Source organism: Pseudomonas sp. TYF_14 (genome assembly GCF_043105275.1).
Taxonomy (GTDB): Bacteria; Pseudomonadota; Gammaproteobacteria; order Pseudomonadales; family Pseudomonadaceae; genus Aquipseudomonas; species Aquipseudomonas alloputida.
This window is the reverse complement of sequence record NZ_JBICLK010000087.1, coordinates 1-110779: the sequence shown is the minus strand read 5'-3', so window position 1 is coordinate 110779 and position 110779 is coordinate 1. Positions and strand designations below refer to the sequence as shown.

Annotated in this window: 111 protein-coding genes and 2 pseudogenes (1 of these 113 cut by a window edge); 67 read left to right on the top strand and 46 right to left on the bottom strand. The window is 62.0% G+C overall.

Translation table 11 applies throughout. The annotated features are described in order from the left end of the window. Positions 1-717, bottom strand: partial view of a PLP-dependent aminotransferase family protein gene (locus ACF8O8_RS25065; RefSeq protein WP_392510660.1) — the 5' portion only. 717 nt of this gene lie to the left of the window's left edge; 717 of the gene's 1434 nt are visible here — the first part of the coding sequence; it begins with the start codon at positions 715-717; its stop codon lies off the left edge, out of view. 91 nt (positions 718-808) lie between these two features. Between ACF8O8_RS25065 and ACF8O8_RS25060 the strand changes: the two genes are divergently transcribed. From ACF8O8_RS25060 to ACF8O8_RS25050, 3 genes are read left to right on the top strand one after another with little or no spacing between them, the layout of a single operon-like run. Next, positions 809-1291, top strand: a complete 483-nt coding sequence (locus tag ACF8O8_RS25060; RefSeq protein ID WP_392510659.1) for a GNAT family N-acetyltransferase — start codon at positions 809-811, stop codon at positions 1289-1291. A gap of 30 nt (positions 1292-1321) precedes the next feature. After that, positions 1322-1993: an FMN-dependent NADH-azoreductase gene (locus ACF8O8_RS25055; protein WP_392510658.1), complete on the top strand. Its 672-nt coding sequence runs from the start codon at positions 1322-1324 to the stop codon at positions 1991-1993. Further along, the gene (locus tag ACF8O8_RS25050; RefSeq protein ID WP_392510657.1) at positions 1990-2439 is read left to right on the top strand and encodes a carboxymuconolactone decarboxylase family protein; all 450 of its coding nucleotides are present in this window, start codon (positions 1990-1992) and stop codon (positions 2437-2439) included. The genes ACF8O8_RS25055 and ACF8O8_RS25050 overlap by 4 nt, the downstream gene beginning before the upstream one ends. Before the next feature lie 160 nt (positions 2440-2599). Here the strand turns inward: ACF8O8_RS25050 and ACF8O8_RS25045 are convergent. Then, positions 2600-3028 (bottom strand): annotated as a pseudogene (locus ACF8O8_RS25045) (diguanylate cyclase); the annotation flags it as partial. Here ACF8O8_RS25045 and ACF8O8_RS25040 point away from each other — a divergent pair. After that, a pseudogene (locus ACF8O8_RS25040) lies at positions 2986-3312 on the top strand (LysR substrate-binding domain-containing protein); the annotation flags it as partial. The pseudogenes ACF8O8_RS25045 and ACF8O8_RS25040 sit on opposite strands and share 43 nt — an antisense overlap. A gap of 62 nt (positions 3313-3374) precedes the next feature. On the opposite strand, the gene ACF8O8_RS25035 reads toward ACF8O8_RS25040, so the two are convergent. Then, entirely contained in the window at positions 3375-4196 is an 822-nt protein-coding gene (locus tag ACF8O8_RS25035) for an AraC family transcriptional regulator (protein ID WP_003248200.1), read from the bottom strand. 129 nt (positions 4197-4325) lie between these two features. On the opposite strand from ACF8O8_RS25035, the gene ACF8O8_RS25030 reads away from it, so the two are divergent. Together ACF8O8_RS25030 and grxC are read left to right on the top strand one after the other, a co-directional pair. Further along, positions 4326-4844 carry a carboxymuconolactone decarboxylase family protein gene (locus ACF8O8_RS25030; RefSeq protein WP_010953859.1) on the top strand — a complete coding sequence of 173 codons (519 nt, stop codon included), beginning with the start codon at positions 4326-4328 and terminating at the stop codon, positions 4842-4844. Positions 4845-4857: 13 nt separating this feature from the next. Then, positions 4858-5112 (top strand): glutaredoxin 3, encoded by a 255-nt coding sequence (gene grxC / locus ACF8O8_RS25025; protein WP_392510656.1) that lies wholly within the window; start codon positions 4858-4860, stop codon positions 5110-5112. Positions 5113-5157: 45 nt separating this feature from the next. Here the strand turns inward: grxC and ACF8O8_RS25020 are convergent, their stop codons facing one another. Together ACF8O8_RS25020 and ACF8O8_RS25015 are read right to left on the bottom strand one after the other, a co-directional pair. Next, complete coding sequence (locus tag ACF8O8_RS25020) at positions 5158-5484, bottom strand: putative quinol monooxygenase (protein ID WP_392510655.1); 327 nt, start codon at positions 5482-5484, stop codon at positions 5158-5160. Positions 5485-5539: 55 nt separating this feature from the next. Beyond that, positions 5540-6547: a zinc-binding alcohol dehydrogenase family protein gene (locus ACF8O8_RS25015; protein ID WP_392510654.1), complete on the bottom strand. Its 1008-nt coding sequence runs from the start codon at positions 6545-6547 to the stop codon at positions 5540-5542. A 105-nt stretch (positions 6548-6652) separates the two neighbouring features. On the opposite strand from ACF8O8_RS25015, the gene ACF8O8_RS25010 reads away from it, so the two are divergent. The 3 genes from ACF8O8_RS25010 to ACF8O8_RS25000 all read left to right on the top strand — a co-directional run bounded on the left by ACF8O8_RS25010 (position 6653) and on the right by ACF8O8_RS25000 (position 8765). Continuing rightward, positions 6653-7543, top strand: a complete 891-nt coding sequence (locus ACF8O8_RS25010; RefSeq protein WP_392510653.1) for a LysR family transcriptional regulator — start codon at positions 6653-6655, stop codon at positions 7541-7543. A 125-nt stretch (positions 7544-7668) separates the two neighbouring features. Beyond that, positions 7669-8235, top strand: a complete 567-nt coding sequence (locus ACF8O8_RS25005) for a TetR/AcrR family transcriptional regulator (RefSeq protein WP_010953851.1) — start codon at positions 7669-7671, stop codon at positions 8233-8235. A 53-nt stretch (positions 8236-8288) separates the two neighbouring features. After that, positions 8289-8765 carry a nuclear transport factor 2 family protein gene (locus tag ACF8O8_RS25000; RefSeq protein WP_010953850.1) on the top strand — a complete coding sequence of 159 codons (477 nt, stop codon included), beginning with the start codon at positions 8289-8291 and terminating at the stop codon, positions 8763-8765. A 112-nt stretch (positions 8766-8877) separates the two neighbouring features. On the opposite strand, the gene ACF8O8_RS24995 is transcribed toward ACF8O8_RS25000, so the two are convergent. After that, on the bottom strand, positions 8878-9744 hold the full coding sequence (locus tag ACF8O8_RS24995; RefSeq protein ID WP_010953849.1) for a DMT family transporter: 867 nt from the start codon (positions 9742-9744) through the stop codon (positions 8878-8880). 121 nt (positions 9745-9865) lie between these two features. On the opposite strand from ACF8O8_RS24995, the gene ACF8O8_RS24990 reads away from it, so the two are divergent. After that, positions 9866-11248 carry a PLP-dependent aminotransferase family protein gene (locus ACF8O8_RS24990; RefSeq protein ID WP_350297790.1) on the top strand — a complete coding sequence of 461 codons (1383 nt, stop codon included), beginning with the start codon at positions 9866-9868 and terminating at the stop codon, positions 11246-11248. Positions 11249-11389: 141 nt separating this feature from the next. Here ACF8O8_RS24990 and ACF8O8_RS24985 read toward each other — a convergent pair whose 3' ends face one another. The 5 genes from ACF8O8_RS24985 to ACF8O8_RS24965 form a co-directional block, all read right to left on the bottom strand. Continuing rightward, a complete protein-coding gene (locus tag ACF8O8_RS24985; protein WP_014591145.1) occupies positions 11390-11755 on the bottom strand; it encodes a histone-like nucleoid-structuring protein, MvaT/MvaU family in 366 nt (121 codons plus the stop codon). Positions 11756-12021: 266 nt separating this feature from the next. Further along, positions 12022-12435 carry an alternative ribosome rescue aminoacyl-tRNA hydrolase ArfB gene (arfB, locus tag ACF8O8_RS24980; protein ID WP_010953846.1) on the bottom strand — a complete coding sequence of 138 codons (414 nt, stop codon included), beginning with the start codon at positions 12433-12435 and terminating at the stop codon, positions 12022-12024. 157 nt (positions 12436-12592) lie between these two features. Further along, positions 12593-13996, bottom strand: coding sequence for an ATP-binding protein (locus tag ACF8O8_RS24975; RefSeq protein WP_049586148.1), 1404 nt, complete (start codon positions 13994-13996; stop codon positions 12593-12595). Beyond that, positions 13993-15807, bottom strand: coding sequence for a DAHL domain-containing protein (locus ACF8O8_RS24970; RefSeq protein WP_392510652.1), 1815 nt, complete (start codon positions 15805-15807; stop codon positions 13993-13995). Before ACF8O8_RS24970 ends, ACF8O8_RS24975 begins: the two co-directional genes overlap by 4 nt. Then, positions 15804-16802, bottom strand: a complete 999-nt coding sequence (locus tag ACF8O8_RS24965) for a cytochrome-c peroxidase (RefSeq protein WP_010953843.1) — start codon at positions 16800-16802, stop codon at positions 15804-15806. Before ACF8O8_RS24965 ends, ACF8O8_RS24970 begins: the two co-directional genes overlap by 4 nt. Before the next feature lie 198 nt (positions 16803-17000). On the opposite strand from ACF8O8_RS24965, the gene ACF8O8_RS24960 reads away from it, so the two are divergent. Then, positions 17001-18371: an HD domain-containing phosphohydrolase gene (locus tag ACF8O8_RS24960; protein ID WP_392510651.1), complete on the top strand. Its 1371-nt coding sequence runs from the start codon at positions 17001-17003 to the stop codon at positions 18369-18371. A gap of 120 nt (positions 18372-18491) precedes the next feature. Next, complete coding sequence (locus tag ACF8O8_RS24955) at positions 18492-19157, top strand: SOS response-associated peptidase (RefSeq protein ID WP_392510650.1); 666 nt, start codon at positions 18492-18494, stop codon at positions 19155-19157. Between the two features lie 71 nt (positions 19158-19228). On the opposite strand, the gene ACF8O8_RS24950 is transcribed toward ACF8O8_RS24955, so the two are convergent. Next, a complete protein-coding gene (locus ACF8O8_RS24950) occupies positions 19229-19486 on the bottom strand; it encodes a hypothetical protein (RefSeq protein ID WP_020189883.1) in 258 nt (85 codons plus the stop codon). A gap of 86 nt (positions 19487-19572) precedes the next feature. Then, positions 19573-19902 (bottom strand): hypothetical protein, encoded by a 330-nt coding sequence (locus ACF8O8_RS24945; protein ID WP_080634978.1) that lies wholly within the window; start codon positions 19900-19902, stop codon positions 19573-19575. A gap of 591 nt (positions 19903-20493) precedes the next feature. Between ACF8O8_RS24945 and ACF8O8_RS24940 the strand changes: the two genes are divergently transcribed. The 6 genes from ACF8O8_RS24940 to ACF8O8_RS24915 all read left to right on the top strand — a co-directional run bounded on the left by ACF8O8_RS24940 (position 20494) and on the right by ACF8O8_RS24915 (position 25511). After that, the gene (locus ACF8O8_RS24940) at positions 20494-20778 is read left to right on the top strand and encodes a type II toxin-antitoxin system Phd/YefM family antitoxin (protein WP_392510649.1); all 285 of its coding nucleotides are present in this window, start codon (positions 20494-20496) and stop codon (positions 20776-20778) included. Further along, on the top strand, positions 20744-21052 hold the full coding sequence (locus ACF8O8_RS24935) for a Txe/YoeB family addiction module toxin (protein ID WP_392510648.1): 309 nt from the start codon (positions 20744-20746) through the stop codon (positions 21050-21052). The genes ACF8O8_RS24940 and ACF8O8_RS24935 overlap by 35 nt, the downstream gene beginning before the upstream one ends. A 335-nt stretch (positions 21053-21387) precedes the next feature. Continuing rightward, positions 21388-21861 carry an OsmC family protein gene (locus ACF8O8_RS24930; RefSeq protein ID WP_049586314.1) on the top strand — a complete coding sequence of 158 codons (474 nt, stop codon included), beginning with the start codon at positions 21388-21390 and terminating at the stop codon, positions 21859-21861. A 175-nt stretch (positions 21862-22036) separates the two neighbouring features. Further along, a complete protein-coding gene (locus ACF8O8_RS24925) occupies positions 22037-22456 on the top strand; it encodes an integrase (RefSeq protein WP_392510647.1) in 420 nt (139 codons plus the stop codon). Positions 22457-22488: 32 nt separating this feature from the next. Further along, positions 22489-24075, top strand: coding sequence for an ABC-F family ATPase (locus ACF8O8_RS24920; RefSeq protein ID WP_010953836.1), 1587 nt, complete (start codon positions 22489-22491; stop codon positions 24073-24075). A 242-nt stretch (positions 24076-24317) separates the two neighbouring features. Next, the gene (locus ACF8O8_RS24915; protein WP_350297784.1) at positions 24318-25511 is read left to right on the top strand and encodes an MFS transporter; all 1194 of its coding nucleotides are present in this window, start codon (positions 24318-24320) and stop codon (positions 25509-25511) included. On the opposite strand, the gene ACF8O8_RS24910 is transcribed toward ACF8O8_RS24915, so the two are convergent. Then, positions 25473-26519 (bottom strand): alpha/beta hydrolase family protein, encoded by a 1047-nt coding sequence (locus ACF8O8_RS24910; RefSeq protein WP_392510646.1) that lies wholly within the window; start codon positions 26517-26519, stop codon positions 25473-25475. The genes ACF8O8_RS24915 and ACF8O8_RS24910 overlap by 39 nt on opposite strands. A gap of 201 nt (positions 26520-26720) precedes the next feature. Here ACF8O8_RS24910 and yghU point away from each other — a divergent pair, with 201 nt between their 5' ends. The 6 genes from yghU (at position 26721) to ACF8O8_RS24880 (ending at position 33688) form a co-directional block, all read left to right on the top strand. Continuing rightward, complete coding sequence (yghU, locus tag ACF8O8_RS24905; RefSeq protein WP_010953833.1) at positions 26721-27563, top strand: glutathione-dependent disulfide-bond oxidoreductase; 843 nt, start codon at positions 26721-26723, stop codon at positions 27561-27563. Between the two features lie 191 nt (positions 27564-27754). After that, positions 27755-29458: an amidase gene (locus tag ACF8O8_RS24900; protein ID WP_010953832.1), complete on the top strand. Its 1704-nt coding sequence runs from the start codon at positions 27755-27757 to the stop codon at positions 29456-29458. 82 nt (positions 29459-29540) lie between these two features. Further along, the gene (locus tag ACF8O8_RS24895; protein WP_049586315.1) at positions 29541-30215 is read left to right on the top strand and encodes a transcriptional regulator; all 675 of its coding nucleotides are present in this window, start codon (positions 29541-29543) and stop codon (positions 30213-30215) included. Further along, positions 30212-31129: a pyridoxal-phosphate dependent enzyme gene (locus ACF8O8_RS24890; RefSeq protein WP_350297782.1), complete on the top strand. Its 918-nt coding sequence runs from the start codon at positions 30212-30214 to the stop codon at positions 31127-31129. The genes ACF8O8_RS24895 and ACF8O8_RS24890 overlap by 4 nt, the downstream gene beginning before the upstream one ends. A 184-nt stretch (positions 31130-31313) precedes the next feature. After that, on the top strand, positions 31314-32411 hold the full coding sequence (nspC, locus tag ACF8O8_RS24885) for a carboxynorspermidine decarboxylase (RefSeq protein WP_003248125.1): 1098 nt from the start codon (positions 31314-31316) through the stop codon (positions 32409-32411). A gap of 32 nt (positions 32412-32443) precedes the next feature. Then, positions 32444-33688 (top strand): saccharopine dehydrogenase family protein, encoded by a 1245-nt coding sequence (locus ACF8O8_RS24880; RefSeq protein ID WP_003248123.1) that lies wholly within the window; start codon positions 32444-32446, stop codon positions 33686-33688. Between the two features lie 130 nt (positions 33689-33818). Here ACF8O8_RS24880 and ACF8O8_RS24875 read toward each other — a convergent pair whose 3' ends face one another. After that, positions 33819-34865 carry a class I SAM-dependent methyltransferase gene (locus ACF8O8_RS24875; RefSeq protein WP_010953829.1) on the bottom strand — a complete coding sequence of 349 codons (1047 nt, stop codon included), beginning with the start codon at positions 34863-34865 and terminating at the stop codon, positions 33819-33821. 244 nt (positions 34866-35109) lie between these two features. Here ACF8O8_RS24875 and ACF8O8_RS24870 point away from each other — a divergent pair, with 244 nt between their 5' ends. Next, a complete protein-coding gene (locus tag ACF8O8_RS24870; protein WP_010953828.1) occupies positions 35110-36438 on the top strand; it encodes a UDP-glucose/GDP-mannose dehydrogenase family protein in 1329 nt (442 codons plus the stop codon). A 9-nt stretch (positions 36439-36447) separates the two neighbouring features. Here ACF8O8_RS24870 and mqo read toward each other — a convergent pair whose 3' ends face one another. Further along, on the bottom strand, positions 36448-38067 hold the full coding sequence (gene mqo / locus ACF8O8_RS24865; RefSeq protein ID WP_010953827.1) for a malate dehydrogenase (quinone): 1620 nt from the start codon (positions 38065-38067) through the stop codon (positions 36448-36450). A gap of 144 nt (positions 38068-38211) precedes the next feature. Here mqo and ACF8O8_RS24860 point away from each other — a divergent pair, with 144 nt between their 5' ends. Both ACF8O8_RS24860 and ACF8O8_RS24855 read left to right on the top strand, forming a co-directional pair. Next, on the top strand, positions 38212-39432 hold the full coding sequence (locus ACF8O8_RS24860) for a putative DNA modification/repair radical SAM protein (RefSeq protein WP_104887527.1): 1221 nt from the start codon (positions 38212-38214) through the stop codon (positions 39430-39432). Continuing rightward, complete coding sequence (locus tag ACF8O8_RS24855) at positions 39423-40271, top strand: TIGR03915 family putative DNA repair protein (protein WP_392510645.1); 849 nt, start codon at positions 39423-39425, stop codon at positions 40269-40271. Before ACF8O8_RS24860 ends, ACF8O8_RS24855 begins: the two co-directional genes overlap by 10 nt. Positions 40272-40333: 62 nt before the next feature. On the opposite strand, the gene ACF8O8_RS24850 is transcribed toward ACF8O8_RS24855, so the two are convergent. The 3 genes from ACF8O8_RS24850 to ACF8O8_RS24840 form a co-directional block, all read right to left on the bottom strand. Further along, a complete protein-coding gene (locus ACF8O8_RS24850; RefSeq protein WP_014861077.1) occupies positions 40334-41305 on the bottom strand; it encodes a biotin-dependent carboxyltransferase family protein in 972 nt (323 codons plus the stop codon). Next, positions 41302-42189, bottom strand: a complete 888-nt coding sequence (locus tag ACF8O8_RS24845) for an allophanate hydrolase subunit 1 (protein WP_049586156.1) — start codon at positions 42187-42189, stop codon at positions 41302-41304. Before ACF8O8_RS24845 ends, ACF8O8_RS24850 begins: the two co-directional genes overlap by 4 nt. 92 nt (positions 42190-42281) lie before the next feature. After that, the gene (locus ACF8O8_RS24840; RefSeq protein ID WP_392510644.1) at positions 42282-43040 is read right to left on the bottom strand and encodes a 5-oxoprolinase subunit PxpA; all 759 of its coding nucleotides are present in this window, start codon (positions 43038-43040) and stop codon (positions 42282-42284) included. Positions 43041-43160: 120 nt separating this feature from the next. On the opposite strand from ACF8O8_RS24840, the gene ACF8O8_RS24835 reads away from it, so the two are divergent. From ACF8O8_RS24835 to ACF8O8_RS24820, 4 genes are all read left to right on the top strand, one after another. Further along, positions 43161-44078, top strand: a complete 918-nt coding sequence (locus ACF8O8_RS24835; RefSeq protein ID WP_010953821.1) for a LysR family transcriptional regulator — start codon at positions 43161-43163, stop codon at positions 44076-44078. A 192-nt stretch (positions 44079-44270) separates the two neighbouring features. Continuing rightward, positions 44271-46337, top strand: a complete 2067-nt coding sequence (gene treS, locus ACF8O8_RS24830) for a maltose alpha-D-glucosyltransferase (protein ID WP_392510643.1) — start codon at positions 44271-44273, stop codon at positions 46335-46337. 172 nt (positions 46338-46509) lie between these two features. After that, positions 46510-47139: a riboflavin synthase gene (locus ACF8O8_RS24825; RefSeq protein WP_010953818.1), complete on the top strand. Its 630-nt coding sequence runs from the start codon at positions 46510-46512 to the stop codon at positions 47137-47139. Between the two features lie 9 nt (positions 47140-47148). Further along, positions 47149-47850: a YoaK family protein gene (locus ACF8O8_RS24820; RefSeq protein ID WP_010953817.1), complete on the top strand. Its 702-nt coding sequence runs from the start codon at positions 47149-47151 to the stop codon at positions 47848-47850. Here the strand turns inward: ACF8O8_RS24820 and proP are convergent, their stop codons facing one another. The 6 genes from proP to glaH all read right to left on the bottom strand — a co-directional run bounded on the left by proP (position 47851) and on the right by glaH (position 55513). Further along, positions 47851-49353 carry a glycine betaine/L-proline transporter ProP gene (proP, locus tag ACF8O8_RS24815; RefSeq protein ID WP_392510642.1) on the bottom strand — a complete coding sequence of 501 codons (1503 nt, stop codon included), beginning with the start codon at positions 49351-49353 and terminating at the stop codon, positions 47851-47853. A 158-nt stretch (positions 49354-49511) separates the two neighbouring features. Then, positions 49512-50486 (bottom strand): porphobilinogen synthase, encoded by a 975-nt coding sequence (gene hemB / locus ACF8O8_RS24810; protein ID WP_010953815.1) that lies wholly within the window; start codon positions 50484-50486, stop codon positions 49512-49514. A gap of 161 nt (positions 50487-50647) precedes the next feature. Further along, positions 50648-51541: a PA4780 family RIO1-like protein kinase gene (locus ACF8O8_RS24805; protein ID WP_019437052.1), complete on the bottom strand. Its 894-nt coding sequence runs from the start codon at positions 51539-51541 to the stop codon at positions 50648-50650. An 87-nt stretch (positions 51542-51628) separates the two neighbouring features. After that, a complete protein-coding gene (gene gabP / locus ACF8O8_RS24800; RefSeq protein ID WP_135198952.1) occupies positions 51629-53020 on the bottom strand; it encodes a GABA permease in 1392 nt (463 codons plus the stop codon). Positions 53021-53170: 150 nt separating this feature from the next. Then, complete coding sequence (lhgO, locus tag ACF8O8_RS24795) at positions 53171-54421, bottom strand: L-2-hydroxyglutarate oxidase (RefSeq protein ID WP_392510641.1); 1251 nt, start codon at positions 54419-54421, stop codon at positions 53171-53173. 114 nt (positions 54422-54535) lie between these two features. Beyond that, on the bottom strand, positions 54536-55513 hold the full coding sequence (glaH, locus tag ACF8O8_RS24790; RefSeq protein WP_392510640.1) for a glutarate dioxygenase GlaH: 978 nt from the start codon (positions 55511-55513) through the stop codon (positions 54536-54538). 195 nt (positions 55514-55708) lie between these two features. Here glaH and csiR point away from each other — a divergent pair, with 195 nt between their 5' ends. The 3 genes from csiR (at position 55709) to ACF8O8_RS24775 (ending at position 58528) form a co-directional block, all read left to right on the top strand. Then, on the top strand, positions 55709-56404 hold the full coding sequence (gene csiR / locus ACF8O8_RS24785; RefSeq protein WP_010953810.1) for a DNA-binding transcriptional regulator CsiR: 696 nt from the start codon (positions 55709-55711) through the stop codon (positions 56402-56404). 74 nt (positions 56405-56478) lie between these two features. Further along, positions 56479-57159, top strand: a complete 681-nt coding sequence (locus ACF8O8_RS24780) for a response regulator transcription factor (RefSeq protein ID WP_010953809.1) — start codon at positions 56479-56481, stop codon at positions 57157-57159. Further along, positions 57137-58528: a HAMP domain-containing sensor histidine kinase gene (locus tag ACF8O8_RS24775; protein WP_010953808.1), complete on the top strand. Its 1392-nt coding sequence runs from the start codon at positions 57137-57139 to the stop codon at positions 58526-58528. Before ACF8O8_RS24780 ends, ACF8O8_RS24775 begins: the two co-directional genes overlap by 23 nt. A 31-nt stretch (positions 58529-58559) precedes the next feature. Here the strand turns inward: ACF8O8_RS24775 and cysS are convergent, their stop codons facing one another. Continuing rightward, a complete protein-coding gene (gene cysS / locus ACF8O8_RS24770; RefSeq protein WP_392510639.1) occupies positions 58560-59942 on the bottom strand; it encodes a cysteine--tRNA ligase in 1383 nt (460 codons plus the stop codon). A gap of 9 nt (positions 59943-59951) precedes the next feature. Then, positions 59952-61655 carry a glutamine--tRNA ligase/YqeY domain fusion protein gene (locus tag ACF8O8_RS24765; protein ID WP_010953806.1) on the bottom strand — a complete coding sequence of 568 codons (1704 nt, stop codon included), beginning with the start codon at positions 61653-61655 and terminating at the stop codon, positions 59952-59954. Between the two features lie 248 nt (positions 61656-61903). Between ACF8O8_RS24765 and ACF8O8_RS24760 the strand changes: the two genes are divergently transcribed. Together ACF8O8_RS24760 and ACF8O8_RS24755 are read left to right on the top strand one after the other, a co-directional pair. Continuing rightward, positions 61904-62404, top strand: a complete 501-nt coding sequence (locus tag ACF8O8_RS24760; protein WP_010953805.1) for a peptidylprolyl isomerase — start codon at positions 61904-61906, stop codon at positions 62402-62404. Continuing rightward, positions 62401-63123, top strand: coding sequence for a UDP-2,3-diacylglucosamine diphosphatase (locus ACF8O8_RS24755; RefSeq protein ID WP_392510638.1), 723 nt, complete (start codon positions 62401-62403; stop codon positions 63121-63123). Before ACF8O8_RS24760 ends, ACF8O8_RS24755 begins: the two co-directional genes overlap by 4 nt. 81 nt (positions 63124-63204) lie before the next feature. Here the strand turns inward: ACF8O8_RS24755 and ACF8O8_RS24750 are convergent, their stop codons facing one another. Then, positions 63205-65517, bottom strand: coding sequence for an acylase (locus ACF8O8_RS24750; protein ID WP_049586158.1), 2313 nt, complete (start codon positions 65515-65517; stop codon positions 63205-63207). 197 nt (positions 65518-65714) lie between these two features. Between ACF8O8_RS24750 and ACF8O8_RS24745 the strand changes: the two genes are divergently transcribed. After that, on the top strand, positions 65715-66089 hold the full coding sequence (locus tag ACF8O8_RS24745) for a hypothetical protein (RefSeq protein WP_010953802.1): 375 nt from the start codon (positions 65715-65717) through the stop codon (positions 66087-66089). A gap of 36 nt (positions 66090-66125) precedes the next feature. Here the strand turns inward: ACF8O8_RS24745 and ACF8O8_RS24740 are convergent, their stop codons facing one another. Then, a complete protein-coding gene (locus ACF8O8_RS24740; protein WP_003248064.1) occupies positions 66126-66314 on the bottom strand; it encodes a hypothetical protein in 189 nt (62 codons plus the stop codon). Positions 66315-66465: 151 nt separating this feature from the next. Here ACF8O8_RS24740 and ACF8O8_RS24735 point away from each other — a divergent pair, with 151 nt between their 5' ends. The 4 genes from ACF8O8_RS24735 (at position 66466) to ACF8O8_RS24720 (ending at position 68895) form a co-directional block, all read left to right on the top strand. Next, entirely contained in the window at positions 66466-66924 is a 459-nt protein-coding gene (locus ACF8O8_RS24735; protein ID WP_049586159.1) for a hypothetical protein, read from the top strand. A gap of 251 nt (positions 66925-67175) precedes the next feature. Next, entirely contained in the window at positions 67176-67556 is a 381-nt protein-coding gene (locus ACF8O8_RS24730) for a Mor transcription activator family protein (protein WP_010953799.1), read from the top strand. 65 nt (positions 67557-67621) lie between these two features. After that, positions 67622-68266: a DUF2589 domain-containing protein gene (locus ACF8O8_RS24725; RefSeq protein WP_392510637.1), complete on the top strand. Its 645-nt coding sequence runs from the start codon at positions 67622-67624 to the stop codon at positions 68264-68266. Positions 68267-68340: 74 nt separating this feature from the next. Beyond that, positions 68341-68895, top strand: a complete 555-nt coding sequence (locus tag ACF8O8_RS24720) for a DUF2589 domain-containing protein (RefSeq protein ID WP_010953797.1) — start codon at positions 68341-68343, stop codon at positions 68893-68895. Between the two features lie 19 nt (positions 68896-68914). Here the strand turns inward: ACF8O8_RS24720 and ACF8O8_RS24715 are convergent, their stop codons facing one another. Genes ACF8O8_RS24715 through ACF8O8_RS24705 form a run of 3 tightly spaced genes read right to left on the bottom strand, consistent with a single transcriptional unit; the run spans position 68915 to position 75031 of the window. Next, entirely contained in the window at positions 68915-72589 is a 3675-nt protein-coding gene (locus ACF8O8_RS24715; protein WP_392510636.1) for a translocation/assembly module TamB domain-containing protein, read from the bottom strand. Next, positions 72586-74328, bottom strand: coding sequence for an autotransporter assembly complex family protein (locus ACF8O8_RS24710; RefSeq protein WP_104887882.1), 1743 nt, complete (start codon positions 74326-74328; stop codon positions 72586-72588). Before ACF8O8_RS24710 ends, ACF8O8_RS24715 begins: the two co-directional genes overlap by 4 nt. Positions 74329-74380: 52 nt before the next feature. Beyond that, positions 74381-75031, bottom strand: coding sequence for an N-acetyltransferase (locus ACF8O8_RS24705; RefSeq protein WP_004576713.1), 651 nt, complete (start codon positions 75029-75031; stop codon positions 74381-74383). 162 nt (positions 75032-75193) lie between these two features. On the opposite strand from ACF8O8_RS24705, the gene xthA reads away from it, so the two are divergent. Further along, on the top strand, positions 75194-76006 hold the full coding sequence (xthA, locus tag ACF8O8_RS24700) for an exodeoxyribonuclease III (RefSeq protein WP_392510635.1): 813 nt from the start codon (positions 75194-75196) through the stop codon (positions 76004-76006). 40 nt (positions 76007-76046) lie between these two features. On the opposite strand, the gene ACF8O8_RS24695 is transcribed toward xthA, so the two are convergent. Beyond that, positions 76047-76799: an anti-sigma factor gene (locus tag ACF8O8_RS24695; RefSeq protein WP_010953792.1), complete on the bottom strand. Its 753-nt coding sequence runs from the start codon at positions 76797-76799 to the stop codon at positions 76047-76049. Further along, on the bottom strand, positions 76796-77317 hold the full coding sequence (locus ACF8O8_RS24690; RefSeq protein WP_004577197.1) for a sigma-70 family RNA polymerase sigma factor: 522 nt from the start codon (positions 77315-77317) through the stop codon (positions 76796-76798). Before ACF8O8_RS24690 ends, ACF8O8_RS24695 begins: the two co-directional genes overlap by 4 nt. 124 nt (positions 77318-77441) lie before the next feature. On the opposite strand from ACF8O8_RS24690, the gene ACF8O8_RS24685 reads away from it, so the two are divergent. From ACF8O8_RS24685 to ACF8O8_RS24665, 5 genes are all read left to right on the top strand, one after another. Continuing rightward, entirely contained in the window at positions 77442-78494 is a 1053-nt protein-coding gene (locus tag ACF8O8_RS24685) for a catalase family peroxidase (protein ID WP_010953791.1), read from the top strand. Beyond that, positions 78491-79024, top strand: a complete 534-nt coding sequence (locus ACF8O8_RS24680; protein ID WP_064491068.1) for a cytochrome b — start codon at positions 78491-78493, stop codon at positions 79022-79024. Before ACF8O8_RS24685 ends, ACF8O8_RS24680 begins: the two co-directional genes overlap by 4 nt. 81 nt (positions 79025-79105) lie before the next feature. Continuing rightward, positions 79106-80311 carry an MFS transporter gene (locus tag ACF8O8_RS24675; protein ID WP_003248036.1) on the top strand — a complete coding sequence of 402 codons (1206 nt, stop codon included), beginning with the start codon at positions 79106-79108 and terminating at the stop codon, positions 80309-80311. Positions 80312-80392: 81 nt separating this feature from the next. Further along, positions 80393-80938 carry a cupin domain-containing protein gene (locus tag ACF8O8_RS24670; protein WP_003248033.1) on the top strand — a complete coding sequence of 182 codons (546 nt, stop codon included), beginning with the start codon at positions 80393-80395 and terminating at the stop codon, positions 80936-80938. Positions 80939-80940: 2 nt separating this feature from the next. Beyond that, positions 80941-81240: a hypothetical protein gene (locus ACF8O8_RS24665; RefSeq protein WP_350297773.1), complete on the top strand. Its 300-nt coding sequence runs from the start codon at positions 80941-80943 to the stop codon at positions 81238-81240. Here the strand turns inward: ACF8O8_RS24665 and ACF8O8_RS24660 are convergent. Both ACF8O8_RS24660 and ACF8O8_RS24655 read right to left on the bottom strand, forming a co-directional pair. Then, entirely contained in the window at positions 81213-81827 is a 615-nt protein-coding gene (locus tag ACF8O8_RS24660; RefSeq protein ID WP_392510634.1) for a 2-hydroxychromene-2-carboxylate isomerase, read from the bottom strand. The two genes, ACF8O8_RS24665 and ACF8O8_RS24660, sit on opposite strands and share 28 nt — an antisense overlap. A gap of 28 nt (positions 81828-81855) precedes the next feature. After that, complete coding sequence (locus ACF8O8_RS24655; RefSeq protein WP_010953786.1) at positions 81856-82587, bottom strand: SDR family oxidoreductase; 732 nt, start codon at positions 82585-82587, stop codon at positions 81856-81858. An 89-nt stretch (positions 82588-82676) separates the two neighbouring features. Between ACF8O8_RS24655 and ACF8O8_RS24650 the strand changes: the two genes are divergently transcribed. Both ACF8O8_RS24650 and ACF8O8_RS24645 read left to right on the top strand, forming a co-directional pair. Next, entirely contained in the window at positions 82677-83240 is a 564-nt protein-coding gene (locus tag ACF8O8_RS24650) for a TetR/AcrR family transcriptional regulator (protein ID WP_010953785.1), read from the top strand. Beyond that, positions 83227-83820 carry a DUF4157 domain-containing protein gene (locus ACF8O8_RS24645; RefSeq protein WP_010953784.1) on the top strand — a complete coding sequence of 198 codons (594 nt, stop codon included), beginning with the start codon at positions 83227-83229 and terminating at the stop codon, positions 83818-83820. The genes ACF8O8_RS24650 and ACF8O8_RS24645 overlap by 14 nt, the downstream gene beginning before the upstream one ends. A 257-nt stretch (positions 83821-84077) precedes the next feature. Here the strand turns inward: ACF8O8_RS24645 and ACF8O8_RS24640 are convergent, their stop codons facing one another. Then, positions 84078-85079 (bottom strand): bile acid:sodium symporter family protein, encoded by a 1002-nt coding sequence (locus ACF8O8_RS24640; protein WP_392510633.1) that lies wholly within the window; start codon positions 85077-85079, stop codon positions 84078-84080. A gap of 106 nt (positions 85080-85185) precedes the next feature. On the opposite strand from ACF8O8_RS24640, the gene ampC reads away from it, so the two are divergent. Both ampC and ACF8O8_RS24630 read left to right on the top strand, forming a co-directional pair. Beyond that, a complete protein-coding gene (gene ampC, locus ACF8O8_RS24635) occupies positions 85186-86328 on the top strand; it encodes a class C beta-lactamase (RefSeq protein WP_014591258.1) in 1143 nt (380 codons plus the stop codon). A 300-nt stretch (positions 86329-86628) separates the two neighbouring features. Further along, positions 86629-86961, top strand: coding sequence for a hypothetical protein (locus tag ACF8O8_RS24630; protein WP_003253895.1), 333 nt, complete (start codon positions 86629-86631; stop codon positions 86959-86961). Positions 86962-87007: 46 nt separating this feature from the next. Here ACF8O8_RS24630 and ACF8O8_RS24625 read toward each other — a convergent pair whose 3' ends face one another. The 6 genes from ACF8O8_RS24625 to ACF8O8_RS24600 form a co-directional block, all read right to left on the bottom strand. Further along, positions 87008-87319, bottom strand: a complete 312-nt coding sequence (locus tag ACF8O8_RS24625; RefSeq protein ID WP_010953779.1) for a hypothetical protein — start codon at positions 87317-87319, stop codon at positions 87008-87010. Positions 87320-87460: 141 nt separating this feature from the next. Further along, positions 87461-87649: a hypothetical protein gene (locus ACF8O8_RS24620; protein ID WP_003253897.1), complete on the bottom strand. Its 189-nt coding sequence runs from the start codon at positions 87647-87649 to the stop codon at positions 87461-87463. A gap of 138 nt (positions 87650-87787) precedes the next feature. Then, positions 87788-88108: a YbjQ family protein gene (locus ACF8O8_RS24615; RefSeq protein WP_003258990.1), complete on the bottom strand. Its 321-nt coding sequence runs from the start codon at positions 88106-88108 to the stop codon at positions 87788-87790. 70 nt (positions 88109-88178) lie between these two features. Further along, a complete protein-coding gene (locus tag ACF8O8_RS24610; RefSeq protein WP_003253899.1) occupies positions 88179-89063 on the bottom strand; it encodes an EamA family transporter in 885 nt (294 codons plus the stop codon). Positions 89064-89225: 162 nt separating this feature from the next. Then, a complete protein-coding gene (locus ACF8O8_RS24605; protein ID WP_392510632.1) occupies positions 89226-89981 on the bottom strand; it encodes a class II aldolase/adducin family protein in 756 nt (251 codons plus the stop codon). A 22-nt stretch (positions 89982-90003) separates the two neighbouring features. Next, positions 90004-91047 (bottom strand): ABC transporter substrate-binding protein, encoded by a 1044-nt coding sequence (locus tag ACF8O8_RS24600; protein WP_017147666.1) that lies wholly within the window; start codon positions 91045-91047, stop codon positions 90004-90006. Between the two features lie 174 nt (positions 91048-91221). Between ACF8O8_RS24600 and ACF8O8_RS24595 the strand changes: the two genes are divergently transcribed. The 3 genes from ACF8O8_RS24595 (at position 91222) to ACF8O8_RS24585 (ending at position 95096) form a co-directional block, all read left to right on the top strand. Next, complete coding sequence (locus ACF8O8_RS24595) at positions 91222-93174, top strand: FAD-dependent oxidoreductase (RefSeq protein ID WP_392510631.1); 1953 nt, start codon at positions 91222-91224, stop codon at positions 93172-93174. 39 nt (positions 93175-93213) lie between these two features. Continuing rightward, positions 93214-93813: a helix-turn-helix domain-containing protein gene (locus ACF8O8_RS24590; RefSeq protein WP_014591264.1), complete on the top strand. Its 600-nt coding sequence runs from the start codon at positions 93214-93216 to the stop codon at positions 93811-93813. Positions 93814-93893: 80 nt separating this feature from the next. Further along, positions 93894-95096: an NAD(P)/FAD-dependent oxidoreductase gene (locus ACF8O8_RS24585; protein WP_010953772.1), complete on the top strand. Its 1203-nt coding sequence runs from the start codon at positions 93894-93896 to the stop codon at positions 95094-95096. A 68-nt stretch (positions 95097-95164) separates the two neighbouring features. Here ACF8O8_RS24585 and ACF8O8_RS24580 read toward each other — a convergent pair whose 3' ends face one another. Continuing rightward, positions 95165-95776, bottom strand: a complete 612-nt coding sequence (locus tag ACF8O8_RS24580) for an FMN-dependent NADH-azoreductase (RefSeq protein ID WP_392510630.1) — start codon at positions 95774-95776, stop codon at positions 95165-95167. A 133-nt stretch (positions 95777-95909) separates the two neighbouring features. Between ACF8O8_RS24580 and ACF8O8_RS24575 the strand changes: the two genes are divergently transcribed. Beyond that, the gene (locus tag ACF8O8_RS24575; protein WP_003253907.1) at positions 95910-96812 is read left to right on the top strand and encodes a LysR substrate-binding domain-containing protein; all 903 of its coding nucleotides are present in this window, start codon (positions 95910-95912) and stop codon (positions 96810-96812) included. Further along, positions 96805-97164: an MmcQ/YjbR family DNA-binding protein gene (locus ACF8O8_RS24570; protein ID WP_047605158.1), complete on the top strand. Its 360-nt coding sequence runs from the start codon at positions 96805-96807 to the stop codon at positions 97162-97164. Before ACF8O8_RS24575 ends, ACF8O8_RS24570 begins: the two co-directional genes overlap by 8 nt. A 58-nt stretch (positions 97165-97222) precedes the next feature. Here ACF8O8_RS24570 and ACF8O8_RS24565 read toward each other — a convergent pair whose 3' ends face one another. Then, a complete protein-coding gene (locus ACF8O8_RS24565; RefSeq protein WP_049586170.1) occupies positions 97223-97636 on the bottom strand; it encodes a DUF1294 domain-containing protein in 414 nt (137 codons plus the stop codon). Beyond that, positions 97629-98459 carry an undecaprenyl-diphosphate phosphatase gene (locus ACF8O8_RS24560; RefSeq protein WP_049586319.1) on the bottom strand — a complete coding sequence of 277 codons (831 nt, stop codon included), beginning with the start codon at positions 98457-98459 and terminating at the stop codon, positions 97629-97631. Before ACF8O8_RS24560 ends, ACF8O8_RS24565 begins: the two co-directional genes overlap by 8 nt. Positions 98460-98759: 300 nt before the next feature. Between ACF8O8_RS24560 and mcpP the strand changes: the two genes are divergently transcribed. The 11 genes from mcpP to ACF8O8_RS24505 all read left to right on the top strand — a co-directional run bounded on the left by mcpP (position 98760) and on the right by ACF8O8_RS24505 (position 110603). Then, positions 98760-100394, top strand: coding sequence for a methyl-accepting chemotaxis protein McpP (gene mcpP, locus ACF8O8_RS24555; RefSeq protein WP_064491056.1), 1635 nt, complete (start codon positions 98760-98762; stop codon positions 100392-100394). Positions 100395-100639: 245 nt separating this feature from the next. Beyond that, positions 100640-101206, top strand: a complete 567-nt coding sequence (gene pnuC, locus ACF8O8_RS24550) for a nicotinamide riboside transporter PnuC (protein ID WP_392510629.1) — start codon at positions 100640-100642, stop codon at positions 101204-101206. Then, positions 101203-101772 (top strand): AAA family ATPase, encoded by a 570-nt coding sequence (locus ACF8O8_RS24545; RefSeq protein WP_010953765.1) that lies wholly within the window; start codon positions 101203-101205, stop codon positions 101770-101772. Before pnuC ends, ACF8O8_RS24545 begins: the two co-directional genes overlap by 4 nt. Before the next feature lie 297 nt (positions 101773-102069). Continuing rightward, positions 102070-102507: a hypothetical protein gene (locus tag ACF8O8_RS24540; protein WP_014591274.1), complete on the top strand. Its 438-nt coding sequence runs from the start codon at positions 102070-102072 to the stop codon at positions 102505-102507. 1 nt (position 102508) lies between these two features. Further along, on the top strand, positions 102509-103087 hold the full coding sequence (locus tag ACF8O8_RS24535) for a hypothetical protein (RefSeq protein WP_010953763.1): 579 nt from the start codon (positions 102509-102511) through the stop codon (positions 103085-103087). 49 nt (positions 103088-103136) lie between these two features. Beyond that, a complete protein-coding gene (locus ACF8O8_RS24530) occupies positions 103137-104576 on the top strand; it encodes a heme utilization protein (protein WP_392510628.1) in 1440 nt (479 codons plus the stop codon). Positions 104577-104637: 61 nt separating this feature from the next. Continuing rightward, a complete protein-coding gene (locus tag ACF8O8_RS24525; RefSeq protein WP_010953761.1) occupies positions 104638-105318 on the top strand; it encodes a C39 family peptidase in 681 nt (226 codons plus the stop codon). Positions 105319-105363: 45 nt separating this feature from the next. Next, entirely contained in the window at positions 105364-106116 is a 753-nt protein-coding gene (locus tag ACF8O8_RS24520; protein ID WP_010953760.1) for a hypothetical protein, read from the top strand. 46 nt (positions 106117-106162) lie between these two features. Beyond that, complete coding sequence (locus tag ACF8O8_RS24515) at positions 106163-107443, top strand: hypothetical protein (protein ID WP_004577464.1); 1281 nt, start codon at positions 106163-106165, stop codon at positions 107441-107443. A gap of 135 nt (positions 107444-107578) precedes the next feature. After that, complete coding sequence (locus ACF8O8_RS24510) at positions 107579-109780, top strand: LTA synthase family protein (RefSeq protein ID WP_350297765.1); 2202 nt, start codon at positions 107579-107581, stop codon at positions 109778-109780. A gap of 94 nt (positions 109781-109874) precedes the next feature. Continuing rightward, complete coding sequence (locus tag ACF8O8_RS24505; protein WP_392510627.1) at positions 109875-110603, top strand: DUF899 domain-containing protein; 729 nt, start codon at positions 109875-109877, stop codon at positions 110601-110603. Positions 110604-110779 lie beyond the last annotated feature (176 nt).

Genomic DNA, 110779 nt, shown 5'->3' with positions numbered 1-110779 from the left:
CACATTCATCCCATCACCATCCACTGGGACTGCCTCCAAGCCCATCCCGAACTGGCGAAGTACCTGGCGTGTAGTGGGATAACCCGGGTCTTCCACCCAGGCGCACTCGCATGACTGCAACAACGTCTGGGCGACGAAGGACAGGCTGTGTCGCCAACCACTCGTGATAAAGACCTGATGGGCACCGCAATCGATACCTCGGGACATCTGCAAATACGAGGCGATGGCGCTGCGCAATGCCGGCAGGCCGTGGGGCGCCGGATAGTCCAGATCGCCCAGACGCATGCCGCGTAGATATCGAGCACCGAGACGTGCCCATATTTTTCGCGGAAATGCATCCAGTGCTGGCACACCCATCTGGAACGGCAAAAGCTGTAGCGGTCGACGTATGACGTCAGAATCCTCTATCACTTCCAGCATTGGGGTCACTGCGCTGACCGACCGTTCAGGCGTGCGCAACTCGGGATTGACCACCGTGCCTCTCTGTCCGAGCGCCAGGAGGTAGCCCTCACTGGCAAGTAAGGAATAGGCAAGCTCGACGGTGCCGCGCGCAACGCCTAATTCCTTTGACATGGCGCGCGCTGATGGCAAGCGATCACCAGGAGATAGCGTGCCGGCAGCGATGGCGGTCAGCACTCGGTGGTAGAGCTGACGATACAAAGGAGAGTTGGATCGCTCATCCAGAGGGGCAAAAGAAGGCGAAGATGAAGTCGTCATGGCCTAGTTTATATTCCATTTCTTGGCTCAATCAAGTGGGCTAATCCTAGTTCAAGATAGCGCCAACACCTACTCACGGAGGCTGGCGTTCATGACACTCACTCCTCACCCATTCATACCCAGCGTGCTAGATCTGGCTGACGCCAACCTGCGCCCTCTGGATACCTCTCACGACCTGCATGCCGCGTTCCCGGTGATGCAGCAATTGCGCCCCCACCTGGCTAGCGAAGCCGACTTCATCAGCCGTGTCGAGCGTATGCGCACCGAGGGATATCTTCTGGTTGGTGCCTTCGACGCAGGCAGCTTGGTGGCACTAGCCGGTTACCGCCTCCAGGAGAATCTGGTCTACGGCACATTCCTGTATGTCGACGACCTCATAACTGCTGAAACCCAGCGAGGTCATCAATGGGGAGCGCGGTTATTGCAGGCCTTGGAGCGGTTGGCGCGCGCCAGTGGCTGCGCCCGCCTTGTGCTTGATACCGGGTTGGCCAACGCCGGAGCCCAACGCTTCTACTCCCGTGAAGGCATGCACAACAGTGCACTGCGCTTTCAAAAACAGTTCGATGCGCCATGACGCTCGCCGTTATCAAATTGAGGCAATTACATGACTTTGCACAAGCAGCCCATTGTTCCGTTGAGCGTTCTTCGCCTTGCCGCCAGCCCCAATGGTGACCGTTCGGAAAGTTTCAAACTGTCCCAGCAAATTCTGTTTGCCTTGGCCCTCCATGCAGGCAGACGCGGTATCGAAGTGACGGATTTCGATCTTCACACGTTAGCTCCAGTCGATGCCTCATACGCGCAGACTCTGGCCAATCCAAGAGCGGTCTCAGCGGAAGAGCAAGAGGGGACGCTGAACCGTTCGAACACACTCATCGGCCAATTGCAGGCGTGCGACGTACTGCTGATTGCCACGCCAATGCACAACTACAGCGTGCCCGCCCCGCTCAAGGCCTGGATTGATCATGTAGTGCGCGTGGGCAAGACTTTCCTGAGCACCGATAAAGGGAAGGTCGGTACGTTGGTGGATCGACCGGTCTATGTCGCTATTGCTTGCGGGGGCTACATCAATGGCCCGAGTGCCCGACAGCCCGATTTTCTGCGCCCCTACCTGACTGCCGTCCTTGCGACCATCGGCCTCAACCAAGTGCATTACTTCAACGTTGAAGGTACTGCCAAGGGGAAAGCGTCCCTGGATGCTGCGAGAGAGCGTGGATACGGTGAGGTACAGGCCTTCTTCTCCAATGTCACTGACACTTTGCAAGGACAACACCTATGAGTCGCCTCAATTGGTTTGCAGCATCGTCCGGCGCCGCCAAGGCCCTCGGGGGACTGCATCATTTCGTAATCACTGGGACAGACCTGCCATCCTCACTGATCCATCTGGTTTTTCTCAGGGTTTCTCAACTCAACGGTTGCGCACACTGTATTGATCTGCATTCACGCGATCTGATCAAAGAAGGCATGTCGGTGGACAAATTGCTGCTGATACCGGTGTGGCATGAAGCACAGTATCTGTTCTCGGAGCAAGAGCGCTCGGCATTGGCCTGGGCCGAGGAAGTTACGCGGGTAAGTGAGACTCACGTCTCTGATGAAGCCTATGCAGCCGCATCGGCGGCATTTGCAGAAAAGGATCTGGTCGACCTGACAACGGCGATTGCCGCAATGAACGCTTTCAACCGTATGGGTGTCAGTTTCCGGGTACGGCCTGCCGCCAAGGCTTGATGGCTATGTTGGGGCCGCGCAGCGGCCTTGACTACAGATGTCCGGTCATCTACGACCGGCAGCTGTCGGCGCCATACCTGCACTTCGTCAAGGGCGGCCCCCCTGATACTGGACCTTGGGCAATTGGCTTTGCGGTTGACCGCTACACCTGTCATTGGCTTTACACATGCGCCCGGTCGACATGCAGGCGATTGCGGCCCGCTTGCTTGGCGATATAGAGCGCCCGGTCAGCGCGTCCAATTAGCGATAGCGGGCTGTCGAGGGTCGCTCCATCATAGCAGGCGATGCCGATACTGGCGGTCACATGCCCAAAAGGGCTGCCTTCATGAGGGACAGGTTGCAAGGCCAGGCGCTCAAGCATCAACCGGGCAACGACAGCTGCTCCGTCGATGTCGGTATCGGGCAGGATCACGGCTATTTCCTCCCCCCCGTAGCGCGCCAGCAGGTCGCGAGGGCGGCGGATGCAGGAACTGAGCAGGTAAGCCATCTGCTGCAGGCAGGCGTCGCCAGCCGGATGCCCATAGGTGTCGTTGTAGCGTTTGAAGTGGTCGATGTCGATCATCAGCAAAGCCAGCGGGGTCCCGTTGCGACCGCTGGCACTTCACCCATCGTGGCGAAGCACTTGAGGTTGCAATCAAAGGCAACGTCACCAGCAACAACAGCGAGGCCATTCGTGAAATGGTCCTCGGTGGCCTGGGCATCTCCCTGTCTGCGCAATGGCTGTTTGCTGCGGACTTCGAGCAGGGTGGCGTGTGTAGCCTGCTCGACGAATACCAGACGACCGCGCTGCCGGTCAGCGCCGTGTTCAGCCGTGAGCGGCGCCGCTCGGCAAGGACGATGGCGTTCATCGATTTTCTTCGGGAGAACGTGTAGGCCACCCCGATGAGGCGCAGGACCTTGCTCATTCCCTGGCGTGCAAGTCGGTCGACCAGGCGTCACACCGTTCCCTGCTGCAGCCATTGCTTCGGGCTCGCACCCACCTTGCGGCGAAAGGTTCGGGCTAGCGCAGAAGGACTTTCGTAGCCGACCTCATCGGCGATCAGGGCAATGGGGCGCCCTTCGCGAAGGCGTTTTTGCGTCAGACTGATGCGCCAGTTCGCCAGGTAGTCCGCAGGCGTAATACCCACGATCTCGCGAAAGTGCGAAGCGAAGCTTGCCCGCGACATGCCCGAAAGATTCGCCAGTTCCGCCACGGACCAATTGCGCTGCGGCTCATCGTGGATCCCCACAAGCGCGCGAGACAGCTGAGCGTTGGCCAGACCTGCCATCATTCCCGAGGCGATGCTGCGGCTGGCGATGAGGTGGCGAAGCAGCTGAATGATCATCAGCTCGAACAAGCGATTGAGAATGACATCACGACCACACTCATCTCCAAAGGCTTCTTCGAACAGCCAGTCAAGGGTGCCATCAAGGCCTTGCAATTCGCCGAGGGGCTTGATGATGAAGTCCGGCAAAGCCAGGGTCAGCGGATTGTTGGCGCCGCCATCGAATTGCAGGGTGGCGCAGACTAACTCCGCTTCATCGGCGTCGGTGGCCAGCAAGTGATGCTCCTGCGGGCGCACCGCCAGAATCAGGGTGGGTTCGGTCAACTCGATACGCTGCCCACGCTTGTCCTTGAAGGCCAGACGCCCCGAGCGCAACAGATGGGCGTGCCCGACACTGTGTTGCCCAAGGTGGGTCGTTCCACAGAACCCACCCTGGTGAAACGCACTAGCGTGCAGGTTGAAGTGCTTAAGTAGTGTCGACAGTCGGTCCATAGCGCACTCAGGTTTAGACGATCTGTTGCATAACTTCGACGATCTGAAGCCGAAAGAAAAGTCTGCCTCTCTAGTATGGACCCCAAGCTTGATAGACAAGCCGGTTACTCAACCTATTGGAGAACGACCATGACTCGTATTACCGCTCTCTCGCTGGACCAGGCGCCTACTGGCTCGCGCGCAGCTCTCGAAGGCATTCAAAAAGGTCTCGGCTTCATTCCCAACGCATTCAGGACCCTGGCGCACGCTCCGGTCGCGCTCAATGGTTACCTGGGCCTCGCCCAAGCGTTGGGTAAAAGCTCACTGAGCGCCGCCGAGCGTGAAGTCGTTGCCCTCGCCACCTCGGAAATCAACGGGTGCGACTACTGTCTGGCCGCACACACCTTCTTCGGCGGCAAGGCGGGTTTGAGCGATGAGGCCGTAAGCCAAGCCCGAGCCGGCACACTCAGCGCGGTTGCCGCACTGGCGCAGCAGATCACGGCAAGGCGCGGCCAGTTGAGTGACGAGCAGATCGCTGCCGCGCGTGAGGCAGGGCTTACTGATAGCAAGATCGTGGAGGTGGTGGCACAGGTCACGCTGTTAACCCTGACCAACTACCTGAACAACATCGCCGCTACCGATATCGACTTTCCGCCATCGGCAAACTAGGAGGGTAACCGCCATGAGCCCTGTGACTATCTATACCACCCCGCACTGCCCATACTGCCTGAGCGCCAAGCGACTGCTGTCGAGCAAGGGCATCACCCCTGACGAAATCAACGTTGAAGCGTCACCCCTGCACCTGGCGGAAATGATGCAGCGATCCCAGCGCCGAACTGTCCCACAGATATTTGTTGGCAAGGTGCATGTCGGCGGCTTCGATGACTTGGCGCGTCTTGACCGCAAGGGCCAGCTCAAGGCATTGCTTCACGCTTGAAGTTTGAATTACCTGCATTTGGCCGGTCGCGTTGCCCGGCCTGCCTCAGGGATAGGGCGCAACGGCAGATGACACCGGGTCAAGGAAGATCAGTTGCAAGGGCTCTGCCAACAGCTGTTCGGCCTGCTCGGCAAACTGCTGGAAGTGAGCGGTGGTCAGGTGCGCGTCCAGGGCCTGCTGGTGGTCGAACGCCTCGCGCATGTAGAACGTCCCAGGCGCGTCGCTGCGTTCGAACAACATGTAGTCGCGGTTGCCGGGCTCCGCCCGAGTCGGTTCGATCAATGCCAGCAAGGCCGCTTTGAGCTTTGGTGCCTGGCCTGGCTTGGCCTTGAGGATGGCGAGGGAAACGAGGGGGTAATCTTGTCGGTTCATTTCAAGCTCCTGGCAGACCGGATCGGCCGGTCCGCCGTTGTTTGTCAAACAGGTTTCAGAAGCCTTCCAGGACGATCTTGCCGCGCGCCTTGCCACTCTCGACCAGCGCATGGGCACGGCGCATGTTGGCGGCATTGATGGCGCCGAAATGCTCGCCCAGGGTGGTACGCAGGATGCCTTGATCGATCAGCCCGGCCACGCGCTCGAGCAGCTCGTGCTGACGCACCATGTCGTCGGTTTCGTAAAGCGAGCGGGTGAACATCAGCTCCCAATGCAGCGACAGCGACTTGCGCTTGAGCGGCATGACGTCCAGGGTCTGCGGATCGTCGATCACGCCCAGGCGACCTTGGGGGCGCAGCACTTCAACCAGTTGCGCAAAGTGCTGATCAGTATGGGTGAGGCTGGCGACATGGCTGACCGACTCGATCCCCAGGGCCTGCAGCTGCCCTTGCAGCGGCGCACTGTGATCGATGACGTGATGGGCGCCCAGTTCGCGTACCCAGTTGCTGGTCTCGGCGCGGGAGGCCGTGCCGATAACCGTCAGGCGGGTCAGTTGCCGGGCCAACTGCACCAGCATCGAACCGACGCCACCGGCAGCGCCAACGATCAGCAGGGCATCGCCCTCCCCGCCGCCCTCCGCGATCCCCAGGCGATCGAACAGCAGTTCCCAGGCGGTGATGGCCGTCAGCGGCAGCGCGGCTGCCTGCGCCACACCCAGGCTGCGCGGTTGATGCCCGACGATGCGTTCGTCAACCAGGTGATATTCACTGTAGCTGCCGGGCCTGGCGATGGAACCGGCGTAGTACACCTGGTCTCCGGGCTTGAACAGGGTCACCTGGCGCCCGACTTCGCGGACGATACCGGCCGCGTCCCAGCCGAGTATTTTCGGCTCTCCCGTGAAAGTTCCCGCGCGTACCTTGGTGTCTACGGGGTTGACCGACACGGCTTTGACCTCGACCAGAAGGTCCCTGGGCCCAGGGCTGGGCTTGGGCATGAAGATGTCCTGGAGAGACGCAGGGTCTTCGATAGGCAAGCCTTTGTGGATGAAACTGATCGCTTTCATAGGCACTCACTGCTGAATGTGGTTTGATTTGGCATCGAGTCTGGCGTGCCAGGCGTCCGGGAAAAACGGGCCCTGCCCGTCAACACTTTCATTGCAGGAGTGATAATGATCCGTCTCGACGACCTGGGTATCTTCGTTCGCAGCGCTGCGCTGGGCAGCTTTACCGCGGCAGCCCACGAGGCCGACCTGCTACCTGGCCAGGCAGCCGAGGCAGTCAAGCGCCTGGAGCGTGAACTGGATGTGCGATTGTTTGCCCGCACCACGCGCAGCTTGCGCCTCACAGCCGAAGGCGAGCAGTACCTGCCCTCGGCCCTGATCGCCCTGGAAGCCCTCAGGCACGGGCGCGACAACCTGCGTCAGGAAAGCGCCCAGCTCAGCGGAACCTTGCAGGTGGCCGCGCCCTCCGATCTGGGCCGCAACGTGCTGTTGCCCTGGCTCACGGCGTTTCGCCGAGAGCATCCACAGTTGAACCTGCGCTTGTTTCTCTCCGACCAGATCGCCGATCTTTTTCGCGATCCGGTAGATATCGCCATCCGCTATGGCCTGAACGCCGACGCCAACTATGTAGCCCTGCCACTGGCACCTTGGAACCGCAAGGTGCTGGTGGCCTCGCCCGAGTACCTGGCGCGGCAAGGCACCGTCCAAGCCCCCGAAGATCTGCTCGAACACCAGTGCCTGCTGTACATGCAGCAGGGGCGGGTCTACGACAAGTGGCAACTGGGAACGCAGACCGTCCAGGTGCGTGGCGCCCTGCTCTGCGACGACGCCGATATCGCCCGGCGCTGGGCCGTGGCCGGCGAAGGGATAACCTACAAGTCCTGGCTGGATGTGAGCGACGATGTGCTGGCGGGAAGACTTGTCGTGCTCATGCAGGATCACCCCGGGCCCGCCATGCCACTGAGCCTGGTGTGCCCGCACCGCAAGCAGCTGTCGCCTGCGGTAAGGCACCTGCACGCCTGGTTGTCCAGCCGCTTCGCCGAACTGGAGCGCGACTGATCAGCGCGAAGCCAGCCACTCTGATCGAAAGCACGCCGGCGCCCCGCTTGCACGCAATCGAATAATTTCAAGCGCTGCTTGACCAGGGAGAACGATCGTTCTACTCTGGCTACATGGATAAGCCAATGACCGATACACGCGAAAAAATCCTGGCGACTGCCGAGAAGCTTATTTACGAAAACGGGATTCACGCCACGGGCATGGACCTCTTGGTAAAGACCTCGGGCGTCGCCCGTAAGAGTATTTATCGCTATTTTGCGAATAAAGACGACGTAGCAGCGGCGGCACTCAATGCACGCGATATACGCTGGATGACGTGGTTCAGAAGTGAATGCGAAAAAGCGCAAACACCAGAAGCACGCATCCTTGGCATTTTTGATGCCCTCAAAAGTTGGTTCGAGTCAGACGGTTTTCGCGGATGTGCTTTTATCAACACCGCCGGAGAGGTGGGTAACGCAGACGATCCTGTTCGACAGATCGCAAAACTGCATAAACAAAAGCTGCTGGACTACACGCTAGAACTGACCAGCGAATTAGGTGTTAACGATCCGACTGGCTTGGCCAAGCAACTCCTTTTGATTATAGAGGGCACCATAACCGTGGCCCACGTCATGGGTGATCACACCGCGCTCGACAGTGCGCGGGAAATCGCAAAGGTCTTGCTCAAGGACGTGCAGCGCGCAAGCGCTTAAAGTTAAAGAAATACCCACCCAACTGAACCATCCAAAAGATTGGAGGCACCACCATGTCCAACGAACACACTCGTCCGCCACTTCCTCCTTTCACTCGCGAATCGGCGATTGAAAAGGTCCGACTCGCTGAGGATGGCTGGAATACCCGCGAACCCGAAAAGATTGCCCTGGCCTATACGGTGGACACCCAATGGCGTAACCGTGCCGAGTTTGCAAACAACCGTGAAGAAGCTCGGGACTTCCTAACTCGCAAGTGGAAGAAAGAACTGGACTATCGGTTGATCAAAGAGCTCTGGGCCTTCACCGACAACCGCATCGCGGTCCGTTACGCCTACGAGTGGCACGACGATTCGGGCAACTGGTTTCGCTCCTATGGCAACGAAAACTGGGAGTTTGAAGCCGATGGCTTGATGCACCGCCGTTTCGCCTGCATCAACGACATGCCCATCAAGGAAAGCGAGCGCAAGTTCCACTGGCCACTGGGTCGCCGTCCGGATGATCACCCAGGGCTGACTGAACTGGGCCTGTAAGTCAGGTTAAACCTGATCCTTTTACATAAAGGATCAGGTGTTTTGTGCAACTAAGCCCGGGGGCAGACGGCGGGGGCTATACCCAGCTGTTTGACTGGGCACGTCGCTGTGCTTAGGCATATTTCCTGGCCCCGTAAACACAGATGACAGCACCCAGCGTCACGAGCAGCATCGTCCAGCTGACATGCTCGTGCAGAAGCAACGCTGCCAGCCCAAGCCCCATGAACGGCTGAAAGAGTTGCAATTGGCCCACTGCCGCAATCCCCCCCTGGACGAGCCCTCGGTACCAGAACACAAACCCGATCAACATGCTGAACAGTGAAACGTAGCCAAAGCTGAACCACGCAGGGGCACTTACCCTGGCAAAGTCATCAGGGGCTGGAAGATTGACCACCGTCAGCAGCAGCATGAACGGCAACGCTACCAGCAACGCCCAGCTGATCACCTGCCAACCACCCAATGTCCGCGAGAGGCGCGCTCCTTCGGCATAGCCCAACCCACAGACCACAACCGCAGCCAACATCAGCAGATCGCCCACCGCCGACGCCTCGCCTCCATTCATCAACGCATAGCCAGCGACCAACCCGGCACCTGTCAACGAGAACAGCCAGAACAATGGCCGAGGTCGTTCACCGCCCCGCAGAACCGCAAATCCTGCGGTACACAATGGCAGGAGCCCGACAAAAACAATGGAGTGAGCAGAGCTTATGTGCTGAAGGGCAAATGCTGTCAGTAGCGGGAAACCGATAACAACGCCGAGCGCAGTTACAGCCAAAGGCGACAAATCCCGCCGTTTGGGTCGAGGCTGGCGTAGCACGATCAGAAAAAGCGCGCCCAGCATGGCGGCAATTGTTGCCCGGGCACAGGTGAGGAACGTCGGTTCGAAGTCGGCCACTGCCACTCGGGTTGCCGGCAACGAACCCGCAAAAATGGCGACGCCTATGAAACCGTTGATCCACCCGGTTGCTGATTTTTCCATCGGTAAGTCCTCGATAAGCCAAGGCTCAGTACATCACCGACAGGCTCACCCAGGCCATGTACAATCCAATACACTTAAACCAAACTGTTATGCATATGACTCCAGCACAGTTGAGGGTGCGATGAAACGGGACGGAACGCGAATTCGAACTGTCATGGGTGAAATCCAGTCGCGGATAGCCTCTCGAACCTACACACCTGGCGCGAGAATTCCCTCGGTGCGTGCGATGGCTCAGACCATGCAGGTGTCGGTTTCTACGGTGCTTGAGGCCTATGAAAGGTTGATGGCAGAGGGTGTACTCAATTCTCGTCCTGGCTCCGGCTTTTACGTAGCCGGGCCAGTGGCGCCCTTGGTACTCACCGAACTCGGCCCAAGGCTTGATCGTGAAGTGGACCCGCTGTGGATCTCGCGCCAGTCTCTTGACACCGCTAGCGATGCATTGAAACCAGGGTGCGGGTGGCTACCTGCCTCCTGGATGTTCGAAGCCGGCTTGCGCAAAGCACTTCGCACCGTTGCCCGTTCCGACACGTCGAAACTGACGGAGTACGCCTCACCACTTGGGCATCTGCCGCTCAGGCAATTCTTGTCACGGAAGCTGACAGGCATCGGGATCGAAGCCCCTCTTGAACAGATCATGCTCACTGAGTCCGGCACCCACGCCATCGACCTGATCTGCCGTTTTCTGCTGGAGCCGGGGGACACTGTGCTGGTCGACGACCCCTGCTATTTCAATTTTCACGCATTGCTGAAAGCGCACAGGGTGAACATCGTAGGCGTTCCCTACACCGCGACGGGCCCGGACATCGATGCTTTTGGCGCTGCCCTGCTCGCGCATTCTCCCCGGTTGTACATAACCAATTCAGGTATCCACAACCCGACCGGCGCTACCCTGTCTCCGGTCACGGCACACAGGTTGCTGAAGCTGGCCGACAACTCCAGCCTGGTGATCGTAGAGGACGACATTTTCGGGGATTTCGAGAATGCGCCAGCGCCACGGCTGTCTGCCTTCGATGGCCTCTCTCGTGTCATCCAGATCGGTAGCTTTTCAAAGACCATCTCTGCTTCGATTCGATGCGGCTACATCGCGGCTCGCAGTGACTGGATCGAGAGCCTGGTCGATCTCAAGATTGCGACCACATTCGGGGGTGGCCGCCTGGCCGCGGACATCATCCATCTGGCGATTACCGATAGCGGGTACCGGAAACACGTGGAAAGTGTTCGCCTCAGGCTGGCAGAGGCTATGGACAGAACGGTGGCGAGGCTTCAAGCCATTGGTATCAAGCCCTGGATAACGCCCCAGTCAGGCATGTACGTCTGGTGCCAACTTCCTCAAGGCAAGGATGCAGCAACGCTGGCTCGGGCTTGCTTGAATGAAGGTGTAGTACTGGCGCCCGGAAATGCGTTCAGCCAGTCGATGGCTGCGGGTGATTTCCTCCGTTTCAATGTCGCCCAATCGGCTGATGCCAAAATTTACGAAGTATTGAAACGGACACTGAGCGCTTAGTGGCGAAACTTCCTGTTTAACCACGTCAGCTCATTCCGCCCACCCACGATGAACGCCCTGTTTCGAGGAGGCGACGCTGTCGCTTCCTCGAAAAAGAACAAGGCGTTTCAGATAGCGCAATGAGGGCGACATCAGCACAAATCAGGACACCCAGGATTCCACTTCTTCTGCCCCGTACTGGGCTTTCCATTCCTTGAGCAGCTTGTGGTTGCCACCCTTGGTCTCGATGACCTCTCCATTATGCGGGTTCTTGTACTGCTTCACTTGCCGAGCACGGCGTGGGGCTTTCTCTGTAGCCGCAGGAGCTGCGGAACGGCGACTGGCCTGAGGATCCAGGATGTTGATGATATCGCGCAGGCTGTAACCGTATTTGCTTAGCAGGTCACGCAACTTGGTCTCGAACTCGATCTCTTTCTGAAGCTCACCGCTGCTTTTCATGGCTTCCAGTTCGGCCAACTGGGCCGCCAACTTCTGTTCAAGCTGTCTAAACTCTGCTAAACGCGACATGTGCATACTCCTGAATACGTGGATGGTGTTTAGAGAATCCTAACGCAGTTCAAGTTCAAACCAAAATTAAAAATCAGCGGCAAAGATCTACCGTCAGCTCGACGACATTGGGTATATCTCCTTCTTGGCGCTGTATGAAATACCTTGATACTCGGTAAGGCCGCGTTGAAAACAGCCTCGGAATGCTCAAATACAACCCGTAAACTCCGCTTCCTCGGCTGTTTTCGCCTTGCCTGAACTTCGTCTCAACGCTGTTCATACAGACACTAGAACTCCACCTTCCCCCGCCCCGCCTTGACAGTGCTCCGCCTGGCTTTTCCTTCGAGGCGGCGGGTCTTCGAGCCGAGGGTCGGCTTGGTGGGGCGGCGTTTCTTTTCGGTCTTGCCTGCGGTGATGATCAACTCGGCAAGACGCGCCAATGCGTCAACACGGTTCTGCTCCTGGGTGCGGTACTGCTGGCCCTTGATGATCAACACGCCGTCGCCGGTGATGCGACTGTCACGCAGCGCCAGCAGCCGCGCCTTGTAAAACTCGGGCAACGATGAGGCCGGGATGTCGAAGCGTAGGTGTACCGCGCTGGACACTTTGTTGACATTCTGCCCACCCGCGCCTTGCGCGCGGATGTATGTGAGTTCGATTTCGGCATCTGGCAGATGCACGTTATTGGAGATAGTCAGCATGATAGGGCCCTTGTCATTGCCCATTATCACAGACTGCGCCGCTCCCCCATAGCACAATGCAGGGTTCTTTGAATCAGTGCGCAAGCCGACCCAAGCGAGCCCTCCCCTCGTCGGGGCCCTGCACTTCATGCCAGCCAGCGGTAGCACGCGTGCGCTATCACAACGTTGCGCTCTGCTTTACCGGCAGTTGTACACGAAACGTTGTTCCCACTCCGACCTGGCTTGATACGGTTATCTCCCCACCGTGTTTCTTTACAATGCCATAGGAAAGGGACAGGCCTAGCCCGGTACCTTGGCCGACGGGCTTGGTGGTGAAAAAAGGATCGAAGATTTTCTTGATGTTCTCCGGTGCTATCCCCGCGCCTGTATCTGCAACTTCGATGCACACCCAGGCGCCTTGATGAGCAGTGCCCAATGTGATGGTGCCCCGCTCGGGGCCCATGGCTTGGGCGGCGTTGAGCACCAGGTTCATTATCACTTGGTTGATCTGCGACGGCAGGCATTCGACAGGGGGTAACGGCTGGTACCGTTTTACCAGGTCGGCTTTATGTTTCAGCTCGCTCGCGACGATGTTAAGCGTGGAGTCAATGCCCTGCTGCAAATCGGCTAATTGCCACTGCTGAGCGCTATCAACGCGCGAGAAGTCTTTGAGGTCCTTGACGATATGCGCCACTCGACCGATTCCGTCCTTGGACTCCTTGATGAGGATCGGGATGTCTTCCATGAGGAACTCCAGTTCCGTCTGCTCACGAAGCCTTTGCAAGCGCCCAGTGGTTTCGTTTGCGCCGAGCATCAGTTCGGCCTCGCGATAGGCGTCGAGCATCGCTACCAGTTGCTGGAAGTACCCTCCCAGAGTGCCCAGGTTGGAGGACACGAAACCGATCGGATTGTTGATCTCGTGCGCCACGCCGGCGGCCATCTGCCCCAACGAGGCGAGCTTCTCCGATTGCACCAGTTGGCTTTCCAGCTGCTTGCGCTCCTCGATCTCCTGCTGCAGCGCCTCGCTGGCCTGGGTCAGTTGCTGGGTACGCCGCTCTACCCGCTGTTCGAGCTGGTGCATTTTCAGCGAGGCTCGTTGGGTCATTTCCCACTTGGTCAGCAAGGTGCTGGCCATTTGCTGGACCTCGATGTTGTCGAACGGTTTTTTCAGGATCAGCAAGCGATCGTGGGCCTGCAGCCGGTCGAGCAACTCATCCCAGGAATAGTCCGAGTAGGCAGTGCAGACGACTACCTGCAACAGCGGGTCCTCTTCCCACAGGTGCTCAATGGTCTGAGCGCCATCCCATCCACCTGGCATTCGCATGTCGACGAAGGCTAACGCGTAGGGCTTGCTGGCCTGCAGCGCACGCTTCAGCAGGCCGAGACCTTCCTCACCGCCATAGGCTGAATCGAGTTCGAATACCGGTCGTTCGTTCTTGACCTGCTCGCCGAACAACAACCCTTCCATCTCGTCCAGCTCAGAGTTCTGCGATCTGGCCGGGGCAAGGATCTTGCGAAAGTCCTCGTGGATAGTCGGCATGTCATCGATCAGCAGGATCCGGCGATTGATCATGTCACTCATGCAGGCTCCGTCACCGCGATCAGCGGGATCCTCAGGGTAAAGACAGCACCCAGGCCAGGGCCGTCGCTGTGTGCGGTCAGGTGACCATTCATCTCGATGGCGGCCAGGGCGCAACTGTGCAAGCCGAAGCCATGCCCGTCCTTGCGCGTGGTGAAGCCATGGGCAAAGATCTTCTGCAGGTTTTCAGGGGCAATGCCTTCGCCCTCGTCCAGCACGCTCATTTCCAGCAAGCCCCCCTCAACGATGCGCGTCCTGAGGATCATCGTCCGCGGGTCGCTGCCGGGGCCGGACATGGCGTACTTGGCGTTGCTGATCAGGTTGATCAGAATCAGCAACAGCCGATGCCGGTCGCCCATCACCAGAGGCAGATCTGCGAAGTCGCGCACTACCCTCACTTGATGCCGGGTCAACGCGCCTGCGTTCATGCGCAGCGCGTCCTCGACCAGGTCGTTGACCGACAGCGGCTCTGGCACATTTTTAGCGCCGGCATAGGATTGCTGGGTGGCCACCACTTCCTTGATGTGGTCGATGCTCTTGTTCATTCGTTCCAGCTCGATCGCCATCTCCTTCTGTTCATCGGCAATCGCCTCGGTCAGCTGGTTGAGGTAGCCGGGAAGCAACCGGCCTCGGGGATCCTCGTCGAGAAACCGACCGATATCAGTGGCATGCTCGCGGAACAGTTGCATGGCCTTGCCCAAACCCTGGGTTTTGCTGCTGCGCAACGTTCGAGCGATGAGATCAGAGGATGTGTTCACACTGTTGAGCACGTTGCCCACGTTGTGCAACACATTGGTGGCGATCTCCGCCATACCTGCCTGGCGCGCGGCGTTGAACAGCTCGCTCTGAGCGTTCCGGAGCGCCAGGGTGCGCTCCTCGACCCGCTGTTCCAGGACGTCATTGGCGCTTTGCAATGCGTTGTTGACCCGTCTCACCTCGGCGAAGCTGCGCACCAGCAGCGCAGCCAGGCAAATGACCGAGAACATCAGCAAGCCGGATAGCCATAACGTGTAGAGATGGTTTTTACGGTTGATCCTTTCAACCTGCTGTTGATCCCTGTCCAGGAGGCTGGTGATCGTATCCAGGCGTTCGGCAACCGGGATCGCCTCGATCTGTTCGAGCAGGCGGTTGACGACAGGTTGCTCGCGCAGGATCAACGCCACGTGATTGCTCAACAAATTGAGGGGCGTCTGGAATTCTTTGGGCAGGTTCTCCGTGTTAACAGCCAAGTTGCCTAACCCCACCTCTATCTCGGCAGCCCTTTCCACAGAGGTCACCTGCGCGAACTCCAGGGCACTCAGCAAGAGGTCATAGGTGTCCGTGACGAATACGTGTACCTCCTGCCGATTCGGGGCCAGCATGGTGTTGATCTGGGCCTGAATACCGTCCTCGGCGGTGGGTAGAAATGCCAACGAATTTCGCAGCAAGGCATTGTGCGACTTGAATTGCTCCACGAGCCGAGCCTTTTCCCCGAACGCAGAAAGAAAACCGTCATGGGCATCGCGCCACTGGTCTGATTCATCGCGCCCTTGCTCGGCTTCCCGGCGGTCGAATCGTGCCCATAGCCGCTTCATCTCCTTGAGAGGGATCACAAGTGGATCGTAGTTATGGGAGACGGCTACCCGGGCCTTGAGCACCTCGTTTTCCCATACAGCATCCTGTTGCTTGAGCTGACGAATGAGATCTCGGGATTCGTTGTAGGTCTGGGTCTGCTCTGACCCGGAATTCAGGTACAAGTGCAGCAGCATCGACGCCAGTACAAAGACCAACCCGCTGAATAGAATCAGGCTTGTACGCCGGGAAATCACCCTCATGGCTGACCCGCCTTTTCAGCAGTAAGGGTTTTGAGGAACAGCATGATGAGCCTGCGGTCCTCATCGCTTGGAATTCGTCCAAGCTGATACTGGAACATCACGTCGATCGCACGCTCCAGCGTAGGCGCCGAGCCATCGTGGAAATAGGGCGCGGTCATCGCCACATTGCGCAGGCTCGGCACTTTGAACACACCCCGGTCGGCCTCCTCTGCGGTCACGTTGAAGCGGCCCTGATCCGCCTCGGTGGGGTTGCCGCGGTCAGCGATGTAGTCGCCGAACACGCCAAATTTCTGGAACATGTTGCCCCCAATATTCACCCCTTGGTGGCAGGCGATGCAGCCGTAGTCCTTGAAGCGCTGATAGCCGTATTTTTCCTCCAGGGTAAGCGCCTCGGTATCGCCCTGCAGGTAACGATCGAAACGTGCGCCAGGGGTAAGAAGCGTCCTTTGGTAATCGGCCAACGCGCTGAGGATGTTGTCCTTTGTCACCGCGTCCGGGTAGGCATCCTCGAACGCCTGGCGGTAACGCACGTCTGCGGCGATGCGCTGCTCGATCACGCGCCAGTCTCCGCCCATCTCGTGAGCGCTGGTGATCACGGCATCCCCCTGCTCCTCGAGTGACTCGACCCGGCCATCCCAGAACTGCCGGAAATTAAGGCTGGCATTGAGTACCGTTGGCGTATTGAGCGCAAGTGGCAGGCCATCTGCACCCATGGAGAACGCCCGGCCATCGACCCCGTACGTGTCCAGACGGTGACAACTGGCGCAGGACAGTGTGCCGTTGTGCGACAACCGCGGATCGTTGAACAACTGGCGGCCCAGCTCGACACGCCCAGGTGCCAGAGCGGGAATCGGAGGCAGTGGCTTGAGCGGCTCGTCCAGCAGCTCGGCCCCGCTGTCCACACTCAGAACGAGTAGCACCCACAGGCTCAGGCAACGTCGCAAGCGCTGCGGGTGAAGAACGGAACGAAAACGACAGGTTGTCTGCGCGAACATCCGGGAGAATCCTTTTCCCTGGGCTTACGGATATACAGAAAGGTGGTGCCATGCCGTCAGGTTAGATGCCTTCCAGACAATTTGCCTGCCACCCGCCACGCCTTGCTCCGACACCTGTCGCGGAAAAATGATCTAGCCTTTGACCTAAGCGCTCGTTGAGCTCGAGTGCCTCCATCGATCGACCGCGTGAGGCCTGCCATGGAAGTGCAACCGAACCCGAACCCACCCTACCGGCCGACCGTGTTGCTAGTGGACGACGAGGAGTCGATCCTTAGCAGTCTGCGTCGGCTATTGCGTGGCCAACCCTATGACGTGAAGCTGGCGACCAGCGGCGAACAGGCACTGGCGCAGATGGCCGAGGGCCCGGTAGACCTGGTGATGAGCGATGCGCGCATGCCTGGTATGGACGGCGCCACCTTGTTGGCACAGATCAATCAGCATCACCCATCGACCGTCAGGATCTTGCTGACCGGCTACGCCGACCCGAGCGCAATCATCAAGGCCGTCAATGACGGTCAGATCCACCGTTACATCAGTAAGCCCTGGAACGACGACGAATTGCTACTGACCTTGCGCCAGGCCCTGGAGCACCAGCATTCCGAACGCGAGCGCCAACGCCTGGAGCTGCTGGCACGTCGGCAGAACGCCCAGTTGAGACTGCTCAATAACGACCTGGAGAAACGCGTTGCAGCCCGTACTGCGGAGCTGCAGCAGACCGCTGACATGCTCGATCTGGCCTACGAAGAACTGAAACACAGCTATGTGACCGGGACCGAGGTGTTCTCGATGTTGGCTAATCTGCGGCTGCCTCCAGCCAAGCAGACCAATCGACAGATCATCGAACTGGTGCGTTGCTACTGTCGGGTCCACGCCTTGGACGAGGCGATAAGCCGCGATTTGGCCATGGCTGCGGCGCTGTACAACATAGGCAAATTGAGTTGGCCGGATAGCATGATCGTAGCCCCATCGGACCAGCTGATGCACGGCGACCGCGACCGCTATCGCGACTACCCACGCCAAAGTGAAGCGCTGCTGATGACCCTTGAGCCCATGAAAGATGCCGCGCGCCTGATCCTGCATCATCAGGAGCACTGGGACGGCAGCGGTTTCCCGGACCGGCTCAAAGGTGAAGCTATCCCGTTCGGCGCTCGCCTGCTCAAGCTGGCCGTGGACTTCGTTGAGCTGCAACGGGGTTTGATTCTTGAACGACAGATGAACAGCGATGAGGCCTTGCTCTACCTGCGCAAGTACGCCGGGCGGTTGTATGACCCGGCGCTCCTTGAGGATTTCGTCCAGGTTTGCGCCTCGTTCCACAGCGATCTCACCCTGGTGGACCCTGAAGTCCAGGTGTGTACCACCCGTGACCTGGCGCCGGGAATGGTGCTTGCGCGCAACCTGAACGCCGACAACGGCATGTTGCTGCTTAACGCCGGCAAGGTTTTAAGCGCCGCGCTGGTGGAAAAGCTGGTGGCCTTTGAATCGATGGAGGGTGGTAAGTACTGCATTTTCGTTCGGGTCCCCTCGAACGAGCCTATAACGCCTGGAAGATCAGACTTGGCGCCGTGCTGAATGGCGGTGGGGCGTTCATTCAGCCCTGCACTGCCAGGACTGCGCATACGGCACGCCGTCGCCCCCTCCACACCGGCGATACGCCCAAGCGCTATGCTTGCTCTGGCAGGAGGGCCGCGCATGTGTGGAAGGTTGAGTCAGTACCGAGGCATACACGACTTTGTCGAAACCCTGAGCCTGCCAGAGGCCTGGCGGAACAACGTCGGCGACCAGCCACTTGGCCGGTACAACGTCGCGCCGACCACGCCGGTGGCAGTGCTGCGAGTGGATGAAGCAGGCCCGCGGGCGGACCTGGTGAGATGGGGCTGGCGGCCGCATTGGGCGACCGACCGTGCCGCGCCGATCAACGCCAGGGTCGAAAAGGTGGCACACGGCCCTTTCTTCCGGGCGATCTGGCCGCACCGAGGCATAACGCCGATCGACGGCTGGTATGAATGGGTCGATGAAGGCGGACCGAAGAAACAGCCGTACTACATCCGACGCCGGGACGGGCGCCCTTCCCTTTGCGCCAGCATCGGCCAGTTCGCTGGCAGCGAGCATGACGGGTTCGTCATCATTACGGCCGATGCCCAGGGCGGAATGGTAGATGTGCACGACCGCAAGCCAGTGGTTTTGGCCCCAGACCTTGCGCGTGAGTGGATGCAACCCGCGACGCCGGGCGAACAAGCCGAGCAGATGGCGCTCAACCTGGGCGAGCCAGCCGAGGCCTTCGAGTGGTATCGAGTGAGCACAGCCATTGGCAATGTTCGCAATCAAGGCGCTGAGCTGATAGAGCCGCTTCAGTGAAGCGGCTGCACAGATTCGCAGGTGGTCGACCTGCCCGTGGTTGCGGTGGGTCCGATCAGACCTCGGCGAACTCACCTGGCAGCACAAGCTCCGCTTTTCTGACTTTCCACGTACTGTTCAGCCATAACCTTCCCTTCGAGAATGGCTTCTGTCGAAGAGGAGAATGGTCGACTCACACGCAGGGTTCGCGCCGTTGCACCCGGCTTCCCTACCTCGACCAACATCCCCGTGGGAAATTCGACGCTCGACTCCCACAGCACGTAAATCGATGCCTGGTAACCAAGGTAGGAATGCACGTAAAGGTCATGACTGGTGGACTGAAGGCTCATCACTTTCTCCAACTGGGCGCCTCAATGCGCTTTTGATGGAGATACGACTCAAGCGATCTGACGAGCGTTCCGTTTTCCCTGCATCGTTATCCGTGAAGACGCGAGCCTCTGCGCGGGAGTGGTTCAGGCCCTGGTGCTTTGGGCGCAGGAAACGCCTTGGCGACCCAGTCGTGAGCACGCTCGAGCGCCCAGGCCATCGCCGCGGACAGTTTCTGTCCACGGCAGTCAGGGTGTACCTCTTCGAGCAAGAGCACGCCTTTTTTCCCGTAGATACCCAGGAAAAGTTGAGTGACGTTTTCAAGTGAGAGTCGGGCTTGGATGTTGATTAAAGTGCCGCAGGGAAGGCGCTCATCGTAATTGCGGGAATGCAACGCAGAATTGGCCCATTCCCAATAGATTTTGCCGCGATTACGCATGGAACGGACCTTGAACTCATATTCTTGACTGGAGAGACAGAATACACAGCTGTTCCAATGAATCCACTGCTTAAGGTGTGTGTTACATTTTTTTACAGCTGCTTTTCGTTTAACAGCCGTGATCGCACCACCAGCCCCCTTCATTCGACTGGAGCATGATCCGGGGAAGATGAAGGTGCGCCGCCAGACTGTTGAGCATCCTTTCGGAACGCTCAAAATCGGAATGGGAAGTACCCACTTTCGCCGACTGAGTGCTCTATACCGCCTGGCTGCAGATTTGTTCGGGCACTGGGGTATCAGGCGGCGCTAGCTGAAGGCCGTACGGCATAAGCGCCCTAATCCGAAAGTCGGTTTACTGCCTTGTACAACGTTAGGTACAATGGCTGCGGTTGCCAGCGACGGTTGGATCCATCTGGACACCTGTGGCCGGTGGCTACTGGAATGACGATTCTGATCCAGCTGAGAGAACACGGTGAGTCAATACGGAGCCGCCGTGCGGGTTGACAGGCTTCACTTTCTTAGAACTTTGGGCGTTACCTGTGGCGGTCCAAAGAGCAACCCTTACCCGGGCAGAGCCTGGAGGATGGACAAATGCACGTACTGACTTTTAGCCAGGCTCGCGCCGAACTGAAGCAGACAATGGATGATGTTTGCCGGGACCATGAGCCCGCCGTAATCACGCGACAGCGTGGCGAACCCGTAGTGATGATGTCTCTGGAGGACTACAACGGGATGAACGAGACCATTCACCTGTTGGGATCGTCCAAAAACGCTTCGCGCTTGCGCTCATCCATCGCTCAGCTCCGGGACGGCCAGGCCTTGACGAAGGAACTGGCCCTCAATGAGCAAGAACCAGAAGCAGCGGAACAAGAATGAAGCCCGCGACAAGGTAAGCGTGAAGTTCACCAAGGAGGGCTGGGAGGATTACTGTCACTGGCAGAATGCCGACATCACCATCCTCGGCAACATCAACCGCCTAATTGACGTGTGCCTACGCACCCCCTTCACGGGTATTGGCAAGCCTGAGCCGCTGAAAGGCGATTTATCTGGCTTGTGGTCCCGCCGCATCACCCGTGAGCACCGCCTGGTCTACTTCTTCGAGGCCGGTATGCTCACCGTTCTGCAATGCCGCTACCACTACGACGACTAAAGCACTGTACTGTGCTGTGCGCGAGCCGCCTCCGCCCCTGGCAAAGGGGCGGTCGGTAAACGAATGGACGCGCGCGGTCCTTTTGTAACGGGGCGGCCAAGGGGTCAGCTGCGTGCTCGTTTCACGACGCGGGCAGCCATGAGCGCGGCGCCCGGTATCCAGAGCCCAGGATTTGAAGTGCCTAATCCAACGGCAAGAAGCGCAATTCCGACAGCAAACATAAGCGTTATCCCTCGCTAGGAAAATCCATTTCAACAATCGCCCATTAAAGCACAGGCCGGTCGCAAGAACGGCCAAGGAATCGTCATGCCCGAAACAATTGAGCAGGAGTGACCATGAAAGAACACCATTACGCTGTCACCGTAAATTGGATAGGTAACACGGGTGAAGGTACTGCCAGTTACACGGCGTACCAGAGAGACTTCAACGTGGAGGCTCCAGGCAAGGCACCTATCCTTGGCTCTGCCGACCCCGCCTTTCGCGGGGACCCTGAACGCTGGAACCCTGAAGACATGTTGCTGGCCTCGATCTCGGCCTGCCACAAGCTTTGGTATCTTCATCTGTGCGCAGTCAACAACGTGAACGTCTTGGAATATGTCGACTACCCGGTGGGCCGGATGCTTGAAGGGGATGGCCAGCGCAAGGGCCATTTCAAAGACGCTGAGTTGAGGCCTCAGGTCATTATCAGCAGCCAGTCAAATCTGGATCTTGCAAGACGCCTGCATGACGATGCTCACCACGAATGTTTTATTGCCAACTCAGTCAATTTCCCTATCAGATGCAGTGCTGTTATCAAGCATCAAGACTAGATGTTTTGAATACAACTGCTTCCGTTGTTTAGCAATGGCTTCCAATCGACGCTATCAATAGAGGGGGGAGACACTCTTTCACGAGAGGCCGATAAAGGTCGAAAGCTGATAATCACAACCGACCGCGATCAATCCAAAGCGAAAACCTGACCATACGAAAACCAAGCATCATCGGGTGGTCCTGTTAAACGAGCGCGCATTGAACGCCATCAATCAGGCCCAGCGAATGGATACCCTTCGTCGCATGGCGTCCAAGTCGGCCCACCTGACTAGCCCCTTCGTGTTCCAACCTAGCAAAGGTGGGCTGTGGATCAACGAGCCAAGTGTTACAATCCGCCACTTCAAATCGGCGCTGAAGGCGCTGAACATCCGTGAACGCCGTCAGTACGACACCCGCCACACCTACGCCACCCTATGCCTGATGCCTGGGATGAACCCCGCGTTCATCGCGCGCCAGCTTGGCCACAGCGTCGAGATGTTGCTCTCTACCTACGCGAAATGGATCAGCTCCTCCTCGGACTGGAGGGAGCTGGAGAAGCTGCCGCCCCGAGTCGAATTGGCCCAACATTGGCCCAAGACTGACGACAGGGCCTAAATACACCTCTGGAACCCCCGCAGGACAAGCACTTGATTTCTACCGCTAACATCACCATGCAGTTCGGCTCCAAGCCGCTGTTCGAAAACGTTTCCGTCAAATTCAACAACGGCAACCGCTACGGCCTGATCGGCGCCAACGGTTGCGGCAAGTCGACCTTCATGAAAATCCTCGGCGGTGACCTGGAGCCGTCCGCAGGCCAGGTCATGCTCGAGCCGAATACCCGCCTGGGCAAGCTGCGCCAGGACCAGTTCGCCTACGAGGAATTCACCGTGATCGACACGGTGATCATGGGCCACGGCCAGCTGTGGAAAGTCAAAGCCGAGCGTGACCGTATCTACTCGCTGCCGGAAATGACCGAAGAAGACGGCATGGCCGTCGCCGAGCTGGAAACCGAATTCGCCGAAATGGACGGCTACACCGCCGAGTCCCGCGCCGGTGAACTGCTGCTGGGCCTGGGTATTCCGCTGGAGCAGCACTTCGGCCCGATGAGCGAAGTGGCACCGGGCTGGAAGCTGCGTGTCCTGCTGGCCCAGGCGCTGTTCTCGGACCCGGACGTGCTGCTGCTCGACGAACCGACCAACCACCTGGACATCAACACCATCCGCTGGCTGGAAACGATCCTCACGGCGCGTAACAGCACCATGATCATCATTTCCCACGACCGGCACTTCCTCAACAGCGTCTGCACCCACATGGCTGACCTGGATTACGGTGAGCTGCGCCTGTTCCCGGGCAACTATGACGAGTACATGACCGCGGCCACCCAGTCGCGTGAGCAGTTGCTGTCGGACAACGCCAAGAAGAAAGCCCAGATCGCCGAGCTGCAGACCTTCGTCAGCCGCTTCTCGGCCAACGCCTCCAAAGCCAAGCAGGCCACTTCTCGTGCCAAGCAGATCGACAAGATCCAGCTGGCCGAGGTCAAGCCGTCCAGCCGCGTCAGCCCGTTCATTCGTTTCGAACAGGCGAAGAAACTGCACCGCCAGGCGGTGGTGGTCGAGAAAATGGCCAAAGCCTTCGACGACAAGGTGCTGTTCAAGAACTTCGACATCACCGTCGAAGCGGGCGAGCGCGTTGCGATCATCGGCCCCAACGGTATTGGCAAGACCACGCTGCTGCGCACCCTGGTCGGCGAGATGACCCCGGATGCGGGCTCGGTGAAGTGGACCGACAGCGCCGAAGTGGGCTACTACGCCCAGGACCACGCCCACGACTTCGAAGACGACATGACCCTGTTCGACTGGATGGGCCAGTGGACCTCTGGTGAGCAGGTTATCCGCGGCACCCTGGGGCGCATGCTGTTCTCCAACGACGAAATCCTCAAGTCGGTGAAGGTGATTTCCGGTGGTGAACAAGGTCGCATGCTGTTCGGCAAGCTGATTTTGCAGAAGCCGAACGTGCTGGTGATGGACGAGCCGACCAACCACCTGGACATGGAATCGATCGAAGCGCTGAACCTGGCGCTGGAAAACTACCCGGGCACCCTGCTGTTCGTCAGCCACGACCGCGAGTTCGTGTCGTCGCTGGCCACGCGCATCATCGAGCTGTCGGCCGATGGTGTGGTGGACTTCAGCGGTACCTACGACGACTACCTGCGTAGCCAGGGTGTGCTGGTCTGATTGATGGGACGGCCTGGCCATCTCGGATGGCCGGGCCTCTTCGCGGGCTTGCCCGCTCCCACAGGGACCGCACAGGTATTGGACGCTTGTGGGGCCTTGGGAGAGCGGGCAAGCCCGCGAAGAGTACATCCCCATCCCACCGACCGGCACGGCCCGACGAATAATTCGTTAGCCTGCTGTCTTTTCCTTCGCGCAACGGCCATGATGGGACCACGCCCAACCGCCCGCCCGCGAAAGAGCCCATGACCGCGCAACAACCAGCCCCCGCCAGTAACACGCTGCACATCACCCTGCAGATCCTGTCGATCGTTTTCTATACCTTCATTGCGTTCCTCTGCATCGGCCTGCCGATTGCGGTGCTGCCCAGCTATGTGCACGACCAGCTCGGCTTTGGCGCAGTGATCGCCGGTGTAACCATCGGCCTGCAGTACCTGGCCACGCTGCTGAGCCGCCCGTTTGCAGGGAGGGTGGCGGACACCTTGGGAGGGAAACAGGCCATCCGCTTTGGCCTGCTGGGGATTGCCGGTTGCGGGGTGTTGACGTTGCTGTCAGCCTGGACCCTCACCTTGCCGCTGCTGAGCCTGGCACTGCTGCTCGGTGGACGCTTGCTGCTGGGCATCGCCCAAGGGCTGATCGGCGTGGCCACCTTGAGCTGGGGCATCAGCCAGGTCGGCCCCGAACACACTGCCAGGGTCATCTCGTGGAACGGTATCGCCTCCTATGGCGCGATCGCCATCGGTGCGCCAGTTGGCGTTCTGGCCGTGGACGGGCTGGACTTCAGCGTGCTGGGGCCGGCTTTGCTGGTGCTGGCAACCCTTGCCCTGCTGGTGCTTCGCAAGCGCCCCGACGTGGTCGTGGTACGCGGCGAGCGCCTGCCCTTCTGGTCGGCGTTCGGCCGGGTTGCCCCGTGTGGCCTGGGTTTGACCCTGGCCTCGATCGGCTACGGCACCTTGACCACCTTCGTCACCCTGTATTACCTCGAGCGCGGCTGGGCCGGCGCGGCCTGGTGCCTGAGTGCGTTTGGTGTGTGCTTCATCATTTCGCGGCTGCTGTTCGTCAACGCGGTCAACCGCTTTGGTGGGTACAACGTGGCGGTCGCCTGCATGGCCACCGAAGTGCTCGGCCTGAGCCTTCTGTGGCTGGCGCCCTCGCCGCCCTGGGCGCTGGTTGGCGCCGGGCTGACCGGTTTCGGGCTGTCGCTGGTGTACCCGGCATTGGGCGTGGAAGCGATCAAACAAGTCCCCAGCAGCAGCCGCGGCGCAGGGCTGGGTGCCTATGCTGTGTTCTTCGACATGGCCTTGGCCATTGCCGGCCCGGTGATGGGCGCCGTGGCGGTACACCTGGGGTATGCCTCGATCTTCTGCGTGGCTGCCCTGCTCGCCCTAGCCGGGGTCGGCCTAACGTTGTGGCTGGCGCGGCGCGCCCGTCGCAGCTGAACGCTCAGCCGGCGCTGGCGACCCCAGCGCCTGGCTGAAGAACGCTGCCGTTTCTCGCTGCAGCGAATGATGGATATACCGGCGGTCGACGCCGTCGGCGTCCTTGCACAGCGCCGGCATTCGCGCGTACTGCTCGGCATCGCAGTGGGCCATGAATACGAAATGCCCGGCACCGGCCAACAGGCGGTAGTCCGGTGTGACCGGCAGTTTGCGGGCCAGGGCCTCGGCATTACGGTCCACTGCCACAAGCTGATCGCTGTCGCCACTGTAGATCAGTGCGGGTACCTGCACACCGGCCAGCGTATGGCGCCCGAACAACAGGCTCAGCGGCGCCATCAACATGACCGCCCCCACCCGCGGGTCGGTCTCGGGCGCCAGTTCGCTGCGGTCGGCAATCAGTATGCCGTGGGTCTTGCAGGCGTCTGCGTCATGCGGACGCTCCAGGCAGTACTGACGCAGACGCTCCAGGTCGGGGCGTGCGCCAGACAGGATCAACGCGGTTTCTCCGCCGGCCGAGTAGCCGATCACACCCACCTTGCCGTCATTCAGATAAGGCCCGACCACTGCATCATCACGCGCTGCGGTGATCGCCGCGCTGACTTGCAACGGCCGTCCATAAAGATTGCTCAGGGTGCCAAGGCGACTGTGGTCGCGCACGTTGTCCCCCGGGTGCACCACCGCCACCACCACGAACCCTTGGCGCGCCAACGACGTGGCCAGGTAATGCAAGGCCAGTGGGCTGCCCGTATTGCCGTGAGACAGCACCAGCAGCGGGAATCGCCCCATGGCGACGGGCGCCTCTTCGGCCACGTCGACGGGATACCCGTCTATACGGCTGATACGGGTTTTGCCAACGGCCGGGTAGAACGCCAGCGCTTGCATCGGGCGGCTATCGACCGGGTCGGTCAAGGTCATAAGGTGCAGGCCGGCAACCCACGGCGCGGCCTCGGCGCGGGCCAACAGGCCGCCGAGCAGGACCAGCGCCAACACGCAGCGTGCAAGGGTCATCGGCCAGCGGCTCCTTGCAGGACGAAGGGATAACCCAGCATAAAACCGGCCGGCGTTGTGCCGGATGAAAACTGGATGAAACCGCCGTCATGCAAGCTGCGCCTGCACCCTGTGCATTTGCACATTGCGTCGAACCCATGGCATAGATGCAGGTCAACGTTTTCACGTGACCGTTTTCGCGCCTTTGAAGGAGATTCATGCATGAGCAAGCCTGCCTACGTGCCACCCAAAGTCTGGCGCAACGACGCAGCCTCCGGCGGCCAGTTCGCCAGCATCAACCGCCCGGTAGCCGGCCCGACTCACGACAAGGACCTGCCGCTGGGCAAGCACCCGCTGCAGCTGTATTCCCTGGCCACGCCCAATGGCGTCAAGGTCACCATTGCCCTTGAAGAGCTGCTTGCCCTGGGCCACGCCGGTGCCGAATACGATGCCTGGCTGATCCGCATCGGCGAGGGTGATCAGTTTTCCAGTGGCTTCGTCCAGGTCAACCCCAACTCGAAGATCCCTGCCCTGCTCGACCGCAGCGTGGAGCCGCCGGTGCGGGTGTTCGAGTCAGGCTCGATCCTGCTGTACCTGGCAGAGAAGTTCGGTGCTTTGCTGCCAAAATCGCCGGCTGCGCGCACCGAATGCCTGAACTGGTTGTTCTGGCAGATGGGGGCGGCGCCTTACCTGGGCGGTGGTTTTGGCCACTTCTACGTGTATGCACCGGAAAAGTTCGAGTACGCCATCAACCGCTTCACCATGGAGGCCAAGCGTCAACTGGACGTACTTGATCGCCGCTTGGCCGAAAGCCGTTATCTGAGCGGCGAGGAATACAGTATCGCTGATATTGCCGTGTGGCCGTGGTATGGCCAGCTGGTGCGCGGCAACCTGTATGACGCCGCGCAGTTCCTGGCGGTTGACGAGTACCCGAACGTACAGCGCTGGGCCGAGGACATCGCCCTGCGCCCTGCTGTGCAGCGCGGTACACGCGTGAACCGTACCTGGGGAGATGAACACAGCCAGGTGCCGGAGCGCCATAGCGCCGCAGACCTGGAAGGTTGACGCAAACCGTGTGGGAGCGGCCCTTGGGTGACTGAAAGGCCGCCCCCACAATGGGCCGTGCAATACCTGCGAATGCCCCCGACAATGCCCCCTTGCATAAAACCATTTGCCCCTGCGCAAACCTGCGTCCGCCAAGCCCTTCTTGTACACTCCTCGCATTAGCCCCCACCTGCACATTTTTTGGTGAACGCATGATCGAGGTAACCGAGGTTTCCATTGCCGAGCTGCGCGACGCGCTCGAGACGGGCCGCACAACGGCGGTCGAGCTGGTCAAGGCCTACCTGGCGCGCATCGACGCCTACGATGGCGCCGACACGGCCACTGCCCTTAACGCCGTAGTGGTGCGCAACCCGGAGGCGCTGAAAGAAGCCGAGGCCTCCGATGCCCGCCGCGCCAAGGGCCAGGTGCTTAGCCCGCTGGACGGCATCCCCTACACCGCCAAGGACAGCTACCTGGTCAAAGGCCTGACTGCCGCCTCCGGCAGCCCTGCCTTCAAGGACCTGGTCGCCCAGCGCGACGCCTTCACCATCGAGCGCCTGCGCGCCGCTGGTGCCGTGTGCCTGGGCAAGACCAACATGCCGCCCATGGCTAACGGTGGCATGCAGCGCGGCGTCTATGGCCGCGCCGAAAGCCCGTACAACGCCGACTACCTGACCGCGCCCTTCGCCTCGGGCTCGTCCAACGGTGCCGGTACCGCCACCGCCGCCAGCTTCAGCGCCTTTGGCCTGGCCGAAGAAACCTGGTCCAGCGGCCGTGGCCCGGCGTCCAACAACGGCCTGTGCGCCTACACCCCGTCGCGCGGGGTGATTTCGGTGCGTGGCAACTGGCCGCTGACGCCGACCATGGACGTGGTGGTGCCCTATGCCCGCACCATGGCCGACCTCCTTGAAATCCTCGACGTGGTGGTAGCCGATGACGCCGACAAGCGCGGCGACCTGTGGCGCCTGCAGCCGTGGGTGCCGATCCCCGCTGCCTCGACGGTACGCCCAGCGTCGTACCTTGAACTGGCGGTAGATGCCAGCGCGCTCAAGGGCAAGCGCTTTGGCGTCCCACGCATGTATATAAATGCCGATCCCGAAGCGGGCACCGCCGAGAAGCCAGGCATCGGCGGGCCGACCGGCCAACGCATCAACACCCGCGCCACGGTGATCGACCTGTGGCAACAAGCACGCCAGGCCCTGGAAGCGGCGGGTGCCGAAGTACTGGAAGTGGACTTCCCGCTGGTGTCCAACTGCGAAGGCGACCGCCCAGGTGCGCCGACCGTGTACAACCGTGGCATCGTCAGCAAGGCATTCCTGCATGACGAACTGTGGGAACTGTCGGGCTGGGCCTTTGACGACTTCCTGCGCGCCAACGATGACCCCAAGCTTAATCGCCTGGCCGATGTCGACGGGCTGAAGATCTTCCCCCACGACCCGGGCACCCTGCCCAACCGTGAAGACGACCTGGCTGCCGGCATGGACGAGTACGTCAACATGGCCAAACGTGGCCTGAAGACCTGGGACCAGATCGAGACCCTGCCCGACGGCCTGCGCGGCCTGGAGCAGACCCGCAAGCTGGACCTGGAAGACTGGATGGACAAGCTGGGCCTGGACGCGGTGCTGTTCCCCACCGTAGCCGACGTTGGCCCGGCCGATGCCGATATCAACCCGGTATCGGCGGACATCGCCTGGAGCAACGGTGTCTGGGTAGCCAACGGCAACCTGGCAATCCGTCACCTGGGCGTGCCGACCGTGACCGTGCCGATGGGCGTGATGGCCGATATCGGTATGCCGGTGGGGCTGACCTTTGCCGGGAAGGCCTATAGCGACAACGCGCTGCTGAGTTTTGCTGCCGCGTTCGAGGCCACCGGCTCGCGCCGGATGGTTCCGCCGCGCACGCCGGCGCTCGGCTGAGTCTTACAGGGCCCGCGAAAGCAGATCGCGAATTTCAACTATATGTGTAAAAATGCACAAACAGTTGATTTTGCGGTCTGCCATGCCTATCCCCCCCAGCGAAGAACGCCAACTCACCCTCACCGTGCTCAAGGCCGCGATCCAGGCACTGGGCAGCGTTGCCGCACGCAACATGGAAATACTCCTGCACGACCTTGACCACCCCGAACACTCGGTGGTGGCGATCGTCAACGGGCATCTTTCCGGCCGCAGCGTGGGCAGCCCGATCCTTGCCGCACCGGAGCAGGACCAGGGTTTCAAGGCACTGATGCAGGCCTCGGCCGACCAGCACGGCCGTGAGCCGGTGGTGCTGCCCGATTACCCCACTACGCTCAAAGGCCGCACGCTACGAAGTGCCACGGCAATCTTCCGTGACAGCAGCGGCCACCCGTTCGCCAGCCTGTGCGTCAACACCGACGTCACCGGCCTGGATGCTGCCATGAACTTTCTCCAGCAGCTGCAGCCGCTGGGGGCCATACCTGCGGTCAACGAACCTGCCGACATGGAGCTGCTGATGAGCGAGATCATCCAGGCCGCCCTGCAGCGCAGCGGCCAGGGGCGGATGAACAAACAGGCCAAGGTCGAGGCCGTGCGCGTCATGCAGGAGCGCGGCCTGTTCATCGTCAAGGGCGGCGTCGAGAAGGCTGCCAGCGCCCTCGGCGTGACGCGCTACACCATTTACAACTACCTCGAGCAACTACGCGGAGCCAGCCAATGACCTTGCACATTCATACCCCCCTGATCGAGTCGCGCCCGCTGTCGTTGGCGGCCGGTCGTAATATCTGGCTCAAGCTCGACGCCCTGCAACCCTGCGGTTCGTTCAAACTGCGCGGTGTAGGCCACGCCTGCGAGGTACACCACGCGCGTGGCGCCCGGCACTTTGTGTCCTCGTCAGGTGGCAATGCCGGTTTGGCAGTCGCCTATGCCGGACGCAAGCTGGGGGTGCCGGTGACCGTGGTGGTACCCGAAACCACCACCGAACGGGCCAAGCAGTTGCTGCACCTGGAAGACGCCAAGGTGGTGGTGCAAGGCAGTTCCTGGCAAGAGGCCAACGCCCTGGCACAGACACTGGTAGGCCCGAACGATGCCTTCATCCACCCATTCGACGACCCACTGCTGTGGGCCGGGCATGCCAGCCTGGTGGATGAAGTGGCCGAGGCCGGCCTGAAGCCGGACGCGGTGGTGTTGTCAGTCGGCGGGGGCGGCTTGCTCAGTGGCGTGGTGGAGGGGCTCAAGCGCAATGGCTGGGGCGATGTGCCGGTGCTGGCGGTAGAAACCGAGGGCGCGGCGTCGCTGCATGCGGCCATGCAGGCTGGGCATTCGGTGGAGCTGGAGCGCATCGCCTCGGTGGCGACGTCGCTGGGGGCCAAGCGTGTGGCTGATCAGGCGCTGATGTGCGTGCAGCAGCATCCGGTGCACAGCCATCTGGTCAGCGATCGCGCAGCGCTGGAGGCCTGTGAGCGGTTCTTGCTGGACCACCGTGTACTGGTCGAGCCCGCGTGCGGGGCGGCGTTGGCAGTGGCCTATGATGCCAAGGCTCTGGGCGCCTTGCGCAATGTCCTGGTGGTGGTCTGTGGTGGCGCTACCGCAACACTGGAGCAGATCCAGGCCTGGCTGCAGCAGGCAGACTGAAGCTGCCATCTGTCGGGGGTGATTACGACAGTCACATGCACCTGATCTACTAGGCTCGCCGCAACCGAAAAGCCCACGCAATGGCGTCAACCCTGACGAAATGCGTATCCCGCCCTTTCGGTCTGCGGCAAGTGAAGGCACAATGCGTGTCCTTTTTTTGGCCGGCCTGGCCGGGGGCCTTTAAATGATCAAGACGCCGTATTACCTCATCGATAAAACCAAGCTGCTCAGCAACATGGAGAAGATCGCCTACGTGCGCGAACACTCCGGTGCCAAGGCGCTGCTCGCCCTCAAGTGCTTCGCCACCTGGTCGGTGTTCGACCTGATGCAGCAGTACATGGACGGTACCACCTCGTCCTCCCTGTTCGAGCTCAAGCTCGGCCGCCAGAAGTTCGCCGGCGAAACCCATGCCTATAGCGTGGCCTGGGCCGACGACGAGGTCGAGGAGATGCTTGAGAACTGCGACAAGATCATCTTCAACTCGATCGGCCAGCTGCAACGCTTTGCCGAACAGTCCGAAGGCAAGGTGCGTGGTCTGCGCGTCAACCCGCAGGTCAGCAGCTCCGACTACCTGCTGGCCGACCCGGCCCGCCCGTTCAGCCGCCTGGGCGAATGGGACCCGGCGAAGATCGAACAGGTGATCGAACAGATCTCCGGCTTCATGTTCCACAACAACTGCGAGAACGGTGACTTCGGCCTGTTCGACAAGATGCTCACGCACATCGAAGAGCGTTTCGGTCACCTGCTGCACAAGGTCGAGTGGGTCAGCCTTGGTGGCGGCATTCACTTCACCGGTGAAGACTATGCAGTAGACGCCTTCTGCGCGCGCCTGAAGGCGTTCTCGGAAAAATACGGCGTGCAGGTTTACCTGGAGCCGGGCGAAGCCGCCATCACCAACAGCGCTTCGCTGGAAGTGACCGTGCTCGATACCCTGTACAACGGCAAGCACCTGGCCGTGGTCGACAGCTCGATCGAAGCGCACCTGCTCGACCTGCTGATCTACCGCCTCAACGCCAAGATGGCCCCCAATGACGGCGAGCATACCTACATGGTCTGCGGCAAGTCATGCCTGGCCGGTGACATCTTCGGCGAGTACCAATTCGACCGTCCGCTGGCCATTGGCGATCGCCTGTCGTTCATCGACACGGCGGGTTACACCATGGTCAAGAAAAACTGGTTCAACGGGCTGAAGATGCCTTCCATCGTGGTCAAGCAGCTCGACGGCAGCGTCGAAGTCGTCCGCGAGTTCGGTTTCGAAGACTACGTTTCCAGCCTGTCGTAAGACCGGCTTTCAAGTAAGGAGCAAAGGGTAAATTGAAGAAGAACGTTCTTATCATTGGTGCAGGAGGTGTCGCCAAGGTGGTGGCCCACAAGTGCGCGCAGCATAACGACGAACTGGGTCGTATCGCCATCGCGTCACGGAACATCTCCAAATGCCAGGCCATCATCGACAGCGTCAAGGCCAAGGGTAGCCTCAAGGTACCCGCCGACATCCAGGCCTTCTCGCTCAATGCCCTCGATGTCGAGGCAACCAAGGCGCTGATCCGCGAAACCGAATCGCAGATCGTGATCAATGTGGGTTCCGCCTTCCTCAACATGTCGGTGCTGCGTGCTTGCATCGATACGGGTGTCGCCTATCTGGACACCGCCATCCACGAAGAGCCGGGCAAGATCTGCGAGACCCCACCATGGTACGGCAACTACGAGTGGAAACACCTCGAAGAGTGCCAGGCAAAGAACATTACCGCCATTCTCGGCGTCGGTTTCGACCCGGGTGTGGTGAACAGCTACGCCAAGCTGGCGCAGCAGCAGTATTTCGACAGCATTGATTCGATCGATATTCTCGACGTCAATGCCGGTTCGCATGGCAAGTACTTTGCCACCAACTTCGACCCGGAAATCAACTTCCGCGAGTTCACCGGACAAGTGTGGAGCTGGCAGAACAGCCAGTGGACCAGCAACACCATGTTCGAGGTCAAGCGTACCGACGACCTGCCAGTGGTAGGCTCGCAAAACCTGTACCTGACCGGCCACGATGAAGTTCACTCGATTTCGAAGAACCTCAACGTCCCGAACGTGCGCTTCTGGATGAGCTTCGGCGAGCACTACATCAACGTGTTCACTGTTCTGAAAAACCTGGGCCTGCTCAGCGAGCAACCGGTGAAAACCGCCGAAGGCCTGGAAGTGGTACCGCTGAAAGTGGTCAAGGCCGTACTGCCAGACCCGGCCTCGCTGGCCCCTGGCTACACCGGCAAGACCTGCATCGGCGACCTGGTCAAAGGCACCAAGGATGGCCAGCCGCGCGAAGTGTTCATCTACAACGTGGCCGACCACGAAGAAGCCTACGCCGAGACCGACAGCCAGGGCATTTCCTACACCGCCGGTGTACCGCCAGTGGCCGCTGCCCTGCTGGTCGCTCGTGGCGAGTGGGATGCCAAGCGCATGGTCAACGTCGAGGAGCTGCCAGCCGAGCCGTTCCTCAAGGCGCTGGACGTGATGGGCCTGCCGACCCGCGTCAAAGATGAAAAAGGCGATCGTCCCTGGGACGCTGAAGCCTAAGCGACAAACAGAAGGGGTGCCATGCAGCACCCCTTCTGCTTTCCAGGTCCAGGATCGCCACAGCCCTGAAACAAGCACGTAACCTGTGGGAACGGGCAAGCCCGCGAAGAGGCCGGCGCAAGATCACGCTCTACTTGCGGGCCTCCAGAATCAGGTTGAACGGCGTCTGCGTCGCGCGCCGGAAGCGGCTGAACCCCGCCTCCTCGAAGACGGCCCGCAATCGCGCCTCCCCGGCCTGCGCACCCAACCCCAGTCCCACTTCCTGCGACAACGAATTGGGCGTGCAGATAAACGTCGACGCCGCATAGAACAAGCGCCCGACCGGTGTCAGGTTACCCTCCAGCGAGTCCTCGGCATATGGCTCCACCAGCATGACCGTGCCATCAGCTTTCAAAGCATGGTAGGCATGCCTGGCTGCCCCGACCGGGTCACCCATGTCGTGCAGGCAATCGAAGAAGCACACCAGGTCATGATCATGCCCCGGGTACTCCTTGGCGCTGGCCTGCTGGAAGCTCACCCGCCCCTCCAACCCCGCTTCCCGTGCACGCGCGTTGGCGGTGACGATTGAAGGCTGATGATAGTCGTACCCCACGAAGGTCGACGCCGGAAACGCCTGCGCCATCACCAGCGTCGAGGCACCATGACCGCAGCCCACGTCCGCCACCTTGGCGCCCGCCTGCAGCTTGGCCACCACACCCTCCAGTGCCGGCAGCCAATCCGCAACCAGGAAGGTGCGATACCCCGGCCGGAAAAAGCGCTCGGTACCGCTGAACATGCACGGGTGGTGATCGCCCCAGGCCAACCCGCCATCGCCGCGCATGGCGGCTACCAGCTTGTCCTTGTCATGGAACAGCGCCGCCACCACTGCCGCGCCGCCGGCCATGTAGGCCGGGGAGTCCTCCAGCGCCAGGGCCATGGCCTGTTCTTCAGGCAGCACAAAACGGCCCTTGTCATGGACCATGTAGCCCGATGCCGCCTGGGCATTCAACCATTCGCGCACCAGCCGCGGGTGGCAGCCGGTCTTTTCCGCCAGTTGCTCAGGGGTGACCGCCTGGCTGTCGGCCATGGCCCGGTACAGCCCCAGTTCATCGCCGAGAATGACATTGGCCAGCGTCGCCGCTGCGCCCATGTCGCCCACCAGCTTGCCCATGAAATCGTGAAGCCTTGCCTCGTCCATGACCTGCCCTCCTCTGCAAGAAGGCCATCGCCAACGAGGGACGTCCGCTCCGGGAAGGCGGTGGTCGGTTCAAGGGTTTTCGTTCGCGGTACAACACGCTACCGCGAGCTGTCAGTAAGTTTAGATGCTCTGCCTGGGCGACGTGGAATAACGGCCATATGGCCCACGAGCATTTCCCTCAGGTCACAATTCCTAAACAACGATGTGACATTTTTTTTCAGCTTTCCTATCAAGGAGCTGTCAAATGAAGGTCACGGTTTTCGGAACCGGCTATGTCGGCCTGACCCAGGCAGTGTGCCTGGCCCAGGTAGGCCATTCGGTGTTGTGCATGGATGTCGATGCCGATCGGGTGGCCAGCCTGAGTGAAGGCCATTGCCCGATCTTCGAGCCCGGCCTTGCGCCGCTGCTGGAGAAGAACCTCGCCTGCGGTCGGCTGCGCTTCACCACGGATGCCGCAGCGGCTGCCAACTATGCCCGGTTGCAGTTCATTGCCGTCGGTACTCCGCCGCAAGCCGATGGTAGCGCCGACCTGAAGCACGTTTTCGCCGTGGTCGACAGCATCCTCGAACACGCTGACGGGCCCAAAGTAATCGTCAACAAGTCCACCGTGCCGGTGGGTACGGTACACCGCATCAAGGCACGCATCGCCCAGGCCGTGGCCGATACCAGCCGCTTCCAGGTGATCAGCAACCCGGAGTTTCTCAAGGAAGGGTCTGCGGTGGATGACTGCATGCGCCCCCAGCGCATCATCATCGGCGGCGCAGAAGCGGCCGAAGTGGAGTTGCTACGCGAGCTTTACCTGCCGTTCAACCGCAACCGCGAAAAGTTCATGGTCATGGACGCGCGCAGTGCCGAGCTGACCAAGTACGCAGCCAACTGCATGCTGGCCACCAAGATTTCCTTCATCAACGAAATCGCCAACCTGGCCGAGCACCTGGGGGCCGACATCGAAATGGTGCGCCGTGGCATCGGCTCGGACCCGCGCATCGGTTACGACTTCATCTACGCCGGCTGCGGTTTTGGCGGCTCGTGCTTCCCCAAAGACCTGCAAGCCCTGCGCCACAGTGCCGAGGCGGAAGGCTTCGAGACACAGTTGCTGCGGGCAGTAGAGTCGGTCAACGAGCAGCAGAAGGGCCGGCTGTTCAGCAAGATCCAGCGCCATTACCCCGGCGGCCTGCGGGGCAAGGTGTTTGCCCTGTGGGGGTTGTCGTTCAAGCCCAATACCAATGATATCCGCGAAGCTTCCAGCCGGGTCCTGCTGGAAGCACTGTGGGCCGCGGGCGCGCGGGTGCAGGCTCACGACCCTCAGGCCATGGAAGAAATCCGGCGCCACTACGGCCCGCGTGCCGACCTGCAACTGGTGCCCTGCAAGGACGATGCGTTGCGGGGCGCCGATGCCCTGGTGATCGTCACCGAATGGCAGGACTACCGTGTGCTCAACCTGGACGAGGTGCCGCAGCAGCTGGCCGACCGGGTGGTGTTCGATGGCCGCAACCTGTACGAACCCGAGCACATGGCCTCGGCAGGGCTGGCTTACTACGGCATCGGACGTGGCAAGATTGCGCCAGCTTGACGGCAATGATTACCGGCTGGCCACTCCCTGGCTGTCAGCCGGCCTTATCGACTCAGGGCGCTGCGGACTGACAGGCGGCTCAAGCTGCAGCACCTCGTTGGTATATGCCCACTCCTTCTCTAGCTGATCCGGGTGGTCGTTCAGGCGGATGCCATAGGACGGGATGATCTGTTTGATCTTGGCCTGCCACTCGGGCGACGCCACCTTGTTCTTGAACACCTTGTTCAACACATCGAGCATGATAGGCGCAGCGGTCGACGCACCGGGAGAGGCCCCCAGCAAGCCGGCGATACTGCCGTCCCTGGACGTCACCACCTCGGTACCGAGCTTGAGCACGCCGCCCAACGCTTCGTCTTTCTTGATGATTTGCACCCGCTGGCCCGCCTGCCACAGCCGCCAGTCTTCTTTCTTCGCCTCGGGGAAGTAGGTGCGCAGCGCTTCGAAGCGGTCATCGTCCGATTGCAGCACCTGCCCGATCAGGTACTGCACCAGGTCGAACTCGCGTACCCCTACCCGCACCATCGGCCAGGCATTGTGCACGCTGGTACTGGCGAGCAGGTCAAGCAATGAGCCCTGCTTGAGGAACTTGGTCGAGAAGGTGGCAAACGGCCCAAACAGGATCAGGCGCTTGCCATCAAGTACCCGGGTGTCCAAGTGCGGCACCGACATGGGCGGCGCACCGGTTGCGGCAATGCCATAGGCCTTGGCCATGTGGCGCTGGGCGATAGCCGGGTTGTCAGTGACCAGGAACGAGCCACCGACCGGGAAGCCGCCATAGTTCTTGGCCTCGTCGATACCCGACTTCTGCAGCAGCGGCAGTGCCGCCCCGCCAGCGCCGATGAACAGGAACCGGGCATCGGTGGCTGCCTTGCTGCCATTCTTCAGATTCTTGTACTCGACGTGCCAGGAACCGTCGTCGTTACGGGTGATGTCCTGCACTTCGCTCGACAGCTTGAGATCGAAGTTCGGCCGCGTCTGCAGGTAACCCACATACTGCCGGGTGATCTCGCCAAAGTTGACGTCGGTGCCGATCGGCGTCCAGGTCACGGCCAGCTTCTGGTTGGGATCGCGGCCTTCCATCATCAGCGGGACCCATTTGCGGATCTGCTCGTGGTCTTCGGAGTACTGCATGGGTTTGAACAGGGGGCTGGCCTGCAGCGCCTCGTAGCGCTTCTTCAGGAAGCGGATATTGTCATCGCCCCAGACAAAGCTCATGTGCGGGGTGGTGTTGATGAACGAATGCGGGTTTTTCAGCACGCCCTGCTTGACCTGCCAGGCGAGAAACTGGCGCGTTACCTGGAACGACTCGTTGATTTCAACTGCCTTGCTGATGTCGATCTTGCCGTCTTTTTCCGGGGTGTAGTTCAGCTCCGCCAGAGCCGAGTGGCCGGTGCCGGCGTTGTTCCAGCCGTTGGAGCTCTCCTCGGCCACCTTGTCCAGGCGCTCGACCATTTCCATCGACCAGCCGGGCTCCAGCTCATTGAGCCACACGGCCAAGGTAGAACTCATGATGCCGCCGCCCACAAGCAGCACATCGACCTTTCGGGTTTCCGCCGCTTGGGCATTGAGCATGCCGATGGCCAAGGCCAGCCCGGCCATCGCCAGTTTTGGCTTGATGGTGATCTTCATAACCTCTCCCGCGCCTCGTTGCTGTCCGTGGTTCAGCCACAAGCTTAGCCGACGCGTTTAGTCGGGTATGACGACGCACAAACACTTGCAATCGGCGACATCTCAAAATACTGTATGAATACTCAGTATCGCAGGTCAGCCACCATGCAACTCATCGCCAAACTCGGCATCCTTGCCGACGCCGCCAAGTACGACGCCTCCTGCGCCAGCAGTGGTGCGCCCAAGCGCAATTCGCGCGGCGCTGACGGCCTGGGTGCCACCAACGGCATGGGTATCTGTCACAGCTATACCCCGGACGGCCGCTGTGTATCGCTGCTCAAGGTACTGCTGACCAACTTCTGCCTGTACGACTGCCAGTACTGCGTCAACCGCCGCTCCAGCAACGTGCCACGCGCGCGCTTCAGCCCCGAGGAAGTGGTACGCCTGACCCTGGACTTCTACCGGCGCAACTGCATCAGCGGCCTGTTCCTCAGCTCCGGCATCATCCGCTCGGCGGACTACACCATGGAGCAGCTGATCCGTGTGGCCCGGCTGTTGCGCGAAGAGCACAGCTTCCGCGGCTACATCCACCTCAAGGCCATCCCCGATGCCGACCCGCTGCTGATCGAAGAAGCCGGGCGCCTGGCCGACCGCCTCAGCGTCAACATCGAACTGCCCACCGACGCCAGCCTCAAGCGCCTGGCGCCAGAAAAGCAAGGGCACACCATTCGCCAGGCGATGGGCGTGATTCATCAGGGCCAGCAGGCCGTGGCCAACGAGCCCAGGGCGCCGCGCTTTACCCCGGCCGGGCAGAGCACCCAAGTCATCGTCGGCGCCGACAGCACCGACGACAGTACCTTGCTGCGCAATGCCGAGTCGCTGTACCAGGGCTACGGCCTCAAGCGCGTGTACTACTCTGCCTTCAGCCCGATCCCCGACAGCCCCGGCAGCGTACCCCTCGCCGCACCACCGCTGCTGCGCGAACACCGCCTGTATCAAGCCGACTTCCTGCTGCGTGGCTATGGCTACAAGGCTGGCGAGCTGCTGGGCCACAGCGGCAACCTGGCACTGGACATCGACCCCAAGCTGGCCTGGGCGCTGGCCAACCGCGAAGTCTTCCCGCTGGACGTGAACCGCGCCGAACCTGCGCTACTGGCGCGTATCCCCGGCATCGGCCTGCGCAGCGTACAGCGCCTGGTCGCCTTGCGCCGGGAGCGGCGCATCCGTTATGACGACCTGATCCAGCTGCGCTGCGTGCTGGACAAGGCACGGCCGTTCATCGTCACCAGCGACTACCGCCCCGCCCAGGCCGAGCTGCGCAGCGGCTTGCTGAGAGCGCGCTTGAGTGAGCCGCCAGCGCCCGTGCAGATGGGGTTATGGGGGTGATCGCACTCGACTGCGACGACCTGTTCGCCACCTGGCGCGAGCAGGCCCGCGTATTGTTGAGCCATGGCATCGACCCGTCGGAAGTCACCTGGTCGCAAGGCCCGATGGCGGACCTGCTGGCCGTGCCGGCTGTGCCGCCTGAAGGGCCTGGCCCTTTCCGGGCCAAAGTCCCGGCCGCACTGCTGAGCCAGTTGGAGCAGGCCTCTTGCTACCGTGGCGAGCAGCGCTGGAACCTGCTGTATGAAGTGCTGTGGCGCGTCGCCCATGGCGACCGCACGGCAATGCTGGCCGGTGACCGGCTGGGCAGTGAGCTGCAACGGCGCATCAAGCAGGTAACCCGCGAGGCGCATCACTTGCACGCGTTTGTACGCTTCGTGCCGTTGCCTGAGGAACTGGCTGAGCACTTGCAGCTGGATCTGGTGGCCTATCACGAGCCGGCACACGACATTCTGCACAGTGCCAGCGCCCACTTCGCCGACCGTCTGGGGCGTTTGCGCTGGTTGATTGCCACGCCACAGGATGGCATTCGCTTCGACGGCCAGTCGTTCGACTACCAGCGACAGTGCCCCGAGCCCTGGCGCCAGTGGGCCCGCAACGCCGAAGACCCCGGCGCCGAACTTTGGCGCACCTACTACCGCCACACCTTCAACCCGGCCCGCCTCAACCCGGATGCCTTGCGCCTGCACATGCCAGGGCGGTTCTGGCGGCATTTGCCGGAAGGCATGCTGATACCGCAGCTTGAAGGCCTGGCGCGCCAAGGCAAACAGCGAGACGGCCAAGCCCTTGAGGTGGCCTCGCAAACCGGCAAGACCATCAGCAAGCCTGCGCGCTCGGTGTAGCTGCGGAGCCTGTTGCGGCCCCGTCGAGACACAAGGCCGCAGCTACAGCGAAAACATCATGCTCAGCTGAAGAGCCTGGCCAGGCAGGCCAGTTTCTTCTTGTACGAACGGCGCGCCTCCAGTGCCTGCTCCAGGCTCACCGGCAGGAACCGCGCCTGCTGGTTGGGCTGCATCTGCCCGATCAGGTCGAGGTCGGCGCTGATCACCGTGCCGATCATGGCGTAGCCGCCCCCCGACACTGCATCGCGATGCAGGATGATCGGTTCCAACCCTGCCGGCACCTGGATCGATCCAATCGGGTAGCAGCTGTCGACGATATTGGACGGGTCCGACCCGGCACCGAACGGCTGCTCGCGAGGCTGGAAACTCAAGGCGCTGCCGCCTTTGTAGCGATATCCGATACGGTCCGCTTCGGAGCCAACCGTCCAGGCGTCGGTGAAGAAACGTTGCGCTGCAGCTTCGGTCAGGCGGTGGAAGTACAGCCCAGGCACCACCCGCAACACCACCTCGCCCCCCAGGGCCTGACGCAGGGCCATGGGCAAACTTGCACCGGCACGGGTCTTGCCGCTGGGCACGCCGACCGGCAGCAGGTCGCCCGCCATCAGTTTGCGCCCATGAAAGCCACCCAACGCGCCCAGCGCGTAGGTGGACCGGCTACCCAGTACCTCGGGCACATCGATGCCTCCGGCCACTGCCAGGTAGGCCCGGGCGCCCGCTGTTGGAAAGCCGAAACGCAACACTTGCCCCGCCCGCACGGCAAACGCAGTGTCCGGTCGCTGCTCGCGGCCATCGAGCAACGCTGGCATCTGCGCACCGCACACAGCGACCAGTGCGTCTTGCTGGAACTCCAGCTCCGGCCCCACCAGCGCACACTCCAGGCCCGCAGCGCCGGCCGGGTTGCCCACCAGGTGATTGGCTGCGCTCAAGGCGTACTGGTCGAGTGCGCCGGACGGTGGGATACCCAGGTGGTAGTAACCTTCGCGGCCCAGGTCCTGTACAGAAGTGGCCAGCCCCGGTTTGAGTACCTTGATCATGCCAGCACCTCCTGCAGCGATTTGGGGTAGCCGACCGGGTCGGCGAGGAAGGCGTCCAGGGAAAACGCCACCGGGCGAATGCGCAGGTCGAAGCAGCCATCCTCCACTTCCGCCACCGCCTGGTCGTAGGTGCGGCGGTCGATAGGCTTGAACTGCACGATGTCACCTGGGCGGAAGAACACCATGTGCTCTTTCAGGTAATTCAAGGTCTGCTGCGGGTCGTAGATCGGTGCCGGGGTGACGCCGAACATCTGGTAGCCCCCCGCCCCGCGCACCGAGTAGATGCAACCAAAGCAGCCGCCATGGCCCAGGGTGAGCTTGGGCGTGTCGGTACGGGGGCGCAGGTACTTGGGCACCTGCAGCTGCCGCTCGCGCTCGACCATCTGGAACATGAACGGCAAGCCGGCGACAAAGCCGACCATCGACACGAACCATGGCGCGCCACTGTGGGCCGCGATGAAGGCCTCGACATCGGCCAGGCCGTTGATGCGCGCGGCGTACTCCAGGTCAGTGCTGGTCGGGTCCTGGTGGCGATCCCGAAAGCGCATCAGGGTTTCATGGGTCCAGGGGTCGTTGTACAGCACCGGGATCTCGATGATCCGCGTCTGCAACGAACGCTCGGCCACCGCCTGCGCCTCGGCGCCGCGCACGGCTTCGAGCAGTGCCTCGGGGGCGATACGGTCCGGGTCGAAGCGGACCTGGAACGACGCATTGGCCAGGCACACATCAAGCACGCCATCCAGGGCCATGCGCTCCACCGCACGGGTGACGGCCATACCCTTGAAAAAGGCCTCCAGCGACATGCTTTCGCTGACTTCGGCAAACAGGTGCTCGTCGGCGCCGAAGCTGTAACGGATCGGGGTTGTAGCAAGCGGTTCGGCCATGACAGTTCCTTTTCTTGGAATCTTTATAGAAAGGCAGGCGAAAACAAAAGGCACGGGCTCCGGCTTGTCGGTTTGCCGGATGCCTGACGGGTTCAGCGCGGTGCCCGCACCACGATGCCGGCCGCATCCAGTGCCCTGCGCGTGGCCTCGACCAGGTCCAGCGCGCCCGGGGTGTCACTGTGTAGGCAAATGGAATCGAATTCGATCGCCAGGTCCTGGCCTTCGACCGTGCGCACCACGCCTTGGCGACAAGCACGCAGTACCCGCTCGGCGACGGCTTGGGCCTCGTAGCCACGCACATTGCGGGTAAACACGATCGACCCGCTCAGGTCGTACTCGCGGTCGGCATAGAACTCGCGAATCACCGGCTGCCCCATTTCCTGGGCAATGCGGCAGATCACCGAACCCGGCATGCAGTACAGCAGCAACTCGGGCTCGATCACCCGCAGGTTCTGCACCAGCAAGCGCGCCGCTTCTTCGTCACGCGCCAAGTGCATGTACAGCGCCCCATGCGGCTTGATGTGCTGCAGGCGCACGCCCTGGGCACGAGCGATTTCACGCAGCGCGCCCAATTGATAGAGCATGTCGTCCACCAGTTCCTGCGCCGAGGCATTGATGTGCCGGCGGCCAAAGCCGACCAGGTCGCGGAAACCCGGGTGTGCTCCCACCGCAACCCCAAGGGCCTTGGCGCGCTCGACGGTGCGGCGCATGGTGCCGGGGTCGCCGGCGTGGAAACCGGTGGCGATGTTGGCGCTGCTGATGTAGCCCATCAGTTCGTGATCGACGCCGTCGCCAATCGTCCACGGGCCAAAGCCCTCACCCATGTCCGAGTTGAAATCCACTGCTTGCATGACCGCGTCTCCTGGCACTTGTGACTGCATGCAAGCCACGTTAGATTCTCTGCACCCCCTTGGGAAGATCTATAAACAGATGGGGTACCTTCTGAAAATCAGATACCCCGGGAGCCTACCGTGTCACTCACCTTGCGTCAGGTCCGCTACTTCGTTGCCACCGCTGAAATCGGCCAGATCTCCCAAGCGGCAATCCACCTGAACATCTCCCAGTCGGCAGTGACCACAGCCATCAAGGAGCTGGAAGCGATGCTCGGCGTGCTGTTGTTCCAGCGCTCGGCCCAAGGCATGAGCCTGACCGAAGCCGGCCGGCACTTCTTGAACCGGGCCTACGTCATCCTGCGCAGTGTCGACGATGCGTTGAACAGCCCGCTTCCGGACGTGCGTGCCAGTGGCCTGTTGCGCCTGGCGGCGAGTTACACGGTGATCGGCTACTTCCTGCCGCACCACTTGCAGCGCCTGGAGCACTGGCATCCGGGCGTGACACTGGAGCTGTACGAGCAGGAGCGCAGCGCCATCGAGCAAGGCCTGCTGGAGGGGCGTTTCGACATGGCGGTGGTGCTCACCGCCAACCTCACTCACCCCGACATCGTCTCGGAAACCCTGTTCAACTCCGAGCGCCGGCTGTGGCTGCCCGGGCATCACCCACTGTGCGAGCGATCGGCCGTGAGCCTGGCCGAGGTGGCCTGTGAGCCGTTCATACTGTTGACCGTGGATGAGGCCGAGCAAAGTGCCATGCGCTACTGGGAGCAGGCCGGGCAACGGCCAAGCGTAAGGGTGCGCACCAGCTCGGTGGAGGCCGTGCGCAGCATGGTCGCCAATGGCAGCGGAGTGGCGATCCTGTCGGACCTGGTGCACCGGCCGTGGTCGCTGGAGGGCAAGCGCATCGAGACGGTGACCATCAGCGACCCGGTCACACCGATGAGCGTGGGGTTGGCCTGGCACCGGGAACGGGCATTCAGCCCGGCGATGCAGGCGGTGCGCAATTACTTCCATGATGCGTTTCTGGCACCGCAGCAGTTGTCGGCAAGGCGCTGATCCTACCTTTGCAGGCCCGGCCTCTACGCGGGCGCGCCCGCTCCCACAGGTGCAGCGCAAATCTTCAGCGGTATGTCCAGCCTGTGGGAGCGGGCAAGCCCGCGAAGAAACCAACCCCCATCTCGAGCCGAACGTTCAGGCCGCAGCGCCGTCATAACCTGAGCCGGTGCCGACACGCAAAGAGGACGCGAAATGACCCAGCCCGACCCGTCGTACGTCAAATGGCTCGAAGACCGCGCCATGCTCAAGGCCTCCCAGGACCAGGCCAGCCTGTACTCAGGCCAGTCGCGCCTGTGGCAGCAACCCTATGCCGAGGCCCAGCCCCGCCGCGCCACCGAAATCGCCTCGGTGTGGCTGACGGTCTACCCCGACGCCATCATCGCGCCCGAGGGTTGCTCGGTGCTCGGTGCCCTGGCCCACGAAGCGTTGTGGAAGCGCCTGTCGGAGATCGGCGTACAGGGCCTGCACACCGGCCCGATCAAACTGTCCGGTGGCATCCGCGGCCGCGAACTCACCCCCAGCGTGGACGGCAACTTCGACCGCATCAGCTTCGACATCGACCCACTGTACGGCAGCGAGCAGGAACTGATCCAGATGAGCCGCATGGCCGCTGCGCACAATGCCGTGACCATCGACGACCTGATCCCCTCGCACACCGGCAAGGGCGCCGACTTCCGCCTGGCCGAGCTCGCCCATGGCCCCTACCCGGGGCTGTACCACATGGTCGAGATCCGCGAAGAAGACTGGGCGCTGCTGCCCGAGGTGCCCGCCGGGCGCGATGCGGTCAATTTACTGCCAGCGCAGTGTGACGAGCTGAAGGCGCGCCATTACATCGTTGGCCAGCTGCAACGGGTAATCTTCTTCGAGCCGGGCGTGAAGGAAACCGACTGGAGCGCCACGCCGCCGATCACAGGCGTCGACGGCAAGACCCGCCGCTGGGTGTACCTGCATTACTTCAAGGAAGGCCAGCCCTCGCTGAACTGGCTGGACCCTACCTTCGCCGCCCAACAAATGATCATTGGTGACGCACTGCACGCGCTGGACTGCCTGGGTGCACGCGGCCTGCGCCTGGACGCCAACGGCTTTCTCGGCGTGGAAACCCGCGCCAGCGGCACCGCCTGGTCGGAAAGCCACCCGCTGTCGCTCGTCGGCAACCAGCTGATCGGTGGCATGATCCGCAAGGCCGGCGGTTTCAGCTTCCAGGAGCTGAACCTGACCCTCGATGACATTGCGCAGATGTCCAAGGGTGGTGCCGACCTGTCCTACGATTTCATTACCCGGCCGGCCTACCAGCATGCGCTGCTGACGGGCGACACCGAGTTCCTGCGCCTGATGCTCAAGGAGATGCACGCCTTCGGCATCGACCCGGCCTCGCTGATCCATGCCCTGCAAAACCATGACGAGCTGACCGTGGAGCTGGTGCACTTCTGGACACTGCACGCGCACGACATGTACCTGTACAAGGGCCAGACCCTGCCTGGCAGCATCCTGCGTGAACATATCCGCGAAGAGATCTACGAACGGCTGTCGGGGGAACATGCGCCGTACAACCTGCGCTTCGTGACCAACGGCATTGCCTGCACCACCGCCAGCCTGATCGCTGCTGCACTGGGTATTCGCGACCTCGAACAGATTGGCGTAGCGGATATCGAACTGATCAAGAAGGTGCACCTGCTGCTGGTCATGTACAACGCCATGCAGCCGGGGGTGGTCGCCTTGTCCGGCTGGGACCTGGTCGGTGCCCTGCCCTTGCCCGCCGAAGCGGTTGCCGAACGCATGCTCGATGGCGATACCCGCTGGATTCACCGGGGCGGCTATGACCTGGCCGGGCTTGACCCACAGGCAGAGGCTTCTGTGCGGGGCATGCCGCGTGCCCGGGCGCTGTACGGCAGCCTGGACAGGCAGCTGGACGAGAGTGATTCATTTGCCTGCAAGGTGAAGAAACTGCTGGCTGTGCGCCAGGCCTACGGCATCGCCACCAGCCGTCAGGTGCTGGTACCTGAGGTGAGCAGCCCGGGGCTGCTGGTGATGGTGCATGAGCTGCCAGCCGGGCGCGGTATCCAGATCACTGCGCTGAACTTCGGCCAGGACGCGATTGCCGAGGAACTGCTGTTGACCGGGTTCACACCTGGGCCGGTGGTCGACATGATCAACGAGACGGTCGAAGGCGATTTGACCGAGGACGGGCGCCTGATGGTGAACCTGGACCCGTACGAGGCGCTGTGCCTGCGGATCGTCAACAGCAGCGGGCATGTTTGAATCTGGCGTGGCCATGCCGTCGCAAACCGGTTTCGCCCACAAGCACGCCGCCTGCCCCGCGCAGGCGCCAGACTCGCAAGCCGGCTTGCCAGCCAGGAAGCCTGGTCTTGCATTTACTGCGCTACGGGCATAGCGTTCGGAAGTTTTCTTTTCCGTGCCCAGGAGCAACTCCATGTACACCGGCATCGTCCAGGCCGTCCGCCCTCTGCTTGATGTGACCACCTACCCGGGCCACAACCAGTTCACCATCGACCTCACCCCGGAACTGCTCGACGAGCTGAAAATCGGTGCCAGCGTCAGTGTCGAAGGCACCTGCCTGTCCGTGACCGAAATCGACGGCAGCCAGGTCAGGTTCGACGCCATGACCGCTACCCTCGAACGCACCAATCTGAGCAGCTTCAAGCCTGGCCGGAGCGTGAACATCGAACGTTCGGCGAAGATGAACGCCGAAGTCGGCGGCCACCTGATGGCCGGCCACATCGCCACCACCGCCGAGATCGTCGAGCTGTCGATCAAGGAAACCGGCGCCTTCATCAAGTTCCGCATGCCGCCGCAATGGGGCAAATACGTGTTCCCGCGTGGTTTCATCGGGGTCAATGGCTGCAGCCTGACGGTCGCTGACGTGGAGGACAACGTGATCACCATCAACCTGATCCCGGAAACCCTGCGTCAGACCACCTTCGCCAGCTACCACCCAGGTGAGCTGCTCAACATCGAGGTCGACCATCAGACCATGGTGCTGGTCGATGTGGTAGAGCGCACCATCAAAGGTACCCTGGCCCGCGAAAACCTGCTGCCCTGAGGCCTGCACATGCTCCCTAACGCCCTCCCCGCGCGCTCAGCCAGGCGTTTGCGCCTGCAGGTAATGCGTGGTCGCGTCGGCCTCGGCCTGGTCGCCGCCCTGTCGGTGCTGGCCGGCATGACCGATGCCATCGGCTTGCTGGCACTGGGCGATTTCGTGTCGTTCATGAGTGGTAACACCACACGCCTGGCGGTGGCCATCAGTGAAGCTGACCTGGCCCTTGTGCTACGCCTCAGTGGCGCCGTACTGGGTTTCGTCGCGGGCAATGCGCTGGGTGTGCTCCTGGCTCACGGATTGCGCCGTCGAGCCTGGCCGGTGCTGTTGGTGGTTGCCGCACTGCTGGCTTTCGCCGCAGCGTGGCCGTTGCCGGCCACCTTCCCTGCGCTGTTGGCGGCCACGCTGGCCATGGGCATGATCAATGCGGTCGTGGAACAGGTGAATGGCCTGCCCATCGGCCTGACTTACGTGACGGGCGCCCTGTCGCGTTTCGGCCGCGGCCTGGGGCGTTGGCTGCTGGGCGAGCGGCGCAACGGCTGGCGGGTGCAGTTGGTGCCTTGGGCCGGCATGTTGCTGGGCGCCGCGCTCGGCGCCTGGTTGCAACAACACCTGGGCCTGCAGGCGCTGGCCGGCAGCTGTGCGCTGGCCTGCGTGCTGGCGCTGATATCGCGGTTCATTCCGCGGTCCTGGCAGCGTGGCTACATGCCGCGCTGATCATTCGATACGCGGGTGCTGCAGTGCCAGTTTCTCGCGCTTGGCTTCCAGCTCGGCGATCTGCGCATCGATGTCCTCGATCTTCTGCTCGATGTTGTCGTGGTGCTCCTGTAGCAGTTCACGCGCCTCTTCGATGTCCGATGCCGCGGGTGCCGCGCCGCGCAGTGGCTTGTTGGCGGTTTCCTTCATGGTCAGGCCGGTGACCAGGCCGACAGCGGCGATCACCATCAGGTAATAGGCCGGCATGTACAGGTCGTTTGTGGTCTCCACCAGCCACGCAGCGAGGGTTGGGGTAAGGCCGGCGATCAGCACCGAGATGTTGAAAGCGCTGGCCAGGGCGCTGTAACGGATGTGCGTGGGGAACATGGCCGGCAGCGTCGAGGCCATCACACCGATGAAGAAGTTCAGCAGCACGGCAATGATCAGCAGGCCGGCGAAAATAAGCCCTAGCACCCCACTGTTGATGAGCATGAATGCCGGAATGGCCAAGGCCAGCAGGCCGACACTGCCGACAATGATGAACGGCCGTCGGCCAAACTTGTCGCTGAGCAGGCCGATGATCGGCTGCACGAACAGCATGCCGACCATGATCGCGATGATGATCAGCACGCCATGGTCTTCGCTGTAGTGCAGGTTGTGCGACAGGTAGCTGGGCATGTAGGTAAGCAGCATGTAGTAGGTGACATTGGTGGCAATTACCACGCCGATGCAGGTCACCAGGCTGCGCCAGTGCTGGGTGGCCACCTCCTTGAACGACACCTTGGGCCCGGACGCCAGGCCTTCACGATCGCCCTGCTCCAGCTTGTCGACGTGCTGCTGGAACGCAGGTGTTTCTTCCAGCGCATGGCGCAGGTAAAGGCCGATGATGCCCAGCGGCAGGGCCAGGAAGAACGGCAGGCGCCAGCCCCAGTCGAGGAATTTTTCTTCACCCAGCACCGTGGAAATGAGCACCACCACCCCTGCGCCCAATACAAAGCCGGCAATCGAACCGAAGTCCAGCCAGCTGCCGAGAAAGCCGCGCTTGCGGTCAGGCGCGTACTCGGCAACGAAGATCGAGGCACCGGTGTATTCGCCACCCACCGAAAAGCCCTGGGCCATCTTGGCGAGCAGCAACAGGATCGGCGCCCAGATACCAATGCTTGCATAGGACGGTATCAGGCCGATGGCGAAGGTGCTCAGGGACATGATCACGATGGTCGCGGCGAGGATTTTCTGCCGCCCGAACCTGTCGCCCAAGGCGCCGAAGAACAACCCGCCAAGAGGCCGGATCAGGAACGGTACCGAGAAGGTGGCCAAGGCCGCGATCATTTGCACGCTGGGGTCGGCGTTGGGGAAAAACACCTTGCCCAAGGCATAAGCGACGAAGCCATATACCCCAAAGTCGAACCACTCCATGGCGTTGCCCAGCGCGGCGGCTGTGATCGCCTTCTTCATCTTGGTGTCGTCGACGATGGTGATGTCCTTCAGGCCGATTGGCTGGACGCTTTTCTTGCGAGGTTTCATACCCGTATCCCTGTCGATGAATGCTCTAAGGGATCAGATACAACAGGACACTAAATAATTCAGCGCTTACTGTTTTTTTGTGCGTTTGCGGCACCACCCAACGGCGCACAAAGAAAAGCCGCTGCAATGGCAGCGGCTTTCATGACCAAGGCCTGGCTTCAGATACCTTCGCGCGCCAGGTCCATGGCGAAGTAGGTCAGGATCAGGTCTGCACCAGCACGCTTGATTGCGCCAATGCTTTCGCGCACCACCCGGCCTTCGTCGATGGCACCGGCCAGGCCACCGAACTTGATCATCGCATACTCGCCACTCACCTGGTACGCCGCCAGTGGCAGGCGCGAAGCGGCGCGGATGTCGGCGATCACATCAAGGTACGCACCGGCCGGCTTGACCATCAGCACGTCCGCCCCTTCCTGCTCGTCGAGCAGCGACTCACGCACCGCTTCGCGGCGGTTCATCGGGTTCATCTGGTAGCTTTTGCGGTCGCCCTTCAGTGCGGTGCCGCCGGCCTCACGGAACGGGCCATACAACGACGAGGCGAACTTGGTCGAGTAGGCCATGATCGCGGTGTCGTGGAAGCCGGCACCGTCCAAGGCACTGCGGATAGCCTGCACCTGGCCGTCCATCGCCGCCGAGGGGGCAATGAAGTCGGCACCGGCAGCAGCGGCAATGACTGCCTGCTTGCCGAGGTTGGCCAGGGTGGCGTCGTTGTCCACGCCATGGTCATGCAGCACGCCGCAGTGGCCGTGGCTGGTGTATTCGCAGAAGCAGGTGTCGGACATCACCACCATTTCCGGCACGGTGTCCTTGCAGATACGCGACATGCGCGCAACCAGGCCGTTTTCGTTCCAGGTGTCGCTGCCATCGGCATCCAGGTGGTGCGATACGCCAAAGGTCATCACCGACTTGATACCGGCGCGGGCATAGCGCTCGATTTCCTGGGCCAGCAGCTTCTCGGGGATACGGTTGACACCGGGCATACTGGTGATCGGCACGAAATCATCGATGCCCTCTTCGACGAAGATCGGCAGGATCAGGTCTTCAAGGCGGAACTCGGTTTCCTGGAAGATCGTGCGCAAGGACTCGTTCTGCCGCAGACGGCGGGGACGAACGGAGGGGAATTGGTTGGACATGACAGCTCCAGGGAATTTGAACGGCGTATACCTTATGCCTGTCGCGCGCCAGTGAAAAGGCTAAATGACGAGAATGTGTCTTGCGTCAATGGCAACGGCCGTGGTTTGCCTGTGTTGGCCTCTTCGCGGGTAACCCCGCGAAGAGGCGGTACAGGAATAAACTACTGCAGCCAGGGCGGCGTTACCTCCTCTGCCTTGGCCGGCCCATGCTCGGCCTCGGCGCGTGCTGCACGGCGACGAGCGTCGTCCATCCGGGCGGCGTCGATCTCACGCATCACCCCGGTTACATCAGCTTCATGTTCGTCATCCTCGAACACCCCGGTCAACGGGCTGTCGGGCAACAACTCGCCGGCCTCGTACAACGCCCACATCTCCTGCGCATAGCGGGTGCTTTTCAGCTCCGGGGCAAAGCGCCCGAAATAGTGGGCCATGTTGTCCACATCGCGCTGCAGCATGCTGAAGGCATGGTTGTTGGCGGCTGCATCCACTGCCTGCGGCAGGTCGATGATCACCGGCCCGTCCGGGCCGAGCAGCACGTTGAACTCGGACAGGTCGCCATGCACCATTCCGGCGCACAGCATCAGCACGACCTGGCGAATGACGAAGGCGTGGAACGCGCGGGCATCCTCCGCTTCGAGGTGTACGTCGTTCAGCCGCGGGGCCGCATCGCCATCGGCATCGGTGACCAGCTCCATCAGGAGCACGCCGTCCTGGAAGTCGTAAGGCTTGGGCACCCTCACACCTGCGGCGGCCAAACGGAACAGCGCTGCCACTTCGGCGTTCTGCCAGGCATCTTCGGCTTCTTTGCGGCCGTACTTGCTGCCCTTGGCCATGGCTCGGGCCTGACGGCTGTTGCGTACCTTGCGGCCCTCCTGGTATTCGGCGGCCTGGCGGAAACTGCGCTTGTTGGCTTCTTTATAGACCTTGGCGCAGCGTACCTCGCTGCCACAGCGCACCACGTACACAGCGGCTTCCTTGCCACTCATCAACGGCCGTAGTACTTCGTCGACAAGGCCGTCTTCGATCAACGGTTCGATTCTTTTAGGTGTCTTCATCAGGCTGCGTTCAGGGTCCTGGCTTTGTTGGCGGACATCCTCTCACAGCCTGATGCGACTTGCTCGTCTGTCTTCAGGCCGGACGAATCAGGCGCCCTGCCCTACGCCAGCCACGGCCCCGCCGCGCGCCCGGCGCCGGGTCACCAGCACCCCCGAGCACACCACCAACACCGCCAGCACCATCGTCGAGACCACTTCCAGGCGATGATCCGGGCGGAACAGCATCAATACCAGTACGCCGCTGATGAACAGGATCACGCCCCAGGTCAGCCACGGGAACAGCCACATGCGATAACCCAGTGTCTTGCCCTGTGCCGTCAGGCGCTGGCGCAGGCGCAGCTGGGAAATGGCGATGACCAGATACACCAGCAAGGCAATGGCGCCGGAGCTTGCCATGAGGAAGCCAAACACCTTGGCCGGCACCAGATAGTTGGCGATCACCGCCAGGAATGCAGCCCCCGTCGACAACAAGACTGCCACCACGGGTGTACCACTGCGGCTGGTTATCTGGGCACAGGCCGGGGCATCACCCCGGCGGCTAAGCGAATAGACCATGCGCGAGGCGGTGTACAGCGACGAGTTGAGGCAGCTGGTCACCGACGTCAGCACCACGAAGTCGATGATGGCCTTGGCATTTGGCACGCCGAGGGTGTCCAGCACCGTGACATAAGAGCCTTCGGTCGCCAGGCGTGGGTCGGTCCACGGTACCAATGCGATGACGATGAAGATCGACAGGATGTAGAACAGCGTTATCCGCCAGATCACCGAATTGGTGGCCTTGGAAATATGCTTGCCCGCCTCGTCGGACTCAGCCGCAGCAATGGTCACCACCTCGGCCCCGAGGAACGAGAACATGGTGATCAGCATCGCGCTCAGCACCGCACCAAAGCCGTTGGGCATGAAGCCCCCCGTATCCCACAGGCGCGAGACGCCGCTGACGCCGGCCCCCGGCAACAGGCCGAAAATGGCGCAAACACCCAGGGCGATGAAGCTGACGATGGCCACCACCTTGACCAGTGCCAGCCAAAACTCGAACTCACCGTAATTCTTCACGCTGAACAGGTTGGTGGCCGTCAGCAGCAACGTGATCACCAACGACAACACCCAGATCTCCATCTGCGGGACCCAGGAGTTGATGATGGTAGCGGCGATATTGGCCTCGATCGGAATGATCAGCACCCAGAACCACCAGTACAGCCAACCGATGGTGTAACCGGCCCATTTGCCGATGGCGAGGTCAGCGTAGGTTGAGAACGAGCCGGTGTCCGGGGAGGCAACCGCCATTTCGGCCAGCATGCGCATCACCAGCACCACCAGGCCGCCCGCCAGGATATAGGCCAGGATGGTGGCAGGCCCCGCTTCGGCGATGGCGCGGCCAGAGCCGACAAACAGCCCGGCGCCGATCACGCCGGCAATGGACAGCATGGTGACATGCCGTGATTTCAATCCATGACTCAAATTGTTCTTGTGGGTTTGCATGGCGCTACCTTGTTGTTTTTGTCATGCCCACGCAGGGGCCGCCGGCTGCACGTCACCGACGCAGGCGCGAAAAAGCCCGCCCTGCCCTGAATGGTGAGCAGGGCAGTACGGGTTGAGTAAAACGAAACCGCAGAAGGTGTTACCGGGGGGTCAGCTGGCGGCCCTCTGGTTGGCCGACCGGTCGGCCTTGGGGAAGCTGCCGCCCTGCAGGCCAACCTGCTCGCACACTTTCTCGACGATGTAGGCGCCGATCGGTATGGCCGAGGTCGCGGCTGGCGACGGTGCGTTGCACACGTTGACACTGCGCGCGGTGTTGACGAACAGGAAATCGTCGATCAGCTTGCCGTCGCGCGACACCGCCTGGGCACGCACGCCGGCCGGGTAAGGCGTGAGGTCGGCTTTGGTAATGCTCGGGCAGTACTTCTGCACCTGCTTGAGGTACCCACCCTTGAACAGCGAGTTCTTCATCTCGATCAGGCCCGGGCGGAAGTTCTTCGCCAGCACCTTGAGGATGCCGGGCGTGGTCAGGGTCTGGAACAGGTCGCTGGGGCTGACATCGGTCTTGCGGTAGCCCTCGCGCTTCATCGCCAGCACAGCGTTGGGGCCTACGGTGACGGTGCCATCGATCATGCGGGTCAGGTGCACCCCCAGGAAGGGCATCGACGGGTCGGGAATCGGGTAGATCAGGTGGTTGACGATCTGATTGTGCTGCTTGGGCAGCAGGTAGTATTCGCCACGGAACGGGCAGATCACGAACTCGGTACGCAGCCCGAGCATGCCCACCACGCGGTCAGCCATCAGCCCCGAGCAGGTCACCAGGAAACGGCTGCGCAGTTCATCACGCTGGGTGCGCACGATCACTTCATTTGCCTGTTCCTGCAGGCCGACCACTTCTGCGCCATAGCGGATTTCACCACCGGCACGCTGGAACTCTGCGGCCATCGCAGCCGTCACCTGGGCGTAATTGACGATACCGCTGGACGGCACGAAGATGCCCCCCATACCGACGATGTTGGGCTCACGCTCGCGCAACTCGTCGGCCGACAGCCAGTAGCGTTCCAGGCCATTGGCCGCCGTCCGCTCCCACAGCGCCTTCATGCGCTGCATTTCCAGACCGTTGGTGGCTACCAGCAGCTTGCCGCACTCATCGAAGCGAATGCCGTGCTGGGTGCAGAAGGCTTTGGTCGCCTTGTTGCCTTCCAGGCAGAAGCGCGCCTTGAGGCTGCCGGGGGTGTAATACACGCCGGCGTGGATCACGCCGCTGTTATGACCGGTCTGATGGCGAGCCGGGCCAGACTCTTTCTCCAGCAGGAGCATCTTCGCGTCCGGGTAGACCTTGATCAAGTGCATGGCCGTGGACATGCCCACAATCCCGCCGCCAATGATGATGAAATCGTACACAGCCTTACCTCACACGCAGGCATTGCCTGGCAGGCTCACCATAGCCCGCACGGGGCCTGGTGGCATAGTTTTGTGCAAAAACGCGTGGGCGGGCGCCCGCCCCGCGCCCTGTCATTATTGCCCGCGCTGGTACAGCGGCTTGGGGAAGGCGACGTAACCACGCTGGCGCATCAGTTCGCGGCGCAGGCCCTCGTGCGGGGTGAAGCGATCGCGGCCATGCAGCCAGAACAGGTTGTTGATCAGCAGGAAACTGCCTACGCCTACCGGTACCGAGACCTTCTTGCCGCTGCCTTCCAGCGACTCGGACAAGGCGTTCAGCCAGATACCTTCCTCGTAGTTTTCCGGCTGCACGAACTGGTCAATGTAGCGCATGGTCGGCCGGCCTTCGGCATCGGTGTCGAATACCGAATGGAACACATCTTCGGCAACCTTTTTGCTCGGCGGTGCGGTCCAGCGCATTTCGCGGCGGGCCAGAGGGTGACGGAAGAACGCCTCGCACTGCTCCCAGTCGTCCAGGTGCAGCAGCAGCGAGTTGCCGCCTTCCATGTTCTTTTCGTCGATCTTCAGCATCAGCACGTAGTCGGTGATCTGGTTCACGAACGTGCCGTCGTTGTGCAGCTCCATGACCCGGTGCGGCTGGCGCAGGTAGCTGTCGGAGTTGTCGCTGTTGACCACCACGAAGCGCGCATAGAACTGGCCACTCATGGCGTCATAGTTGGAACGGCCGATCAGGTGAGCGCAGGCAGTGGTGAACTTGACCATGTCCTCGGCCTGGCTCACGTCATCCAGGCCGATCGGAGTAATCAGCATACCGCCTGTGGCACGGTCGAGGATGGTGTTGAGCAGCATCGGACGCAGCGTGCCCTGGCACAGCTCGTCAAGGATTTCGCCTACACGAAAACGCAGGAACGACTTGTACTCCAATGCCTGCACCGGCCATTGGGCAACGGCCTGCACGAACGCTTCGACGGTTTCCCGGGCAAAGGTCAGTTCCAGCAGGCGCGGCGACTGTTTCGAGGGGGCGATGGTGTAGCCCTGCGGTTCGAGAGGCAGTGGCATGACAAGTTCGTCGATCTGCGTAAAGGCGTTCATGGCAGTGTCCTGGCTAAAAAAGTAGATGGCGCCGTCCGGTCATGACCTGGATCAGTGCGGGCGAGGTAAAAATATCGCCACTAACTGAAAATGTCTACATTTTTATGTTTCAACGACACTGTCGGCGTTTGTCCATTGTTTTTCGTCAGCAGAGGGTTTCGGTATGATCGGCAAAACGTTTTGAGGAACAGGATCTTGGAAGCGCTCGCCCCCCGACAAAACTCAGCATTCAGCGGGTATGAGAGGCTCAAGAAGGACATCATCCGCGGGGTGTTCAAGCCCGGTGAAAAGCTGTTGATGAGCACCCTCAAGGAACGCTACGACCTGGGTGTGGGCCCGCTGCGCGAAGCACTGTCGCAACTGGTGGCCGAGCACCTGGTCAACGCGATCAGCCAGAAAGGCTACCGGGTAGCGCCCATGTCGCTGGATGAGATGAACGACATCTACGACGCCCGCGCCAACCTGGAAGCGATGATCATTGCCTTGGCCATCGAGCGCGGCGATGACGCCTGGGAGGCATCGGTGCTGGCCCACTCGCATACATTGGCCAAGGTGGTGGAAGTAAAAACCCGCGAGCAGCGGCTGGATGTGTGGGACGAGCGGCACAAGGCGTTCCATACTGCCATTGCCTCGGGCTGCGGCTCCAAGCACCTGCTGCAGGCACGCACCTACCTGTTCGACCAGGCCGAGCGCTACCGCCACCTGTGGCTGACGCAGACGGTGTTTTCCGAAGAGGCGCTGGCGCTCAAGCGCCAGGAGCATGCGGCACTGGTCGAGGTGATCCTCGCCCGGGATGCCAAAACTGCCAGCGCCATGATGCGCTCGCACCTGATGACACCGGTACCGATCATTGCGCAGATCATGCACGCCGAAGGCATCGGTGCCCGCTAGATGAATTTTTCTTAAATCGCCGGTTGTCTATTCTTTGGCACAATCAGATCTCCATTAGATGCCCAGGAACCAGCATGCCTCGCGTACTGACCATCGAAGACGACGCCGTCACCGGCCAGGAAATCGTCGCCGAACTGACCAGCCACGGTCTGGAAGTGGATTGGGCCGACAATGGCCGTGAAGGCCTGGCCAAAGCCATTGCGGGCGGCTACGACCTGATCACCCTGGACCGCATGCTGCCCGAGGTCGACGGCCTGACCATCGTCACCACCCTGCGCAACCTCAAGATCGCTACGCCGATCCTGATGATCAGCGCCCTCTCCGACGTCGATGAGCGGGTGCGCGGCCTGCGTGCCGGCGGAGACGACTACCTGACCAAGCCGTTCGCCTCCGACGAAATGGCCGCGCGAGTCGAGGTATTGCTGCGCCGTAACAGCGTACCCACGACCCAGACCCGCTTGCAGGTTGCCGATCTGCAGCTGGACCTGATCAGCCACGAGGCGCGCCGCGGTGACAACACCCTCAACCTGTTGCCCACCGAGTACAAGCTGCTGGAGTACCTGATGCGCCACAGCGGCCAGGTGATCACGCGGATGATGATTTTCGAGGAAGTCTGGGGCTATCACTTCGATCCGGGCACCAACCTGATCGACGTGCACATCGGCCGCCTGCGCAAGAAGATCGACTCACCCGGCCAGTCGCCGCTGATCCGTACGGTACGGGGCTCCGGCTATGCCATTGCTGAACCCGTCTAAAGGCTGGAGTTCTTCTACCAGCCGCCTGCTGGCGCTGTACAGCTTTCTGTTCGTGGCCTGGAGCAGCATCCTCATGGGGGTGCTGTACTTCGAGGTCTCCAGCTACCTGAACAAACTCACCCGTCATTCCATGCTGCAGCGCCAGCACCTGTTCGCCCACATGAGCGGCAAGCAACTGGACGACGCCCTGATCGCCAGCCAGGCCTTCGAGGAGCGCAGCTTTGACGCCTACGGCCTGTTCGATAGCCAGCTCAACCCGATTGGCGGCACCGTGCGAGCCCTGCCCCCAGAGCTCAGACTGGATGGCAAGATCCATGAGCTGGAACGCTGCCTGGATGCCGACGACCCACGCATGCCCCGCGACAGCTGCGACGCGGTGGCAATCAAGGTACAGGATGGCCGGTGGCTGGTGCTGGTGCGTGACAATGGCTCGCTGTTCGTGGTTACCCGGATCATCCTGCACGCCCTGCTCTGGGGCATTTCGCTGACCCTGATCCCGGGTTTTGCCGGTTGGTACCTGCTACGGCGCAGGCCGCTCAAGCGTATACGGGCGATCCAGGCCCAGGCCGAACTGATCGTCGCCGGCGACCTGACCCACCGCCTGCCACTGTCGGCCCGCCGCGACGAGCTGGACATGCTTGCGGCGATCGTCAATGCCATGCTCGACCGTATCGAACGGCTGATGCATGAGGTCAAGGGCGTGTGCGACAACATTGCCCATGACCTGCGCACACCGCTGACCCGCCTGCGCGCCCAGCTGTACCGTATTCGCCAGCAAAGCGACGTGGATTCTGCGCAAGCCGAAGCGCTGGACCAGGCCATTGGCGAAACCGACACCTTGATGGCGCGCTTTCGCGGGTTGTTGCGCATCAGCGAGCTGGAAGACCGCCAGCGCCGCGCCGGCTTCATCCAGCTTGACCCGCATGAGCTGCTGGTAGAACTGCATGATTTTTACCTGCCATTGGCCGAGGATGGCGGCATTCAACTGCAATTGCACCAACCTGCGCAGCTACCGGCGTTGCACGGCGACCGCGAACTGCTGTTCGAGGCCTTGGCGAATCTGGTGGGTAACGCGATCAAGTTCACGCCCGAGGGTGGTCGGGTGCGCATCACCGCCACGCAGGATGACAGCGGCGTACACATGGCGATCGAGGATAGCGGGCCTGGTATTCCCGAAGCAGAGCGAACGGCTGTACTTAAACGGTTCTATCGCAGCGATGAAGGCCACCGCCATGCCGGCTTCGGGCTGGGGTTGTCGATCGTGGCGGCGATCGTCGACCTGCATGGTTTCGGGCTGGAGATTGGGGGAAGCGAGTTGGGTGGGGCCAGGCTGGTATTGCACTGCCCGCTTGCGGGTCTAAGCAAATAAAAGCTGGGGCTGCGGTGCAGCCCCAGTTACTTCAGTCAGCCAGACGCCAGGTAGTCGTGCCCTTGCTGTCCTCCAGCACTACACCCATGGCGGTCAGCTGATCGCGAATGCGGTCAGACTCAGCCCAGTTCTTGTCCGCACGCGCCTTCAGGCGCGCCTGGATCAAGCCTTCGACTTCAGCCGCATCGACCTTGCCTTCGGCACCAGCACGCAGGAAGTCATCGGCCTCCAGTTGCAGCACACCCAGTACATCACCCAGCTCGCGCAGTCGACCGGCCAGGCCAGCAGCGGCCTCCACGTCGCTGTCGCGCAGGCGGTTGATCTCGCGCACCAGGTCGAACAGGACCGCACAGGCTTCGGGGGTGCCGAAGTCGTCGTTCATCGCCACGCTGAAGCGCTCGACAAACGCTTCGCCACCCTTGGCCGCCACCCGTGGCAGGCCGCGCAGGGCGTGGTAGAAGCGCTCCAGCGCGCCCTTGGCGTCACGCAGGCTGTCTTCCGAGTAGTTGATCGCGCTGCGGTAGTGGCTGGCCACCAGCAGGTAGCGCACCACCTCCGGGTGGTACTTCTCGAGCACGTCGCGGATGGTGAAGAAGTTGTTCAACGACTTGGACATCTTCTCGCCGTTGATACGGATCATGCCGCAATGCATCCAGGCGTTGGCGTACTGCTTGCCAGTGGCCGCCTCGCTCTGGGCAATCTCGTTCTCGTGGTGCGGGAACTCCAGGTCGCTGCCGCCACCGTGAATGTCGAAGCTCTCGCCCAGGCAGCAGGTGGACATGACCGAGCACTCGATGTGCCAGCCCGGACGACCCGGGCCCCATGGCGATTCCCAGCTTGGCTCGCCCGGCTTGACGCCCTTCCACAGGACGAAGTCGAGCGGGTCCTGCTTGGCTTCGTCGACCTCGATGCGTGCACCGATACGCAGGTCTTCGATCTTCTTGCGCGACAGCTTGCCGTAGCCGACGAACTTGCCAACCCGGTAGTACACGTCGCCATTGCCTGGCGCGTAGGCGTACCCTTTGTCGATCAACGTCTGGATCATCGCGTGCATGCCGGCGATATGGTCGGTGGCACGCGGCTCCTGATCCGGCGGCAGAATGTTCAGGCGACGCTCGTCTTCGTGCATCGCGTCGATCATGCGGGCAGTGAGGGCGTCGAAGGTTTCGCCGTTCTCGTTGGCCCGGTTGATGATCTTGTCATCGATGTCGGTGATGTTGCGCACATAGGTCAACTCGTAGCCGCTCTTGCGCAGCCAGCGGGTGACCAGGTCGAACGCCACCATGCTGCGGCCATGACCAAGGTGGCAGTAGTCGTACACGGTCATGCCGCACACGTACATGCGCACCTTGTTGCCATCCAGCGGCTTGAAGGTTTCCTTCGCTTTGCTCAGGGTGTTGTAGATGGTAAGCACGGCGGTTCCTCAGCTGCCCCAGGAGTCACGCAGGGTGACAGTGCGGTTGAACACCGGGCGACCCGGCTGGCTGTCTTTCAGGTCGGCGCAGAAGTAGCCTTCGCGCTCGAACTGGAAGCGGTCCTCGGGCTGCGCCTGGGCCAGCGACGGCTCGGCACGGCAACCGCTGAGCACTTGCAGCGAAGCAGGGTTGATGTTGTCCAGGAAGCTGCCGCCCTCCTCGGTCTTTTCCGGGTTCGGCGAGCGGAACAGGCGGTCGTACAGGCGCACTTCGCACTCGACGCTGCCTTCGGCCGGCACCCAGTGGATCACGCCCTTGACCTTGCGGCCTTCAGGGTTCTTGCCCAGGGTGTCGGGGTCGTACGAGCAACGCAGTTCGACGATGTTGCCGTCGGCGTCCTTGATCGCTTCGTCAGCACGAATCACGTAGCTGCCGCGCAGGCGCACTTCACCGGCCGGTTCCAGGCGCTTGTAGCCCTTCGGCGGTTCTTCCATGAAGTCGTCGCGGTCGATGTACAGCTCGCGGGAGAACGGCAGCACACGCACGCCCATGTCTTCCTTCGGGTGACGTGGCAGCTCAAGCTGCTCGACCTGGCCTTCCGGGTAGTTGGTGATGACCACTTTCAGCGGGCGCAGCACGCACATCGCGCGTGGCGCGGTGCGGTCCAGGTCGTCACGGATGCTGAACTCGAGCATCGACATGTCGACCACACCGTCGGAACGGTTGGTGCCGATCATTTCGCAGAAGTTGCGGATAGAAGCCGGCGTGTAGCCACGGCGACGGAAGCCGGACAGGGTCGACATGCGTGGGTCGTCCCAGGCGTCGACGTGCTTCTCGTCCACAAGCTGCTTGAGCTTGCGCTTGGAGGTAATGGTGTAGTTCAGGTTCAGGCGGCTGAACTCGTACTGGCGCGGGTGTGCCGGCACCGGCAGGTTGTCGAGGAACCAGTCGTACAGCGGACGATGCCCTTCGAACTCCAGGGTGCAGATCGAGTGGGTAATGCCCTCGATGGCGTCCGACTGGCCGTGGGTGAAGTCGTAGTTGGGGTAGATGCACCACTTGTCGCCGGTCTGGTGGTGGTGAGCATGGCGAATGCGGTACAGGATAGGGTCGCGCAGGTTCATGTTTGGCGAGGCCATGTCGATCTTGGCCCGCAGCACACGCTCGCCGTCCTTGAACTCGCCGGCCTTCATGCGGGCGAACAGGTCGAGGTTTTCTTCCACGCTGCGCTCGCGGAACGGGCTGTTCTTGCCCGGCTCCTTGAGGTTGCCGCGGTATTCCTTGGCTTGCTCGGGAGTAAGGTCGCAGACGTAGGCCTTGCCGCGCTTGATCAGCTCGACCGCCCAGTCGTGCAGCTGGTCGAAGTAGTCGGAGGCGTAACGCACGTCGCCGCCCCACTCGAAGCCCAGCCATTTGACATCGCTCTGGATGGCGTCGATGTACTCCTGGTCTTCCTTGGCCGGGTTGGTATCGTCGAAACGCAGGTGGCAGACGCCGCCGAATTCCTTGGCCAGGCCGAAGTTGACGCAGATCGACTTGGCGTGGCCGATGTGCAGGTAACCATTGGGCTCCGGCGGGAAACGGGTGACGATGCTGCTGTGCTTGCCCGAGTCCAGGTCGGCCTGGATGATCGGCCGCAGGAAGTTCGCAGGGACAGCGGGGGCGCCTTTGGCAGCGGCGTTGGGCGCGTTGTCGGCAGTGGGCTTGCTCATAGGATCCTTGAATGCGTGTGTCCAGCCTGGGTAGGCCGATTGAATCAAAGGGCCTATCATAGCCGAAGCAGTCAAGCTGCTGACAGCCGCGCCCGGACAAACTGATGTGATTTATCACGGCTTTTTGCCGCAGCCTGGCAAAATGGCCAGTGCGCGCCATGTGTCGCGATCGCCTGATCCTGCGTCTGGTGATAACCCGCGCCCTGCGCACCCTAATTTCTGATTGCCTTGAAAGAGCGAGTTTCAGCATGTCCAAAGTCAAACTGAGCACCAACCACGGCGACATCGTCCTGCAACTGGACGCCGAGAAAGCGCCGCTGACTACCGAAAACTTCGTTCAGTACGTCAAGGACGGCCACTACAATGGCACCGTATTCCACCGTGTGATCAAAGGCTTCATGATCCAGGGCGGCGGCTTCGAGGCCGGCATGAGCCAGAAGAAAACCCGCGCCAGCATCCAGAACGAAGCCGACAACGGCCTGAAGAACAAGAAGTACAGCATTGCCATGGCCCGTACCATGGAGCCGCACTCCGCCTCGGCGCAGTTCTTCATCAACGCCTCCGACAACGACTTCCTCAACCACAGCGGCAAGAACGTGCAAGGCTGGGGTTATGCCGTATTCGGTGAAGTGATCGAAGGCCGTGAAGTGGTCGACGCCATCGAAAAAGTGGCCACCGGTTCCAAAGCTGGCCACCAGGACGTACCGAAGGACGACGTGATCATCGAGAAAGCCGAGATCATTGAGTGATTCTGCTGATCTCTGATCTGCACCTGCAAGAAGAACGCCCGGATATTTCCCGGGCGTTTCTTGATCTGCTCGATGGCCGCGCCCGCCATGCCAAGGCCCTGTACATCCTTGGTGACTTCTTCGAAGCGTGGATTGGCGACGATGCCATGACGCCCTTCCAGCAGTCGATCTGCCAGGCCATGCGCCGGCTGAGCGACAGTGGCACGGCCATCTACCTGATGCATGGCAACCGTGACTTCCTGATTGGCCAGGCCTTTTGCAAAGCTGCGGGCTGCACGCTGTTGAACGACCCCAGCGTGATCGAGCTGGGTGGTGAACAGGTGCTGCTGATGCATGGCGACACCCTGTGCACCCGCGACCTGGGCTACATCAAGATGCGCCGCCTGCTGCGCAATCCGCTGAGCTTGTGGATCCTGCGCCACCTGCCGCTGTCGGCCCGCTACAAGCTGGCACGCAAGCTGCGCAGCGAAAGCCGCACGCAAGTGCGGATGAAGTCCACCGAAATCGTCGACGTCACGCCGGAAGAAGTACCCAAGGTGATGGCGGCGCATGGCGTGCGCACCCTGGTGCATGGCCATACCCATCGGCCGGCGATTCACAAGCTGGTGGTCGATGGCCAGCCGGCACGGCGTATAGTGCTGGGCGACTGGGACCGCCGCGGTTGGGCCTTGCAGGTTGACGAACAGGGCTTTCAGTTGGCGCCGTTCGAGTTTTCCTGACATTACAGGGCCTCGCGGGCAAGCCCGCAGGCCCCTGTAGGAGCGGGTTTACCCGCGAATGGGCCGGCGCAGGCTGACGCCTCAGGGCTGGCTGACTACCGCCCCCTTGTCCCGCTCACTGATCACCACTTCCCGGTACTCAGGATCTGCCTTGATCTGCGCCTCGGTAAACGGAATCAGCGCCAGTTGCTTGGCCGCAAAGGCCTTGGTCTGGTCACTGGCATGCGCCGAAGCCTTTTCACTCGACTGGGAAAACGCAAGCAGGCCACGGGCTTCTGGCCCCTTGTCGGTAAAGCTGACCAGTTGCAGGTAGCTGGTGCCACTCACCACCAGCCGCTTGCCCTGCCCGTGCGGCACGCTGTAGATCGCGTTGTACACCCCTAGCGCCTGCGGGCCGCCTGGTACCGGCGTACCATCAAGGGCCTGTTGCACCTGCCCCCAGCGTGCCGCCCCGGCAACGCCGCTTTCACTGACCTGCTTGAGCGACGCCAGTGCTGCCTGATGAACCAGCCTGCTTACCGCCGCCTGCTCGACAGCCAGGCCGCGCGGGGTGTGCTGCGGATCGGCCGGGTTGAATGCCACTCGCCAGCTTTCAGGGTGCTCGGCCAGCGCATTGAACAGGTTCTGGAAGTGCACCAGGCCCATACCACTGTCGAGGTCGGCCTTGCCGTTCCAGGCGGCCAGGCTGCTGCACACGGCCTGCACATCTGCGCTGGCGCCCTTGCACCATTGCAGCAGGTCTGGCAACACCAGGCTGGCCAGGTACACCTCTTCATCGGTGACCATGCGCTGCAATTCATCTACACCTAACCGGGCTTTGCCCTGCAGGCGTTGCAAGGCAAAGCGGCCACGCATGCCCAGTGGTTGGTCATTGCGGCTGACCAGTGGCGAGTAGCCGGTCAGCGGCTGCGCCGGGTTGGCCATCCAGGCCGGGTCGTTGGAGTTCTGTACGAAGTCTTCACGCTCCAGGCTTGGCAGCAGCCGCGCCGGGAAGATGCCCGGTTGCGCCGCCTGCGCGTCAACCTTCCACTGGCATGCGCTACGCGAGCCATCCAGCACCACCAGGCGCCCTTGCGCCTGCGGGTTGCTGCAGGTATCCAACAGTTGCTGGTCGACATAGGGCACTACCGACTGGTTCAGGTACAAGGCCCGCCCTCCCTGATCCACGGCCAGCGTGTTGACCCAAGGGATACCTTGCAACTGCTCGACCGATCCCTTCAATGCCGCCAGGCTGTCGGCTCGGTTGATCTGGTACCACTGCTGCAACACCCGTGAGTTCTCGAGGTTGGCGTCTCGCACGCTGTAGGCCGCCTGCGCATCCCAGTCCAGGCGGCCTGGCCATTGCACCACCGGGCCGAACTGCGAACTGTAAACCTGCCGCTCAATCTGGCTCAGGCTGCCATCCGTGCCTTTTACCGCGACACGGATGGTTTGCCGGGCCATAGGCAGCGACTTGCCATCGAGCACATAGCGGGTCGGGTCTTTGGGGTCGAGTTGCAGGCGGTAGAGCGTGAAGTGCTTGGAGGTGTCGACGGTGTGCGTCCACGCCAGGTGCTGGTTGAAACCGATGTTGACCACCGGCAGGCCCGGTAGCGCCGCGCCCATCACATCAAGCTGGCCGGGAATGGTCAGTTGCATCTGGTAGAAGCGCATGCCGCCCATCCACGGGAAGTGCGGGTTGGCCAGCAACAGGCCGCGGCCATTGGCTGAACGCTGCGCGCCTACTGCCACCGCATTGCTGCCGCGCTCCGCGGCGAACCGCTCCTGCCGGGCCAACGCGCTGGCAAAGCCCGCTGACGATTGCGCACGGGCCAGCGTTGGCGGTTGCGCCCCTGCCAACGCCTCGACGAACTGCCCGACACCGCCCTCGGCCAGTAACCGGCGGGTCAGTTTGACCAGATCCTGGCTGCTGATGGGCCGCACCCACTCACCATCGCCACACTCGGCGGGCAGCCCTTGACGACGGCGTTCGACCAACGCCCGGTTGTAGCCGCTGGCGTATCCCGCCAGCAATGCCTGCACCGACGCGGGTTGCGCCTGCAGGAAGGCATCGACCGCCGCTGGGCTATTGAGCCAGGTGAAGAACAGGTCGCTGGCCAGGTTGTCACGCTGCTCCAGGGTCTGGCCCTTGGCGCCGAAATAGCGTGAGCGCTCACCGCTCACGGTCAGCACTTCATTGGCGAGCAGGCATAGGTTGTCCTGGGCGTAGGCATAGCCGACGCCATAGCCCAGGCCACGCTCATCCTTGGCCACGATATGCGGTACGCCGTAACGGGTATAGCGGATCTGGGCACTGGCGTCGGCTGGCGCGGGCTGCGCCTGCACACCGACGCTGAAGGCCACCAGGGCAGCGGCCAGGCCGGCGCAGGTCATGGGACGGCAAAATGGAAACACGGGCACTCCTCGGGTTCGGGGGTCATCCCGATCAGACGAATGGCCAGATGAATATTTTACGTATTACAAGGCGATGGAACGTCTTGATGAGAAACAGGCATTTTTTTTCACGAATGGGTTGCAGTTTTTGCGTGCTCATTCGTCCTAGTAAGTGAGCCACCCACATTTCGGGTTCGTCCACGAAAAGGAGCATTCGCATGTACAACCCGCAAACCTCGGTCCAGGCCGGGCGCGTCCCAGGCAAAACGTCCAAGGGACAGGACGTGTTTGCTGAAGAACGAATCGGCAACGAACAGATCCGCGAGCTGTTGCGCACCTTCGGCCTGCGCACCAGCCTGATCCGCCTCAAGGTTATTGACGCCTTGCACGCCGCCGACCGCAATGGCCGCAGTATTGGCGTGCGCGGGGTGCACGCACAACTGGAACAACTGGATATCCCGCTGTCGTTCCTCAGTGTGCGTGAAGTGCTCAAGCGCCTGTGCACCGAAGGCGTCATACAACTGGGTAGCGACAAGTGCTACAGGCTCAACCCCCAGGCGCGCGCCGTACTGGAGCAAACACCCTCGCGCTGAGCGCATGGCCGGCCATACCTGGCCGGCCCGCGCAGATCAGGGCTTGACCTTGCGCCGCAGAATGCCGTTGATCACCACGACCACCACGGCAATGGCGATGGCCAGCATCTGGAAGGTCTGCTCACTGATCGTGCCCTGCTTCTGCAGGTGGGACAGGCCCAGCATCAGGCCCAGTACCACCAGGATGATCAGAAGTGAATATTTGAGGCGCTGCACGTGTGTCATCGAATGTTCCTTGCAACATCAGGGGCAAATGGCTCGCAACGAGCCGCGGCAATGATACAACGGTCACCGCCCCCGGCGCTGGATTTCCTGCTGGGTGGGGTGACGTCAGCCTGAAAGCATGGGGCTTCCTAGCACCCACGCCGGAGGCACCATGTACAAACCCCTGCTGTTCGCATCGCTGTTACTGACCCCGCTCTCCCTTCATGCACTGGACACCCAGCAGACGCCGACCGAACACCTGCTCGAACTGGGCCGCGAGTTGGCCACCCATGCCGGTGCCAGCCAATGGCAACAACTGTGGCAACGCGTACGCCAGGCCGGCTACCTGCAGACCGACGCCGCACCGGTACATTTCAGCGGGCCCACAGCCCGCTTGCCCGACCTGGCCCGACAAACGCTGGCGCAGGCCGACCAGGCACAGCCACTGAATCAGACCCAGGTACTGTACCGCCGCCACTTTGCCGACCAGGTCATCGGCCAGCGCAACGGCCAGCCGTTGCACGCGCTGTGCCTGCTGGTCGATTGGCGCACGTTGCCGCCGAGCATGCGCGCCACCCCTCAAGCCTATCTGGGTAGCGCCAGTTTGCTGAGCAGCTACCCGTGCGATTGAGGGGTGCTGTACCCACTGCACATCATCGCGAGCGCCCCGACAGGAAACCAGGAGGCGCAGCCAGATGTCCACGCCATTTCCTACAGCGCCAGATATCGCTGCCTGCAAATCCTGTTCACCGAAGCTACAACCCCCAACCCATATGCCGCCTAGCGACGCGCCTCGGCTGTCGCACAGAATTTGCTCACACCTTCGACATAACGCCGTGGGTGATCGGGTCGCACATCCCATCCACCCCGAAGGAGCGCCATATGCAAATGCCAGATTTGAGCCAGATCGATATCAGCCAACTGCCCCACTCGCTGCAGGCCCTGATCGACTGTATCGGCATCGAAAACGCCTACCAGCTGACCTGCGCCTACGGCGGCAGGCCCAAGTACATCCCCAAGCACCGCGAGCGCACCAAGCTCGCTGACGTGCTGCCGGCCGAAGCGCTCGACGCACTGATCAAGCGCTTTGCCGGGGTCGCCCTGGAGATCCCCAAGGCTGACCACTTTCTGCGTCAGCTGCGCAACCAGCAGATCCAGAAGGAAAGCGCCAACGGTTTGTCCCGCAGCCTGCTGGCCAACAAGTACGGCCTGAGCCTGCGGCAGATCGGCAACATCCGGCGCCAGGAGCTTTGCGAGCGCTGACGCCCGACCACCTTGGCTGCTATTCGCGGCTGCCTTAACCCACTAGATAGAGCGAGCTTCCCGATATGCCGTTAGATAACAGCCTTATAGGCTCCGTGATCAATGCCCTGCCGATGGACCGCATGATCGCCGGCCCCTTGCAGGCCATGGTGCAGGCGCAGGTAACCGCCAGCAAATCGTACGCCGATTTCCTGATGCAGGTATGCGTCCAGGATGGCAAGGCAGTGGCCATCCAGTTCGACTACGACGAAACCATTGTCGACGAACAGGGCGAATACAAAGGCGTGGTCAGCAAGACCATGAAAGTGCCGCTGATGGCGGCCATTACCCACCCGAACATTTCCATCGAAGAGGGCACTGTAGAGTTCGAGCTAATTATCAACCAGATGTCGGAAGATGTTTCCAGCAAGGACATGAATGCAGAAGCCACCGGCTCACTGGGATGGGGGCCGTTCAGGCTGAACGTGAAAGGCAGCGTGAGCCACAAATCCACGCAAACCCGCAAAACAGATACCCGTGCCCGCTATGCCTTCAACACGACCCTGAAGCGTCAGGAACCGCCCGAAGCGATGATGAGGGTAATCGAGTTCCTCACTGACGCCGCAACCAAGCCAACCATTGTCCGAACCGCCGAACTGGAAAGCCCGGACGAAATATCCCAGGCGGACACCTTGAAACGGCCCGCGCCTGCAAACCTACCGACCCCGTAAAACGCTAGCGCTTGACCCATAGCCCCTCCTGCCGGTAGCGGGAGGGGCACACCCTGGCCTGAGGAGTCGAATCATTGCAAAAGCCCCCCGCCCCCATGACCTCCATTGACCTGCGTGAAATTACCCGCGGCCTGCAAGAAGCCGCCAGTGCCACCAACAGCCTGATTGCTCAGCAGTACATCAACCTGTTCGACCAGTTTTTCGAGTGCGACACAGAAGCGCTGGGCGCCCCCATGAAAGCCAAGATGGTCGAGGTGGCCATGGATGGGCAGCACATCATGCGCGTCCCCCTGTTTGCGCTGGTGTCACCTAAAGGCCTGGCCCTTGAGCGCATGCAGGTCGACCTTTCGGTAAGGGTCAAAGGCACCGAGGCGCAGCAGGCACTGCTGACCGCGAGCGAGAGCAAGGCCGCGAGCTTCAAGGTCACCATTGGTGGCCAAGGCCGTCAGGGCGAAAACCGCGACCCGGACGAAGTGCAGATCCGCATGCAGTTCCAGGCGAGCGAACCGCCAGAGGCCCTGAACCGGTTGATCGAGGAATACACCAACCTGATCGTCCCGGTACGCGCCACCACCCCACCGCCCTCACCCGACACCAACGAGTTCATCGAGGCGGCCACCGTCCGTTGATGGCCGCCACGCTGCGGGCCTAGAAGTCGCGCTTGTAGAAGATGTCCAGTGAGCTTGCCAGCCCACTGGCGGCCTCGAGGTAGACCTTCTTGCTCAGCTTGTAACGCAACGCGATCGTGTTGGCCGGTTCGAACACGCCCACCCCGTAACGAAGGCTGAGCTTCTCGGTGATGTTACCGCTGGCGACCACGCTGGTGCTGTTGCCAGAACCTTCGGTATCCAGTTGAAAGTCGTCGATCCCCAGGCTCGACGCCAGGCTGCCGGTAATGCCGGCGCTCCCGGCAAGGCCCAGGCCCAGCGCTGCCTCGGCGAGCATGTTGTTATCTTCGCCGGTATTGCCCAATGGTCGGCCCAAGACCAGGTACGAAAGCGCCTGCTCCTGGCTCATGGCCGGCTCCGAGAACACTTTGGTCGTCGGCTGCTCGGCGCTGCCGCTCAGGCGGATGCCGGCTATCACATCGTCAACCTTGCGGATCGCTTCGATGTCCAGATACGGCTGGTCGATCGGGCCGGCGAACAGCAGACGCGCCCGGCGGATGGTGAGGCGCTGGCCGTAGGCACGGTAGCGGCCGTCTGCCAGGCTCAGTTCGCCACGGGTATCGAGGTTATCGCCGATGTGCACATGACCCAGCAGGTTGGCAGTCAGCCCGAAACCGCTGAACGACAGCTTGTCGCGGCCGACTTCGACATCGATGTCCATGGCCATGGCCATGGGGGGTTTGCCTTCCTCGGTCTGATGACCGACGATTACCGTGTCATCCGACACCTTGACCGTGGACGGCGGCAGCTCACGTACAGTGATCTTGCCCTTGGGTACCTGCACCTTGCCGGTCACCGCCAGCTTGTCATCGATCAGGCGCAAAGTCAGGTCCGGGGCAACTTCCAGTGTGGCGTAGGGCTCGACCGCGACCGGCAGTTGCTGGCCTTGCAGACGCACGTCCATGCCCAGTGCCTGCCCCCAGGTGAGGTTGCCGCTCAACTGGCCACGTCCCGCCTCGCCACTGCGCCAGTTACCGTTGAGCTGCACCTGCTCGCCGGCAATCAGCGCCTGCAATGACAGGTCCTGAAGGCTGGCCGGCAGCTCGGCGCCACTGACTTCGCCTCCGCTGAGCATCAGGTTGCCGTTGACCTGAGGCGCCAGCAAGGTGCCTGAAAGCCGACCACTGCCATTGAGCTGCCCGGCCAGGCGTTCGACCATGGGCACGAATGGGCGGGCCACCGACAGGTCCAGCCCGGCCAGGCGGAAATCACCCGACAACGGTTTGTTCTTGCCCAGCGGATCGAGCCGCGCGTTGACGTTCAGCTCACCCAGGCGCTCACCGCGAAACGCCAGGCGCGTATCGATACGCCGCGGTGCCAACGTGCTGTCCAGGCGCAGGGCCTGATAAGGGAAATCGATCCAGCGGCCTTTGTCGCGCACGCGCAGGGTGCCGCCACTGGCATCGACCACGACAGTGCCCTTGGGGCCGCTGGCCGGGATGTCCAGGTTGATGTCGGCATTGAGCAGGCCTTGCCAGGCAAAGTCCTTCGGCAGCCACTGGGCCAGGCTGCCCAGCGGGAACTGCTTGAGGTGGTAGCGCAGGCGCGGTTCGGGGGCCAGTCGCTGGTCGTCGCCACACAGGCTTGCCTGGCCGGAGCGCCAGCAGTGGGCCCCGAAGTCGAGCTGGCCGCTGGCCAGCCGCTGCAGGCGTGCAGGCGCCTGCAACTGCCACTCCTGGCCACCGGCCTGGATTCGGCCAGTGGCCAGTCGGCCGCGCCAGTCACCTTTGTTCAACTGGCCATCCAGGCCAAGGTCGAGCTTGAGCTGCGGGCCGTCCAGCGCCAGGGTCAAGGCCTGTTGGCGAATGTCGCCCTTGCCGTTGGCCTGCAACGTGCCCAAGGCTGTGTCACCCAGGTGGATACCGGTTGCCTTGAGCTCGACTACACCGCGTTGGGCGTTGTCCAGGCGGGCATCCAGGTCCAACTGCTGCAGGCGGTTTTCGGCCTGGGCCAAGCGCTGGCCCTGCAGGGTGAGCGTACCTTGCGGGGCCTGCAAGGTGCCGGCGACATCCAGCCGGCCCTTGACCCGGCCTTGTAGCCTCGGCCACAGCTGGCCGAGGCGCGGCAAGTCAAGGTCGATTCGCCCAGCCAGGCGCTGTTGCAAGCTGCCACTGCCGTTGATGCGGTTGTCACCCAGCTGGATGGCCAGTGTGCCCAGGGTCCAGTTTTGCCCTGCCCCCTGGGTCTCGGCCTTGAGCATGGCTGGCTGGCCACGCAGGCGGCCCTTGAGGTCAAGCTGGGCATCCAAGGTAAGCGCATCGCCTTTGAGTTCGCCTTTGCTGCGCAGTGGCCCCGCCAGGGTACCCGGCAATTCGGCCAGCCAATAGGCCGGGTCGAGCGCGGAGAGCTGCAGGTCGACATCCCAGGCCAGGGTGTCGGCAAAACGTACGGCGACACTGCCGGCTGCCTTGCCTTGGCCGGCGGTCAGCGCCAACTGCGGCAGTTTCACCTGGGTGAGGTCACCTTCGAACGGGCTGGCGATGCTGAACGCTCCCGCCGGGCCGTCCAGGTCCCCCGTGAAAGTCCCCTGGTAATTGCCATCGCGATAATGCACCTGGGTATTGAAGCGTTTGAGGGTGACTTCGGGCGGGGTCTCCATCGGGTACAGGCGCAACCACGGGAAGTCCTGCCAGTCCAGCTGCGCATCGGCGCTCAGGCCTTGCTGCCAGTCAGCCGTGGCTTGCAGCTTGACCCGTTGGCTGTCGCTGGCGGTCAGGTCCAGGGCATCGAGCCTGGCGCCTTTGCTGTCGACCAGACCGGACAGGAGCAAGGCGATCGGTGACTGCTCGGCCGGCAGGCTGGCCTTACCGGACAGTTTATAGCCATCGAGCAGATCGCCCTTGGCATCGAGCTCGAGCGCGTTCAATTGCAGGGTGTCAGGCAACGCACCAGCCGGCTTGAACGCCTCGGAGCGGATGTGCAAGGTCGCCGGCAGGTGCTCGGCCAGTGCCTGCAACTGCCCGCTCACTGTGGCATCGAGGTAACCACTGCTGGTGCCGGCGAGTTCCAACGTCTTCTGCATTTGGCCATTGGCCGTCAGTGCCAGTTGCCAGGGTTTTTCGTCTACCGCAGGCAACTGCAATTGCGCCTGTAGTTTTACCGGCCAGTCGCCTTCGGGTTGCAGGTCGCCCTGTAGGCTCAATTGCAGGTCGTCGCGCAGCAGCCGCAGGCTGTCGATGCGTATCCCGCTGTTGGTCCAGTGCGCAGCCAGATGCAAATCGCCAAGCAGATCGCTGCCATCCAGGCGCAGCTGCCCGACCTTGACCTCGCCCAGTTCGATGGCCAGCGGCAAGCGCAGAGTCGGCAATTGCAGCGGGGCGCTCTCGGTGGGTTCGGTGCTTGGCGCAAAGGCCATGTCAATGCGGTCTGCCTGCAACTGGTCAATGCACAAGGTCGCGCGCAGCAAGCAGGCAGGCGACCAGGCCAGCAACGGCGCCTGCATCTCTACCGTGCTGCCGCCGTCGGCCCAGGTTAGCCGGCTGGCCTGCCAACTGCCCGCCAGGCGCCCCTGGAAGTCGGCCACTTCAAGCCCAGGCACCTTGCCCAGTACCCAGCGGCTGCCGGCCTGGGTACCCAGCAGCAAGCCGAGCACCAGGCCCACGCTCGCAACACCCCCCAGCAGGCCCAGTGAAGTAAATTTGATTACGCGTTTCACAGCTCGGGCCCCATGGAAAAGTGCAGGCGAATGCCCCCTTCGTCATCCAGCGCCTTGGCCAGGTCCAGGCGCAGCGGCCCGACTGGCGATACCCAGCGCACACCAAAGCCGACACCGGTCTTGAGGCTGGGCAGCTCCAGGTCGTTGAACGAGTTGCCTTGGTCGACGAACGTCGCGACCCGCCATTTTTCGGTCAGCGAATACTGGTACTCGACACTGCCTGCCACCAAGTAGCGCCCGCCGATACGGTCACCGTCGCTGTTCTTCGGCGACAGGGTCTGGTAGTCGTAACCGCGCACACTCTGGTCGCCACCCGCGAAGAAACGCAGCGACGGCGGAATGTTGTTCTTGAAGCCATTGGTTGCACTGCCACCAAACTGTACGCGTCCGAGAAAGCGGTGGTTGTGGCCGAGTGTGGTCAGGCCTTTGAGCAATACGTTGCCGTGCAGCAGGTTGGTGTCGGACACCAGCCCTTCCTTGGCACCTTGAACATCGAACTGCAGGCGATAGCCGTTGTGCGGATCGATACGGTTGTCACTGCGCAGGAAGGAAAAGCTGACGCCCGGCATCAGCAGGTTGCTCAAACCGGAGTCGTCACCCAGGCGATATTCTTCGCGTTGGTACTTGAGCGAAATCACCCGCTGCCAGCCACTGGGCAGCTTGCTGTGCCACTCGGGGCCGACCGTCAACAGCTTGCTGAGCGTGTCGGTGCCGGCAAGCTCCTCGTTCTGGTAGCCGCCGGCAAAGCGCAACTTGTCGGTCAGCGGCGGGTCGAGGGGAATGTCATACCACAGGCCGACGTTCTGGCGCGGGGCCGACAGTTCGGTTTCCCAGCCATAGCTGTGGCCTTGTGGGTTGACCCAGTGGCGGGTCCAGTTGGCCTTGCCGCGCGGCCCGACGTCGGTCGAGAAGCCCAGGCCAAGGCCCATGGTGCGTGGTTTACGGGTTTCCAGATGAACATCCACCGGGACTTCTTCGCCCACAGCAGCAGTGGGCGCCGCATCCACGCGCACGCCTTCGAAATAGCCGCTCGATTGCAGGTCGTTGTTCAGCTCTGCGACCAGTTCCGAGTCGTAAGGGGTACCCGGCTTGAACGACACCATGCGCTGCAGCAGGTCCTCGTCCAGCGGTGTGTCGCCACCGAAGGTGACGGCGCCCAGGCGATAACGCGGGCCACTCTGGTAGACCAGTTCGATATCCGCCACACCGGCTTGCGGGTCGACGGCCAGGCGCTGGCTACTGAAGCGCCCACTGAAGAAGCCATAGCGCGACGCCTGGTTCTGGATCAACCGCTTGGCATCCTCGTAATGGCCGTGATTGAGTTGTTCACCCGGCCGCAGCGCCTTGCTGTCAGGCACGCGGAAGGCCTTCATCTCGCTGGCTGGGCCCTCGATGCGCACGGTCACGTTGCGCAGGCGAATCGGTTCGCCCGGGTTGATGCTGATGATCAGTTGTGGGGGATGGTCTGCGTCGCTGGCGGGCTTGACCTCGGTATCGATCTGCGCCTGATAGTAGCCGAGTGCCTGCGCCGCTTTGCGCGCCTGCTCCTCTGCCCCGCGACTGAAGCGTAAAAGTGCTTCTTCGTCGCGGTCACCCAATGTGCCTATATAGCCTTCGACATTGGCCTTGAGCGCCTTGTTGGCCGGTTTCACCTTCACCAACAACTCGCTCTGGCCCCATGCTGCGAAACTGGCGACCCAGAATACCAGGCCCCAGGTCAATCTTCCTGAATACGTCATGCGGCGCATGCTACCAGAGCCGGGCGCTCAAGGGAGCCGCCTGGCGGCCTGTTCAGGCAAAAGCGGGTTTTGAAGAGACTGGATTAGGATGAAAGAACACCCTCTCTCGGATTGGTCCTACAGCTACTTCGCCAATTTCCTCGTAACCCTGACGCTGGTAAAAAGCCAGGTAGTGCTCGTTACCGGTGTCCAGCACCACCCCTTGGGTGCCTGGGTCTTCCGCGCACCAGTCGTGCACAGCTTGTAACAATTGCTCGCCGTAGTGCTTGCCCTGAAACTGCGGATGCACCCCCAGCAAAGGCAACACATGCACCTGGTCAGTGGGCAGACAGCTGGCCAATGCAGCCTGGTAGTCCATGTAGCGCCGCGTACAGCGCAGGCCGGTACCCAGCATCATGCGCAGGCGCCAGGCCCAGCTGTCGGCCACGCCCAGCCGGCGCTGCGGCGGCACGATCAGGGCCAGGGCAATCAGGCGGTCCTCGACCAGCAGGCCGATGGCGGGCAGTTGCAGGTAGAAGTGCTGGCGCACCCATTCGCGCACCATCACCCGCAGGCGCCGCTCATACCCCGGGCGCTGGGCTTCGAAGATATAGGCGAAGGTGGGCTCGTGGCGGTAGGCGTTGTACAGCAGCGAACGTGCCTCGCGGCTGTAACCGTCGTCGAGCAGGCAGACACGGGCCGGGGCGGCTGTGGTTTCGGGCATTGCGGGCAGACCTCCTGGAATGGGCATTCAGTGCCTTGGAGGTGCCCCAGCGCGCTTCGTTCACCCCCAACAGCACGTTAGCAGCAGGCTCGCCTGGCCGCCATGCTGGTGATGCAGGTCGATGTCGGCTAGCATCGCGCCTTTTACCGGGATTGTCTTTCCATGAAGATCGTCTGTTTCAACATCAACGGCCTGCGGGCCCGCCCGCATCAGCTGGCGGCGCTGATCGAAAAGCACCAGCCGGACGTGATCGGCCTGCAGGAAACCAAGGTCAGCGACGATCAGTTCCCGCTGGCCGACGTGCAGGCACTGGGTTACCACGTGCACTACCATGGCCAGAAAGGCCACTACGGCGTGGCCCTGCTGTCGCGCCAACCGCCGCTGAGCCTGCACAAGGGCTTTGCCACCGACGAAGAGGATGCCCAGCGCCGCTTCATCTGGGGTACCTTTGCCGATGCCGAGGGCAGCCCGATCACCATCATGAACGGCTATTTCCCCCAAGGCGAAAGCCGCGACCACCCCACCAAGTTCCCGGCCAAGCAGCGCTTCTACAGCGACCTGCAGGCACTGCTGGAAAGCCAGTTCCGCAACGACCAGCCAGTGCTGGTGATGGGCGACATGAACATCTCGCCGCAAGACTGTGATATCGGCATTGGCCCGGACAACGCCAAACGCTGGCTGAAGACCGGCAAGTGCAGCTTCCTGCCGGAGGAGCGTGAGTGGATGGAACGTTTGAAAGGCTGGGGGTTGGTAGACAGCTTCCGCCACCTGTACCCGGACGTGACCGACCGTTTCAGCTGGTTCGACTACCGAAGCCGCGGCTTCGAGGACGAGCCCAAGCGCGGCCTGCGCATCGACCTGATCATGGCCTCACAGCAGCTGGTGCCGCGCATCAAGGCAGCGGGCGTGGACTATGAGCTGCGCGGGATGGAAAAGCCGTCGGACCATGCGCCGATCTGGCTGGAGTTGAGCTGATTAGGGTGACGGGCCCAAGGTGCACACCTTGGGCCCACACTTACAACCCCAACCTCAACGCCTCCCCCACCCCCGCCCCACGCACATCGTCCGCCGCGCTGACCAAGGCAAAGTTATAAGCCCCATGCGACCAGTACCGCGCCTCCAGCTGGCCATCGACCCGCTGCCCGTCCGGCATGCGCCGATAAAGGTTGCCCGGCGAGCGCAGGAACAGGCTGATGCGCTGGCCCTTGCCATCTTCGAATACCAGTAATGCAGCCGGCCCCTGCTCGTTGCTGAGCAAGCGCGCGCCCACCGGTTTGAAGCCATATCCCGCCAGGTCCGGTAACTGGCCCACCCGGCTGAAATGGCGGCCCAGCCAGTCGCGCAACTGCCCAGGATCACTGGCCTGGATATCCAGTGCTTCACTGCCGGCGAACAGACGGTGCGCCTGTACAGCATCAGCCATGGGCAGGTCGACCCGCGCCAGGGTTGCATCGCGCACTTGCCAGCCGCCCAAGCCCCCCACACCCAACGCCAGCATCACTACCGCCGCCGCAGCCCAGCGCCGCTGCCGACGCTGGCGCAATTGCCGACGCAACTGGCCAAGGTCCAGCTGCGCCGCACCGGGCAGCTCGCCCAACCCGGCCAGCGCTGTGCGCAGCCTTCGGGCATCGGCGCGCCAGCCTTCCACCCGTGCCGCAGCTTGCGGGTTGGCCGCCAGCCAGGCCTGCACCTCGGCCCGGCGCACAGGTTCCAGGCGTTCATCGACGAAAGCGTGCAATTCATCATCGCTGGGGATCAGCCGCGTCATTTCAGTCTCCGCAAGGCCGGGGGTTGGGGGTTGCCCTCGGTCAGTTCGCGCAAGGCATTGCGCGCGCGCGACAGGCGCGACATCACAGTGCCGATGGGGATGCCCAAGGCCTGGGCGGCCTCCTTGTAACTCAAGCCTTCGATGCTGACCAGCAACAACAAGGCACGCTGCTCCGCCGTCAGCCGGGCAAAGGCCTGCAGGTCGGCCTGTGCCAGGACGATGGTTTCGAGGTTGTCACCGACCGGCTCATCGTCGTGCTCGTTACGGCCGAACCAGGACAACCAGCGCGCATGCAATCGCTCACGGCGCTTACCGTCGAGGAACTGTCGATACAGGATGGTGAACAGCCAGGCACGCAGGGCATCGGCGTCCCGTTGCTGGTCGCGACGGCTCAGGGCCCGCTCGACCGTAGCCTGCACCAGGTCGTCGGCGCTGCCCGGCTCGCGGGTCAGCCACACGGCAAAGCGGCGCAGGCGGGCCAGCAGCTCGCGCCACTGGTGGTCGTCCAAATCATGCATGGCTAGGTCCCGGCCTCTGGGGTTGTCAGTGTAAAGGGCAGACGCCTGTGAACAAATTCTATTCCCGATGAGGGAATAACTTTTTCTCTGACACGTCGTACTGGCACCTTCACTGAACCGGACGATGACCATGAACACACCCTTGCACGGCCCGGCCAAAGCCTTGCGCCTGGCCGCCATTGGCGGCGTGCTGCTGGCCGCAGGTGCCGGCTTTGCCTATGCCGCTGGCTGGCTCGGCGCCCCCCGACTGACGCCACAGCGCATCATCGACACCTTCGAAGCCCAGGCCGGGCATTACCCAGGCTACCGCAAGAACCACGCCAAGGGCTTGTGCGTGAGCGGCTACTTCCAGGCCAGCGGGCAGGCCGCCAACCTGTCCACGGCGCGCGCCTTCAGCCAGCAACGGGTGCCGGTGGTTGGCCGCTTTGCCATTGGCGGTGCCAACCCGTTCGCCCCGGATACGGGTATACCGGTACGCAGCCTGGCGATTGAGCTGAGCACCGACGATGGCCAGGTCTGGCGGACCGGCATGAACAACCCGCCGGTACTGGCAGTCAGCACGCCCCAAGCGTTCTACCAGCAAGTACTGGCGAGTGCACCAGACCCGGCGACCGGCAAACCGGACCCTGGCAAGCTGCAGGCGTTCTTCGCCGCCCACCCGGAAAGCGCGGCGTTTCGCCAATGGGCGGCGGGTTACAAACCCAGCGACAGCTTCGCCAACACGCAATACCACAGTATCAATGCCTTCCGCCTGATCGACGCAGCTGGCGCGGCCCACCCGGTGCGTTGGCAGCTCGAGCCACAAACTGCATTTGCAGCATTACCCGCGCAAGTTGATGACAAGCAATTCCTGCAACACGACTTGCAGCAGCGCCTTGCCCAAGGCCCATTGCGCTGGACGCTGCGCCTGGTACTGGCCGAACCAGGCGATGCCGTGGACGACCCTGCCCGGCCGTGGCCCGCCGAGCGGCGCAGCGTGGACGCCGGCACCCTGGTGCTGGAACAGGTAGACGCCCCCGAGCAAGGGGCCTGCCGCGACCTCAACTTCGACCCGCTGATCCTGCCGCGCGGTATAGAGGCGTCGGCCGACCCGATCCTCGCCGCCCGCTCGGCCGCCTATTCGGAATCCTTCAACCGCCGTAGCCGCGAATCGCTCAGCACCGGAGCCAAGCCATGAAACCTCAAGCCTTCCACCCTTTCGCCCGCTTGTTGCACTGGCTGATGGCCGTGCTGATTCTGGCCATGCTGTTCATCGGCGTGAGCATGGTCGCCGACCTGTCGCTACGTCACCCGGTGTTGATCAGCCTGCACAAGGCCACCGGGCTGGCCCTGCTGGTGCTGGTGGTACTGCGCATCGCTGTGCGCCTGACCCTACCTCACCCGCCCCTGCCGAACGACCTGCCAAAACTGCAGCGCTGGGCCGCCGGAGCCTCGCATCTGCTGCTCTATGGCCTGATGCTGGCCATGCCGCTGCTGGGCTGGGCCATGCTGTCGGCAGGCGATTACCCGCGCCCGCTCGGCTTGCCCGCCATCGCCCCCCACAACCTGCAGCTATATGCCGTGTTGCGCCAGGCCCATGGCTGGGCCGGCTACCTGCTGTTTGCCACGGTGCTGGTGCATGTGGGGGCAGCCTTGATGCATGCATGGGTGCGTCGCGACGGTGTGTTGCGTAGCATGTGGCCTGGCCCCTTGCACCGCAGCGAATGAACGGTAGCAGCACGGGGTTCGACAATCGATAATGATTCCTAATAATATCGATTTTGTTTGCCACTCTGCCCTGGACTGCCCATGAACGTCGCAAAGGATCCTGCAACCCTTCTGCCTGCCAGCACCCTGAACCTGCGCCCGCTGTTGCTGGCCAACATGGCCTGCACCATGTCGATGATGGCCTTCGTCGCCCTGATCGGCCCGATAGCCCGTCAGCTTGGCATGGCCACCTGGCAAGCCGGCGCCGCCGTGACCGTGGCTGGCGTGGTCTGGGTGCTGCTGGCCCGGCCCTGGGGCCGCGCGGCAGACCGCCTGGGCCGCCGGCGCATCCTGCTGCTGGGCAGCGCCGGCTTTACCCTGGCCTACTGGCTGCTGTGCCTGTTCGTCGAAGGCGCCCTGCGCTGGATGCCGGGGGCGACCTTGGCGTTCATCGGCCTGATGATCGCGCGCGGTTGCATCGGCGCCTTTTATGCCGCCATCCCGGTAGGCTGCAATGCGCTGATCGCCGACCATGTGGAGCCGCAACGCCGGGCGCGGGCCATGGCCTCACTGGGAGCAGCCAACGCCGTCGGTCTGGTGGTCGGGCCGGCGCTGGCCGCACTGCTGGCGCGGCACAGCCTGAGCCTGCCGTTCCATATCATGTCGCTGCTGCCGGCCACTGCCTTCCTCGTGCTGTTTTTCACCCTCAAACCACAGGCGCTGCCGCACAGCCACGCCCCCAGCCCGGTGCGGCTGAACGACCCGCGCCTGCGCCGGCCGCTGCTGGTGGCATTCAGCGCCATGCTCAGCGTGACCGTGTCACAGATCATCGTCGGTTTCTTTGCCCTTGACCGCTTGCATCTGGGCCCTGCCGAAGCGGCCCAGGCGGCTGGCATCGCCCTGACCACCGTGGGTGTGGCACTGATGCTGGCCCAGGTGATACTGCGCCAACTGGAGTGGCCACCGCTGAAGATGATCCGGGTGGGTGCCACGGTATCGGCACTGGGCTTTGCCTGTGGCTCGCTGGCCACCACGGCGCCGTGGCTGTGGGCTTGCTATTTTGTTGCGGCGGCCGGCATGGGCTTCGTGTTCCCGGCGTTTTCGGCACTGGCGGCCAATGCCATGCAGGCCTCCGAACAAGGCGCCACGGCCGGTTCCATTGGCGCCGCCCAAGGCATGGGCGCGGTGATCGGGCCGCTCGCCGGTACCTTGGTGTATGCCCTTGATCCGCGCTTGCCATTCCTGGCCGTGGCCGTGCTGTTGCTGCTGGTCGGGCTGTGGCCAATGCCGCGTGAGCAGCGGGTTTGAGAAGCACAGCGCGCAAGGGCGCAGAGTGTGTTTTAATGCGCATCGCTCATTATTATTGACACCTCTGATTACAAGGCGGCTATGGACACGGGGACGCGACTCAAACTGGTGCGTGAACGCAACAACCTCTCCCAACGGGAACTGGCCCGTCGCAGCGGGCTGACCAATTCGACGATCTCGCAGATCGAGCAGAATCGCGTCAGCCCTTCGGTCAGCTCCCTGAAAAAACTGCTCGAAGGCATTCCCATGAGCCTGGCGGAGTTTTTCAGCTTCGACGAGCCGGTGCGTGAGGAACGCTACGTATTCCGTGGTGGCGAACAACCCGACCTGGGCCGCAATGGCCTGCGCATGCTGCTGGTCGGCGCCAGCGTCGAAGGCCGCCAAATGCGCATGCTGCGTGAGCTGTACGCACCCGGCGCCGACTCTGGCGAGCCGATCGTGCACGCTGAAGGCGAAGAATGCGGGTTGGTCACCCGTGGCACCGTCGAGCTGTGGGTCGACGGCCAGGTCAGCGTGCTCAATTCGGGCGACGGCTACTACATCCCCACGACCCTGCCGCACAGCTTCAAGAACATCGGCCCGGATGAGGCCGAGATCATCAGCGCCAACACGCCGGCGAATTTCTGATCTTGACCCACAGACGTTCACCGAACGCCCGGGATGTCTACCAGTGCCTGCGCAATGTGGCCCTTGGCGTGCACCACCTTGAGGTGGCTGCACGCCGCGATGGCGGCCTGATCGATGTCGGCATCCAGGGCTGGCAACTGACGTTGGCCCTGGATACCGAAGGCCTGGCGCATTGCGTTCATTGCCAAGCCCCCGACGGCGAACAGGCCGGCCTCGAACACTGGCAGCGCTATGGCACCAACCCCGCCGACCTGCTCAGCCTGTGGGAGCGCACTCAGCTGGAGAGGCTGCTGGCCCCCTGACGTAGCGCCTCCTCGACAAAGTCCAGGCGGTCCTGGCCGAAGAACATCCCGTCACTGACAAAACAGGTGGGCGCGCCAAACACCCCGCGCGCCACAGCGGCCTCGGTCGCGTGCTTTAGCGCTGCTTTTACTTCGCTGTCAGCGGCCAGGGCATGAAAAACCTGTGGGTCGAAGCCTGCCTGCGCGAGTGTTTCATTCAGCACAGCGCTGTCGCTCAGGTTGCGGCGCTGTACCCATAGCCCAGTGAACAGCACCGATAGCAATGCCTCGAACCGATCCGGTGAACGCAACTGGGTCCCTGTCACGCCGCGCATCAACGTCAGGGTATTGACCGGGAAGCCCGGCGGCATCCCGAACGGCACACCGTAGCGTTCGGCAAAGCGGGCCAGGTCGGTGAACATGTAGCGCCCTTTGGCCGGGATCATGGCCGGCGAAGCATTGCCGGTAGCCTGGAAAACCCCGCCAAGCAGCATTGGCCGGTAGCGCAGCGTAGCGCCGTGGCGGGCACACAGGTTCGGCAGTTGGGTCCAGGCCAGGTAGCTGGCCGGGCTACCCAGGTCAAAAAAGAAATCGACAGACGTTTGCATGGTGACGGTCCTTGCATGTTAACGGGGGTTACCAGCGTTCCATCCAGGGGCGCAGGTCCAGCTCGAAGGTCCAGGCGTCGCGGGGCTGGGCGTGCAGGAACCAGTAACTGTCGGCAATGTGCGCCGGGTCAAGGATGCCATCCTGGTCCTTGAGGGCATAGCGCTCGGGGAAGCTGTCGCGGATGAAGGCCGTGTCGATGGCACCGTCCACCACCACATGGGCGACATGGATGTTGCGTGGCCCCAACTCGCGCGCCATGCTCTGTGCCAGGGCACGCAAGCCATGCTTGGCCCCGGCGAAGGCGGCAAAACCGGCTGCGCCGCGGGTACCGGCTGTAGCGCCGGTGAACAGGATTGTGCCGCGCTCACGCTGAACCATGCGCCGGGCCACCGCCTGCGCGGTGAGGAAACCGGCAAAGCAGGCCATTTCCCAGATCTTGAAGTACTTGCGTGGGGTTTCCTCGAGAATGCTGCACGGCACATTCGCACCGATATTGAAGACAAATGCCTCAATCGGACCTATATCACGCTCGATAGTCTCTACCAGTTCGGCCACCTCCTCTTCCTTGCGCGCATCAGAGCCAAAACCGTAGGCCTGGCCGCCAGCGGCGTGTATTTCCTCCAGCAGCGGCTGCAGTTTGTCGGCCTGGCGACGGGTTACGCAGGCAATATAGCCCTCACGCGCAAAACGCTTGGCGATCTCGCCGCCAGTGGCGTCGCCCGCCCCGATCACCAGCACGACTTTTTGTTGTTCTGACATGCCTGCCTCCATTGGTAAATGATCGTTTAGTAAACGAACGCTATGTTATGATCGCGGTCATCGTCAAGCCTGTTTGCCGAGGCATGTGAATGCGCTACTCCAACGAACACAAACAGCAAACCCGCGAGCGGTTGCTGGCCAGCAGCGGCGCGCTGGCCAAGCGCGGGGGTTTTGCCAGTACCGGCGTGGCCGGGTTGATGAAAGCGATCGGCCTGACCGGCGGTGCCTTCTACAACCACTTCCCGTCCAAGGACGACCTGTTTACCGAGGTGGTACGCCAGGAGCTGAGCAACAGCCCCCTGGCACGCCTGGCCAGCAAGGGAGCCAACCGTGAACGCCTGGGCCGCTGCCTGCAGCAGTACCTGAGCCTGGTCCACCTGCGCAATGCCGAAGGTGGATGCCCGTTGCCGCCGCTGGGTGTGGAAATCGCCCGGGCCGACACGCCGGTGCGTGAAGTGGCTGAGCACTGGCTGGTAGAACTGCACCGGGCCTGGAGCACAACCCTGGAGGATGAGCAGCTGGCCTGGGTGCTGATCAGCCAGTGCGTAGGGGCATTGCTGGTCGGGCGCATGCTGGCCAGTGAAAGCGTGCAAGCGCAGGTACTGGGCGCCAGCCGCCAGTTTGTCGAACAGGCCCTGCATGAGGCGGATTAGTGCCCTGCTGGGTTTGCTATTGGCCCTCCCTGCGCTTGCCGAACAGGCCTGCCCGCCTGGGCAGTATCAAGTGTGCCTGATGGGCTGCTTCTGCGCCCCGATCGACCCAGGCCAGGCCGGGCAGATCCTCAAGGATGTGGAGGTCATGGCCTCGTCCAGCCTGGCATACGCCTTGCGCCAGGCCCGCGACGAAGCCACGGCCAGCGGTGTGCAGCCGATTCCGTTGCATATTCGGGCGCAGCTGGAACCCTGGTATGACTTTGCCGTGCTCGACGCGGCGCGCTTCCGGGTGGGGGATGAGCAACAGATCAGCGCAGCCAATGCGCTAATGCAGAACCCCGATGTGAACGCCGTTACACTGATCGACACGATCATCTTCCGCCGGGCCGCCGATGCCGAGGACAACGTGGCCTTGTGGGCGCACGAGCTCAAGCATGTGCAGCAGTATCAGGAGCTGGGCGTGGAGGAATTTGCCCGACGCTATACGCGCAACTTCGACGACCTGGAGGGGCCGGCCTACAAGATCGAGGCCGAAGTCGACAAGGCGCTGCGCGAGCGTCGTTCAGGCCTGGCCCGCTGATCGCTGCCATTGCGCTCCACATCTACAGCGCCTGTCTTGCCCGGCGCAAAATTCAGCCGTTAGCGCGAACCAAGGTAGGAGCGGGTTTACCCGCGAATACGGTGACGGCGGCAACGATGAACGACGGGTGGAGATTGGCCAGAAGGCACGGCCTCTTCGCGGCTATCAACCCTTTGATACGACCAAGCTTTTCAGCTCTCAGCACCGCAGAAAAGCTTGACCGCCAACACAGCATCTACATGGGAACGTAAAGGCGCTCAAGACACCGCCGAAGCCTCCACCGCCTGCTCACGGCTGGCATAACGCTGCGCCAGCACAGCACACACCATCAGCTGTATCTGGTGGAACAGCATCAGCGGCAGGATCATCGCGCCAATGCCACTGCCCACGAACAACACCTGGGCCATGGGCACACCCGTAGCCAGGCTTTTCTTGGAGCCGGCAAACAGGATGGTGATACGATCCTCAAGGTCAAAGCCCAGCGCCTTGCCAAGCAAGCGGGTGCCAAACAGCACCACTGCCAGCAGAATTGAGCACACCACGAACAACCCCGCCAAATGCTGCGGCGATACGGTGTGCCACAAACCGGTAACCACGGCCTCACTGAAGGCGGTGTACACCACCAGCAGGATCGAACCCTGGTCCACCACCTTGAGCCAGCGCGCATTGCGCTTGACCCAGGCGCCGATCCAGCGCCGCGCGACCTGCCCGGCAACGAACGGCACCAGCAGCTGCAAAGTGATCTTCAACACCGCATCCAGGCCGGAACCTGTATCACCACTGGCACCCAGCAACAACATCACCAGCAACGGGGTGAGGAAGATACCCAACAGGCTGGAGGCCGCTGCGCTGCAGATGGCCGCCGGCACGTTACCGCGGGCCAGCGAGGTAAAGGCAATGGCCGACTGCACGGTTGCAGGCAAGGCACACAGGTACAGGATGCCCAGATAAAGCTCGTTACCCACCAGCGGTACGAACAGAGGTTTGAACGCCAGGCCCAGCAGCGGGAACAATACGAAAGTACAGGAGAACACCAGTAGGTGCAGGCGCCAGTGCCCGGCACCGGCAATGATGGCTTCACGGGACAGTTTGGCGCCATGCAGGAAGAACAACAGGCCAATGGCCAGGTTGGTCAGCCAGCCAAAATACACCGCGCCATCGCCCGAGCAAGGCAGTACGGTGGCGATGAGTACCACACCGAGCAAGGCCAGGGTGAAATTGTCAAATAACATGCGCAAATACTTCATCACTGTATCCATCTTGTCATGGTGGGTGGGCAGACGATAAGGTCTTTGGCTCCCCGTCGCTAACGCCGGAACCCCGAGTGGTATCGCTCAACGGACACGCTCCACAAAAGGACTCACCATGCTCCGCCCACGTCTGGCTGCACTTGCAGCCGCCATTACCCTTGCCTTAGGCCATGCCAGCGCCCAGGCCGACGACCAGTTACAGGCCAAGGTCGACCAGATCATCCGCCCGCTCATGCAGGAACAAGGCATCACCGGCATGGCTGTGGCCATCTATGCACGCGACCACGCGCATTACTTCAGCTACGGTGTGGCCAGCAAGGCCGACAACGTACCGGTCAGCCGCGATACGCTGTTCGAGATCGGTTCGCTGAGCAAGACCTACACGGCCACCCTGGCCGCGCTTGCCAGCGCCGAGGGCAAGCTTGACCTCGAAGCCCCGGCCAAGCGCTATCACCCGGCATTGGCCGGCGTCCCCATCGGCGACGCGACGGTGCTGGAACTGGGCGCCTATAGCGCCGACTGCCTGCCACTGCAGTTCCCCGACACCGTACAAACACCGCAACAGGTAGTCGATTTCTTCCGCCACTGGCAACCTCGTGCCAAACCTGGCACCCAGCGCTGCTACTCCAACCCCAGCCTGGGTTTGTTCGGTGACCTGGCCGCCCGTGCGCAGCACCAACCGTTTTCCACGCTGATGAGTGAGGGCCTGCTGACGAAGATGGGCCTGAAAAACACCTACCTTCAGGTTCCGGCCAGCGCCCAGGGGCTTTATGCCCAAGGGTATGACGCCGACGACAAGCCGGTGCGTGTAGGGCCCGGCCCTTACGCCGATGAGGCCTACGGCATCAAAACCAGCGCCAGCGACCTGCTGCGCTATGTGCGGTTGCACATGCAGCCGCAGGGCCTGCCACCGGCCCTGGCGAAAGCCACCGCCATTACCCAGCAGGGCTACTTCCAGGTTGGCGCCATGACGCAAGGCCTGGGCTGGGAACGCTACCCCTACCCGGTCACGCTGAGCACACTGATCGATGGCAACAGCCCACAGCTGATCCGCGAACCGCAGGCCACCACTCGCTTGCAACCGGCCCTGCCCGCGCTACCGGCAGCCTGGTACAACAAGACCGGCGCCACCAACGGCTTCGGCGCGTACGCCGCGTTCGTGCCGGCAGAACAGCTGGCAGTCGTGCTGCTGGCCAATCGGAATTACCCCAACCAGGCGCGGGTTCAAGCCGCCTTCGACATCCTTTCCGGCTTATAACGCTCGCGTTGATTGTCGGACAAAACGACAGAATGTAGTGAGCAAAAATATTCACTACAAAATGGTTGACGCCGTTCATCGCGCTTGGGCATGATGAAGCCGTCTCCCCGATCGGGAGCGGTGGCAAGGGTGTTCCAGACGGCCTGCGCGGTAACGCAGGCCGTCCGTGGAGAGGGAAACTGTCCAAAAGGCAGCGTGAGAAAGCCCCTGTTGCGATGCTGCTGTAGCAGCCTTGGTAGTGCGCTACACCGTGATAGCGCCAACTGTGAAAATCACCTATGAATGGGTAATGGGGGCTTTATGATGAACTTGAACAACAATCCGACTATCGACCAATTGGCCCAGCTGTTCGCCGTGCGCAAGGACAGCCTTGACGACCATTTGCTGTGGGTTAGCCAAACCGGTGAAGTGCGCCTCGACCGCCTGCCACCGAACACCGTCGAAGATGAATTTGAAGAGCACCTGCCCAGCATGCGTGCCCGCTTCAAGGTCTACCGCCGTGGCCAAGGCTACGTCGGCAAGAAAGCCGCCGCCGACACTGAATTCGTTGGCCGCGTGCTGCAGACCCTGCAACAAGAATGGCCCGCTGCCCGTGAGCAGCAGGCAGTCAAGGTGATCGAACCGCTGAATTGAGGGTTCGCACCCTTACCAGAGCCCGGCCTGCATAGGCCGGGCTTTTTCATGCCTGGCGCCGCTGCAGACGGGTTTCCGGCAGAGGCAAGGCGCCTGTTGCCATCGCCCGGGCGCGGTCGACACCCCACACCAGCGCACGGGTCATGGTCTCGCCCGGCAGCGCGGGGTAATACTCTTCCAGCAACGCCCGCCCATCCCCGGCGTACAACCCCAGAAACAGCTGCGTCGCCCCCAGGCGCGACAAGCGCACCTGCACGTCCAGTGTGGTGCCGTCGCTGAGTGCTTCGTCGTGGCAGCGGCTGTGCAGCTGTGCGTCGGCCCACTGCCAATAGGTTTCTTCCCTGACTCGCATGAGCATTCAATCCTCCGTTGCTGGAATGCCGCGTCAGAAAACCACAGGCCGGGCCATCCGGCGAGCGCTACCGGGCAATACCATGAGGCGGATCAACGAATGGCAATAAAAACCCCGCCGTTGGGCGGGGTGTGTGCAGACGCGGGATCACTTCTTGAGCGGTACCCGCGGCATGAAGCGGCCTTTTTTGCTGCGCTGCAAATGTGCAGGCTGGAGCTGTTCGGAATCATCCAGCGTCATGTGGGCGAAACCCAGGCGAAATGCCGCCTGGCCGCAACGCACCTGGCTGTTGATCGGGAACGCATCGTTCAGGTCTTCGAAAAAGGATTCGCTCATGCCCAGTCTCCCTCCAGTGGCGGTCGCGTCGGCAACCAGACAAGTTGCCCAGGAAACGCGGCCTGTGAAAGTGAGACTAGCTGGTCATTTGCGGACCGACCGGACAAGAACCTTGTAGCCGACCAATGGCAAAGGGCTTTACTTCAGGCGCACTGCCGTACCGGTGGCAAATACCACGACCATGCCGCCCTGTACCGACGGCATGCTGATCTCAAAATCCACCCCCACTACCGCATCGGCTTGCAACTGTCGTGCCCGGGCCTTGAGTTCTTCAGTGGCCTGCTCCCGGGCCTCGCGCAGCGCGCTTTCCAGGGTTTGCGAACGGCCACCGAAGAAGTCGCGAAACCGTGCAAAGAAATCGCGCACGAAGTTGATGCCCTGCACCGATTCAGAACTGACCACGCCCAGGTATTCGGCAATCGGGCGGCCTTCGAGCTGGCTGGTGGTGGAAATGATCATGGATGCGCTCCGTTGGCCTGGCAGAAAGAGGCCGATTCTAACAGAGCGCAGGTCGGTAGATTTAAGCGCTTTACGCGTTGGCAGCCCGCAAACGCTGACCGATGCGCGCACCGAATACATTCACCAGCAGGCCGGCCATCACCAGCAATGCGCCCCAGCCCTGCGTAGCGGTCAGGCGCTCTCCCAGCAGCAACGCCGACGAACTCAGGCCAATCACCGGTACCAGCAGCGAGAACGGCGCCACTTTGCCTGCCGGGTGACGCGACAGCAACTTGCTCCACAGGCTGTAGCCGAGCATGGTGGCCACAAAGGCCAAATACGCCAGGGCCAGCACCGAACTCCAACTGATATTGGCCAAGGCATGGCCAATGCGCTCGGGGCCTTCCAGCCACCAGGACAGTGCCAGGAATGGAAGTGGCGGTATCAGCCCACCCCAGATCACCAACGCGACCAGGTCGACCGAGCCGAACCGTCGGGTAATGATGTTGCCCAGGCCCCACATCGCACCGCCACACAGGGTCAGCACCAACGCCAGCATGGGCACATGGCCGCCGTCTTCGCTGCCGATCAGTGCCAGGCCGCCGGCCGCCACCAGCAGCCCCAGCACGCTGGCCAGGCGCAGCCGCTCACCGAGAAACAACGCAGCAAAGCCGAGGGTGAAGAAGGCTTGCGACTGCAGGATCAACGAAGCCAACCCTGGCGGCATGCCGCTGTACATGGCCTGAAACAGGAACGCGAACTGGCCCAGTGAAATGGTCGCACCGTAAGCGATCAGCCAGCGCCACGGCAGTTTGGGCCGCCTGACCAGCAAGATCGCCGGGAACGCCACCAGCAAGAAACGCAATGCCCCCAGCAACATCGGTGGCAGCCCGTCGAGGCCAACCTTGATGACCACAAAGTTGACGCCCCAGGCGACAATCACCACCAGGGCGATAAGCAGGTCCTTGAGTGGCATTGCGACTTCCTTCTGCAGGCTTTTTAGACATATTTCGTTACAGCATAACGGTATTCCTTGAGAAGGGACCAGCACAGTTGAAACCAATGGTTGCACTACAGTGACTGTTCCGTCCGCCCGCTGTCGGCTGGACGACTAACTGCCAAATCAGCAAGCACAGGTTCAATCCAGATAACCAGGCGCCACCTTTTCCAACATTCGCAACAACGCCGCCCACGCCAAGTGCAGCGCATCCGGGTCGGTCAGTTCCCCCTGCTTCAACCCTCTCCCCGGCGCGTTGAACTGCCGTTCGGTACGCACGCACACTTCGGTCGACGGCAATATCAGTTGCCCAGCACTTTGCGCCGCCAACTGGATCTCGCAAGCCTTCTCCAGGTAGTACATGCGCAAGAAGGCTTCAGCCACACTGCGCCCCGTGGTCAACAGGCCATGGTTGCGCAGCATCATCACCGGCTTGTTGCCCAGGTCGGCCACCAGCCGTTGCTGTTCATCCATGTCCAGCGCGACGCCCTCGTAGGCGTGGTAAGCCACATTGCCGTAAAACTCCATGGACATCTGGTTGACCGGCAGCAGGCCACATTCCAGTGCGGCCACCGCGCAACCTGCGCGGGTGTGGGTGTGCAGCACGCACCGGGCATCCTCGCGGGCAGCGTGAATGGCACTGTGAATGACGAACCCCGCCGGGTTGACCGGGTGACGGGCAGCCCCCACCGGCCGCCCCTGCAGGTCGATCTTCACCAGGCTGGACGCTGTGATCTCCTCGAAGAGCAGGCCATACGGGTTGATCAGGAAATGGTGCTCCGGCCCAGGCAGGCGCAGGGAGATATGCGTGAAGATGAGATCGCTCATGCGAAAGTGCGCGATCAGCCGGTAGCAGGCAGCCAGCTCCCGACGCAGGCTTAGTTCCGTTGCAGTCATCTTGTTGCCCCTTTACTGAACGCTATTTGCTGGCCCAGGCGTTGAAGCGTTGCTCCAGTTCTTCGCCATGATCGACCCAGAATTCCACGTTCATGGCCAGCGCCCCTTGCAGGTTCTGTGGCGAAGTGGGTACCCAGTTGGCCAGCGCCGGGTCAAGCCTGGCCGCGGCTTGGGTATTGGTTGGCCCATAGGGGATCTGTTGTACATACCGCACCTGGGTATCCGGCTGATTGGCATAGGCAATCAGCCGCTTGGCCTGGTCGACATGCCGCGAGCCTTTGATGATCGCCCAATAGTCCATACCGTACAGGCTGCCAGGCCATACCACGGCCAACGGGCTGCCCTGCTGCGCCGCCACCGCAATTCGTCCGCTGTAGGTGGAGGTCATCACCACGTCACCGGCTGCCAGCCATTGCGCGGGTTGAGCGCCGGCGTCCCACCACTGGATATGGGGTTTGAGTTCACTGAGTTTGGCGAAGGCCCGCTCGACACCTGCCGGCGTGGACAATACCCGGTATACGTCCTCGACCTTGACCCCGTCAGCCAACAGCGCGAATTCCAGGTTGTACACCGCACGTTTGCGCAGGCCGCGCTTGCCAGGGTACTTGTCGACGTCCCAGAAGTCGGCCCACGACGCCGGCGCCTGGGCCAGCTTGCTGCGGTCGTAGGCAATAGCCACGCTCCAGACCAGCGCGGCCGACCCACAATCCTGTGCGGCTGCCGGGATCAGTTCGGCCGCATGGCCCAGGCGCTGCCAGTCCAGGTGCTCGTAGATCCCTTCGTCGCAGCCGCGCATCAAGTCAGGGCCTTCGATCTGTACCACATCCCAATCGACGTTGCCGGTGTCGGCCATGACCTGGATCCGCGCCATTTCGCCGTTGTATTCACTCTGGATCAGCTGGCTGCCGTCCTGGGCAATGAAGGGCTTGAAAATCGCCTCATCCTGGGCCTTCTGGCCCGCGCCGCCATAACCGACCACAACCATCTGCTGCGCAGCTTGCGCAGTGCCCAGGCCAAGGGCCAGCAAGGCTGCACAAAGGCCGGTCACACGTGGATATAGCTGCATCGTAGTTTCCTCCTGGCGGTGCCCGACGGGCCCGTTTTCTTGTTGTTCTGAGGTCACACCCTCGCCATGCGAGTGAGGAAAACCTAGACAGACGCAAGTAAAAAAACAAGTTGATTTTTTACTATCGCTACACTTTTATAAGTAAAAATAACAACACCGCACCGGAGCCGCCTGATGCAGACCGCCTTCCCACACCTGTTCGAGCCCTTGCAGATCCGCGGCAAACGCTTGAAAAACCGCATCATGTCCACCGGTCACGACACCTGCCTGCCCACCGACAACCTGGTCAACGACAAGCTGATCGCCTACCAGCGCGACCGCGCTGCCGGCGGCGTCGGCCTGATCGTGCTGCAGGTCGCCGGGGTGCACGACAGTGCCCGCTACACCTCGCATGTGCTAATGGCCACTGACGATGCCTGCATCGACGGCTACCGCCAGCTTGCCGAGGCCTGCCATGCGCACGGCACCGTGGTGCTGTCGCAACTGTTTCACCCTGGGCGGGAGATCATGGAGTCGGCAGACGGCCTGTTGGCGGTAGCCTACTCGGCGTCTGCGGTGCCCAATGAGCGCTTCCGGGTGATGCCACGGGCGCTGGACCAGGCAATGATCGACGAAATCGTCCAGGGCTACGCCAGCGCCGCCCGCCGCCTGCACCAGGCCGGCCTGGATGGCGTCGAGGTGGTGGCCAGCCATGGCTACCTGCCCGCGCAGTTTCTCAACCCGCGGGTGAACGTACGCAGTGATGGCTACAACGGTGACCTGGATCAGCGCCTGAGGTTCTTGCGCGAAGTGCTGGCCGCAGTGCGCGCGGCCACCGATGAGCAATTCATCATTGGCCTGCGCATCAGCGCTGACGAGCGCGACAGCCAGGGCCTGAGTGAGGACGAGTCACTGGCTGCTGCCATGGCCTTGCAGGGCCAGCTCGACTACCTGCATATCGTCGCCGGTACCTCGGCCTCGCTGGGTGGCGCGGTCCATATCGTGCCACCGATGGCCATCGAACCGGCGTACCTGGCCCGCGAGGCTGGCACCTTCAAGCAACAGCTGGCTATCCCCCTGTTCGTCACCGGGCGCATCAACCAGCCCCAGGAAGCCGAGCTGATCCTGGCCCGCGGCCAGGCTGATGTGTGCGGCATGACCCGGGCGCTGATCTGCGATCCGTCGATGCCAGCCAAGACCGAACGCGGCCAGGTCGAAGACGTGCGCGCCTGCATCGCCTGCAACCAGGCATGCATCGGCCATTTCCATCGTGGCTTGCCCATTTCCTGCATCCAGCGCCCGGAAACCGGGCGTGAGTTGCAGTACGGGCACCTCACGCCCACTTCCTCGCCCAAACGCATAATGATCGCCGGCGGCGGGCCGGCCGGCATGAAGGCCGCCGCCGTGGCCGCCGCGCGCGGGCACCAGGTCACGCTGTACGAGGCGGGCCCGCAGCTCGGTGGGCAGGTGCTACTGGCCCAGCTACTGCCACGGCGTAGCGAGTTCGGGGGTGCCAGTACCAACCTGCAACGGGAAATGGCCCTGGCAGGTGTAGAAGTGGTGCGCAACACCCGGGTCGACCGCGCACTGGTCGAACGTGAGCGCCCTGATCTGGTCATTGCTGCTACCGGAGCCACCCCCTACTGGCCGGCGTTCGAGCGTACCGGCGAGCTTCAGGTAGTGGACGCCTGGCAACTGCTGCGCAATGAAGTGAAACCGGGGCGTTCGGTGCTGGTGATCGACTGGCGCTGTGACTGGATCGGCCCCGGTATCGCCGAACGCCTGGTGCGCGAAGGCCATCAGGTCCAGTTGGCGGTCAACGGCACTCATTGCGGCGAGAGCCTGCCGCTTTACGTACGTGACCAACTGGCCGGCGAGCTGCATCGCCTGGGTATCCCTGTCACCCCATACGCACGCCTGTACGGCAGCGACGACAACACGGTGTACCTGCAGCACACCGCCAGCGGCGATCCGATGATCTTCGAAGGCATCGACACCTTGGTGCTGTGCATGGGGCATCAACCGCAAGACCGCCTGGCCACTGAACTGGCAGGTGTGGTGGACGTACGGCGGATTGGCGACTGCCTGGCGCCGCGCACGGCCGAAGAAGCGATTCACGATGGCCTGACGGTTGCCTGGGCGCTCTGAGGCTGTACATACTGCGGCTTTTGCGATGGACCGACGCGCATGAGCCAACCCCCCCAGCCCCCCGCCAGCGAACCCGGGGGCGCCGCGCCGCAGTTCCTCGGCACCCGCATCCGCGGCCTGCGCAAGCGCCGCGGCATGACCCTGGCGGAGCTGGCCGCACACAGTGAACTGACCGCAGGCTACATCAGCCAGCTGGAGCGCAACCTCTCCTACCCGTCGATCCCGGCGCTGTTCAACATCGCCCGCAGCCTGGGCGTGACCATCCAGTGGTTCTTCGCCAGCGAGGCCACCACCGCGCCCGAAGACCAAGGCTATGTGGTGCGGCGCAACAGCCGCCTGAGCGTGCATTACGAAGATGGCATCGTCGATCAACTGCTCACCCCCCAGCCCAACCGCCAGCTGGAGATGCTGCACTCACGTTTCCCGCCAGGTACCTACAGCCAGCAAAGCTACAGCCACGACGGCGAAGAAGCCGGTTACCTGCTCAGCGGCACGTTTGAGCTGTGGGTAGGCGAGCGGCATTTCCAGCTGAGTGAAGGCGACAGCTTCAGCTTCTCGAGCCAGGAACCTCACCGCTACGGCAACCCCGGTGAAGTGGATGCCGTGGTGATCTGGGTGATCACGCCGCCAACATTCTGAAGCACTCCAGCAAGCCCTGGTAACACCGTTGACCGGCAATACGGTCTACCTTGTCCACCGAACTTCAAAGGAGCACAACCATGAAGCAGATCCTGATCATTGGTGCGGGCTTTGCCGGCCTGTGGAGCGCACTCAGCGCCATCCGCCAGCTTGACCTCAACGGCAGCAAGGGCGTCGAGGTCACCTTGCTCGCGCCCCAGGCTGAACTGCATGTGCGTCCGCGCTTCTACGAGCCAGACGTGCATACCATGGCCGCACCACTGCAGGCGCTGTTCGACGCTGTCAATGTCCGTTTCGTGCAGGGCACGGCCTACCACATCGATGAAGCGGCCCGCCGCGTGGGCTATCGCACTCGCAGCGGCACTCGCTGCACCCTGCCCTACGACCGTCTGATCATGGCCTGCGGCAGTGAGCTCGAGCGCCCTGACATGGTCGGCATCGAGCATGCCTTCGACGTCGACAAGCTCGACAGCGCCGCACGCCTGGAAGCCCACCTGAAGTCACTGGCCAGCCTGCCGAACACGCCGGCACGCAATACCGTGGTGGTAGCCGGGGGCGGTTTTACCGGCATCGAGACGGCCACCGAATTGCCGGCCCGCTTGCGCGCGATACTGGGTGAAGACGCCGCGTTGCGCATAGTGGTAATCGACCGCGGCGCCAGGATTGGCGCAGCCCTGGGTGACGGCATTCGCCCAGCCATCGAGCAGGCATGCGAGGCACTGGGCGTGGAGTGGGTTTGCGGTGCCACAGTAGTTTCGGTAGACCCTGCCGGTGTGCAGCTGGACAACGGCCAGCGGATCGACGCCAGCACGGTGGTCTGGACGGTTGGCTTCAAGGCCAACCCGCTCACCGAACAGATCAGCGGCGAGCGCGACAACCGCGGCCGCTTGCATGTCGATGGCAACCTGAAGGTCAAGGGCAATGATGCCGTGTATGCAGCTGGAGACGTGGCCTACGCCACCTGTGACGAGCTTGGCAATCATGCCGTGATGTCGTGCCAACATGCGATTGCGCTGGGGCGCCATGCGGGCAACAATGCCGCTGCCGAGTTGCTTGGCGTAGCACCAACGGCTTACAGCCAGCCCAAGTACGTGACGTGCCTGGACCTGGGGGCCTGGGGCGCGGTGTACACCGAAGGATGGGACCGTGAGGTTTCGCCACCGGAGGACAAGGCCGAAGCCAAGGCGCTGAAGCGCCAGATCAATTCAGTGTGGATTTATCCGCCAGCGGCTGACCGGGCATCGGCCCTGGCGGCAGCTGATCCGCTCATCCCGGTGGCCTGAACGCTTCTACAGGTTGGAGTGGCCTTGTGTTTCGACAGGGCCACGCTTGCAACCAAACGCTCCCTTGATCAGGCAGCCGCAAACAGCTCGCTGGCAATCTGCGCCTGTGCAGCATCGATCGCCTGGCTGCGCTGCTCCGGGCCATAGGCCAGGCCGTGGGCCCGGACGATTTCCAGGTCAGTAATCCCGATGAAGCCCAGGAACACTTTCAGGAAGTCTTCATGCCCGGCGCCAGTCGGCTGGCCAGCGTGCAGGCCACCCGCAGTGGAAACCAGCACCACTTTCTTGTTGCCGCACAGGCCTTGCGGGCCGACTTCGGTGTAGCGGAAGGTCTTGCCGGCGACGGCTACGCGGTCAATCCAGGCTTTGAGCTGGGTCGGCACGGTGAAGTTGTACATGGGCGCACCAATCACCACGGCATCGGCAGCCAGGAACTCTTCGAGCGTCTCGGCGCTCAGCTTGGCTTCGAAAGCCTGGGCCGCGTCGCGTACGTCTTCAGGGGTGCCTGCAGCGACCAGGGTGGCAGCGGAGAAGTGGGCGATGGCATCGGCAGCCAGGTCGCGATAAACCACTTCAACGCTTGGGTCTGCAGCCTTCCAGGCTTCGACCACTTCACGGCTCAGCTGACGCGAGGCGGAATTGTCGCCCAGGATGCTCGAATCGATGTGCAACAGTTTCATGGGACTCTCCTGTGAGTGAAGACCGCAGCTGTGGGCGATCACGATGGGGAGAATCCTACCGAGATGATCAATAGCTGATAAGTAAGCAAAAATGCGTTAGTTTGTCCCACAGATGGAACAGTGAGACTTTCCCATGCAAGACCTTAACGACCTCTTCTACTTCGCGCGCGTCGTCGAAGCCGGCGGATTTGCCGCCGCCGGGCGCCAGCTGGGCATCCCCAAGTCGCGCCTGTCGCGGCGTATCGCTGAGCTTGAAGAGCGCCTGGGCACACGCCTGTTGCAGCGCACCACACGGCAACTCAAGCTCACCGCAGTAGGTGAACGTTACTTGCATCATTGCCAGGCCATGTTGCTGGAGGCCGAAGCCGCCGACGAGACCGTGGCCAGCATGAGCAGTGAGCCGCGCGGGCGTTTACGGGTATCGTGCCCGGTGGCACTGGCACACGCCTTCCTGCCGGATGTGATCAGCCGCTTTCTCGAGCAGTACCCGCTGGTGCAACTGGACATGGTATTGCTCAACCGCCGGGTCGACCTGATTTCCGAAGGCATTGATGTGGCGTTGCGCGTACGCGACCTGGGCGACGAAGACCCGGCCCTGGTCACCCGCCGCCTGCGCCAGGCGCAAATGCAACTGGTGGCCGCACCCGGTTTTGCCGACCACATTCGCGAACCGGGCGAGTTGGCATCATTGCCCGTACTGGGCGCAGCCGAAGCAGACCGGCTGGTACACTTCCGCCTGTTCGGCCCCCATGGCAAACAGCAGGAAATAGCGCTGGAGCCACGCTTGGCGATCGACGATTTCGTAGTACGTAACGCTGCTGTACGTGCCGGCCTGGGGTTCACTGCGCTGCCCAGCATGTTCTGTGAAGAGGAACTGGAACGCGGCGAACTGGTGCGCCTGCTGCCAGACTGGTCGCTGCCGGGTGGCTACCTGCAGGCCGTTTACCCACACAGGCGCGGCCTGCTGCCTGCGGTCCGGGTGTGGATCGACCACCTGGCGGCGTCATTCGAGGCTTGTGGAGAGCGGTATGTCTGAACGGAAGATGAGCGAGGCCCAGGTGGCGGCATTTTGCCTGAGCCTGCCGGGTGCGCGGGAAGACTACAAATGGGGCGGCATCCGAGTGTTTTCGGTGGCAGAAAACAAGATGTTCGCGGTGCTCGACCTGGCGGGTGCCGGGTTGTCGTTCAAGGTAGCCGACGAGCTGTTTCTGGGTTATTGCGATCGACCCGGGATACGGCCGGCGCCGTACCTGGCGCGGGCGCGGTGGGTCAGCATGGCGCCGCCCTACCCCATGGGGCGTGATGAACTGTGTGAGGTGTTGCAGCGGTCGCACCAGCTGGTAGTGCGTCGGTTGCCCAAGCGGTTGCAGGTGGGGTTGGTCATGTGATCGACCTGTTCCGGCCCTTTCGCGGCTTTACCCGCGAAGAGGCCGGTACAACTGCACATCAACCAAGGGGCAGATAACGCCCGTCAAGAAACAGCCAGTCTGCCCAGAACACCTGGTGCAGCAGCACAATCCCCCAGCACACCACCTGGAACGAAACCTTGCGGGTCTTGTGCCGAAACAGCTGCTGCGCCAACAGCGCCCCCGGCCAACCACCGAGCAGCTCACTGGCATGCAGCACTTTCTCGGGTGTACGCCAGGCCTGGTTACGTGCCTGCCGCTTGTCCTGCCAATACAGCAACAGGCTGATCAGGCTCATGGCCGGGTACAACGCCAATGGCCACCAGGCCTGATCGTTCCAGGCCATGCGCGCCGCCCCCAGGCCGGGCAACAGGCAAAGCACGCCCAACAGCAGCAGCTTCAGGCGCACGTTGCGCACGCCTTCAGCCCGTTGCCCACGCAGCGCCTCAGCCATGTGCCGTGGACCAGTCGACCCAACCGAACTGCCAGGTCGCCAGAATGAACAGGCCGAACACAATGCGATACCAGGCAAATGCCGCGTAGCTATGGTTGGCAATGAACTTGAGCAACGCCCGTACGGCAATCATGGCGAAGATGAACGAGGTCACGAAGCCGAGCGCGAACACCGGCAGATCGCCGGGCTGGAACAAGTCGCGGTATTTGTAGCCCGAATACACCGCCGCACCGACCATGGTCGGCATTGCCAGGAAGAACGAGAACTCGGTCGCTGCCTTGCGCGACAGGCCGAACAGCAAGCCACCGATAATGGTCGAACCGGAGCGCGACGTGCCCGGGATCATCGCCAGGCACTGGATGAAGCCTATTTTCAGCGCATGGCTCCAGCGCATGTCGTCCACATGGTCCACCTCCACGCGGTGCTCACGGCGCTCGGCCCAGAGCATGATGACGCCCCCCACCACCAGCGCTGCTGCCACGGTGACGGGGTTGAACAGGTATTCGTGAATAAGGTCGGCAAACAGGACACCCAGTACCACCGCCGGCATGAACGCCAACAGCAGGTTGCCCGTGAAGCGGCGCGCCTTGGGCTGGTTGGTCAGGCCGAAGACCACTTCGAAAATCTTGCTGCGAAACTCCCACACCACCGCCAGGATCGCCGCCAGCTGAATGATGATGTTGAAAGCCATGGCCCGTTCGCCGCCAAAACCGATCAGGTCGGCGACGATAATCTGGTGACCGGTACTGGAGATCGGCAGAAACTCCGTCAGCCCTTCGACCACGCCTAAGATGATTGCCTGGAAGGCAGTCCAAAAATCCATCATTCCCCCGGATGGAGCGCTGCTTGTCGCAGGCCCCTTGTTCTTGATTTGCTTGAAATTGCCTTACACGGCCCGGCTGTTTTACAGCGACTGTTGGGCGCAACGCCAGTAGAAAAGTTCACGCCTGTTAAAGGTTTCATCTTGCGCGGCCGAAATCCTGACAGAGCCCCTTGGCAATCGCTCTACCTGACCCGTTGCAGACTATCACCAACATAGCACTTAGCCATTAGTCGGGTGTGGGCTCACTGCAAAGCATGCTTCGATGCACCTCAATAAAAAGAACAATGCGGGAGCTGATGGATGAACACTCTGAGATCGATGTCAATCAGTCGGCGCCTGTGGCTGATCCTTGTGGTGGCGGTGGCCATGCTGGTGGTACTGGGCCTACTGATGCTGCGGCAGATCCATGGTGACCTGTACCAGGCCAAGGCGGAGAAAACCCGCCACGTGGTGCAGACCGCCGCGGGTGTGTTGGCCTATTACCAAGGCCTGGAAGCTGCCGGCACGCTCAGCCGCGAAGCCGCCCAGCAACAGGCGCTGCAGGTAGTGCGCGCGCTGCGCTACGACCATGACGACTATTTCTGGATCAACGACCTGGGGCCGAAGATGATCATGCATCCGGCCAACCCCAAGCTCGACGGCCAGGACCTTTCCGCCATCCGCGACCCCGATGGTTTCGCCGTGTTCAACGAAATGGTCGCCCTCGCCCGCCAGCAGGACGCCGGCCCGGTCAACTATCGCTGGCCCAAGCCCGGCGCCAGTGAGCCGGTAGCCAAGACCTCGTATATTCAGCTGTTCAAGCCGTGGGGCTGGATCATCGGTTCGGGCGTGTACGTCGATGACGTACAGGCCGAATTCGCTCGCCAGTTGCGCGACGCTTCGCTGGTTGGCGTGGGCATTGCCCTGCTGATGGCGCTGGTGGTCATGCTGATTGCCCGCAGCATCGCCCGCCCGCTGCAGGAAGCAGTGCAGGCGATGGGCAACATCGCCAGCGGCGAAAGCGACCTGACCCGGCGCCTGGACACCCATGGCAGCGACGAGATCACCCACCTTGGCGAGCACTTCAACCGTTTCAACGGCAAACTGCAAGGTGTCGTCGGCCAACTGCAAGGCGCGGCCCACGCATTGGCCCAGTCCGCCGGGCACGTCGGTGACAATGCAGGTGCAGCACAACAGCGCAGTGCCCAGCAATCGTTACAGATGGACCAGGTGGCCACTGCAGTCAATGAGGTGACCTACGCCGTGCAGGACGTGGCCAAGACCGCTGAACAGGCCGCCGGAGAAATGCGTACGGCACAACAACAGGTGACGCACGGCCAGCAGGCTATCCACGGCAGCCTGGCGCAGATCGACCGCCTGTCGCTGACCATCGATGAGGCCGTACAGGTAATCCGCGACCTGGCCGGCCACAGCACGCGCATCGGCGGCGTGCTGGACGTGATTCGTTCCATTGCCGAACAGACCAACCTGCTGGCGCTGAATGCCGCCATCGAGGCGGCACGGGCTGGCGAGCAAGGCCGGGGCTTTGCCGTGGTCGCCGACGAGGTGCGACTGTTGGCTCAGCGTACAGCACAATCGACGGCCGAGATTCATACCATGATCGAGCACCTGCAGAGTCAGTCGGACGCTGCGGTCAAGGCCATAGACACCAGCAGCGAGGCATCGCGCCAGACCGTCGAACAAGCCCGCGAGGCCGGCGCCAGCCTGGACGCCATCAACCAGGTGCTGAACAACCTCACCGCATTGAACGCCTCCATTGCCAGCGCCACCTTGCAGCAGTCGCATGTGGTCGAAGAGATCAACCGCAATGTGCTGGATACTGCCGGGTTGTCGCAGCAGACCGCCGATGCGGCGCGTCAGTCCAGCGATGCCGGGGTGGCATTGGGGCGGTTGAGCGAAGAGCTGGAGCAGTTGTTGCGGCAGTTCCGGGTCTGAGAACAAGCCCTTGGTGGGAGCGGGCAGGCCTGCTCCAGCAGGTATCGAGTGACCTTGAAGCCTGCGCTGCACCTGTGGGAGCGGGCATGCCCGCGAAGGAAACAACGCGGTGGATGGCACCGGCGCTGCCGGTGTTCGCGGGTAAACCCGCTCCTACAACCGGGTATCCCACCGCTGCGCCCTACACCTTCACCGGCCGACCCGCTACAATCTCGCCCCTTCCCCGTAGCCTCCAAGGATCGCCGATGTCCGGCCTTGAACTCATTGCCGCCCTCCTCGGCGTTACCGCTGTCTGGCTCACGGTCAAGCAGAACGCCTGGTGCTGGCCGATCGGCCTGGTCATGGTGCTGATCTATGGCTGGCTGTTCTACGAAGTAAAGCTCTACTCGGGCATGTTGCTGCAAGTGGCCTACGCCATCCTGCAACTGTACGGCTGGTGGCAATGGAAGCGCCCCGACCACGCTGAAGACGCCCGCCAGGTCTCCCGTCTGCCACGCCCGGCACTGCTCACAGGCCTGGCCGCCGGGGTGCTGCTGAGCGCCGCCCTGGGCGCGGCCATGGCCAACTGGACCGATGCCGCCCTGCCCTGGCTGGATGCCACCCTGACCGGATTCAGCCTGGTCGCGCAACTGTGGATGGCGCAGAAACGCCTGCAGTGCTGGCCACTGTGGATCGTGGTCGACATCGTCTATGTGGGCCAACACCTGCATCAGCAGCTGTATTTCACCGCAGGCTTCTTCGCCGTGCTCACCCTGATTGCCGTACGCGGCTGGCTGGAATGGCGGCGCGACCCGGCGGTGGTACAGCCATGAGTGCGCCGCAAGCAATGAAAGTGCTGGTACTGTGCGGCCCAGAATCCAGTGGCAAAAGCTGGCTTAGCGGGGTGATCCAGGCACATTTTGGTGGCCTGGTGGTGGGCGAATACGTGCGTCATTTCATCGACCAGCAATGCCGCGACACCTGCTACGCCGATATTCCCGCCATCGCCCGCGGACAACTGGCATGGGAGGACCGTGCGCGTGAGCAGGCGCCCCCGCTGCTAATCCTGGACACCCACCTGCTAAGCAACATGCTCTGGAGCCACGCACTGTTCGGCGACTGCCCAACCTGGCTGGAAGAGGCACTGCTGGCACGGCGTTACGACCTCCACCTGTTGCTCAGCCCGCAAGGGGTGGACTGGATTGCCGATGGGCAGCGTTGCCAACCCGACCTCAGTGATCGTCAGCGCTTTTTCGACGACAGCCAGGCGTGGCTGAGGCGGCACAATCAACCGCACCAAATACTTGATGGCAATTGGCCGCAACGCCAATTGCTGGCCCTGCAATCGGTTGCTAAGCTGCTTAATAGCGATGCGCCATCATGCCCGACAGAGTGTTAAACCACTGACACACCCCGGTGGGGCAAAGCCCCCGAAATTGCGGGGCTTCCCCCCGTCCTGGGGGCAGTGTCAAGCCCGTGAAACACACTTGCAAAAACCCTTCCCATCAAGGCCACAGCTGACTTTGCCGGCAACGCGCAGGGCAAGCTGTTTCAAGCCTGAGACAGCATGCGCCGCATTTTATCAACCTCTTTTCCTAACTATCTGATCTGAAACGTATTCTAAAAAGCGGCACACCTTCTGCTCTATCGTTCGCATCGCTGAACAGGGCCAGCGCTCAAAGAAGGAGTTGCCGTCGTGAGGAAACGTGACAAACGCCTCTATCACCTATTACTGGTGGGTTGTGTACTGGGGTCACTCAGCCTGACGGCTCAGGCGGACAAGGGGATCATCATCATCAAGCGCGATGTGCAGGTGCGCAACGCGACCATCCCGCCGCTGATTCCAGACCCGAGCCCTACCACCGTCAATGCCAACCCTTCTGCCCACGTGCTCAAGCAAACCAACGAGCTGAGCGATGGCGATTTCGCCAGCATCAGCAGTGGTGCAGGCATCAGCAACCTGGTCACCCAGCAGACCAACAACCTGGGTGGCAACCTCGGCAACCAGAACCAGCTTCCCAACTTGGCGGGCGGACGCGGCACGGGGTCGGGTAACGGTATCTCGAACATGGTCAACTCAAGCGTGCAGCGTGGCCTCGCGCCGCTGCAGATTCTGACCGGCGGGGGCAAGTGAGATGAAGCGCACACTGCTGATGCTGGCCGCCCTTTGCACTGCACCGGCCTTTGCGCAATCCCTGGTTCCGGTCATCAACAACGCCGATATCGACAGCTCCGGCAGCCGCTATCAGGGCAACCTCTCTGTCAACCAGGCCGCAGGTGACAAACAGCAGCAGGTCAATGCGCGCGCCATCGCCGTCGGCCCCGAAGCCAATGCAAGCACCCAGATCCGACAACGGCTCGACACGCCCGCCGACCCCGCGATGGACGCCCGCTCAACCATCCAGGGCAACGCTTTCAGCAACGGCAGCGGCGCCCTGGGCGTCAACCAGAGCGCAGGTGCCAACACCCAGCAAGCCAACGCACTGAGCATCAGCATTGGTGCACAACCGCAAAGCATCGACGACAGCGTCCTCATGCAACAGAACGTGGCGCTGATCAACAACTCAGGAGCAACTGACATTCCAGCAGGCTATCGCCAGGTCACTACCAGTGACCAGGCCTTCACCGGTAGCCGAGGGGTGATCCAGTTGAACCAGAGTGCCGGGGTGGGAAACCGAATGGCCAACACCTTGAGCATCCGGGTCGCGGATTGACCCTGCAGTTAAGAACGACACTTAACCTAATAGCGTACGGAGAATCACCATGAAACCCTCGATGGCAATCAAGCCTCTGGTTTTCGCAATTGCTGCGGTCATGGCTGTTGCTGTACAAGCTGGGCAAAATGATCGGCGTAATGACCACCATAACAATGGTCATCACAATCCTCCACCCACCAAGATCCCTGTGTATGCAACGGCCAATGCCTGGGATACCCAAACCAGTACCCGCAACCGCATCTCCAATCAAGGCACCATCAACGAAGCCGAGATGAGTGACTCTGGCACCGGCTCCAGCGGCAACGTTGGCATAAACGTGGCGGCCGGTAACGGCAACCAGCAAGACAACGCCGCTGCCATTGCCAACGCAGGCTCCGACTCGAGCCTGGACAACAGCTTCGTGTTCGGCATGGCCAGTGCCACAGCTGACGTTGTGCAAACCAGCAGAAACAACCGGGTCGACAACTATTCGACCCAGTCTTCGGCGGTGATGAGCGGCTCAGCCAGCGGGGCTGAGGGCAACATCGGCATCAACGTTGCCGGTGGCGACCTCAACCAGCAGAAAAACACCATGGCCATCGCCAACACCGGTGCTCCGCTGGGTAACGCCACTGCCACGGCTTCGGCCAATCAGGACGGCCCAGGCCTGATTGTAAACAACAGTGCCGACCGCACCTATCGGGTGGATACGATTACCATCACCAAGTCGGCCAGCGGTTCAAGCTCGAAGGAAGGCAGCTTCAACTCGACCGACGACCGCAGCTCGTCTTCGAGCTTCAGCGTCGCCGGTGCGCAAAGCGCCAGTTCCAGCGGCTCCAGTGGCTGGAACGCCAGCGGCTCGCAATCCAGCAATGCCAGCGGCTCCCACAACTCGAGCGCAAGTGGCTCGTTCGGCTGGGGTGCCAGTGGCTCTGCCAGCGGCAGCCACAGCGCGTCGAGCAGCGCCAGCCTGGCAGCTTCGCTGGACGCTGACGTTAGCGCCTCGCGTACCCGTACCACCGACTTTGGTCGTTTCGAGCGTACCGATTCCAGCTCCTTCGATGGCTCGCTGAATGCGTCGCTGGATGTGTCGGTCGACAAGTCGCACGAAAGTGCATACGACTCGTCGTTCGAGAAAGCATTCGACTCCAACTACGACAAGGCGCATCAGTCGTCGTACGACAAGTCCAAAGAGTCTTCGTACACCAAGTCTCACGACTCTTCGTACGAGAATGCTTCGGCGTCCGAGTTCTCGAAGTCTGGCGAGCAATCAAAACAATCCTCGAACGACGTTTCGAAGAGCTACAGCGAAAGCAGCGCCTACGACTTGAGCAATACTGTGTCCTTCCAAGTGCTGACCCCGACCGGCTGGGCCAACCCAGTTACCAACACTGCAACCCTTAGCGGTTCGGTGAACGGTGGCAGCGGTAACCTGGGCGTGAACGTAGCAGCCGGTGTGGGCAACCAGCAAAGCAACTCGCTGGCCATCTCCAACACTTCGTTCTGACCGCTGTGCTTGAGGCCCCCTTCGGGGGGCCTTTCTTCAACACACCGTAAGGCATCCGATCATGCGTATTTTCGCCTTGGCGTTTTTGCTGTGCCTGGCCAGCGTGAGCGAAGCTGCACAAATGCCGCTGTCCGTCCTGCCGGGCGGGGCCGTGGTGTTCAAACCGATCCAGAGCTTGCGCGAACGCAAGTTCGCCGACCTGGTGCAACAAAAGACCGACTTCAGCTGCGGCGCGGCCGCGCTGGCGACCATCCTGCGCCAGGCCTACTGGCTGGATGTGGACGAACATCAGATCATCGAAGGCATGCTGGCCCACGCCGACCAGGACCTTGTGCGCACGCAAGGCTTCTCGATGCTCGACATGAAGCGCTACGTCGAAAGCCTCGGGATGCGTGCCCGCGGTTACCGGGTGGCGCCCGAAACCCTGCACAGTGTGCGCATTCCCGTCGTAGTGCTGATGGATGTGCGCGGCTACAAGCACTTCGTGGTCATGCAGAAAGTCGACAAAGGTTGGGTGTACATCGGTGATCCGGTGCTGGGCCACAAACGATACAAGGTCGACGATTTCCTCAAGGGCTGGAACGGCATCATCTTCGCGGTGATCGGCCAGGGTTACGACAAGAACAACATCCTGCTCGACCCGCCCCTGCCACTGACCGCCAAGGGCCGGGTGAACAACTTCACCCCCGTGCAGGACTCAGAGCTGCTGGACTTCGGCTTCATCAGAAGCGACTTCTTCTAACGACTGTTCTAATGACAAGGAGCATGAGGCTCCAGGGAGCATTTCATGAAGACTTCATTGTGGTTGGCCATCGCCTGCCTGGCAGCCAGCTTGCCCAGTCACGCAGAGGCGTTGAAACCCATTGAACTGAAGGACCAGGAGCTGGCGAACCTGCGAGGCCGCTATGTGATGCCCGGACGAATCGTGAGCTTCGGCATCGTCATGTCCAGTACTTGGCAAAATACAAAAGGGGATGTGATCGGGGCAACGTCCACGCTGCAGGTTCAGCAATCGACCATCAAACCCCAGTTCTATGTCTCGATGATTGACAAAAAAGGCGCAGGTCCGGCGCCGAGCAACGCTTCTGCTGCCGGGACTGGCGTGGTAACGGGCGGCAACGGCCTGACCACCACCGAAGGTGTAACCCAGGTGGTCCGTGCAGCCGGTGACAACAACGCCGCTTACAACAACGTCGATATCAACGTGACCAAAGCCAACCAGGCACCCGCCGTACAACAGCAAGGCCAGGTACTGGCCGCCGGCCAGACCCTGGTCGGGGAAAATGGCGCCGGCGCGCTCAGTGTGTCTTCCAGCGGTGTGGGTGTGCAGCTCAACATCAATGCCAGCAACAACCAGGGCAGCAGCGTGCAACGCCTGGCCCAAGGTGGCCTGCTGCAGAACTCGACGCTGCTTGGCAACGGCAACCTGGTCAACAACGTCACCACCCTGAACGTTGTCATGCGCGAGAGCGTGCCGACAGCGGCTTCCCTCAACGGTAGCCTCGACCAGCTCAAAGGTCTTCGCACCTTCGGATACTGATCTACGCTCAGTCTCATCAAAAGTAGTTGGAAGGGACGGCAACTCCATGTACCGATCTTTTACGCTCAGAGCTTTTGTGTGCTTGACGACCTTGGCCCCCGCCACCGCACTTTACGCAGCCGCCGACCCACAAGTCGAAGCGCTGAAACAGGAACTGATTGAACTCAAACGCCGCTATGAGGCACAGCAACAGGCACTGATGGTGCTGGAGCAACGTGTGCGCCAGGTCGAGGAGGCCCCTGCTGCCGCGCAACCCAAACGCTTGGTCAAGTCTCCGGCCGAGGGGGTGAAAGGTGCGCAGACCGTCGCTTCTGGCGCACCGGGCACTACAGGGAGCTCCTACGGCCAGGCGCTGACAGCCGATTCCGAGCCGGCGCAAAGCGTTTCCAACCTGTATGACGAAGCCAGCGGATTCTTTGGCGGGGGCAAGTTCAGCTTCGAAACCGGCGTCACCTATACCCATTACGATACCCGTGCGCTAACCCTCAATGGCTTTCTGGCACTGGACTCGATCTTCCTCGGCAGCATCAACCTCGACCGGATCAAGGCTGACAACTGGACCTTGGACATGACTGCCCGCTATAACCTGGCGCAGCGCTGGCAGTTCGACATCAACGTCCCCGTGGTTTACCGCGAGTCCACCTACTCGTCCGGTGGTGCGGGGGGGGCCGGGGCAACCACTTCCGATGCCAGCGTGACCCGCGACCCGGAAATCGGCGATATCAACGTCGGGGTGGCCTACAAATTCCTCGACGAGGACGAAACCTGGCCTGACGCAGTGGCCACCCTGCGCATCAAGGCACCGACCGGCAAAGACCCCTACGGCATCAAACTGCGCGAGGTGGACGGCAACAACAACCTCGCGGTACCGGAAAGCCTACCGACCGGCAACGGTGTATGGTCGATCACACCGGGCATCTCGCTGGTCAAGACCTTCGACCCGGCCGTGCTGTTCGGCAGCCTGTCCTACACCTACAACATGCAAGACTCGTTCAGCGACATCAGTCCGCAGGTGAACAGCAAGGTACCGGGTGACGTCAAGCTTGGCGACTCGTGGCAGATCGGCGGGGGCATCGCCTTTGCCCTTAACGAAAAGATGAGCATGTCGTTCTCGGTATCCGACCAGTTCGCCCGCAAGAGCAAGATCAAACCTGATGGCGGCGACTGGCAATCGATCTCCAACAGTGACTACAACGCCGCCAACTTCAATATTGGCCTGACCTTCGCCGCCACCGACAACCTGACCATCGTGCCCAACCTGTCCATTGGTCTGACCGATGACGCACCTGACTTTTCTTTCAGCCTGAAATTCCCTTATTACTTCTGATAGTTGCCATCGGCCGGGCCTGTGCGAACGGGCCCGGCTTTGGTTACAAGCCTTGTAACCGGCCGCCTTCCCTGCCCTGGCCTGATATCATCAAGCACAGATGCATGACGATTTAATGGCAAAAGGGAAGTTTTTGTGAAGAACCTGTCCGACCACCCAAGCACCCGGCTTGCCACTTTGGCGGCTCTGGTGCTGGTGATCCCACTGGGTACGCGCGCCATGCTGGGTTGGTCCAACCCGTTCGGTTACCTGTCCGATCTCGCCCTCGGCAGCCTGTTGATAGTGCTGCTACACCGCAGGCCGTGGTGGCTGGCGCTGCCGGTGCTACTGGCCTGGGCGGCGCTGTGGGTGGCCTCGGCCGAACTGGTGAGCGCAGTGGGCCGACTGCCCACCAGCGCCGACCTGAACTACCTGACCGACCCGCAATTCATGGAGAATTCGACCGGTGGCGGCCTGGCCCATGCCTGGCTCCCCTGGGCCCTGGGTGGCGGCCTGCTGGCCTGGCTGGCCTTTGCGTGGCGCAGCCGTGCTCGGCGTAGCCAGCCACTGCCGCGCAAAGCCTGGGCCATACCCGTACTGCTGTTCGGCGCGCATTGGGGCAGCCAGCAGTTGCTACCTTCCGATGCCGACCAGTGGCGGCAATACAACCTCCCCCACCAGTTGATGTCTGCCGGGGTCGGTAACCTGCAACGCCAGGTCGAAGGCTGGATGGGCCACACGCAAACCTTCACCCCGCTGGCCAGCAGCGGCCTGACTCAATCCGACCTGCATGGGCAAAGGCTGCTTGCCGGCCCGGGAAGCGCCCGCAACTTGCTGGTGATTACCCTGGAAGGCATCCCGGGCGCCTACCTGCGGCCTAACCGCCAGGCGCTGAACAGCCGTTTCAACGAAGACTTGATGCCCAAGCTCAGCAAATGGGCCGAGCGCGGCATGAACACCCCAGACTACGTGCTGCACACCCACCAGACCATCCGTGGCCTGTATGCGATGCTGTGCGGCGATTACGACAAGCTGGCCAACGGCACGCCCAAGGGCGTGGAACTGCTGACCCAGAACCAACGCAACCAGGCCTGTCTGCCGGCACAATTACGCCAGGCCGGTTTCACCACCCACTACCTGCAAGGCGCAGGCCTGCGCTTCATGGCCAAGGACCGCATCATGCCGCACATCGGTTTCGATGCGGTGCATGGCCAGGAGTGGTTCAGCAACAAGAACTACCTGCACTTCCCATGGGGCAAGGATGACCGCGCTTTCTTCGAAGGCGCCCTGGGCTATGTGGGCCAGTTGCAGAAGCAGGACAAGCCATGGATGCTGACGCTGCTCACCGTGGGCACCCACCAGCCCTATTCGGCGCCGGCCGAGTACCTCGAGCGCTTCGACACACCGAAACAGGCAGCCGTCGCCTACCTGGATGACGCAGTCGGGGCATTTCTTGACAATCTCGAGCGCCAGGGCGTCCTCAAGGACACACTGGTGGTGGTGACTTCCGACGAGTCTCACGGCATCGATGGCGTGCGCCTGGCCTCGTCCTGGGGCTTCAACCTTACATTGGCGCCGGAGCAGGCCCAACTGCCAACCATCAAGCGCGGCACTTACGGCCATATCGACCTGGCCACCTCGCTGCTCGACTACTTCGCACTGCCCATTCCCGTCGCGCTTGGCGGTCGCTCGCTGTACCGCGACTACGACAGCGGCCGCGAGATGATCTCCTACACCAACGGCATGCTGCGCTACCACAACGGCCAGGGCCTGTTCACCGAATGTGACTTCCAACAGCGCTGCCGGCGTTATGCCAGTGAGGGCTTCATCGCCGACCAGGCCCGCTACCTTGGGCCGGCCGACAGCCTGCTGGGCCAACAGATCGGTGCCTTGGCCGTGGTACTCGACCAATCCTTGCTGCAAACCCCGCTCAACCTGCGCTACCAGTTCGGCGGCCCTTCGCCGATCAAGTTGCGCAAGCGCATTGACGATGACTGGGCCGACAACCTCATTGGCGCCCAGTATCTGGAAATGCCCGGAGGCTCGCACACCCGCGTGCGGGTCAAGGTCCGCTCGCTGGACCCCAAACGTGCGGCCTACATCCGGCTCAAGGCCAAGCAGTTGGAACAGGACGTGCCGCTGGGCCTGCCAGAAGAGGTAAAGGTCACCACCGACGCGCCACTGGAGATGGAGTTCAGCTTCGACAACCCGACCGAGCGCAAGGCGTTTTCCTTCCACTTGCTGGGCTATGGCGGCGGCAAGGTAGAAGTCAGCGACTTTAGCGTGATCACCGCCCTGCCTGGTGAGGATGACGGCGCCGATGAACGGGCCGAGGGGCATATCGCCCAATCGGGCTGAGCAGATACCGCTCATCGCCCGGCCACCGGTGCTTGTCGAATCGACCTGGTCGTACTCGACCAAGGTGTGAATCCCCCAGCGAGGAGACAGCACCATGAGCACACGCGAAAGCAGGCACCCGGTGGTTTCCCGCAGCCAGTGGCTGGCGGCTCGCCAGCAACTGTGGCTGCACGAAAAAGCGTTTACCCACCACCGCGACGCGCTAACTGCAGCCCGTCGCGCCCTGCCTTGGGTAAAGGTCGAGCAGGATTACCGCTTCTTCGGGCCAAATGGCGCGTTGAGTCTGGCCGACCTGTTCGCAGGCCGCAGCCAGTTGCTGCTTTACCACTTCATGTTCGCCGAAGGCTGGAGCGAGGGCTGCCCCGGCTGCTCTTTTCTGGCCGACCACTTTGACGGCGCCAATCTGCACCTGGCCCACCACGATGTGTCGCTGGTGGCGGTGTCACGGGCGCCGTATGCCGAATTCCAGGCATTTCGCCAGCGCATGGGCTGGCAGTTCCCGTGGTATTCGTCGCATGGCAGCGACTTCAACGAGGACTTTGGCGTCAGTGTCGGCAGCGAAGGCCAGCGGCAGTACAACTATGAGCCGTATGAGGGCAATGAAAGCGAGCTGCCCGGCTTGAGTGCGTTTTTCCGCGAAGGCGACGGCAGCGTGTACCACACCTACTCAACCTACGCCCGCGGGCTGGACATTCTGGTCAACACCTACAACTTCCTCGACATTGCGCCACTGGGGCGCAACGAAGGTGGGACCATGGACTGGGTGCGGCACCATGACCGCTATGAAGGGCAACCGGAAAAGCCTCACTGCTGTCACAGATGATGCTGGCAACACGCACACCTGTGGGGGGCAACTGTCCTGCTCAACATTCGACGGCCTGCGCGGTCGCCCCGTAGGAAGCAGGCTTATGTTGAACAAGGTCTTGAGGAGTTCGAAGCCAGAAGCCAAGACCGGCAGGTCCGGGCTTTGCTTCGCAAAGCCCGGAAACTGGGGTATCA

Bases quoted from the DNA above. Each gene is read 5' to 3' on its own strand.
- ACF8O8_RS24960 (WP_392510651.1), top strand. From the start codon at position 17,001: ATGGAAGTGCAACCGAACCCGAACCCACCCTACCGGCCGACCGTGTTG.
- ACF8O8_RS24655 (WP_010953786.1), bottom strand. From the start codon at position 82,587: ATGTCAGAACAACAAAAAGTCGTGCTGGTGATCGGGGCGGGCGACGCC.
- hemB (WP_010953815.1), bottom strand. From the start codon at position 50,486: ATGTCCAACCAATTCCCCTCCGTTCGTCCCCGCCGTCTGCGGCAGAAC.
- ACF8O8_RS24890 (WP_350297782.1), top strand. From the start codon at position 30,212: ATGACCTTGCACATTCATACCCCCCTGATCGAGTCGCGCCCGCTGTCG.
- ACF8O8_RS24520 (WP_010953760.1), top strand. From the start codon at position 105,364: ATGAAGACTTCATTGTGGTTGGCCATCGCCTGCCTGGCAGCCAGCTTG.
- ACF8O8_RS24505 (WP_392510627.1), top strand. From the start codon at position 109,875: ATGAGCACACGCGAAAGCAGGCACCCGGTGGTTTCCCGCAGCCAGTGG.
- ACF8O8_RS24895 (WP_049586315.1), top strand. From the start codon at position 29,541: ATGCCTATCCCCCCCAGCGAAGAACGCCAACTCACCCTCACCGTGCTC.
- ACF8O8_RS24585 (WP_010953772.1), top strand. From the start codon at position 93,894: ATGAAGCAGATCCTGATCATTGGTGCGGGCTTTGCCGGCCTGTGGAGC.
- treS (WP_392510643.1), top strand. From the start codon at position 44,271: ATGACCCAGCCCGACCCGTCGTACGTCAAATGGCTCGAAGACCGCGCC.
- ACF8O8_RS25005 (WP_010953851.1), top strand. From the start codon at position 7,669: ATGACCGATACACGCGAAAAAATCCTGGCGACTGCCGAGAAGCTTATT.
- ACF8O8_RS24900 (WP_010953832.1), top strand. From the start codon at position 27,755: ATGATCGAGGTAACCGAGGTTTCCATTGCCGAGCTGCGCGACGCGCTC.
- ACF8O8_RS24575 (WP_003253907.1), top strand. From the start codon at position 95,910: ATGCAAGACCTTAACGACCTCTTCTACTTCGCGCGCGTCGTCGAAGCC.
- ampC (WP_014591258.1), top strand. From the start codon at position 85,186: ATGCTCCGCCCACGTCTGGCTGCACTTGCAGCCGCCATTACCCTTGCC.
- ACF8O8_RS25035 (WP_003248200.1), bottom strand. From the start codon at position 4,196: ATGGACCGACTGTCGACACTACTTAAGCACTTCAACCTGCACGCTAGT.
- ACF8O8_RS24675 (WP_003248036.1), top strand. From the start codon at position 79,106: ATGAACGTCGCAAAGGATCCTGCAACCCTTCTGCCTGCCAGCACCCTG.
- ACF8O8_RS24950 (WP_020189883.1), bottom strand. From the start codon at position 19,486: ATGAGCCTTCAGTCCACCAGTCATGACCTTTACGTGCATTCCTACCTT.
- ACF8O8_RS25010 (WP_392510653.1), top strand. From the start codon at position 6,653: ATGATCCGTCTCGACGACCTGGGTATCTTCGTTCGCAGCGCTGCGCTG.
- ACF8O8_RS24590 (WP_014591264.1), top strand. From the start codon at position 93,214: ATGAGCCAACCCCCCCAGCCCCCCGCCAGCGAACCCGGGGGCGCCGCG.
- ACF8O8_RS24660 (WP_392510634.1), bottom strand. From the start codon at position 81,827: ATGCAAACGTCTGTCGATTTCTTTTTTGACCTGGGTAGCCCGGCCAGC.
- ACF8O8_RS24990 (WP_350297790.1), top strand. From the start codon at position 9,866: ATGAAACGGGACGGAACGCGAATTCGAACTGTCATGGGTGAAATCCAG.
- ACF8O8_RS24620 (WP_003253897.1), bottom strand. From the start codon at position 87,649: ATGAGCGAATCCTTTTTCGAAGACCTGAACGATGCGTTCCCGATCAAC.
- ACF8O8_RS24735 (WP_049586159.1), top strand. From the start codon at position 66,466: ATGTACAAACCCCTGCTGTTCGCATCGCTGTTACTGACCCCGCTCTCC.
- ACF8O8_RS24915 (WP_350297784.1), top strand. From the start codon at position 24,318: ATGACCGCGCAACAACCAGCCCCCGCCAGTAACACGCTGCACATCACC.
- ACF8O8_RS24935 (WP_392510648.1), top strand. From the start codon at position 20,744: ATGAGCAAGAACCAGAAGCAGCGGAACAAGAATGAAGCCCGCGACAAG.
- ACF8O8_RS25000 (WP_010953850.1), top strand. From the start codon at position 8,289: ATGTCCAACGAACACACTCGTCCGCCACTTCCTCCTTTCACTCGCGAA.
- ACF8O8_RS24705 (WP_004576713.1), bottom strand. From the start codon at position 75,031: ATGCCCGAAACCACAGCCGCCCCGGCCCGTGTCTGCCTGCTCGACGAC.
- ACF8O8_RS24530 (WP_392510628.1), top strand. From the start codon at position 103,137: ATGAAACCCTCGATGGCAATCAAGCCTCTGGTTTTCGCAATTGCTGCG.
- ACF8O8_RS25050 (WP_392510657.1), top strand. From the start codon at position 1,990: ATGAGTCGCCTCAATTGGTTTGCAGCATCGTCCGGCGCCGCCAAGGCC.
- ACF8O8_RS24870 (WP_010953828.1), top strand. From the start codon at position 35,110: ATGAAGGTCACGGTTTTCGGAACCGGCTATGTCGGCCTGACCCAGGCA.
- mqo (WP_010953827.1), bottom strand. From the start codon at position 38,067: ATGAAGATCACCATCAAGCCAAAACTGGCGATGGCCGGGCTGGCCTTG.
- ACF8O8_RS24625 (WP_010953779.1), bottom strand. From the start codon at position 87,319: ATGCTCATGCGAGTCAGGGAAGAAACCTATTGGCAGTGGGCCGACGCA.
- ACF8O8_RS24975 (WP_049586148.1), bottom strand. From the start codon at position 13,996: ATGAGTGACATGATCAATCGCCGGATCCTGCTGATCGATGACATGCCG.
- ACF8O8_RS24965 (WP_010953843.1), bottom strand. From the start codon at position 16,802: ATGTTCGCGCAGACAACCTGTCGTTTTCGTTCCGTTCTTCACCCGCAG.
- ACF8O8_RS24600 (WP_017147666.1), bottom strand. From the start codon at position 91,047: ATGCAGCTATATCCACGTGTGACCGGCCTTTGTGCAGCCTTGCTGGCC.
- ACF8O8_RS24515 (WP_004577464.1), top strand. From the start codon at position 106,163: ATGTACCGATCTTTTACGCTCAGAGCTTTTGTGTGCTTGACGACCTTG.
- ACF8O8_RS24860 (WP_104887527.1), top strand. From the start codon at position 38,212: ATGCAACTCATCGCCAAACTCGGCATCCTTGCCGACGCCGCCAAGTAC.
- ACF8O8_RS24640 (WP_392510633.1), bottom strand. From the start codon at position 85,079: ATGGATACAGTGATGAAGTATTTGCGCATGTTATTTGACAATTTCACC.
- ACF8O8_RS24995 (WP_010953849.1), bottom strand. From the start codon at position 9,744: ATGGAAAAATCAGCAACCGGGTGGATCAACGGTTTCATAGGCGTCGCC.
- ACF8O8_RS24695 (WP_010953792.1), bottom strand. From the start codon at position 76,799: ATGACGCGGCTGATCCCCAGCGATGATGAATTGCACGCTTTCGTCGAT.
- ACF8O8_RS24825 (WP_010953818.1), top strand. From the start codon at position 46,510: ATGTACACCGGCATCGTCCAGGCCGTCCGCCCTCTGCTTGATGTGACC.
- ACF8O8_RS25030 (WP_010953859.1), top strand. From the start codon at position 4,326: ATGACTCGTATTACCGCTCTCTCGCTGGACCAGGCGCCTACTGGCTCG.
- ACF8O8_RS24780 (WP_010953809.1), top strand. From the start codon at position 56,479: ATGCCTCGCGTACTGACCATCGAAGACGACGCCGTCACCGGCCAGGAA.
- ACF8O8_RS24595 (WP_392510631.1), top strand. From the start codon at position 91,222: ATGCAGACCGCCTTCCCACACCTGTTCGAGCCCTTGCAGATCCGCGGC.
- ACF8O8_RS24725 (WP_392510637.1), top strand. From the start codon at position 67,622: ATGCCGTTAGATAACAGCCTTATAGGCTCCGTGATCAATGCCCTGCCG.
- gabP (WP_135198952.1), bottom strand. From the start codon at position 53,020: ATGCAAACCCACAAGAACAATTTGAGTCATGGATTGAAATCACGGCAT.
- ACF8O8_RS25060 (WP_392510659.1), top strand. From the start codon at position 809: ATGACACTCACTCCTCACCCATTCATACCCAGCGTGCTAGATCTGGCT.
- ACF8O8_RS24580 (WP_392510630.1), bottom strand. From the start codon at position 95,776: ATGAAACTGTTGCACATCGATTCGAGCATCCTGGGCGACAATTCCGCC.
- ACF8O8_RS24765 (WP_010953806.1), bottom strand. From the start codon at position 61,655: ATGAGCAAGCCCACTGCCGACAACGCGCCCAACGCCGCTGCCAAAGGC.
- ACF8O8_RS24840 (WP_392510644.1), bottom strand. From the start codon at position 43,040: ATGCAAGCAGTGGATTTCAACTCGGACATGGGTGAGGGCTTTGGCCCG.
- ACF8O8_RS24560 (WP_049586319.1), bottom strand. From the start codon at position 98,459: ATGGATTTTTGGACTGCCTTCCAGGCAATCATCTTAGGCGTGGTCGAA.
- yghU (WP_010953833.1), top strand. From the start codon at position 26,721: ATGAGCAAGCCTGCCTACGTGCCACCCAAAGTCTGGCGCAACGACGCA.
- ACF8O8_RS24680 (WP_064491068.1), top strand. From the start codon at position 78,491: ATGAAACCTCAAGCCTTCCACCCTTTCGCCCGCTTGTTGCACTGGCTG.
- glaH (WP_392510640.1), bottom strand. From the start codon at position 55,513: ATGAACGCCTTTACGCAGATCGACGAACTTGTCATGCCACTGCCTCTC.
- xthA (WP_392510635.1), top strand. From the start codon at position 75,194: ATGAAGATCGTCTGTTTCAACATCAACGGCCTGCGGGCCCGCCCGCAT.
- ACF8O8_RS25015 (WP_392510654.1), bottom strand. From the start codon at position 6,547: ATGAAAGCGATCAGTTTCATCCACAAAGGCTTGCCTATCGAAGACCCT.
- ACF8O8_RS24945 (WP_080634978.1), bottom strand. From the start codon at position 19,902: ATGCGTAATCGCGGCAAAATCTATTGGGAATGGGCCAATTCTGCGTTG.
- ACF8O8_RS24775 (WP_010953808.1), top strand. From the start codon at position 57,137: ATGCCATTGCTGAACCCGTCTAAAGGCTGGAGTTCTTCTACCAGCCGC.
- ACF8O8_RS24745 (WP_010953802.1), top strand. From the start codon at position 65,715: ATGTACAACCCGCAAACCTCGGTCCAGGCCGGGCGCGTCCCAGGCAAA.
- ACF8O8_RS24910 (WP_392510646.1), bottom strand. From the start codon at position 26,519: ATGACCCTTGCACGCTGCGTGTTGGCGCTGGTCCTGCTCGGCGGCCTG.
- mcpP (WP_064491056.1), top strand. From the start codon at position 98,760: ATGAACACTCTGAGATCGATGTCAATCAGTCGGCGCCTGTGGCTGATC.
- ACF8O8_RS24760 (WP_010953805.1), top strand. From the start codon at position 61,904: ATGTCCAAAGTCAAACTGAGCACCAACCACGGCGACATCGTCCTGCAA.
- ACF8O8_RS24645 (WP_010953784.1), top strand. From the start codon at position 83,227: ATGAGGCGGATTAGTGCCCTGCTGGGTTTGCTATTGGCCCTCCCTGCG.
- ACF8O8_RS24850 (WP_014861077.1), bottom strand. From the start codon at position 41,305: ATGATCAAGGTACTCAAACCGGGGCTGGCCACTTCTGTACAGGACCTG.
- ACF8O8_RS24875 (WP_010953829.1), bottom strand. From the start codon at position 34,865: ATGGACGAGGCAAGGCTTCACGATTTCATGGGCAAGCTGGTGGGCGAC.
- ACF8O8_RS24690 (WP_004577197.1), bottom strand. From the start codon at position 77,317: ATGCATGATTTGGACGACCACCAGTGGCGCGAGCTGCTGGCCCGCCTG.
- ACF8O8_RS24845 (WP_049586156.1), bottom strand. From the start codon at position 42,189: ATGGCCGAACCGCTTGCTACAACCCCGATCCGTTACAGCTTCGGCGCC.
- proP (WP_392510642.1), bottom strand. From the start codon at position 49,353: ATGAAACCTCGCAAGAAAAGCGTCCAGCCAATCGGCCTGAAGGACATC.
- ACF8O8_RS24630 (WP_003253895.1), top strand. From the start codon at position 86,629: ATGATGAACTTGAACAACAATCCGACTATCGACCAATTGGCCCAGCTG.
- ACF8O8_RS24615 (WP_003258990.1), bottom strand. From the start codon at position 88,108: ATGATCATTTCCACCACCAGCCAGCTCGAAGGCCGCCCGATTGCCGAA.
- ACF8O8_RS24940 (WP_392510649.1), top strand. From the start codon at position 20,494: ATGCACGTACTGACTTTTAGCCAGGCTCGCGCCGAACTGAAGCAGACA.
- ACF8O8_RS24535 (WP_010953763.1), top strand. From the start codon at position 102,509: ATGAAGCGCACACTGCTGATGCTGGCCGCCCTTTGCACTGCACCGGCC.
- ACF8O8_RS24685 (WP_010953791.1), top strand. From the start codon at position 77,442: ATGACCATGAACACACCCTTGCACGGCCCGGCCAAAGCCTTGCGCCTG.
- ACF8O8_RS24570 (WP_047605158.1), top strand. From the start codon at position 96,805: ATGTCTGAACGGAAGATGAGCGAGGCCCAGGTGGCGGCATTTTGCCTG.
- arfB (WP_010953846.1), bottom strand. From the start codon at position 12,435: ATGCTGACTATCTCCAATAACGTGCATCTGCCAGATGCCGAAATCGAA.
- ACF8O8_RS24740 (WP_003248064.1), bottom strand. From the start codon at position 66,314: ATGACACACGTGCAGCGCCTCAAATATTCACTTCTGATCATCCTGGTG.
- ACF8O8_RS24525 (WP_010953761.1), top strand. From the start codon at position 104,638: ATGCGTATTTTCGCCTTGGCGTTTTTGCTGTGCCTGGCCAGCGTGAGC.
- ACF8O8_RS24565 (WP_049586170.1), bottom strand. From the start codon at position 97,636: ATGGCTGAGGCGCTGCGTGGGCAACGGGCTGAAGGCGTGCGCAACGTG.
- ACF8O8_RS24610 (WP_003253899.1), bottom strand. From the start codon at position 89,063: ATGCCACTCAAGGACCTGCTTATCGCCCTGGTGGTGATTGTCGCCTGG.
- ACF8O8_RS25055 (WP_392510658.1), top strand. From the start codon at position 1,322: ATGACTTTGCACAAGCAGCCCATTGTTCCGTTGAGCGTTCTTCGCCTT.
- ACF8O8_RS25020 (WP_392510655.1), bottom strand. From the start codon at position 5,484: ATGAACCGACAAGATTACCCCCTCGTTTCCCTCGCCATCCTCAAGGCC.
- ACF8O8_RS24710 (WP_104887882.1), bottom strand. From the start codon at position 74,328: ATGACGTATTCAGGAAGATTGACCTGGGGCCTGGTATTCTGGGTCGCC.
- ACF8O8_RS24955 (WP_392510650.1), top strand. From the start codon at position 18,492: ATGTGTGGAAGGTTGAGTCAGTACCGAGGCATACACGACTTTGTCGAA.
- ACF8O8_RS24970 (WP_392510652.1), bottom strand. From the start codon at position 15,807: ATGAGGGTGATTTCCCGGCGTACAAGCCTGATTCTATTCAGCGGGTTG.
- ACF8O8_RS24605 (WP_392510632.1), bottom strand. From the start codon at position 89,981: ATGACTGCAACGGAACTAAGCCTGCGTCGGGAGCTGGCTGCCTGCTAC.
- ACF8O8_RS24545 (WP_010953765.1), top strand. From the start codon at position 101,203: ATGAGTGCGCCGCAAGCAATGAAAGTGCTGGTACTGTGCGGCCCAGAA.
- ACF8O8_RS24650 (WP_010953785.1), top strand. From the start codon at position 82,677: ATGCGCTACTCCAACGAACACAAACAGCAAACCCGCGAGCGGTTGCTG.
- ACF8O8_RS24805 (WP_019437052.1), bottom strand. From the start codon at position 51,541: ATGAAGACACCTAAAAGAATCGAACCGTTGATCGAAGACGGCCTTGTC.
- ACF8O8_RS24985 (WP_014591145.1), bottom strand. From the start codon at position 11,755: ATGTCGCGTTTAGCAGAGTTTAGACAGCTTGAACAGAAGTTGGCGGCC.
- nspC (WP_003248125.1), top strand. From the start codon at position 31,314: ATGATCAAGACGCCGTATTACCTCATCGATAAAACCAAGCTGCTCAGC.
- ACF8O8_RS24670 (WP_003248033.1), top strand. From the start codon at position 80,393: ATGGACACGGGGACGCGACTCAAACTGGTGCGTGAACGCAACAACCTC.
- ACF8O8_RS24820 (WP_010953817.1), top strand. From the start codon at position 47,149: ATGCTCCCTAACGCCCTCCCCGCGCGCTCAGCCAGGCGTTTGCGCCTG.
- ACF8O8_RS24930 (WP_049586314.1), top strand. From the start codon at position 21,388: ATGAAAGAACACCATTACGCTGTCACCGTAAATTGGATAGGTAACACG.
- pnuC (WP_392510629.1), top strand. From the start codon at position 100,640: ATGTCCGGCCTTGAACTCATTGCCGCCCTCCTCGGCGTTACCGCTGTC.
- ACF8O8_RS24730 (WP_010953799.1), top strand. From the start codon at position 67,176: ATGCAAATGCCAGATTTGAGCCAGATCGATATCAGCCAACTGCCCCAC.
- ACF8O8_RS24855 (WP_392510645.1), top strand. From the start codon at position 39,423: ATGGGGGTGATCGCACTCGACTGCGACGACCTGTTCGCCACCTGGCGC.
- grxC (WP_392510656.1), top strand. From the start codon at position 4,858: ATGAGCCCTGTGACTATCTATACCACCCCGCACTGCCCATACTGCCTG.